Origin of the sequence: Venenivibrio stagnispumantis (assembly GCF_900182795.1) — a bacterium.
In the GTDB taxonomy this organism is placed as follows: domain Bacteria; phylum Aquificota; class Aquificia; order Aquificales; family Hydrogenothermaceae; genus Venenivibrio; species Venenivibrio stagnispumantis.
Genome location: NZ_FXTX01000002.1, coordinates 1 through 115,343 on the forward strand (window position 1 = coordinate 1; position 115,343 = coordinate 115,343).

A 115,343-nucleotide genomic window follows, 5' to 3' on the forward strand; every position below is an offset into this window, starting at 1 on the left:
ATTATGGTTTATGAAATTAAATATAAAACTACCAACAATAAATAAACAATTTAGATGGTTTGAGATAAAGAAATTAGTTCCAACAAAAATAGCAAGATTACTAACAAAAGGAGCAAAACCACAAGCACCATTAATAAAAAAAGAGTTGCTTTCAAATGGATATAACATATACAGATTAATCATTCCATTTGAAATAGAAATAAAATCCTTTGATATAGAGAATATAGAAGAAAACAGAGTATTATCAATAGACCTATCACCAAGTGAAAACAGGCTTGCAGTAGCAACAATATTAGAAGAGAAAAGACATTCAAAACCAATATTTTTTAAAGCAAAAAGAATAATAAGAAAAATAGACAGAATACAAAAAGAGATAGACAAAATAGAAAAGAAAATAGACCATATAGCAGATGATATACACACAACAAAAAGCAAAAATCATAAAGAAAAACTACAAAACAGATTAAAACATCTATACCAAGAACAAAAAAGAAAACAAAGAAAAATAAAACAAATCAGAAAAGAGATACTGAATATATTCACAAACTGGATAATAGAATATGCTATAAACTACAACATAAAGATAATAGCAATAGAGAAACTATCATTTAAAAAGATACCAAACTGGCAAAGCAGTAAAGCAATAAAAAGATTTACAGAATGGTTTTACGGCAAGATAAAAGATAAACTCCAATACAAAGCAAAACTAAAAGGTATAAGAATATTAGAAGTTCCACCATCATATACAAGCCAATATTGTCATAAATGCAATAAAAAAGCAGAAGCAGACAGATTAACATTTAAATGTGAATGTGGAAAATATGATAGAGATTACAATGCAAGTGTAAATATAGGAAAAAGAGCAATAAGAATAATAAATAGAATAAGAGCTGGCAAGTCAAAATCCGGAGAGTATATCTCAAAGGATACTCCTGCCAGAAATCCGTCTCGTCAGGGGCTTGCCAGTTTTACCGGTCTAATATCAGTATTACCATTAACCAGACTTGTAGCATACAGCAGTTTAGTAGAAATTTCAGCAATAAAACTCAAAAGACTAATCAAATGGATAGATACACGAAATTATGGATATGGATAGATGGGACGGACGGAAGCAATGAATATAGTAGATGAGTTTATAGAATATTTAAAGAAAAATAAAAATATAGAAGCATATACTTTTTTTCAGGAAGTACCTGTTAAAGTAAAAGCAGAAGTTTTAGATATAGATGAAATAAGAAAACAGATAGAGCTAAAAGTTAATGAAAAATTTGTTTTTGCAATAGCAGATGAAAAAGAAGTATATTTTAATTTTAAAAATGAAGTTCTTGTTTCTTCTGCAGTATATTGGGACAAAGATATTGTTGTTATTTTTTTTCCTAAGATAGCATTAGAACCAAAAACAAAAAGAAAAACCGTCAGAGTAAAAGTTTCATCTAAAAACCCTATAAAGATGGAGTTATTTTTTGATGAAAATGATTCTGTTTGTGTCTTTCTGAATGATATATCTGAAGATGGAGTCGGATTTATGGTTTCTCATGATATAGAACAGAAATTACATATAGGTAAAACATACAAAGCTAAGCTTTTTCTAAATGGAGAATACGATATTTTAATAGAAATTAGATATTTATATAAACTGAAAGATGATATATATACAGTTGGAGCAAAAATTGTGGAAGCTCCAAAGAATTTACCGGATAAAATAGCAAAATATGTTGCAGAAAGGCAAAAAGAGATTATAAAATTAATAAATGAGATAAAAGGTTAAGGTAATCCAAGAACTTTATGGCATTGAGGGATGACCCTGCTTTCTATACCAAAAGATAATAATTTATCCTGTAAATCTATAGCTTTTTTTACTTTATCAGGAAGATTACTTTGGGGTTGTAAAATTATATTTTTGTTAAATTTTATTACTTCTTTTATATTTTGTAATGTTATAAAATCATCTATAACAAATTTAAATTCTGAGATATATGAAGCTAAATTTGGATTTATGAAATATGAAGGTGGTTTTGGAGAACAGACTATATAAAGATTTTTATTATTATAATCTATATTTTCATTAAACAATGTGCCATTTGTCTCAATGAATACTGTGTATTTATTTTCTAATAAAAAATTAACAAGAATGTCAAGATTTTCCGTAAAAAATGGCTCTCCTCCGGTTATACAAACCCTTTTGATATTATATTTTTTTATTTCATTAAGTATTTGGTCTAAATCTAAAATTTTGAAACTTTTTCCATCGTAAGAATATGTTGTATCGCACCAAGGACATCTCAGATTACATCCTTCCAATCTTATAAAAACAACAGGTAATCCTACCCAGCTCCCTTCTCCCTCTACTGTTCTAAATATTTCTACAATTTTAAATTCTTTATTGAGGTCTTTCTTCAACAATTTCATAAGCTTCTATAATATCACCTACTTTAATATCATTAAAGTTTTCTATTGTTAATCCACATTCAAAGCCTTTGGCAACTTCTTTTACATCTTCCTTAAATCTTTTAAGTGATGCTATTTTACCATCATATATCACAATTCCATCTCTTATAACCCTTGCTAATGCATTTCTTCTTATTACTCCTTCCGTTACATAACAACCGGCTATTGTTCCAATAGATTTTACTTTAAATGTTTGTCTTACTTCTGCAGTTCCAAGTATTACTTCTCTTTGTACCGGTGCAAGTAATCCTTTAAGTGCTTTTTCTAAATCTTCTATTACATTATAAATAATGTTATAAATTTTTATATCTACATTTTCCTCTTCTGCTGTTTTTCTGGCACCGGTATCTGGTCTTACATTGAAGCCTATTATAATAGCATTTGAAGCTGCTGCAAGCATTACATCACTTTCAGTAATAGCACCAACACCACTATGGATAATATTTATAGTTATATCTGGGAATTTTTCTGCTAAATCTTCTATGGATTTCTTTAAAGCTTCTGCAGAACCTTGAACATCTGTTTTTATAATAAGATTTATCTCTTTTTGTCCACTTAAATTTTCAAGATGTATTCTTGTTTTCTTTGCAAGAAGTTCTTCTTCTCTTCTTTGTTTTCTTATTTCCGCAAGCTGTTTTGCTTCCCTTTCTGTTTCTTTTGCTATGAATTTATCTCCTGCCTCGGGTATTTCATCAAAACCAAGAACCTCAACAGGAGTAGAAGGTGGTGCCTTGCTTACCCTCTCACCTCTTTCATTAAACATTGCTTTAACTTTACCCCATGTATATCCTGCAACAAAATAATCTCCTATATGCAATGTTCCGTTTTGAACTAAAACTGTAGCAACTGCTCCTCTTTTTGGGTCTAATTTTGATTCTATAACAGTTCCAATAGCCAATCTATTAGGATTAGCTTTCAGTTCAAGCATTTCTGCAACAAGAAGAACCATCTCAAGAAGAGTTTCTACATTGTATCCGGTTTTTGCAGATATATCTACAAATATAGTATCCCCACCCCATTCTTCCGGCACAAGTCCGTATTGGGTAAGTTGCTGTCTAACCCTCATCGGGTCAGCACCCGGTTTATCTATCTTGTTAACGGCAACAATTATAGGGACTTTTGCGTTTTTAGCGTGGTTAATAGCTTCAATTGTTTGTGGTTTTACACCATCATCTGCTGCCACAACAAGTATAGCAATATCTGCGACTTTTGAACCTCTTGCTCTTAATGTAGTAAAGGCTTCGTGTCCCGGTGTATCTAAGAAAGTTATTTCTTTTCCATTTGGTAATTTTATTTTATAAGCACCTATATGTTGTGTTATCCCACCATGTTCTTTTGATGCAACATCGGTTTTTCTGATTGTATCAAGTAATGTTGTTTTACCATGGTCAACGTGTCCCATTACAGTTACAATAGGTGGTCTTTCTACTAAATTTTCTTCTTCCTCTTGTATCTCTTCTTCCGCTATTTCTAAGGTTTTCTCTTCTTCTTCTGTTTCTTCACCTTCTATTTTTATCTCTGCTAAAAATCCGTGAGCTTCTGCAATCTCCAATGCTATCTTAGGGTCTATTATCTGATTTACAGTAGCCAATATTTTTCTTGATAATAAATCCATTAAAATTTGATTAACCGGAATATTTAATAAATCTGCAAGTTCTCTTACAGTTATTATTTCAGGAATAGAAACTATTTTAATTTCTTCTTCTTCCTTAATTTCTTCCTCTTTTTCTTTTTTCTCTTTCTTAGGTTTCTTTTTCTTCTTAGATTCTGTTTCCATTAATTTTCTTAAAGCTTCTCTCTCTTCTCTTTCTTCTTTTGCTAATCTTAACTCTCTATCTTCTTTTGTTTCCTTTTTTTCTACTCTTTTTTCTTCTTTTAATAACTCTTGAACATATCCTGTAAATTCTTCTTTTCTTTCTGGTTTTTTCTCAAATTTTCTTTCTGGTTTTTCTTCAAACTCTTTTTTTGGAGGTTTTTTCTCAAATCTTTCTTTTCTTTCAAACTCCTTCTTTTCAGGTCTTTCCTTTCTTTCAAATCTCTCTCTTTTCTCAAACTCTTTTCTTTCAGGCTTTTTCTCAAATCTTTCTTTTCTTTCAAACTCTTTTTTTTCTGCTCTTTCTTTCTTTTCAAACTCTCTTCTTTCAGGTTTTTCTCTTTTTTCAAATCTTTCTCTTGGTCTATATTCTCTTTTTTCTTCTACAACTTCAACAACAATAGCTTCTTCTTGCTCTTTTCTTTTTTCTTCTTCTAATTTTTCCTTTTCTTCTTCTAATCTTTTTTGCTCTTCTTCTTTTTTTCTTTTTTCTTCCTCTTCTTTTTTCTTTAATTCTTCTTCAATTCTTTTTTGCTCTTCTAATTTTCTTTGTTCTTCTAATTTTTTCTCTTCTTCTAATCTTCTTTTTTCTTCCTCTAACTTTCTTTTTTCTTCTTCTTCCCTTTTCCTTTCTTCCTCTACAAGAGATTTTACTTTATTTACTATATCTTCTTCTATTTTATCAAGATTAGAAACTTCTTTTGTATAACCAATCTCTTTTAGTTTTTCCCTTAATTCTTCAAGAGAAAGACCAAGCTGGTGATATACATCAAAAACTTGATATTCTTTTTTCTTTTCTATTTTTTCAGGCTCTTTCTTTTCCTCTACCGGTTTAGCAAAAATATCTCTTATTGTTTCTACAAGTTCATCTTCTAAACCACTGGTAGCTTTAAGCTCTTCTCCTGTTAATCTTTTTATTTCTTCTATGATTTCCTTAGATTTAACATTAAGCTCTTTTGCCAAATCCGAAACTTTAAGTTTTTTCTTACTCAAAAATAAAACCTCCTAAAACTGCTTAAAATAAGATTGTATCAAATTTTTTAAATTTATGCCAAATTTATTATAAGGAACAAATATAACTGCAACTTCCTTTTTTCCTATTAAAGCTCCAAGCTCTTCTTTTTTAAAAAGGATATAATATTCTTTAAAATTGTTTATAACCTTTTTTTTCGTATTTTCAGAGCTATCTTCAGCCAATATAATAAAACCTTTCTTATTCTTGCTTTTCAATGCTTCTTCCAAACTTATTTTTATTAATCTTCCTTTCCAGCCTATCTGTATTAGATTTTTAATCTTTTCTATCACTTTGTTTTTAATTTCTGTATTTTTTCAAAATCTTCTTCACTTAATATATCTATATGCCATCCTGTTATTTTATGAGCAAGCTTTGCATTAACACCATTTTTTCCTATTGCAAGAGACAACTCACTTTTTGGCACTGCAATCTCAATTCTTTTATCTTTTGGTAATAATCTGTATCTTTTTGCTCTTGCAGGAGATATTGCTCTTAATATAAATTTAGCAGGGTCTTCACTCCATTCTATAACATCAATCTTTTCTCCGGATAACTCTTTTGATACATTTTGTATTCTTTGTCCTTTTAAACCTACAACAACTCCTACAGGGTCTATATTTTTATCATGGGAATATACTGCAACTTTTGCCCTTTCTCCCGGTTCTCTTGCTATAGCTTTTATCTCAATCTCTCCTTCCTGTATTTCCGGAACTTCTATTTCTAATAGTTTTCTTAAAAAGTTTGGATGTGTTCTGGATAAAAGTATAAGAGGTGGTTCGGAAACTTTTATCAATCTTTTTCTGTTTTCTCTATCAAATAATGTATAGCTATCATCATTTACTACCTTAAATATTAATGCCCTAATTCTGTCTCCTATTTTGTATTTTTCTGTAGGTATCTGTTCTTCTTCCGGAAGAACTGCTTCTACCCTTCCAAGGTCTACTATAATATCATTTCCTTCAAATCTTCTTACTGTACCGGTAATAATATTTCCTTCCAGCTTTTTAAATTCTTTATAAAGAATATCCCTTTCTACTTTTGAAACTTTTTGAGATATAACTTCTCTTGCAACATTTACTGCAATTCTTCCTATATCTTCTAAAGGAAGAGGAACTTCAACATATTTTCCTACTTCTGCATTTGGGTCTATCTTTTTTGCTTCTGATAAAGATATTTCTTTTCTTTCATCTTCTACAAATGGAGTAATTTTCTTCTTAACTAAAACTTTAAGTTCATCATTTTCTTTGTCAAATATAACTTTTATATCTTTATCTTTATATTTAAACTCTTTTTTAACTGCAAGTAAAATACCATCTTTTAATGCTTTTTCTATAACTTCTTCCGGCACATTTTTTTCTTTTGCTACTGTTTCAATTACATTTTTTAATTTTATCGGCATTTTCAAAACTCCAATTTTGCTTGTGATATATTTTCAAAAGGTATTTTTATTTTATTGTCATCTTGATTTAAAACCACATTTTCATCTTCTAAGCCTTCCAATACTCCCCTAAATACTTTTTTTTCTTCTATCGGTTCTTTTGTTTTTATTACTATATCCCTTCCTTTAAATATATTAAATTCTTCTTTATTTTTAAGTTTTCTATCAAGTCCCGGTGAAGATATTTCCAATGTATAAGAGGTTGGTATTAAATCTTCTACATCAAGTAATGCTCCAAGTCTTTTGCTTACCCATTCACAATCATCTATAGATGTTCCTTCTGGATTATAAATATATACACGGAGTATAGGTCTTTTCCCTTTATTTAACTCAATATCAACAAGCTTCAAACCTTTTTCTTCCAAAATAGGAATAACAAGCTCTTTTACTTTTTCAACAATTTCCATACTCCAATCTACTCCTTAAATTTTAAATATGCAAAAATACCTTTGCATTTAAACTATTACATTAACTACCAATCCTTACCAGCTCGGCAAAAATGTTCGAGCAGGACAGGTTTGCATTAAAATTTAAATAATATCAATAAAATGCGTTAATATTATATTATTTTTTCGTAAAAATGCAATTATAAAGAAAACTTAGAGGGAGAGAATCTCCTTCTCTTTTGACTCGGTGAGGTTGTTGATTTCTTCTATATATTTGTCGGTTAATTTTTGTAATTTATCTAAGGCTTTTTTTACTTCGTCTTCAGAAACACCTTCTTTTTTAAGTTTTTCTATTTTTTCTTTGTCATCTCTTCTTACATTTCTAACAGCTATTCTTGCTTCTTCTGCAAATTTATGGATTAATTTAACTACTTCTCTTCTTCTTTCTTCTGTCATAGGTGGAAGATTTAATCTTATTACATTTCCTTCTGTTTGTGGATTGGCTCCGAGATTTGCTTCTATCAATGCTTTTTCTATCAATTTTACTGCTGATTTATCCCAGGACTGAATTAATATAACAGATGGTTCCGGTATTGAGATAGTTGCAAGCTGTTTTATAGGAAGTTCTGAGCCATAATAATCTACTTTTATATTTTCAACAAGACCGGTAGAAGCTCTTCCTGTTCTTATTCCTGCAAGCTCTTCTTTATATTTTGATACTGCCGCTTTCATTCTTTTTTCTGCATCTTTTAGTATTTCCTCTATCATAACCGGACCTCCTTAATTTTTCACTATAGAGCCTATTTCTTCACCGAAAACGAATTTTCTTAAATTTCCTCTTTCTTTTATATTAAAAACAGCTATTGGTAAATTATTTTCCATACATAATGTTAAGGCTGTATGATCCATTACCCTTAAATCCTGATTAATTGCATCAAGATATTTTACTTCTTTAAGTAGCTTAGCATCCAGATATTTATTTGGGTCTTTATCATATATGCCATCAACTTTTGTTGCTTTTATAAGAACATCTGCTTTTATTTCTGCTGCTCTTAATGCTCCTGTTGTATCAGTTGTAAAAAATGGACTTCCTGTTCCGGCTGCAAATATTACAACTCTGCCTTTTTCAAGATGCCTGATTGCTCTTCTTCTTATATAAGGTTCTGCAATCTGCCTCATCTCTATTGCTGTCATTACCCTTGTTGGAACCTCTTTTTTTTCAAGCACATCTTGAAGTGCAAGGGCATTCATTACAGTTGCAAGCATTCCCATATAATCTGCAGTAGCCCTATCCATACCAACTTTTGTTCCCTGAACTCCTCTAAATATATTACCACCGCCAATAACAATAGCTACCTGAACGCCTATCTCATATATATCTTTAATTTCATCACATAACTCATTAACAAAATCAGGGTCAATCCCGTATTCGAGATTGCCCATCAATGCTTCGCCTGATAATTTAAGTAAAATTCTTTTATATTTTAAAGCCAATTTTACTCTCCGAGTTCATATCTACAAAATCTTCTTACCTGAATATTTTCTCCTATTTTTGCAATATATTCTTTTATCAAATCTTCTATCGTTTTTTTCTCATCTTTTATATAAGGTTGTTCAAGTAAGCAAACTTCTTTGAAAAATTTTTCAAGCTTTCCTTCTGCTATTTTTTCTGCAATATGTGCCGGCTTTCCTTCTGCCATTGCAGCTTCTCTTGCAATTTCTCCTTCTTTTTCTATTACTTCTCTCGGTATATCTTCTCTTTTAACATATTGAGGTCTCATTGCTGCAATTTGAAGTGCTATTTCATTTGCAAGCTCTTTAAATAACTCATTTCTTGCAACAAAATCAGTTTCACAATTTATTTCAAGTAAAACTCCTATTCTTCCACCTGCATGTATGTAAGAATGGATTAAACCTTCTTTTGTTTCTCTACCTGCTTTTTTTGCAGCTTTTGCTATTCCTTTTTTTCTAAGTAATTCAACTGCTTCTTCAAGATTTCCGTTTGTTTCTTCTAATGCTTTTTTGCATTCAAGCATTCCTGCACCGGTCATCTCTCTTAAAGTTTTAACTAAGTTTGCATCTATTGCCATTTTATAACTCCTCCTTAAACTTCTTCTTTAATTTCTTTATCTACAGCTCTTTCTATAGCTTCTTCCTTAGAAGGATTTCTTGCTCCATATACACCTGATTCAACTACATTAGCTCTTTCAAGCAACTCTTCCTCTACAGATTTCATTTCACCGGAAGATACTGCTAAACCTGTAGATTCTCTTACTTGTTTTCCTTCTATGATAGCATCTGCTATTTTTGACGTAATCAATTGGATAGCTTTAATTGCATCATCATTCCCTGGTATAGGATAATCTATCATATCTGGGTCGCAGTTTGTATCTGCTATCGCTACAACCGGAATTCCAAGCTTTCTTGCTTCTACCAATGCAAGATGTTCTCTAACTGTATCAACAACAAAAAGGATATCTGGCAATCTATCCATATCAATGATACCTTTTAAATTCTTTTCAAGTTTTTCTTTTTGTTTTTTTATCTTTACTACTTCTTTCTTAGGAAGTATTTCAAAAGCCCCTTCAGCTTCCATTCTTTCAAGTTTTCTTAATTTTGCTATACTTTTTTGAACTGTTTGGAAGTTTGTAAGCATTCCACCAAGCCATCTGTGATTTACATAAGGAGAGCCACACCTTTTAGCTTCTTCTTCAATTATTGCCTGAGCTTGTTTTTTTGTTCCTACAAATAAAACTGTAGCTCCATTAGCCACTTGTTCTGATACAAAATCAAGAGCCTGTCTGAAAAGTGGTATAGTTTTAGCAAGGTCAATGATATGAATGCCGTTTCTTTTTGTAAAGATATACGGCTTCATTTTCGGGTTCCATCTTCTTGCCTGATGCCCGAAATGCACTCCTGCTTCAAGGAGTTCTCTCATACTGATTTCTACTGTCATAAAACATTCCTCCTAAGGGTTTTTTTCTTCCGCTTCTTAAAAAAGACCCATAAGGGCAACCGTCCCATCTTTCCGTATCCATAATCGTATAAACCTATCCATTTAAATGGGTCAAAAAATCAATGTACTGTATGCAACCCTTTTTCAAAGAAGCGTGCTTAATTAAGTAAAATATTGTATCATATTATAAAAAATTTTTCCAATGAGGTTTGATGAAGAAATTATATATATACCTGTATCAAAGGCTATTATTTTATATATTAGTAGTGTTTCCTTCTTTTGCTTTCGTTTCAATTTTTATAGAATTGATAGAGATACTTAGAAAAACAAAAATTTTAGATTATAAATTAATTTCTTTATATATTTTATTTAAAATTCCGGAAAAAATTTATTATATTTTGCCTTTATCTGTGGTTATCTCTTTATTTTTGACAATAAATGAGATGTATAAAAAAAGAGAAATAGATATTATTTTAATAAATGGCATATCTTTGAAAAATCTATCTTATAGATTTATACTATTTTCAATTTTTGTATTTTTTGTCCAATTGATAAATCTTGAAGCAGTTATGTCACCGGCTCAAAAAAATTCTATGCTTATATACTCAAAATTAAAATCAGAAGATATAACAGAAGAAAAAAATCTATTAGTTTATAATTTGTGGCTTAGTTATGATGAAAATAAATTTATATATTTTGATTTTTTAGATTTAGATAAAAAATCCGGTAAAAATTTTATATTTATTCAGCTTGATAAAGATTTTAAACCGGTATATAAAATAGAAAGCTCATCTTTTAATATTAAAGAAAATGATAAAATAGAAGTAGAAAATGCTAAATTTATAAAAATAAACAGCATTTATGATTTTCAGATTGAAAATATCACAAAAAGCACATTATTTATATCTTTGGATATAGATAAAATAAAAAAATTAGTGATAACAAAAAAACCTGTTTCTTTGTCAGAACTTTACAAAATAGCAACTATTGCCCAAAGATATGGATATGAAGCATTATATTACTGGTCTCAGTTTTATTTAAAGTTAGCAACCGTAATATCTCCTATTATTCTTACTATCTTTATACTTCCATTTTTATGGAGAAATAATATTAGAGAGATTACTGTTGGAATGATATTTGTATTATTTTACTGGTATATCATAACTTTTTTCTCATCTCTTTCAGAAAGTGGTGTTATTCCGCATTTTGCCATATTTACAGTAGATTTTGCTTATGCCATAATAGGATTTTATAGATTATTCCGGTTAGAAAATTAAATCTTAATCTATCACAGCTTTTGGATAAGAGCCAAGTATTTTAAAATAAGGAGACCTTTCTTTTAACTCTTCAAGAGCTTTTTTTACATTTTCTTCCGATATATGCCCTTCTATATCTGTAAAAAATATATACTCCCAAGCTTCTCTTTTAGAAGGTCTTGATTCTATCTTTGTCATATTTATTCCATATCTATAAAGAGGCTCTAAATTTTTATATAATGCTCCTACTTCATTTCTTAAAGAAAAAATAAATGTTGTTTTATCATTACCGGAAGGTGGTGGAATATCTTTTCCTATAATTAAAAATCGTGTGTAGTTATATAGATGTTTATCTATTTTTCTTTCTAAGATATGAAGTCCATAAACATCTGCTGCTGCTTCTGAGGCTATTGCTGCGGACTGAAAATCATCTTTTGCTATCTCTGCTGCTTTTGCAGTGCTTTCTACTTCTATAATCTGGGCATGGGGCATATTTTTCATTATCCAATCTCTACATTCTGCTATTGCATGTCTGTGGGAATATATTCTTTCTATTTTAGATATATCGGTATTTATAGATAATAGATGTAAAGAGATTTCTAAAATTACTTCTCCGATTATTTTTAAATCATAATCTAAAAACATATCAAGGGTATAATTTACAACTCCTTCTATTGTATTTTCTACCGGTACTATTCCGTAATCCACTTTTTTCTTCACTATCTCCTCAAAAACATCTTTGATTGTCATCACAGGAATATGTTCTACAGTTTGTCCAAAATGTTTAATACTTGCTTGATGAGTAAAAGTTGCTTTTGGCCCAAGATATGCTACTTTTATAACTTCCTCTGTTCCTCTACAAGCCGATATTATCTCTTTAAAAATATGTTTTAAAGCTTCTTTTGGAAAAGGCCCATCACTTATTTTCTGTATTCTTTCAAAGATTTCTGCTTCTCTACTTGGCACATATATTGGCAGATTATATTTCTTTTTTATTTCTCCTACTTGCTGGGCTAACTTTGCCCTTTCATTAAGTAATTTCACAATATTTTCATCTATTTTATCTATCTCTTCCCTTAATTTTTTTAACTGCTCCTGATAATCCATTTGCTTCCTCTTCTATTTTTTCTTAATATTATAAACAAAATTGATAAAATCTAAAATAGACGCTATTATCATTAATAATAATTATTAATAAGGAGGTTGAAAAGATGAAAAAGTTAAAACTTGCCCTTGGAGTTTCAGCTTTAATTGCAGTAGACGGTTTATCTATCTCTGCTTCTAAATCTTCAGATACTGAACTTTTAAAACAAGCTAAGCAGTATTTCCAACCTTTACCAAAACAAATTCCATCTCCGAAAGATAATCCTATCACAAAAGAAAAGGTAGAACTTGGGAATTTTATAAAATTATTTTGGAATTTCTACATAAAAAGTTGAACCTTCGCCAATTTTACTTTCCACCCATACTTTGCCTTTATGGGCTTCTGCTATATGTTTTACAATAGAAAGACCAAGACCGGTTCCACCTACTTCTCTGCTTCTTGATTTGTCTACCCTGTAAAATCTTTCAAATATAAGCGGTAGAGATTCTTTTGGTATTCCTATACCGGTATCTTTTACTGATAATATAAAGCTATTATCTTTTTCTTTTGCTTTTACAATAACTTTTCCGTATTCTTTATTATATTTAATAGCATTTTCTACCAGATTTTTAACTAAAATTTTAAATTTTTGTTCATCAACATTAATATACAAATTTTTATCTACTTCATTTATTAAAGATACCTTTTTATCTAAGGTAAGATGTTTTAAATCTTCAAAGATATTTTCAACTAAATTATATAAATTCACAAGCTCTTTATTTATGTTTTCCTCTTTTGATTCAAGCTTTGCAAGAATAAGTAAATCATTTATCAAGCTATCCATCTGGTCTATTCTGTTTTTTGCCTTTTCTAAAAATATACCGGCATTCTTCGGATTATCTTCATTTTCTAAGGTTTCAATTACTGCTTTTAAAACTGCAAGTGGTGTTTTAAGTTCATGGGAAACATTTGATACAAAATCTTTCTTTGCCTGTTTATAAACTTCTATCATTGTTATATCTTGAAGATGTATTATTTTTGTTTCTTCAATATGATAAATATGCACTAAATATATATTATCTTTTATAGAAATCTCTTCTTTTGTATCTTTTTTATAATCGTGGGATATAATAGAATAAAGATAGTTATCTTTTACTACCTGAGAAAAATGTTTTCCTTCTATATCTTCTTCTTGTAATAAATTTTTTATATATCTATTTGCATAAATAATATTTTTATCTTTATCTACTATCAGAATGCCTTCTTTTAGAAAATCTAAAAATTTAAGCAGTATCTTAATATCTATGTTATTCATCAAGTTCTTGGTGTCTTAACATTTTTCCTTCTTTCATATATATAACTTCTTCTGCAAGGTTTGTGGATATATCTGCTACCCTTTCTATATTTTTTACAACATCTATTAGTCTAATTGCTACTTTTATTTTTGATGGGTCTTCTACCATATATGTGTATAGCTCCCTTATAATCTGCTCTTCTAATACATCTACTTTTTCATCTCTTTTTATTACATCTCTTGCAAGTTCCGTATCCATTTCCGAAAATGCTTTTATTGCATCTTTTAACATTGATAATGTTATATCTTTCATAAGTGGTAAATCTATATACTCTTTTAATTTGGGTTTTTCTATTATTGAGAGAGCGTGTTCTTTTATATTTTCTGCATGGTCTCCTATTCTTTCTAAATCCCTATTAACAAATAAATCCATAGCAAGTATTCTTAAATCTTTTGCTTCCGGTTGGTATCTTGCTATTGTTGTAATAATAAAGCTTTCATTTTCTACTTCCATTTTATCTATAATTTCTTCATTTTGGTCAACTATTTTTAAATACTCTCCATTATGTTCTACAATAGCTTTTATTGCATTTTCTATCATTTCAGTAGCTATATTTGCCATATTTATTAATCTGTTTCTTATTTCTTCCATTCTTGGTTTTATAAGCATCTTTACCTCCTTAACCAAATCTTCCGGTTACATAATCTTCTGTTAGTTTAACTTTTGGCTTTGTGAATATAATATCAGTTTCTCCAAATTCTATCAATTCTCCAAGATACATAAAAGCAGTGTAATCGGATACCCTCGCTGCCTGTTGCATATTGTGGGTAACTATCAATATTGTAACATTCTCTTTTAACTGAACTATCAATTCCTCTATTTTTGCTGTTGAGATAGGGTCCAATGCCGAAGTTGGTTCATCAAAAAGTAAAACTTCCGGCTCTACTGCTAATGCCCTTGCTATAACAAGTCTTTGTTGCTGACCTCCGGAAAGCCCCATAGCACTTTGATTTAATCTATCTTTCACTTCATCCCATAATGCTGCTTGTTTTAAAGCTTTTTCTACTCTATCTTTTAGTTCTGTTTTATTTTTTATACCCCTTAATCTAAGGCCATAAGCTATATTATCAAATATTGACATAGGAAATGGCGTTGGTTTTTGGAACACCATACCTATTCTGGAGCGTATATCTATAACATCTACATCTTTGGATAATATATTCATTCCATCCATTATTATTTCGCCTTCATATCTGTTCCCGTGATAAAGGTCATGCATTCTGTTAAAGCATCTAAGTAATGTTGTTTTTCCACATCCAGATGGCCCGATTAAAGCTGTTACTTTTTTTTCATAAACAGGCATATTTATATTTTTTAATGCCGGCTCGTTAGATTTTGCATAATAAAAATATAGATTTTTAACTTCTGCTTTTATCAACTTTTAAACCTCCAATGGATAATAGCTCTTGATATGATTGTAGTTAACAATATTACCAATGTTATCACAAAGGCTGCAGCCCATGCTTTTTCATGCCAATCATCATAAGGCCCCATAGCATACTGGAATATTGTAACTGTTAAAGATGCCATCGGCTCTGACAATTTTAAAGTAAAATATTGGTTATTAAATGAAGTAAATAAAAGGGGTGCTGTTTCTCCTGCTACCCTTGATATAGATAAAATAACCCCTGTTAAAATACCTGTAGCTGCCGCTCTATAAACAATATCTTTAATCACTTTAAAGTAAGAAGCCCCAAGGGCAAAAGCAGCTTCCCTTAATGTCCATGGGATAAGAGAAAGCATATCCTGAGTAGTTCTAAGCACTACCGGAACCATAATAAAAGCAAGTGAAGCAGCTCCGGCATAAGCATTAAAACCACCAAAAGGTTTAACTAAAATTGCATACATAAATGTACCTACAACTATAGAAGGCACACTTGTCATAATATCGGATAATACACTTACAATTTCTGCATATTTTGTTCCCCTTGCATACTCTGCTAAGAATGTCCCTGCAAGAATACCAACAGGAATACCGATTACAGCCGCCAAAGATGTAATAATCAAATGACCGACAAAAGCATTTCTTAATCCACCACCTTCAACTCCCGGTGGAGTTGGGTCTTGGGTAAACAAATCCAAATTTAAAGATGCAATTCCATGTTTTAAAACATCAAATAAAATAAATCCAAGCCAAAATAATCCAAGAAATGCAGCAAATGTTGATAAAGTTAAGGCTATATAACTTCTTATTTTTCTTCTTGCTTTTAAATCCATTTATATACCTCTTTTTGCAGCTTTGATTACTAAAAATTTTGCTATTGCAAGTATAATAAAACTCATAACAAATAAAATTAAAGCTAAATAAAATAAAGATGATAAATAAATATCTGTATCTGCTTCTGTAAATTCATTAGCAAGGGTTACTGTTATAGTTGCAGCTGCATCAAAAAGAGATGTTGTAATTTGATGATTATTTCCAAGAACAAAAGCTACTGCCATTGTTTCTCCAAGTGCCCTACCAAGTGCAAGAACTATACCACCATAAACACCGAGTTTTGCATAAGGAATAACTACATCTTTAACAACTTCCCATTTTGTAGCTCCAAGAGCATAAGCAGATTCTTTTACTATGGAAGGAGTTAGATTGAATGAATCCCTTGCTATACTTGCTATAAATGGCACTATCATTATGCTTAATATAACACTTGCAGTAAATAAATCTATTCCCATAGGTGTTCCTTCAAAGAGCTTGCCTATAATCGGTAATTTACCGATTGTTTTTTGTATAAATGGCTCAACATATTCTGCCATTATAGGAGCAAGGGTAAACAATCCCCACATACCATAAATAATACTTGGAATTGCTGCAAGCATCTCTATGGCTATACCTATTGGTGTTCTCATAATAAAAGGAGAAATCTCTGTTAAAAATATAGCTATACCAATACCTACCGGAATAGCAAGTATTAAAGATAATACAGTTGTTACCAAAGTTCCATAAAGACTTGCAGCAGCTCCAAAATCTTGCTGAACAGGGTCCCAATTCTCTTTAAATATAAAATTTAATATTCCAAATTTATGTATTGCAAGAGAAGATTCATCATACAAAACAATTAAAGTAGAAATTATAAGCACCAATATCAAAAAAGAAGCAGAAAAAGATAAAGTAGCAAAAAACATATCTGAAATTGGGTATTTAGATAATCTTTTTATCATTTTTTACTAAACCTTCCTTAGTTATTTTTCATTTAAAATATTATAACAAAATAAAAAAGAGAAGCTAAAAAGCTTCTCTTAGATAAGGAGTACAAGAGTAGGTTTAGCAGCGGCATTACGGTGCAATACCGTGTTCTTTCCAATATGCTCTAACTTTATCTTTAACTTCTTTTGGTAGAGGAGCATAAATAAGAGATTTTGCTATTTCATCTCCTTCAGGAGAAAATGCCCAATCAAAGAATTTTGTTACTTTTTTATTTGCTTCAGGTTTTTCTCTTGCTACTAATATATTTGTTGCTGCAGTAATAGGCCATGCATCAGCGCCTTTTGTATTTGTTATCCAGGTATAGAAATGTTTCTTAGGGTCATAATCTCCATATTTTGCAGCAGCAGAGAATGTATCAAGTGTAGGTCTTACAACTTTTCCGGCAGGATTTATAAGAAGTGTGTAAGTTAAATTATTTTGTTTTGCATAAGCAAACTCTACATATCCAACAGAATATCTAACCCTTTTTACATAGTTGGCTACACCTTCATTTCCTTTTCCACCTATACCGGTTGGCCATTTTACAGATTTACCTTCACCTACTTTTTCTTTCCATTCAGGACAAGCTTCTGCAAGATAGTGGGTAAATACTGCTGTTGTTCCTGAACCATCAGACCTATGAACAATAGTGATTTCTGCATCCGGTAAATTTAGATTTGGATTTAATTTTTTAATTAATGGGTCATTCCATTTTTTAATGTTTCCGAGGAATATCTGACATACTGCATTAGAATCTAAAACCATCTGCTCAGATTTTAAACCCGGTATATTTACAGCTATTACTTCACCACCTATAACCTGTGGCCATTGTAATAATTTATTTTTCTCTATTTCAGATGGAGGAAGTGCATCATCAGAAGCTCCAAAATCTACTGTTCTTTCTACTATCTGTCTAACTCCACCACCGGAGCCGATAGATTGGTAATTTAATTTTATACCGGTTTTTTTGTAATAAGCATCAGCCCATGCAGCATATAACGGATAAGGGAATGTAGCACCTGCACCATTTATCATCTCAGCAGCAGATACTGTAAAAACAACTGCAGAACTAACTGTCAAAGCAGCCAAACCTAAATTTTTTAAAGTTTTCATCACTTAAATACCTCCTTCAAAGATTTTTTTTAAATTAAACTCCCTCTCCCCTTCCCTTTTCAAATATTTACCATTTTACTTCAGCAGTAATCATATATTTTGTATAATCTTTATAATCAGCAGATTTGTCAGCCTTAGCAGGGTCATTAGCACCTTTATAATCAGCATAAGCAACGTTAGCTATCCATTTTATATATTTATTCATACTCCAAGCTACACCTGCATAATAAACATCTCTTTTATCCCAGTAAGCAGTAGCAGTTCCTTGTTTCTTTTCAGGTTCCCAGTGGTCATATCTTGCAAATACAGACCAGTCTTGTATTGGTCTAACTTCTGCATTTACAGAATATCCATCTCCCATTTTTGCATCTTTATTATTATAATCTGTTTTTAAATATTGAGCAGCTATTAGGAACATAGGATTGTTATATACTGCATGAATATGGTAAGCATTTAAGTTATTATGAGAAGTATAATAATCATTATATCCAAAATCACTCATTAGGTGTAAAGAAATATTTGCATAAGTATCTTTTTCAGGTTTTAATTTTTTATCTCCATTTCCGAAAATATGATATGTTAATCTACCTTCTAAGGAGTTATGAAAACCGGAGCTTTTTGATGAACTTGTATTTATTTTGTCATAACCTTCACCGTTAAATACTCCGTATTCTGCAGTTATGTATGGAGTTTTAGTTTTAAACTCAAGACCTGCATCTGCAGAAGGAAGCATTCCGGCACCATCACCTGACTCGTAGAAGGTTTTATCTACAGAACGATACAACCAACCTGAATGCTCTTCATAATCTATCCATGGAGTATGAACTATACCAACTTCAAATCCTGTAAATGGTATTATATCTGAGATATCTTTATACAGATATGCATATTTTACTTTCATTTTTATGCTTTGAGTATTATCAGCTTTTAAGTAATTGTTGTTATTACTATCAGGTTTACTATTGTAATCATTTGAAACATCAAGAGTTAATCTTGCATAATCCTTATCATTTAGATATGCCATTGTAGTAAAGTAAGCTCTTCTTAACTCAAAATCTCCGGAATCATTTTTACCTGTATATTGCTTTTTTCTTGAAGTATAAGTATAACCGATATAATCTAAACCTTCAAACTTTATCTTTTTGAATGCACCGGCAATTGTTGGAATGTTTGCAAATTTTTTGTCAAGTTTTTTAATTTTCTCAGTTGCTTCCATTGCTCTTTTGTCAATTTCAGCCTCATACTTTGCCTTTTCCGCCTCTTCATTTGCTAATTGCTCATCAATTTGAGCAGCCTCTTCTGCCGAAAGAATACCCTTTTCCACAAGTTTTTTAAGGATAGGGTTTTCTACTTCCTGTGCAGATGCCACTGCAAAACTTGAAAGTAATGCTGCTACTAAAACTTTCTTTTTCATAACATACCTCCATAAATAAATTTTTTATGTAAAAACTATAACAGACGAATGTTAAAAGAATATGAAGATTGTATTAAATTTTCTTAACAAAAGATTGTGGTAAAATGAATTTATGGTTTTTGAAAAAATATTTTACGGATACCGGATAGGAAGAATTGCCTTCTCTTTTTCATTTTTGATTTTACTTTTTATATATCTTTCAATAACCCAATCAATCCATATATCCATTTTAATACTTTCCTTATATTTTTTAAGCTCTATTGCATTATTTTTTTATAATCAGTTAAATACATTAGAATTTTTACTTGATATAGTTTTTCTTACCGCATTTTTTTATTTTACAATTGGAATTACTCCTTATATCTCAATTTTATATCTTTTCCCTATATTTTTTTACTCTTTACTTTCAGGAAAAAAATCATCTTTTATTGTTTGCTTAGTTTCTTTTATCTCTTTTTTATCTGTTAAAATTTTTTATGAAGATATCTCTATTATTGAGATATTTCTAAATGGTTTTTCTTTTTTTATGATTACCTTAGCCGGTTTAAACCTTCATAATAAATTGGAAAATCAAGAAAAAGAGATAGAAAAGTTTGAAAAATTAAAAAAAGAAAAAGATTTTTATAAAAAACTTTATGAAGTAGCTGGATACTTAGCCCATGAGATAAGAAATCCCCTTGCATCTATAAGCGGTGCTTCACAGCTCTTAAAAGAAGGAGAAAAAAATGATTTATTGATAGATATCATTTATAATGAAACAAAAAGATTAGACAATCTTATCAAAGATTTTATTATTTTATCTATGCCAAGAAGTGAAGAAAAAGAAAAAATAAATATAGAAGAAATTATAAAAAATTTTACATTAAGCTGTCAAAAAAATATAAAGTTAAATATTCAGCAAAAATCTATAAATTTTAATAAAAAAAGTTTTGAATATATGATAGGCAATATTATAAAAAATGCTTGTGAATGGGCAAAAGAAAATATAATTATAAATGTTTATAAACAAGATAAATTTTTGTATATAATAGTAGAAGATGATGGAGTTGGAGTAGATGATGAGATAAAAGATAAAGTATTTGAGCCATTTTTTTCAAAAAATCCAAAAGGAACCGGACTTGGACTTGCAATTGCAAAAAATATAGCCATAAATAATAATGGAGATATTAGCATAGAAAAAAGCCAAAATCTTGGTGGTGCTAAATTTATAATAACCTTAGAGGTAAACAATGAAAACATTGATACTTGATGATGAAAAAAATATTGTGGAAATATTATCCATTTTGCTTAAAAAAGAAGGATTTGATGTAGATGTTGCCTATTCTTTAAAAGAAGTGGAAGATAAAATATATGATATAGCATTTATTGACCTTAGGCTCCCTGATGGCTCCGGTATAGATATAATCCATAGATTAAAACAAAAAAATAATGATATTCTTATTGTTATGATTACTGCTTTTGCTTCACCGGATACGGCAGTAGAAGCCCTAAAAAGAGGAGCTTATGATTATATATCCAAACCTTTTGATATAAATGATATAAAAAAATTTATAAAAAAAGTAAAAGAAAAAATAAATATTCAAAATCTTTTATCAGAAGATGAAGAAGAAAATTTTTTAGTAGGAAATTCAACAGCAATAAGATTATTAAGAGAAACTATAAAAAAAGTAGCCCCTTATGATATAAATATACTCATAACCGGAGAAACAGGAACAGGAAAAGAAGTGACAGCAAGAGTTATCCATAAATACAGCAATAGAAAAGATAAACCTTTTGTAGCAGTAAATTGTGCTGCTATCCCTTCTGAACTCTTGGAGTCAGAACTATTTGGATATAAAAAAGGAGCATTTACCGGTGCAGAAAAAGATAAAATAGGATTAATAGAAGAAGCAGACGGCGGAACATTATTCTTAGATGAGATAGCAGAAATGCCACTACCACTTCAAGCAAAACTGCTTAGATTCTTAGAAGAAAGAAAAATAAGACCTCTTGGAACAACAAAAGAGATAGAGGTAGATGTCAGGATAATATCTGCTACAAACAAAGATTTAAAACAAGAGATAGAAAAAGGCAATTTTAGAGAAGATTTATATTATAGATTATCAACAATACATATCCAGTTGCCACCACTTAGAAAAAGAAAAGAAGATATACCGATTTTAATTTCTCAGCTTCTAAAAGAGATAAACAAAAAATATAATAAAAATATAACAAAAATAAATCCGGACTTTATAGATTATGTAAAGAGTTTAGAGCTAAAAGGTAATGTAAGAGAACTTAAAAATATTATTGAAAAAGCAGTAATATTGGCAGAGGGAGATGAACTAAAACCGGTAGAATATATAAAACCAATAAATAAAAACTCTATCTTTATAGATGACCCGAAAGCAGATTTTGAAATAAAATTATTTCCGGAAGAATTAAATCTAAAAGAAGTTATGGATAATATAGAAAAATCAATTATAAAATATGTATATGAAAAAACCAGAAAAAACAAAACAAAATCAGCCCAAATCCTCGGTCTAACATTTAGAGAATTCAGATACAGATATGAAAAATATTTTAAAGATTGAAAAAATTATTACTCTCTAACTATTTTTGCTTTACCTTCAGCTATCTCTTCTATAGCTATTACTGTCTTTTTTAAAGGAATACCTTCTTCTGTTGTGTATTCTGTTCCTCTTTCATGCATCTCTTTTGCAAGTTTTGCAGCTGCATGGACAAGTTCATATCTATTATTAACTTTTGTTAAAGCTTTTTCTATCGGTGGTCTTTTATTCAAATTAAATACACCTCCAACTGATTGTGTAAATTATAATTATATCATATTTTGCATTAATATTTTTAATTTTTCATCTTTTATATTGCTAATATCAAATCTATCTGTTTTTAATCTATTTGATATTATTATTGATTTAGCTTTTTCTACTGCATCATCTAAATTTTCATTTATGATGATATAATCATAATTTTTCCATTGTGGTATCTCTTTTTCAGCAGTTTTTAATCTTTTATTTATCTCTTCTTCTGTTTCTCCCCTTTTCTTCATTCTGTTTATAAGTTCATTAATAGATGGTGGAAGTATAAATATACCTACTGCTTCTTTAAAATTTTGTTTTATTTGCAAATAACCTTGAACATCTATCACTAAAAGTAAATCATAACCTTTTCTTAATAGCTCTAAGGTTTCTTTTTTCGGTGTGCCATAATAATTACCATGGACTATTGCATATTCTAAGAAGGCATTTTCTTTTATAAGTTTCTCAAATTTATCTTTTCCAACAAAATAATAATCAACACCATCTATTTCGTTTGGTCTTTTTTCTCTTGTTGTGTAAGTAATTACTCTTTTAAGATTTTCTATTTTTGACAAAAGAATATTAGCAATTGTGGTCTTGCCTCCCCCGGCAGGGGAAGACAAGATATATAAAAGCCCTCCTCCCACGATATTACTTACCTCAAACTCACATTAAATATTAAAACCGAACTTAAAGTATTTGAAATTTCCCAAAAGATAGTAGGATATATACCAAGGAAAAGAACTAAAACTGCAAAGAATGCTACCGTCAATCCTTCAAAAATTGTTATTCTATATTTATTTGTATTTTCAGGTTCATGCATATACATATTAGATACAACTTTTAAATAATATCCGGCAGATATAATACTCATAATAACAAGAACTACTGCAAGCCACCAAAGATTGCTTCCTATGAGAGCAATAAACACTCCAAATTTACCCATAAATCCAACCGTAGGAGGTATTCCAAGCATTGAGAACATATATATAAGCATAAATAAAGCAATCATAGGATGTTTTTTTGCTAATCCTTTAAAATCATCAAATGTATTATTCCATCCTTCATTTTTTTCTAATGCAGAAAGTAATATAAACGCACCTATAGTCATAAAAAGATAAACAATTGAATAAAATATTAATGCAGAAAATCCTACCATAGTAGGAGCAGCAATAGCAGCAGTTATATATCCGGTATGGGCAATAGAAGAGTATGCAAGCATTCTTTTAACACTTTTCTGTCTTAAAGCTATAGAATTACCTACTATCATAGAAGCAGCAGCTAATATACCCCATGCATATCCCCAGTAATTTCCTATAAAAGGAAATGCCTCAACCATTACCCTAAGAAGCACTGCATAAGTAGCAACTTTTGAAACACCGGCTAAAAATGCAGTAATAGGAGTAGGTGCTGCTTCGTAAGCATCCGGTGTCCAGAAATGTAAAGGAACAGCAGAAGCTTTTAATGCAAGTCCAAGGATTAATATTCCAAGTCCTGCAAGTGTAGCTATATCAGCTTGATTTCCTATACTATATGCAATTGTTGAAAAATCAAAAGAACCTGTTTTTCCATATATTAATGCTATACCATAACTAATTATAGCAGTACCGGTTCCACCAATCACTAAATATTTAAATGCACCTTCTTTTGATTTATAATCTTTTCTCCACATACCAATCAGAATATATAAGCTTACAGACATAAGCTCTAAACCTATATAAAATGTTACAAGATTAGGAGAAGAAACCATTATCATCATTCCAAGGAGGGCAAAAGTTATAAGATAATAAAACTCACCATAATGGGTTTTCTTAGCATTAAGATAACTATCCATTGTTAAAAGTATAGCAATAGTTGAAAATATTAAAAATAATTTAAAAGCAAGAGAAAATGTATCAACAATATATAATCCGTATAAGGTTATTCCACCTTCTTGTATAAAAAAGATAGATATAAATGCTACAGATAAGCCTATTATAGTTAAGAAATTAAGCAAGCTTTTATTTTTAGTAAATAATTCTAAAACAAATACAATTATAGCTGTAGTAAGAACTATTATTTCAGGTATTAAAAGATAAAAATTAGGAACTCCTAATCCTGCAACAACCTGTTGAATGATATTCATCGCTACCCTCCTATTACCTTAGAAAGAACAAATTCTGATGTTGTTTTTATTAAATCTATCCACCATTTTGGGTATATTCCGATAACAAACATAAATATCACAAGCGGTAAGAAAGATAAAAGTTCTGCTTTATTTAAATCTGATATTTTTTCCCAGTAGGATTTTTTCTCTTCTGTAATAGCTTCTTCCTCAAACATTGTTTTCTTATAAAGCCATAATGTATATGCTGCACCTACAATTAAGCTAAGTCCTGCCAATGCAGCTGCCAATATACTTACTTTAAATGTTCCAAGTAAAGCTAAAAATTCACCTACAAATCCGGATAATCCAGGTAAACCGGCAGAAGCCATTGCAGAAATCATAAATAAAGTTGCAAATACAGGCACAAATCTTGCCATGCCGCCTAAATCTTTCATTTCATAAGAATGGGCTCTTTCATAAATAAATCCAGCAGCAAGGAACAATGCTGCTGATGTCAAACCGTGGGAAATCATTGTTATAATGGCACCGTTTACTCCTTCAACATTAAGGGCAAATGTCCCGATAGTGACAAATCCCATATGAGAAACGGAAGAATAAGCAATTAATCTTTTTATATGGGTTTGGGCTAAAGCCATAGCAGCAGTATATATAATAGCAATTACACCAAGGGCAAACATAACCGGAACAAATTCTTTTGAAGCTTCAGGAAACCATGGAAGATTAAATCTTACAAAACCATAAGTTCCCATTTTTAGTAATACAGCTGCAAGGATTACAGAACCGGCAGTAGGAGCCTGCACGTGAGCATCCGGAAGCCATGTATGAAATGGCCACATCGGAACTTTAACTGCAAACCCAAGGGCAAGAAGTAAGAAAAATATTACTTCAAGATTATGAGGAAGTTGTAGTTTTAATAAATCAAAATAACTTGTTGATAAAACATCATTATGTAAATAATTATAAATATACATTCCGATTACTCCAATTAGTAAGAAAAGAGAACCGAAAAATGTATATATAAAGAATTTGGTTGCAGCATATAATCTATCTTGATAACCCCATACTCCAATAATCAAAAACATAGGAATAAGCATAGCTTCCCAGAACAGATAAAAAGCTACCAAATCCCAAGCAACAAAAACACCTATACAGGCAGCTTCAAGCAGTAGGAATGCAATAAAATATTCCTTTATTCTTTTATTTATATTTGTGCTCCAAACAAAAGCTACCACAAAAGATAAAGCAGTAAGCCATACCATTGTTAAACTAAGAGCATCTACTCCAACTTCATAGCTTATTCCAAATTGTGGTATCCATGGATATTTTTCATAAAACTGAATTTTATAACTACTATAATCATAATTAAGTAGCATATAAGAGGATATTATAAAAACAATTATGGAACTGATAATACTTATAGGTTTTGCCATTTTTTCATTTAAGAAAAACAGTAAAACAGCAGCAATAATCGGAATAATTATAGATACCGATATTATCGGAAAACTAAATGTCTGAAACTCCATCTTTCAGCCCCCTTGTCTCAAGAATAAAAATAAAGTAAGAAATACAAATATACCTATAAGCATTTGTAGAACATAAGCAGATATTCTACCGGTTTGAGTTTTTCTTAATATATCACCTGAAAATACCGATAAAGTAGCAGAGCCATTTACTATTCCTTCTATAATAAATCTATCTCCTACTTTCCACATTATTTTAGAAAGATTATAATATCCATAAACAAATATCATGTAATAGATATAATCAAAGAACCATCTGTTATAAAGGGTTATATATATAGGCTTAAATGTATTTGCAACATAAACAGGGTCTATCTTTCTTGCTTGATACATCAAATAAGCTAAGAAAATACCGGAAAGTGCAGTAAGTAATATTAATATTCCAAGTCCCGAAGTTAATGAATGGATTAAAAATTCAAAAGCATTTGCTTCTATATGAACATTGTGGGCTCTTGATAGTCCTTCTTCAACTATAACCCTTGTTTTTTCTGATAAAAATTTCATATTTGAAGGGTCAAGGGAAGGTCTTAAGAAATTAATAAAGAACTCTCTGAAAAATCCAAGTATTACTGTAGCAGAAGCAAGAACTATCAAAGGTATTGTCATATTTGGTGGAGATTCGTGAACATGCTCTCTTATATGAGGATCTAATCTGTCTGTGCTAAAGAATGTTAAGAAGAATAATCTGAATATATAAAATGCAGTCATAAATGCACCACCCCAAAGTAAAAGCCATACGAATTTATTAATCTCAAAAGCACCTTCTATAATAGGGTCTTTACTGAAGAATCCTACAAGAGGGGGAATGCCTGCAAGAGATAAAGAACCAATCAAGAATGTTCCCATTGTTATAGGCATAGCTCTTCCAATCTGCCCCATTTTTTGAACATCTAATAAGTGATGTAAAGCAATTAAAACACTACCTGAGCCAAGGAATAATAATGCTTTAAATACTGCGTGGGAAGTTAAATGGAACATTCCTTCTGAGAATAATCCAAGTCCTTCTGCTGCAAACATATATCCAAGCTGAGATAATGTAGAATATGCAATAATTCTCTTTATATCATTTTGAACTAATCCCATTGTTGCTGCTAAGAATGCAGATATTGTGCCTATGAATAAAACAGTATCTAAAGCTATTTCTGATGCAGCAAATATAGGCATTACCCTTGCAACCATATAAACACCGGCAGCAACCATTGTAGCTGCGTGGATTAAAGCTGAAACCGGTGTTGGGCCTTCCATCGCATTAGGAAGCCAGATATGTAATGGTATCTGAGCAGATTTACCGACTGCACCACCGAATAATAAAAGTGCAATTGCAGTAATTACAGGATAGCTTACCTCAGGAATTTTGTTAAACATATCTAAATAATCTAATGTTCCAAAAGTAACAAATGCAAGAAGAACCCCAAGTAAGAATAACCAATCACCTACCCTGTTTACAACAAAAGCTTCCATTGCCGCATTGGCAGCAGATTTTTTATAATGCCAAAAACCTATAAGCAGATATGAAGCAAGACCAACTCCTTCCCATCCGAAAAATAGCTGAACTAAATTATCTGCAAGTGTGAGCATTAACATTGCAAAAACGAATAAAGATAGATAAGCAAAAAATCTTGGATAAGAAGGATCTCCTTTCATATAACCGGTTGCGAATATAAATATAAAAGTAGATACACAGGTAACAACACAGGTCATCAATGCAGATAAAGGATCCCAGAATAAACTAACTGATATATCATAATTACCGATTGACATCCAAGTAAATAATTTTAAATCATAATGATTTCCGGTTTTGGCAACATCTATAAATCCAATTAAAGATGTAATAGCAGATATGGCTACACCTACAACTGCAACAATACCTGATAAAGGCTCTTTTAAAAATTTATAACCAAATAAGCCAATAATGATGAATGCAATTAAAGGCGAAAAAGGTATAATCCATAAATACTCCATAGCCCTAACCTCTCAACTCTGATATTTTTTCAACATCAACATCTTTCTTCATTCTGTATATAGCCATTATTAAGCCAAGACCTACTGCTGCTTCAGCTGCTGCTATTGTTAAGATAAAGAAAACAAAAACCTGTCCGGCAACATCATGTAATTTCATATCAAAAGCCACAAAAGCTATATTTACAGCATTAAGCATAAGTTCTGTTGATATTAGCATTGCAATAATATTTCTTCTAACAATAACACCGATTAAACCAAGCACCATCAAAAGACCACTTAGGGCTACATAGTATTCATAGGGAACCATATTACTCCTCCTCTACCTGTTCTTTTCTTCCAAGTATAATAGCACCAATCATAGCAACAAGTAATATAAGAGAGGCAACTTCAAATGGGAATAAATATTTTGTAAATAACATAGTAGCAACAGCCTTAGGATTTCCTATTTGCTGAATAATATTAGGAGAAAATGCACCTGTTGCAGATTTAAATGCTCCATAAACTGAAACATAAGCAAGCTCAAGAAATAACAAAAACCCAAAAGGTAATGATAAAAGTGTATATTTTCCATCAACAGATTTTCCTTTAAACTCCGGAACGGTAGATATAACTAAAACATAAAATACAACTATTGCAACAGCATAAATTAATATCTGCAAAGCACCTATCAAATCAGCACCGATATTGAAAAATAGCCCTGAGATAGCAATTAAAGTAGATATTAAAGATAATACTGCATGAACTATATTTTTAAAAAATACCACTCCAATAGCAGATATAACTGCTATAAATGATAATACCCAGAAAGCAATGTTATTTAGCTCCATTCTATATGCCCCCAAAGTTTTTTTCTTTCTTCATCATCTATCCATATTCTATCAGGCTCATTTTTTCTTCTTAAATCGTAATCTCTACCTCTTTCAGACATATCATCTTTATGAATAACACAATTTTTTCTTTGATAATCTGCAAGCTCATATATATCTGTCATAATTATACAATCAACAGGACAGGCATCTACACATAATCCACAAAATAAACAATTTAATAAATTCATATCAAATCTAACTACTTTCTTTTTTCCATTTGGAAGTTGAACTGCCTCTATCTTAAATAAAGAAGGCACAGGGCAGGCTTGCTGACACATATAACAGGCAACACATCTACTTTCTCCGGTATTTATATCCATAAATTTTTCAAGGACAGAAAAAGAAGGTGGTTCGTTTCCATTTTTTATCCTATGGGCATGGGCACCTCTAAATCTTTTAGGTGGAGTTAATTTTTCATAAGGATATTTTGTAGTAATAGTTTTCTTTATAAGATTTTTAAATGTAACCTTTAGACCTTTTATAAAATCTAAGAAAAATATCCTTTCTAATATAGTTAGATTAGGTCTTTCTACATACTTAACTTTAACCATTTTTTACCCTATTATCATAATTTCTATTGCAGTAATGAATATATTCAATAAAGATAACGGAAGCATAACTTTCCAGGCTATCTCTGTAATCTGGTCAACTCTATATCTTGGCAATGTCCAATGAACCCATAAGAAGAACATAAACATCATTGCTATTTTAAGGAAAAACCAAATAAATCCTGAGAATGGTCCAAAAATTTCAGGTCCTCTCCATCCTCCGAAAAATAGTATTACTGCAATAGCACTTAATAAAAATGTTCCTATATACCATTCTGCAAGCGGGAATAATCCAAATTTCATTCCGGAATATTCTGTATTGTATCCGGAAACAAGCTCTGCTTCTGCTTCCTGAACATCAAAAGGAGTTCTTCCTGTTTCTGCAAGGATTGCAAAAAGTATAACTATAAATGCAATAGGTTGATACCATATAAAAGCACCAAAAAATCCTTCCTGAGCATTGACAATCTCTTTTAGAGAAAAAGAACCGGCAAGCATTATAGGGCCAACCATAGCAAAACCGAGAGCCACCTCATAACCTATTAAAACTGCTGCTTTTCTAAGCCCACCAATCATAGGATATTTACTATTAGAAGCCCAACCTGCAAATATTACTCCGTATATACTAATGCTACCAAAAGCAAGGGCAAGTATTAAACCTATATTTAAATCGGTTATATAAGGAGCTATTTTTATTCCGAAAATTTCAAACTCATTTCCAAAAGGCACAACGGCAAGTATCATAATTGCCGGAACAAATGCAAGTAAAGAAGCTAAATAAAATAAAACTTTATCTACAGAGGATGGAACTAAATCTTCTTTTGTTAAAACTTTAAGAGCATCTGCTATAGGTTGTAGTAAGCCATGATAACCAACATGTAAAGGTCCTGGTCTTTGCTGGACATGTCCTGCAAATTTCCTTTCAATAAGAGTAAGGTATGCTGATAATAGGAACATTCCTACTATGAAAATAACAGATTTTACCGTCAAACTTATCAATAATCCTACTAACTCCATAGCAACCTCTTCTTTTGTATTTTCTTTAAACTATATTACCACAAATATTAAAAAAATTAAACACTGTTTTATTTATTTTTAACATATTTTAAAAATAAAAAGTTTTTATAATAACTTAATTATCTATCTGTTTCCCCAACAACAGGGTCTATACTACCAAGTAAGGCTACTGCATCTGCTACAGTTCTTCCTTTTATTAATTCTGGAAATATTTGAAGATTATAAAATGCTCCGGAGCGAATTCTTAATCTATAAGGTTTTCCTTCTCCTTTTGAGATTATGTAAAATCCAAGTTCTCCCCTTGGATTTTCTCCGGAAAGATATACTTCACCTTCCGGAGCTTGTTCTCCGTATATCCTTAGATTAAAATCTTTAACCATCGCTTCTATTGATAAAAATGTTTCTTGTAATGTTGGAAGAACATAAGGATTTTCTGTTGCTATATATTTATCATTTTTCAATTTTTCAAGTTTTTCAACACATTGTTTTACTATATTTAAACTTTGTTTCATCTCTTCCATTCTTATTAGATACCTATCATAAGCATCTCCAACTTTTCCTAAGGGTATTTCAAAATCTACATAAGGATATGCATCTATCGGCTCTATTGCTCTAAGGTCGTAAGCAACACCGGCAGACCTTGCCATTACACCTGTTAATCCATATTGGTAAACATCTTCCTCCGAAACTATACCTATATCTTTATTTCTTCTTATCCATATTCTATTTTTTGTAAGTAAATCTTCATAATCTTTTATTCTCTGAGGAAAATCTTTTATAAAATGCTTAATAACATCCAATGCTCCTTCCGGCAAATCATATCTTACTCCCCCTATTCTTATAAATGAAGAATTAAGCCTTATTCCTGCAATTCCTTCTATAATATCCATAATTTTTTCTCTTTCTCTAAATGTATATAAAAACATTGTGAGGGCACCTATATCAAGGGCAGTCGTTCCAAGCCATAAAAGGTGGCTATTTATTCTCTGCAGTTCAAATAACATTGTTCTAATCCATTTAGCTTTTTCCGGCACCTCTACGCCAAGAAGTTTTTCAACAGCATTAACATAAACAACATTACTACATATAGCAGATATATAATCCATTCTATCTGTATAAGGTATTATCTGGGTATATGTTATATCTTCTGCAAGTTTTTCTATTCCCCTATGGAGTTGTCCAATAATAATATCACAATGCTGGACAACCTCCCCTTCTAAATCAAATAAAAACCATATAGTTCCATGGGTTCCTGGATGAAGAGGTCCCCAGTTTAAAACTATCTGGGATTGTTTTTTTGGCATTCTTGCTTTTTGTGTTCTTTCTAAATCTTCCAAAGTAGGAATAGCAGTATGATATGGAGAGTAATCATGGGATGGTATATTTTCTCTTTCATTTAAAGATGGAAGATATGTATCCTGAATACCTTCCTTAGGAAAATCTTTTCTAAGTGGATGATAAGGATATCCTTCCCATAAAAATATTCTAACAAGATTCTCATGCCCTTCAAATTTTATACCGAACATATCATATATCTCTCTTTCAGCCCATTTAGCACCTTTCCAGAGAGATGTTAAAGAGGGAAAACTTTCTCCTTTTACAAAACTTTTTACAATAACCCTTTGATTTAATAAAGGAGAATAAAGAATAATAACTATCTCAAATCTTGGATTATTTAATAGATAATCAACAGCAGTCATATCTATAAACATTTTAAATTGGAAATCTTTATCTTCTTTTAAGAATTTAAGAACCGAAATTATATTATCTTGATTTGAAATAATGGAAACAATATCTTTATTTTTTTGAATTTGAATATGCGGAAAAGCCATTTTTAACTTTTCCGCTTTTTCTGTATCTAACCAAGGCAATATTTTACCTCTTTATTTTTGTATAGGGAAGGAAGCAGTAGGAACTCTTGCAGGAATTTCTTTAAGTTCTTTTCCTTCTTGTTTTGCTTTTATCTTTTTCTGAAGTTGCATAATTCCCCAAAGCAATGCTTGTGGTGTTGGAGGACATCCAGGAATATATACATCAACCGGAATAATTCTATCTACTCCTTGAAGTGTAGAATAAGTTGGGAATGGTCCGCCTGCAGAAGCACATCCACCCATAGATATAACCCATTTAGGGTCTGGCATCTGCTCATATATAAGCTTTAACATAGGAGCCACTTTATTTACAACTGTTCCGGCTACTATTAAAACATCAGACTGTCTTGGAGAACCTCTAAAAATAATTCCAAGTCTATCTGTATCAAATCTGGAAGCGGCTGTATGCATCATCTCAATAGCACAGCATGCAAGCCCTATGGAAACAGGCCAGAGAGAGTTTTTTCTTCCCCAGCTTAAAACTTCTTCTACTGTTGTTAAAATTATTCCGCTATTATTAATCACTGCCATTTTAATGCTCCTTTTTTCCAGGCATAAATATAACCGAGAATTAATATAAATAAGAATAAAAACATCTCTGTAAATATAAATCCTACATTGACCTGAGCTATTTCTCTAAATACTACAGCCCAAGGAAATACAAAAGCAGATTCAAGGTCAAATAAAACAAGTAGCAGTCCAAGAAGATAATATTTTTGGTCTATGGTTGTTCTGGCAGTTTTATCATAAAGAGGAACACCACATTCATAAGGATAGCCTTCCAAAGGCTCAGGAGTTTTTGGAGCAAGTAATCTATTTAAAACAAGCAAAACTACCCCTATGGCAGTAGCCACTATAAAAAATACTGCTAATCCTAAATAACCTGTCCCAGTCATATTCCTTCCTCTTTATTAAAATTTATTAATCTAAGATACAACATATTTAAAAATTTTGCAACTTTTTAAAACACTGTTTTATTAATGTTTAAAATGCCTCATATTGGTAAAAATCATTGCTATATTATGTTCATTACAAGCTTGTATTACTTCTTTATCCCTTATTGAGCCTCCAGGCTGTATTACTGCTTTTATTCCGTATTTTGCTGCATAATCTATACTATCTCTGAAAGGGAAAAATGCTTCTGATGCAAGGACAGAACCTTCTAAATCAAAGCCAAACTCCTGAGCTTTTTTTATTGCAGTTTCTAAACTATCTACTCTTGAAGTTTGTCCTGCTCCTATCCCAAGGGTTTTTTTATCTTTTGCTATTACTACCGAATTTGATTTTACATGTTTTACAACTTTAAAGGCAAATATTAAATCTTCAAGTTCTTTTTCGGTAGGTTTTCTTTCTGTAACTATCTGCAACTCTTTATATAACTGCTTATCTTTATCCTGTAATAATAATCCTCCGGAAATTCTTCTATAATCTAAGCCTTTATCTTCTTCAAAGAAATTATTAATCTTAACTACCCTTAAATTTTTCTTACTTTTTAATATCTCTAATGCTTCTTCTGTATAATCTGGTGCTATCACAACTTCTAAAAATGTTTCAGTTAAAGCTTTTGATAATTCTAAATCTACTTTTCTATTTAATGCAACTATACCACCGAATGCTGATTTAGGGTCTCTTGAAAATGCTATTTTATAAGCATCAACTATATTATCTGCGATAGCAACTCCACAGGGATTATTATGCTTGACTATAACAGCTGCAATTTCTTCAAATTCTTTAATGAGAGATACAGCAGATTCTACATCCAAATAATTATTATAGGACATCTCTTTTCCTTGTAAAATTTCTGCACCGGCTATGCTAAATCTATCTTCTATTGGTGAGATATATAAAGCCGCTTCTTGATGTGGATTTTCACCATATCTTAGGGTTTGTTTTTTTCTTACCGGAATGGTTAATTCTTCCGGAAATTTTTCATTTATCTCAAATTTTTCATTTAATACATTGGATATAATACTATCGTAAATAGCAGTATGTCTAAAAGCTTTTAACGCAAGTTTTTTCTTTGTTTGGATAGATATTTCGCTGTTATTTTTAAGTTCTTCTATTACTATTTTATAATCTTTTGGGTCAACAATTATTGCTACAAATTTATAATTTTTGGCAGAAGCTCTAACAAGAGCCGGTCCGCCTATATCTATATTTTCAATAAGCTCATCTAAATCTGCTCCTTTTTTTAATGTCGCTTCAAATGGATAAAGATTGATTGCTACTATATCTATTGGTGTTATATCGTTTTCTTCAAGTTGTTTTATATGTTTTTCATTGTCTCTTATTGCAAGAATTCCACCGTGTATTTTAGGATGTAATGTTTTTACCCTTCCATCTAATATTTCCGGAAAACCGGTTATTTCAGAAACTTCTAAAACCGGTATTCCCATTGATTTTATATATTTAGCTGTTCCGGAAGATGATATTATTTCATAACCCAGTGCATATAACTCTTTTGCAAAAAAATCTAAATCCGTTTTATCAGATACAGAGATTAAGGCTCTTTTTTTCAATTATTTTCCTCCGGTTTATTTTCTTCTTCCTGCAGAGACCTTTTTATAATATCATCCATTATATTTGCCAATAACTCTCCCCTATTATAAAGGGTATGTTCTCTGAATGCTCTTTCTCTGCCTGCTTTTGCTATCTCTTCTCTTCTTTTAACATCTTCTTCTAAATATTGATATAACTTTCCTTCTATCTCTATAAAATCCATTGGGTGATAGGTGATTATTTCTTCATCCGGTGTAAAGAATGCTTTTGAAGATAATCTTTCTTCTACAAAAGTTAAAGCTCCGGTAGCTACACTATCAAAAACCGTAAATCCAAGTCCGGAAGGTAAGAAAGGCGGTTGGCTTAAAAGGGATATTTTTGTCCTTGATAAGAAATTTATTATCTCTTGCTGGGTTTGTATATCTTCATAGATAACTATATTTTCTTTAGTTTCTCCTATCACCTGTCCTAAGATACTAACTTCAAAATTATCTATATTATCAATGATATTCCATCTTCTTAAATTCATAGCATATAAGCCAATTTCTACAAGTAAATTCATAAAATCATCTTCATTTTGTCTTTGGAAGTTATATATTGCTTCTTGAAACTGAGGATTAAATTGGGATATTAAATATCCGGAAGCAAATCTTATAGGAATATCTGGATTTCTATAAATTAATCTTCCAAGTTCTACTGCAAAGCCAAAAAGAGTGTCATCAAATCTTTCTCTCCAATTTTGCTCAATAATTGAAGGGTCTGTTATGGGACCTATAAAAGCTATATCAAAATCTTTTTCCATCATCGGTGGAATTTTGGAAGGATTTATTCCGGGAGCTAAAAATGCTACATTTTTTCCTATACTTGAAATCCATTGTCCGTGTTCAACATCTATTGTAAGGTAAAGTATCTGATTTGAGTTTAACACAGATTTTAATTTTGTAAAATGTATCATAGGGTCATCTATAAACCATGTTAAATGTATATTACCTAAAATATCGCAAAATGGTTTTTTCTCATTATCTCTTTCTGCAAAAATCATTCCATCAAGATTTATATCAAAGCTAAAAAGTGGTTTAAACTCAATAATTTCTTCTACTGTTTGCTGTATATTTTCAGGGGTTGGTTCTACCGTTTTTGTTTCATAACCTCTTGCAGATAATGACTTAGATAATGCTTCTATTATACTTTCATTAAAGCTTTTTGGGTCAGGTGTTTTTATAAATAAAACTCTTGGTTTGAAAACTTTATTTTCTTCCATTTTTAAATCTCCTCTATTTTTGTTCCTTTTTTATCTACATTTAATATTTTGTATTCTGCATTTATACCGGCTTCTTCAAATGCTTTAACCATAGATTTTCCTATTTCTTCAAAATTTTTATCTGATAATGCTACCATACTACTTCCGGCTCCACTTAAAGAAACACCTAATGCACCTGCTTGATAAGCATATTGGATAACTTTATCAAAATTTGGTATAAAAGATTTTCTATAAGGTTGATGAAATCTATCTTCCATTGCAACTTTAAGAAACTCATAATTTTTATTTATTATAGATGTAAGAAATAAAGATGCCCTTTGTAAATTAAATATTCCATCTTTTAATGGTATTTCTTTTGGAAGAACTGACCTTGCTTTTTCTGTTGAAAGCTCAAAATCAGGTATCGCTACTATAAATTTTAAATCTTCTGGAAAATCAATCTTTTGATAATAAGTTTTTTCTTCTGTTTTTAAAGCAGTTATAAATCCACCTTTCCATGCAGGAAGCAAATTATCCGGATGTGGCTCAAATCTGTATGCCCATTTAAAAAATTCTTCATCTGTAAGTTCTTTTTTATGAACATAAAAAGCAGTTACAATTCCTGCAACTATTGCAGTAGCACTGCTTCCAAGACCTCTTGCAACAGGAACATTATTTATCTGTTTTAATTTTGCACCTTTAAATTTTTTTCCTTCTGCTTCACAAAGTGTTTTTACCACTTGAATATAAAGATTATTTTCCGGATTTTGTAAAAATTTATTTTCCGGATAACTTTCTATATAAACTCCTTCTGCTTCTTCAACGATAAACTCATTATATAAATCAAGAGCTATACCGAATGTATCAAAACCTGCTCCGAGATTGGCAGATGTGGCAGGAACTCTTACTTTTATAACTTTACCCATTTATTCTACCTTCTAATATATCCACATATTCTTTTATTCCTTTTTGGATATTGTATTTTGGAATAAACCCAAGCTCTTCTTTTATTTTTGTCATATCTGCCTGAGTATATTCTTGATAAAAATCATAAGGACAATCAAAATATTCCGGTTCTAAATCTGTGCCTAGGGCTAAATTGAGATATTTAATTATATCATTAAAAGATGTGGCTTCTCCACTTCCTACATTGTAAACTGTTGACCTTGGAGCTTTAGCTGCGATGATTGTAGCATCTACTGCATCTTTTACATAAACAAAATCTCTTTTTTGTTGTCCCCATTTAAATATTCTCGGATTTTTGCCTTCTTTCATCTGTTTATAAAGCTGGTATATCATACTTGCAAATTTACCTTTATGGGCTTCTCTTGGTCCGTATACATTAAAATATCTAACACCTACTACTTTTAAAGCTGTTCTTTCAGAAAAATCTTCGGCAATATTATCCATAATATACTTAGAAAATGCATAAATATTTTCAGGATGTTTTTCCCTATCTTCTTTTAATGGAATTTGCTCTTTTACATTTCCATAAACAGATGCAGAAGAAGCATAAACTACTATGGATTCATTATCATAAGCATAATCAAGAATATTTCTAAATCCATCTACATTTTTTCTCATCATTAACTCTTGGTCTTTGACAGTTGTATCAGTTATAGAAGCAAGATGGAATATAACATCCGGTTTAAAATCTTCTAATTTAAAAAATATCTCATCTGTTGATACATCACAGGATAAAACAATACCTTTAAATCCAATTAAATTTTTAAAATTTGCAGAAGAAAAATCATCTAAGATTACAATTTTACTATTTGGATATAATTCTTGAAGTTTTAAAGCCAAATTGGAACCTATAAATCCTGCACCACCGGTTATAAGTATATTATGCATTTTACACCTCTATATACATTAATTCCTGTCCGTATTCAACCGGCTGTCCGTTTTCTACCAATATTTTCACAACCTTTCCATCTACATCGCTTTCTATTTCATTCATAACTTTAAGGGCTTCTATTATACAAACAACCTGTCCTTTTGATACCATATCCCCTTCTTCAACAAAAGGAGGAGCTCCCGGAGCAGGTGCTCTATAAAAAGTCCCAACCAATGGAGATTTTATAACATGATATTTTTTCTCTTCTGCTTTTTTCTCTTCTGTTATTACAGGTTGTTGTATTGCAGGTTGCTGGATATTAGCAGTCTGAACCGGAACTTCTTTTGGAGCTATATTCTGTTTTACCCTTAATTGAAAATCACCGGCTATAATCTCTATTTCCTGAATATTGGAGCTTTTTATTCTTTCTATAATTTCAAAAATAAATTCATTATTCATAACAAACTCCTATTTAACTCTTTCAATATATGTTCCTGAGCGGGTATCTACCTTTATTTTATCTCCAACATTTATAAATAACGGAACATTTATAACTGCACCGGTTTCTATTTTTGCAGGTTTGGTTGCAGATGTGGCAGTATCACCTTTTACTCCCGGTTCTGTTTCTATAACTTCATAAACTTCATGTTTTGGAAGCTCTATACCGATAGGATTTCCTCTATCTAAGAAAACCACAACTTGCATACCTTCTTTTAAAAATTTTGCTTCTTCTTCCATAAGTTCTGCCGGAACCGCAAAAGTTTCATAAGTATTTGTATCCATAAAATAGTAGTTAGAACCATCAGCATAAGAATAATTCATAAATCTTTGTTCAAAATCAGCAAGCTCAATAGAATCAGAAGATTTAAATGTAAATTCTGTAACATTGCCTGTTTTCATATTTTTTGCTTTAACCCTAACAAATGCCTGTCCTTTTCCCGGTTTTACATGTTCATATCCAACTACTCTAAATGGTTGATTGTCAACAAGAATAAACATGTCTCTTTTAATGCTGTTAATATCAATTTTAACGCCCATTAAAAATATGCCTCCTTTAAATAATTTTGAAAAAATATTATATCATTTTATAGGTATTTTAAGGTAAGTTAAAGCTATACCTGCCAATACGAGTATAGGAAGCCCTATAATAATTGTTACCACAAAAGCAAGTAAAACGGTAAATATAGATTTTTTTAAGTTTTCTTTAAATAAAAGATTTGTAATTATTATCTGGAATAAAAAATAAACGAAAATTGCAATATACAAAGAAGACAAAATAATTTTAGTAATACCCATCATTACAAAACTTATCAAAACTACAATAAAAGAATAAAAAAAGGAAGGTTTTTTAAAAAGAGTTAATTTTGAAGAATACCAAAAAGAAAATGTTGCAATTAATAATAATGATATTGCTACAACAAAAGAAGAAATCAAATTTTATACCTCTGAGATAGATATGGTAATATTTTAACAGATTCTAAATCTATATCTGCTACATTTTTTGCCTGAATAAGTATCTTAAATTTTTCTCCCATTCCCCCTGGTAATACAAGGGTTTTTAGTCTGTTAATTCTTTCATAAGATTTGTAATCATCATTTTCTTGAAGCTGTGCGATTATATCCATAATTCCAAGATTGATAAGAAAATGTGCTTGGTCTGTAAAAGCAACAAAATTTAGACCGGCTTTTTCTCCAAAATATTTTAAAGCAGAAAAATTTACATGGGATGTTATATCTTGCAGTCCTACATTTTGATAAAAATTTTCAGAATATTTATGTTTATGATAGCAAAGGATTGTTCCTCTTGGTCTGTATTCTTTATAAAGCTCATTGGAAGGATAACCATAATCTATTGTTATTACAAAACCTTTTTTTAATTTTCTTCCAATTAGTTGTATAAAATCTTTTGCTATTAAATTAACTTCTGCCCTTATTCCCTCCGGAAGCTCAACATTTAACTCTTTAAAATAATCTATTATTTTCTTTGAAGCCTCTTTTTTTATCTCAATAACTTCATCATCTTTTAAACTGATATAAATTTCATATAAAATATTGTTTTGTTTTTCTACAATATGCACAGAAAATGCATCAAATAGCTCATTTGAGAAAATTACTCCTTCTATGCTGTTATCTTCAAAACTTTCCAAGCTTTCTACCCATTTTGCTATCTCAAAATCTTTAAGTAGCTCTTTTTGTGTTTTTATATGATATTTTGATTTTTCTATCAGGATATACTCTGATTTTTGATAAATCTCATTATATTCTGTTTTTAATGTTTGAAGTATATCATAAGCAAGATAGCCTTTTCCGGCTCCTATTTCTACTATCTGAAATTTTTCTTTTGGATTTATTTTATAAAAGATTTCTGCAAATTGTTTTGCAAGTAGTTGTCCAAATGCTTTATCTACTTCACTGCTTGTAAAAAAATCTCCAAATCCACCAATTTTTTCTTTATCTGATGTGTAATATCCTAAATCCGGATAATAAAGGGCTATATCCATAAAATCTTTAAAAGAGATAGCCCCCTCTTCCTCTATCTTTTTCTTTATTATCTCAATTAACTCTTTTTTGCCTGTTAATTTCATTTTTGGTCTGCATAATTTGGGCCAAGGGTAGGTATATTGAAATCCCAAAGTCTAGGTCTGGTTTGGTCATACTCAGGCCATAATTTTTGGTCTTCTCTCCATGCAGATTTTTCATCAAATTTTTCTTTTCCTCTTCTTGCAACAAAATCATTAGCTATCTGTGTAAGCATATCTTTATCAAGAACCCAATTTCTTCTTGTGTAAGCAGACAAATCATATATATCTGTCATTATAATGCAATCTGTTGGACAAGCCTGTGTGCATAAACCGCAAAATGTACATTTTGATAAATCCATATTAAACACAGTCATAACTTTTAATCCATAATGAGGATGATCTTCAGGCACATCTAATTTTTCAGCTTGAATATCAAATAATTCAGGCACAGGGCAGGCAGCTTGGCAAAATTTACAGGCAATACATCTTGTTTCCCCAACTTCTGGTGGCTTAATTTTTAATCTTTTTACCCAATCATAAAACTCTTCATTTTCAGTTCCATCTACTGTTCTAAGTCCATGCACTCCTCTAAATCTTGCAGGTGGTGTTACAACTTCATAAGGAAAATCTACCGTTATGGTTTTTTTAAATAGATGTTTTATTGTTGTTTTTAAACCTTTCATAAAATCTATAAAAAATATTTTTTCAATTAAAGTTTGTGGCTTTGCTCCTACTTTTTTTATACCCATATTTAAAACCTCCTCCTATGAAATACGTTTACTATAAAATTCAAAATCTTAATCTAATATGGCGTAAGTTCCCGTCGCGTAAGCTACTAACTCTTTATCAGCATATAGCTCTACCACTGCAAAGGCTACCTTTTTCCCTAATTTAAGGACTTTTCCTATTGCTTTAAGTATTCCCTTTTTAGCAGGTTTTAGATAGTTTATCTTTATCTCTATAGTTACTGCAGTTTTATCCTCGGGAAGGTTTGATATTACTGCATACCATCCTGTATTGTCAGCAAGGCTTGATATTACACCACCATGCACGTATCCTAAGTGTTGCAAGTGATACTCTTTTACGTCTAAACTAAGGACTGCTTTTTCTTTGCTCAGTTCTTCAAGAGTAGCTCCTATATGTTCTAAAAAGGGAAGGTTAATGCCTTTCATCTTAAATTCCTTATCTATCAGTTTCACCTACTACAGGGTCTATTGTTGATAATAATGTTATTGCATCTGCTATAGGTCTTCCAAGGATTGCTTTTGTAAATACTTGAAGGTTATAAAATGCTCCGGAACGGATTCTCATTCTGTGGGCTTTTAATCCATCTTTTTTGTTATAAATATAAAATCCAAGCTCTCCCCTTGGGTTATCGGAAGATGCATAAGTTTCTCCTGCCGGTAATTTCATACCTCTACCATCTATCGTAACTTTTAATTTTTTTTCATCAGGGGTTTGGAAGAAATAAGGGTCATTCTTAGACATTTTTCTAAGTTTTGCTACACATTGCTCTATTATTCTTATACTTTGTCTCATTTCTTCCATTCTTACAAGGTATCTATCATAAGAATCTCCTACTTCTCCAACCGGTATATCAAACTCAACTTCTCCATAGGCATCATATTTATCAAGTTTTCTAACATCATAAGGAACTCCTGAACCTCTTGCTACTGCACCGGTTAATCCATATTGATATACATCTTCTTCTGTGATTATACAAACATCTTTATTTCTTTTAAGCCATATTCTGTTTCTTGTAAGTAATGTTTCATAATCATTTATTCTTTGAGGTAAATCTTTTATAAGATGCTCTATTGCATCTAATGCTCCATAAGGTAAATCAGCAAATACCCCACCTATTCTGAAATAATTTATTGTAAATCTTGCTCCTGTAATACCCTCTATAATATCCATAATTTTTTCTCTTTCTCTAAATGTATATAAGAACATTGTGAGGGCACCAAGGTCAAGTGCATAGGTTCCAAGCCAAAGTAGATGGCTGTTTATCCTTGAAAGTTCAGCCATCATTGTTCTAATCCATTTAGCTTTTTCAGGCACTTCTATTCCGAGTAATTTTTCTGCTGCAAGCACATAAGCATGATTTTCATTTATAGCTGCGATATAATCCATTCTATCTGTGTAAGGTATAAATTGTTGCCAATTTACATTTTCTCCAAGTTTTTCAACACCTCTATGAAGCTGACCTATGATAATATCACATTGTTTTACATACTCTCCATCAAGGTCAAATAAAAACCAGATGGTTCCGTGGGTTCCCGGATGAAGAGGCCCCCAGTTTAAAACTATCTGAGATTGTTTTACAGGCATTCTTGTTTTTTGGGTAATCTCTAAATCTTCCATAGTTGGAATGGCAGTATGCATTTTAGAATAATTAAACATTCCTTCAAGCTGGTCTCCCCTTTCTGTCTCATTTAAAGAAGGAAGCTCGGTATCCTGTATTCCTTCAAGTGGAAAATCTTTTCTAAGTGGATGATAAGGATATGTTTCCCAAAGAAGCATTCTGACAAGATTTTCATGTCCTTCAAATCTTATACCAAACATATCCCAGGCTTCTCTTTCAGCCCATTTAGCACCGGCCCAGAGTTTAGTAAGTGTAGGTAGTGTTTCATCTTCTGCCCATGTTTTTACAATAATTCTTTCTTTATATTCCGGAGAAAATAATATTACAACACCTTGAAATCTTGGATTTTCTTTTTCTCCGTGGTCTATTATTGTCAAATCAATAAACATTTTAAATTGATAATCTTTATCTTCTTTTAAGAATTTGAGAAGATTTATAAAGTTATTTTTTGGAATTTCTATAACTGTGCAACCTTTACCTTCGTAAGCTTTTATATCCGGAAATCTTTCTTTAAGTTTTTCAGCTTTTTCCAATGTTATCCACGACATCTTCTCACTCCGTATTAAAAATTTTTAAAACTGTGTTATAAAATATTACAATTTTTTTTCAAAATTATCAATAGCAAAAAGAATAATATTATTATTTTTTATAAACAATTTTAAACTATTAACATACTTAAAATGAGTATGAATCCGATGAAAGCAAGAGAAATGCTTAGTAGCAAATATATTTTTTTATCTTTATATAGCTCTCCTTTGCTTAGGTATTCAATCCATTTAATATAGTAATAATAGGCATAAAGAGATATTAAAACTCCTATTATAATAATAAAAATACCAAGATAGTTGTAAAATTCGGCATGTTGTAAAGCTGCAGGAAGTGATTTTCCTTTTATTTCATAGATTATAACATCTAAGAAAAGTTGAAATTTTTCAATAACAAATCCTAAAACCATCATAGATATTGCAAGTCTTATAATAGCTATTGTGGAACGTTGAACAGCCATAATATCCTTTGGGTCTATTTTATTCATTTTTCTTATTTCCTAATAGTTCAAGATTTTTGATAAGATAAGAAAAAACAAAGAGAAGAAAAGAAAGAGCAATAATTAGCAAAGCAACATATAGAGGCACATGGGTAAAACCACTTAGAGAAGCTTTAAAGAAAAATAAAAGAGTTTCTATGAATAGAGCAATTATTATTGATGTTAAAAATGTGATAAAGGATTTAGCCTCAAATATCTCAAGAACATCTGAACGCACAAAAACTTCATGAAGTATAATTGCTTTTCCAAGGTCAAAGAAAGCTAAACCAAGTGTTACTGCTATAACAGGTTTAAAAATCTTTTCAATATTAAAGTTATTAAAATTATATAAATCATATAAAAAATTACCTATTCCAAAAAAAACAGAGAAAATAGCAAAAAATAGTATTGCCGATCCCATAAACAGATAGCTGGCTTTCATGAAAAGTGTAAATTTTTCATTTTCATATATCAAATTAAGACAACTAAGAAGTTCCGAAAGGTTAATGTCAAAAAAACGATAGCCATTCTCATTTTCTACAATAACGGTAACTGTTAACCTTTTTGTCTCGGAAGAGATATATGGTTCAGTAATAAAATATGGAGATGTTTTATCCCTTAATTCCACAATTTGATTAAGATTTTTGCCAATCCTTTCAGTAATTTCGGAATGTCTGGTATATAAAGGAGTGCGTTGAATATAATTTTTATCACTTTCATAAACTGCATCAAGGCAATCAAGAATTTCAAACCACTCTTTAATATTTACATCATTTATAGTTTGCTCGGCAAATTTATCTATTGAATTTATAATAAATTTTTCTATCCAGTTCTTGTTTTCTTTATATATTTTTATGATACTTTGCATCATATCCTCCATCAAAGCTTCTATATCCTAAGTATTATAACAAAAAATTTATCTTATAAAGTTGAAAAAATTTTTATGATACTTTATTATTTAGGTAATTAAAAAAATAAAATGTAGGTGAAATAGATGGAAATAACAGAGAAAGAGATTATTGATTATTTATCTAAATCAAAAAAAGGTTTTTATTTCAAAACTCTACTAAAAGCATTTAATATCCCAAAGGAAGAAAAAAGAAAATTTAAAAAATTTTTAAAATCACTTATAAAGAAAGGAGTAATACATTTTGAAAAAGGAAATTACAAAGTAATAAAACCAAAAGAGGAAAATCTGTATAAAGGAAAAGTTCAGGCACATGAAAGTGGATTTGGATTTTTAATTATCGGTGAAGAAAGGGAAGATTTGTTTATACCACCACCACAGATGAGATATCTATTTGATGGAGATATAGTCCTTGCAAAAGCAATAAAAAGAAAAGGTAAAGAAGAAGCTAAAATAATCAGAGTATTGGAAAGGGCAGTAAAAACAGCTGTTGGTAAATTACAAAAAGAGAAAGGAAGATATTTTGTTTTACTTCTTGATTTTGTTATTCCACATAAAGTTTATCTTTCAAAATCAGAAGCTAAAAAGATAGAACCGGGAACATATGTTGTAGTAGAATTAACCCAGTATCCTTCTGAAAAAACAGAAGCAAAAGGAAAAATTATAAAACTCCTTGGTAAAACTAAAAATACACAAACAGTAGCAGAAATAGTAGCAAGAAAATACAATTTACCTTTATCCCATTCAGAAGAAGCTATAAAAGAAGCAGAAAAACTTCCTTCTACCGTGAAAAAAACAAAAAATAGAAAAGATTTAACTTCACAAATATGTTTTACAATAGACCCTGAATCAGCCAGAGACCATGATGATGCAGTAGCAATTGAGAAAGAAGGTGAAAATTATAGATTATTCGTCCATATAGCCGATGTTTCTTATTATGTAAAAGAAGGTTCTACAATAGACAAAGAAGCTTTTGAAAGAGGAAATACCTATTATTTGCCTGAAAGAGCCCTGCACATGCTACCTGAAAGACTTGCAGCAGAGCTTTGTAGTTTAAGACCTAATGAAAAAAAATATGCATTTACCTGTGAAATGCTTATAAATAAAAAAGGAGAAGTTATAGAGTATGATATATATGAAAGCATAATAGAAAGTAAAGCAAAATTAACATATGACCAAGCCCTTGCCCTTATAGTAGGTGACCCTGCCCTTGAAAAAAAATATCCGGAGCTTATTCAGCCTTTGAAATATATGGAAGAGCTTGCAAAAATATTAATGAAAGCAAAAGAAGAAAGAGGAAGTATAGATTTTGATATGCCGGAATCCCAAATTTTATTTACAGAAACCGGTGAGCCTTATGATGTTGTTCCTTATGAAAGACATCTTGCCCATAGAATAATAGAAGAATTTATGATTATAGCAAATGAAACAGTTGCAAGACATATGTATGAAAGAAATTTACCATTTATATATAGAACCCATGAAGAGCCAAAACTTGAAAAAGTTATGGAATTTGTAGATATAGTTGCAGGACTTGGATATAAAGTATCTTATCCGGAAAAAGTTAGCTCAAAATTTATACAACAGATGCTACAAATGGTAGCAGGCACACCGGAAGAAAGTTTAATAAGATTTTTAGCATTAAGAACAATGAAACAGGCTAAATATACAGTAGAAAATATAGGACATTTTGGATTGGCTTCTGAATGTTATACCCATTTTACTTCCCCTATCAGAAGATATTCAGATATAATTGTCCATAGAATGCTAAAAAAAGCTATATATAAAAAATTTACAAAAAAAGATTTAGAGGAATTACCACAGAAATTAAAAATTATTGCAGAACAATGCTCAAACAGAGAAAGAGTTGCAGATGAAGCAGAAAGGGATGCCCTTGATATATTAAAGCTCAGAATATTGGCAAACCATGTAGGTGAAGAGTTTGAAGGAATTATAACCGGTGTTGTGCCTTTTGGAATATTTGTAGAGCTAAAAAAATATCTTATAGAAGGGTTAATAAAATCTTCAATCCTTGGAAAGGATATGCAGTATGACGAGAAAAATCATATGTTTGTTGGAAAAGATAAAAGATACAGACTTGGTGATAAAGTAAAAGTTAGAATAACCCGTGTAGATGAAGATTTAAAAGAAATTGATTTAGAGATGGTTGATTAAAGCATTTTTCTTAATTTTGGGTCTAAGGAATCCCTGAGAGCATCTCCAACAAGATTAAAAGCAAGTATTGTAATAAATATGGCTATTCCTGGAGCTAAAATCCAAGGATAAGAAGATATAGAAGCGATACTTCTCGCAGAAGAAAGCATATTACCCCAGCTTGCGTAAGGCTCTTGGATACCAAGTCCTATCAAACTAAGAGCACTTTCTCCAAGGATATAAGCCGGAATAGATAAAGTAGCCGCAACAAGAAGATAAGAAAATGTATTAGGTATAATATGCTTTGTTATTATTCTAAATGATGAAGCCCCATAAGATTTTGCAGCTATTACGAATTCTTGCTCCCTTACTCCTAAAACCATACCCCTGATAACCCTTGCAAGACCAGCCCATCCTACGAATGATAAAATAATAACAATCAAAAGATAAACTTTTATGGAAGAAAGATTTATAGGAAATATAGCCCTTAAAGCAAGCATAAGATAAAATCCGGGAAAAGACATAACAATCTCAGATAATCTCATCAATATATTATCAACTTTTCCACCAAAATATCCGGCTATTCCACCTACCAATGCTCCTATGGTGAAAGATACCAAGACACCAATAATACCTATGGATAAAGAAATTCTTGCTCCATACAAAATCCTTGAAAATATATCCCTGCCAAGATGGTCAGCCCCGAGCAAAAAAATCTTTCCTTCTTTTACTCCAAAAAGATGAATATCTGTTTCAAAAATACCCAAAATATAATGTTTTTCCCCTTCTGTAAAGAAATATACCGGATATTTTTCATTAAAATTTATCTGATATTTTTTAAAAATAGGGTCAATAAGCTCATATTTATAAACAAAAGGTCTTAGATGAAAATTTCCTTTTTCATCAAAAAAATGAATTTGGGTTGGTGGGTGATAAGGTGTATCCCTATGTTGAATATCATAAGGATAAGGTGCAATAAAATCTGCAAAAATTGCCAAAAAATAAAGAACTCCAAGAATATATAAAGATAAATAAGCTAATTTATTTTTTTGTAGATAATAAAAAATCTCCTTCAATTTAAAACCCCTTCAACTTCTCTCTGTCTTATTCTTGGGTCAAGTTTTGCAAGTAAAATATCAGCCACAAGATTACCTATTATTAGCATAATAGCTCCTATATACAATCCACCCATAACAAGATATAAATCTTGGGATAGGACAGCATCAAGCATAAGCATACCCATCCCAGGCCAATTTACTATAATCTCAACAAGTGCTGCACCGGATAATAAAGATGCAATCTCAAATCCAAGAAGTGTAATAAAAGGATTTAAAGCATTTCTCAAAGCATGTTTTAAGATAATATCTTTATCTTTTAATCCCTTTGTTTTTGCAAAAAGAACATAATCGGAAGAGAGGGACTCTATCATAGCACTTCTAACTAATCTAACTAAGCCTGCAAGAGAAGTTATAGCCAAAACAAAAGCAGGTAAGCTTACATGCCATAATCTATCCAAGATTTTTTCAAATAGAGACAGATTTTCATAATTTATACTTGTTGCTCCACCGGTAGGAAATATACCTGTATTTACTGCAAGTAGAAGCATTAAAAATGCAAGGAAAAAAGAAGGTATAGACATAAATGTAAATGAAAAAAGCTGTATAAATTTATCTATAATACTATTTGGTTTGATTGCTGCAATAATTCCAAGAGGAATAGCCAAAAGCCATGCCAATAAACCGGATACTACCGACAAAAATAAAGTATTTCCAACCCTTTCCTTAATAAGTTCTAAAACCGGTAGATGATAACTAAATGAATACCCAAACTCAAATCTTAAAGCATTTAATAACCATTTGAAATATTGAATAATCAAAGGTTGATTTAATCCATAACTTTCTTCAAGCTGTTTTATTGTTTCTTCTGAAATCTGAGGGTTCATTTTTAGCTGGTCTAAATAATTTCCCGGAGCTAACTGAATAATAACAAATGATAAAAATGTTATCCCTATTAAAAGTGGTATCATATTTAATAATCTTTTAAGTATATATAAAAGCATTTTTTTCCTACCATCAGCAATATGTTATAATCAATTATAAAATTATACATTATTGGGGCTGTAAATGGAATTTATATATTTTTTATCTTTTATACCACCATCAAAAGCAAATAGGGTAAAAATAAACACAAGGGCTTTCTCAAAAAGTGGAAAAAGATTTATAATACCAAAATCTGTCGGACTGAAAATAAATAAAGCAATATGGGAACTTCAAAAACAACAGGAAAAATATAACTTTATATTTGATACTCCGGTAGAAGTAGAAATAACATTTTTCTTAAAAAGTAAAAGAAGAAGAGATTTAGATAATATAATGAAAACCCTCGGTGATTGTCTGATGTATGCAAATATATTAAAAGATGACAACCTTATATATAAGCAAACCCTTGAAAAGATTTACACAAAAGAGGAAGGTGTTATTATAAAAATAAAAAATTACGAAAAAAATGATAATTATGATTTGGAAAGATTAAAAAATTTTAAAGAATGGATAAATGGTTGAACTTCAATTTTCAGATGATGAGCTTTTATCTAAGATTTTATTATCCTTAGTGCTTGGATTAATTATTGGAGCAGAAAGGGAATTTAAGGCAAAAGAAGCAATATTTGCCGGAATTAGAACATTTCCTCTTTTGGCTTTACTTGGAACTATTTCTTCTTTTATTTATGACAAATATTCTTAAGTATTTTATATATTTATTTTATTCAATAATTTTTTATAACATTCTTCTGTAGGATTGTCTGATTTGTTGCATATAGCCAAGATGGGTATATTTGTCATTTTTTCAATAATTTCCGGATTCGTTTTTTCGGATATATCATTTCCTTCATATTCGTTTATTATTATTCCTTTTATATCTGCATTTATATCTTTTAAGGCTTTTATTGTTAGATATGTATGATTTATTGTTCCAAGTTTTGAGCGACTTACTACCAAAACAGGAATTTTTGTTTCTTTTATAAAATCTAAATATGTGTAATCTATCTTTATAGGAACTGCAACTCCTCCGGCTCCCTCCACAATAACAAAATCATATTTATTTTTAAGATTTTCAAGATGATTTTTTATTAAATCAATATCAATATCTACCCCTTCTAATAATGTTGCAGTATAAGGTGCTACCGGATTTTTAAATTTATATAGGACAGCTAAATCTTCCTGTTTTGTTATCTGTAAAAGAGAGTAATAATCAGTATTTTCCTCTTTTTCTATACCTGTTTCTATTGGCTTAAAATAAGCAACTTTATAACCTTTATCTTTTAATAATTTCGCCAATGCTTTGGATATGGTAGTTTTACCTACACCTGTATCTGTTGCTGTTATAAATATTGCTTTATCCAATTTTGTTAATATCTTCCAATGTTTCTATATTATAAAGTTGAATATTTTTATTTATTCTTTTTATTAATCCGGTTAAAACTTTTTTAGGCCCTATTTCATATATTGTATTTACACCTTCTGATACAAGATATTCTATGGTTTTTGTCCATCTAACAGGAGAATAAAAATGCATCTTTAACTCTTCTTTTATTTCTTCTTTTTTCATTATTGGTTTTGCAGTAATATTTGATATAACCGGTATTTTTGCATCTTTTATATCTATCTTTTCTATATATTCTCCGAATTCTTTTGCTTTTTCTTTTAAAAGGGAAGAGTGTGCCGGCACAGATACTGCCAAAGGAACTACTTTTTTAGCTCCTTCTGATTTGAGTATCTCCATAGCTTTCTCAACTGCTTCTTTTTCACCTGATATTACAGTTTGCTCATAAGAGTTATAATTAGCTATCTCTACTATTCCATCTACTCTTTTTAAAATTTCTTCTATTTTATCAGCATCTAAGCCTATTATTGCTGCCATTAATCCTTTGTCAGAAGGAACAGCCGTTTGCATAAGCTTACCTCTAATATGGGTAAGATAAACAGCATCTTTAATATCTATACTTTCTGCTACCGTCAAAGCAGTAAATTCTCCAAGTGAATGTCCTGCAACGAAATCAGGTTTTATTCCTTTTTTACTAAATATTTTGTAAATTGCATAAGAAGTAAGTAATATAGCCGGTTGAGTATATTCTGTTAGATTTAATTTTTCTTCATCTGAAAATATAATATCCGTTAAACTAAAACCAATTTTTTCATCTACTTCTTTATATAAATTTCTGATTTCTTCAAAATTATCATAAATATCTTTTCCCATTCCAAGATATTGAGAACCCTGTCCCGGAAAAACAAAAGCTATTTTAGCCATTTACTTTTTCCTCCTTTTTTAAGAGATTATATCAGATTTAAGAGAATTTTGGCAAATGCCAATTATAAAGTATAGCAACTACTCTTATCATAAAAACCGATAAACTACATATAACTGAACTTATTGTTAAATCGCCCGTTATTAAAATCGTTATATAAAATGAGATAGCACCAATTATACTACAACTTGCATAAAAATCATCTCTTAAAACAGATGGAACTTTTCCAAGAAGTAAATCACTTATTAATCCACCACCAACGCCGGTTATTGTAGCAAGTATTATAACACCGAAAAATGATATATTGGCATTGTAAGCAATGATTGCACCGGTAGTAGTAAATGCAGAAAGTCCAATAGCATCAGGAATAAGAATAATATATCTGTTTTGCAAATCAGTTTTTGTTATCTTATAAACAACTATTGCAAGCCAAACTCCCAAAAGGGCAAAACTCATATCAGATAAAGATTTTAAAGCATTTGGAATTTGATTAACCATAATATCCCTTACAATACCACCACCAAGGGCAGTCATAATACCAAGCACAGTTATGCCAAGTAAATCCAAACCTTCTTTTATAGCCTTTAATGAACCGGTAACTGCAAATGCTATAAGTCCGATTATATTCATATAAAAAAATACATCAGTTAATAATTCCATTTATCAGTTCCTCAAACTCTTTATCGCAAAAGATTTCATATTTTATGGCAAAAATATTTTCCTGATTTATTTTTATTAAATCTTTTTCTGTTGTTATATATATTTTATCTTTTTCAAATTTGTAATCTTTATAATCAAAATGGTCTGGAAACTCTATAAATTTTTCTACATTAAAATATCTTTTTACAATATCAAAAAACTGCTTATTATTTCCTAAACCGGCAAAAGCTATAACTTTTTTATCTTTGAAAAAAGAAAAATCATAAATATTGCCATCTTTATCAACAATATGAGAAAATCTTTCTTTTGCAAAAAAATAAGGTTTATTTAATGATTTAAGATAACCTTCTAAATCTTTTAACTTTTTTTCTTGTAGGGCTTGTGTTTTTGTGATGATTATAATATCTGCATATTTATAAAAAGAAGCCGGCTCTCTTAATCTACCATAAGGAAGTAAATTATCTTTCCAAAAAGGTTTTGTAGCATCTACCATTAAGATATTTAAATCTCTGTGTAGTTGAAAATGTTGAAATCCATCATCAAGTATAAATATATCCGGATTAAATATATTTTTAGCTTTTAAACCAGCTTTATATCTATCAGAAGAAACAACAACATTTATCCCATTTTTGAATATGAGATAAGGCTCATCTCCGCAATCCGAAAATGTTTTATCGTTATCACAGATTATTATTTTTTCTTTTGATTTTCTTTTATATCCTCTTGATAAAACCACAACTTTTTTATTTTTATTTTTAAGTAGTTTAGATAGATAAATTGTAAATGGCGTTTTACCGGTTCCGCCAACAGATAAATTACCTACCGATATTGTATATACCGGAAGTTTTTTCTTTTTTATTAACCCTTTTTCATAGATTAATCTTCTCAATACAGCAAAAAATCCATATATATATGACAAAAATTTTAATATAATTCTCAAATCTACCAACATTTTTGATTTTATCTAATTATTTTACCACAGCCAATATTTATAAATATTCAGTTATTTATGATTTATATATTAACTGCAACATTTTGGATTGGTGGGATGTTGTTTATGGTATTTGTTCTTTCTTCTTATGTGAGAAAATTACCTAAAAGCACAAAAATTTTTATAGCAGTAGGAAAAAGATTTAGTATTCTGGGAACTTTTACTTTCTATCCCACATAGTTCAGATAAAACAAATTTTAAAAAGGAGGAATTGGACATGGAAAAAGTATTCTTTCTATCCCACATAGTTCAGATAAAACATACAGTAACAAATCTTAATGACGGGAGCAAGCAAACCTTTCTATCCCACATAGTTCAGATAAAACGATTTAATTTGATTTCATTGTTTAACTTTTTGATTTTCTTTCTATCCCACATAGTTCAGATAAAACCCGTCAATTTTTTCATAAAAAATAATAATGAAATTTTTAAATTTTGTCAAGAGGTTTTTAGCAAAAATTAATTTAAAACTGAATAACCGCAAATTAATATTTTTTGCATCGAACCTCCGATAATGCAAATATATTTTCTGTTATATTCTCGCTAATTATTGATACAAGCCAAGTCAAGCAGAAATATATTTTCTATTGAAAATGCAAAATTTTTGAAAAAATAAAACAGCGTTTGATTAATAGATTTATCTTTCCCCCTTAAAATCAAGAAAGAAAGCCTATTCTCTTATTCTGTTGCCAAGTAATTTAATTAACTTTAAACAACTTAAAAAAATTATATCATATTTCTAAAAAATTTTCTTAAAAAATTTAAACCTTTGATAACATAGATTCCTTTATTTTTCTTAACTCATTTATAAGTTCATCTAAACCTTCTTTTGTAATCAGGGAAACTGCGAAAAATTTATAACCTTCTTTTGTAAAATAATCCTTTAATTTATCTATTAAGCTTTTATCTGAAAGTGCATCTATTTTATTTGCCACAACTATTTGTGGCTTTTTTAGCAATTTAGGTGAATATTCTTTAAGTTCTTTATTTATTATTTTAAAGGCTTCTATAGGGTCTCTTTCCCTAAAATCTGATACATCTATTAGATGGATTAAATATTTTGTCCTTTCTATATGTCTTAAGAATTCATGACCAAGTCCGGCTCCTTTGGAAGCTCCTTCTATAAGTCCTGGAATATCTGCTAATATAAGATAATCTCCTATATCAAACTCAATAACTCCGAGAACCGGTGTTAATGTAGTAAATGGATAATCTGCTATTTTTGGTCTTGCTTTTGATAATACTGATATCAATGTTGATTTACCGGCATTTGGAAATCCAATAATTCCTACATCTGCAATTAATTTTAATTCAAGTTCTATCCATCTTTCTTCACCTTTTTCTCCCGGTTCTGCATTTGTAGGTGCTTGGTTAGTTGCCGTTTTAAATGCAGCATTTCCTTTGCCTCCTTTTCCTCCTTTTGCAACTATCACAGATTGTCCTTCTTCTACTAAATCTGCCAATATTTCTCCTGTTTGAGCATCTTTTACAACAGTTCCAACAGGCACTTTTATATATAAATCTTTACCATCTTTTCCGGTTTTATTTCCTCCCTGTCCATTTTGTCCTTTCTCTGCTTTGTAATGTCTTTTATATTTAAAATCCATCAATGTTTGCAATTTAGAATCTGCAACAATAATAACATCTCCACCTTTTCCACCATTTCCACCGGATGGCCCTCCCATAGGGACAAACTTTTCCCTATGAAAAGCTACACAACCATTTCCACCATCTCCTGCTTTTACATATATTTTAGCTTTGTCTATAAACATATTTCACCACCGCAATAGTTAATAAACTCATAATAGATATTCCATTAGCAAATATTAAAGCTAAACTTTTTAACATCAATCCATATAAAAACCATAGCAATATTCCTATAATCATAAAAATAAGCCATATCCAAGAAAAATCTTTTGCTGATTTTGATTTTATTACTTTTATTGTTTGTGGTATATATGCAGAAGTTGTTAATATCCCTGCGATTATACCTATTAACTCTTTATTTTCCAAATTCTCCATTTCTCCATTTTATTTTTTCTTAAAATCAGAACTAAATAATTTATTCTAAATTTTGATTTTTACAAATATTAAATAACTGCCCAGCCTTTTGGAATAAATATTTCTGTATATTTTTTGATTGCAAATCTATCTGTCATTCCGGCTACATAATCAACAGAGGCCTGTATAGGATTGTATTCTCCCCATTTATCAAGATATTTATAATAAAAAGGAATTTCCCAATAATTTTTTGCATAATATTCAAATAAAGCTTTGACAACAGATTTTGCTTTATCTAATTGGGATGTAACCGGTTTTGAGTTATAAACATTCTCAAATAAAAAATCCCTCAATTTATACATTGCATCATAGATTTTATCTTCCATAACTATATATTTATAATCATTTTCAATAGTTGAATTTATAACACTTAAAACAATTGTTGTAATTCTTTCAGATTTAGTTTTTCCAAGGATTGATGTTATCTCTTTTGGAATATCTTGATAGCTAATTATACCAGCTCTAATTGCATCTTCTAAATCGTGATTTATATATGCTATTTTGTCAGCTATTCTTATTATCTGTCCTTCTAAGGTTTGTGGCATACCATTTTCTGCAATTAATGGTGATTTTCCTTTACTATGTTTTAAAATACCGTCTTTTACCTGGATTGTTAGATTTAATCCTTCTCCTTCATTCTCAAGTTTTTCTACAACTCTAAGACTATGTTTGGCATGATGATAACTTCCACCTTCTTTTAGTATAAACTCTCCTGCATGTCCAAATGGTGTATGTCCTAAATCATGCCCGTAAGCTATAGCTTCTACTAAATCTTCATTTAATCTTAAAGCTCTGGCTATTGTTCTTGCTATCTGTGATACTTCTAAGGTATGTGTTAATCTTGTTCTATAATGGTCACCTTCCGGTGCCATAAAAACCTGTGTTTTATGTTTTAATCTTCTAAATGCTTTTGAATGTAAAATTCTATCCCTATCTCTTTGGAAAGCTGTTCTGATATTACATTCTTTTTCTTCTCTTTCTCTTTTTGCATCTTTGCTTTTGGTAGCCTTTGGATGTAAATATTTTTCTTCTATATTTTCAATATTTTCTCTAATCATTTTTATTTTCTCAGTTATAAATTTTTAGAATTTAAAATAAATGTAACAGGACCATCATTCTCTATGAAAACTTTCATATCTGCTCCAAAAATACCGGTTTTTACCGGAAGATATACAGATAGTTCTTTAACAAATCTTTCATAAAGAGTTTTTGCTTTTTCCGGTAGTTCTGCATTTTCAAAAGAAGGTCTATTCCCCTTTTTCAAATTAGCTACCAATGTAAATTGAGAAACTATTAAAATCTCACCTTTAATATCAAGAATAGATAAATTCATTTTTTTATTTTCATCTTCAAATATTCTGAGATTAATTATTTTTTTCACTAATTTATTTAAATCTTCTTCTGTATCTCCCTTTTCTATACCAAGAAGAATATTTATTCCTTTTCCTATTTCTCCTACTATTTTTCCATCAACTTCTACATAAGATTTATTAACTCTTTGCAAAACTGCTATCATCTTTTTAATATTCCGTAAAATAGTTCTGAAATTAACATTTCTGGGTCTTGTATTATTTTTCCTTCTCTATTTTCCATTACATAAGCAAATGTTTTTGCCTGTATTAATCCAACAAATAACATAGCTGTATCTTCCGGATTTATATCTTCTCTGATAATACCTTCTTTTTGTCCTATTCTTATTATAGCAGATAATTTTGTTTTATAACTTTCTACAAATTTATGTAATATATCAAAAAATTTTTTATTTCCTGACCTACTAAACTCAAAACAAAGAATCGGAACAGCTCCTCTTGTTTCTTCCAAAACAGATATATGCTCTCTCATAACTTGCTTTAAAATATCTACAGTAGAACCACCTATCTCTACTGCCCTATCTACACTTTCGGAACATTTTTTTATATATCTTTCTATTATCTGAATAATAATATCATCAAGAGATGGGAAATGTTTATATAATGCTGCATCTGTAAGTCCTATTTTATTTGCAACATTTCTTGCTGTGAATTTTCTAAGTCCTTCCTTAACTATTATCTCTGCTCCGGCTTTGATTATTTTTTCTTTTGTTGAAAGCTCTTCTGCCACTGCCATCTTATTCCACCTCATATATTAATTAATTTTATAAATTCCGATACTGTTATCATTGCTCCGGAAGCATTTCTATGTCCACCACCACCAAGGATTTGTGCCAAATCAGCTGCTGAAGGATTATGATGGTCTAAACTCCTAAAACTTAATTTTACATTTATTCCGGAAAAGTTAAATAAAGCAACTGCTTGGTCATTTTGAGTTGATAAAAGATTTCCTATTTCTGATTGGAATAAACAAGCATTATATCCTTTTACAATATAATCACCTATTTTTAATGGAAGTTCTTTTGCTTTTTCTACAAATCTATTTATTAAAAAATCATTATAATCGGATATAATTTTGCCTTTTTCAAGAAGCTGATTTATATCTTGATTTAACATATTTTTTATCTCTTCCGGTTTGTCTGTATACATGGTAAGGAATGCATTTAAATATTTTGTTTTTTCTCCATATTCCCATTTCCATATATCTTTATCTTCTACAAGTTTAACAAACTCCGGATAATTATCTCCATAAAGATACTGCCAAGTAATACTCGCACCGGATTTATTATTATCAAATATAAATTTAAAATTCGGATATTTTTGGGCTATCTGCTGTAATTTATCTTTTACGGTAATATGATGGTCTAAATTTATAATTTCTTTTGCTTTTTGAAATATTTTTTCATAATCTTTTTCGCTCCGTAAGGCAAAATCAACTATATATACAATATCACCTTCTTCTATATTATTTAATAAATTTTCCATATCTTCATCTTTATATCCGTGGTCAAAAGCAAATAATTTACAATCCGGAAATTTAGTCAAAAGTATTGCTGCTGCCGTAGAACCATCATTACAATTTTTGTGATAAATACAAACAGTCATCTTTTCCTCCTTCTAAATTATTATAAGTTAATATTTACTAACTGTAAAGTTTTACCGTAAAACATCTTTATAATCTATAAAATGACAGGCTATTTTTCAACTTTTATCTTTTTTTTAATAACTTAACAAATGGAGTTTTCAAATCGTTGAAAATCTTTAAAAAATTTTTGCTTGACAACTATATATAGTGATTATATAATGTAGCACTACTATATATAGTATAAAAGGAGGCACAACGATGTTTATAGCTAAAACTTCTGTCAGAGATAATATCAGACTTACAGAAAATCCAAAATATCCTGTATTTAAAGAATTATACACTAAACAGAAAAAAGCTGTCTGGTTTCCTGAAGAGCTTAATATTCAACAGGATACTCTTGATTATAAATCATTGACACCAACAGAAAAAGAGTTATTTGATAGTGCAGTTGGATATTTTGCTTCTTCAGAATTATTAGTTCAAAATGTTATGGGGAATGGATTTTTCCCTGTTTTAACAGACCCTTATGTAAAGATGAGTTTTGTTACCCAGATGTTTATGGAAAATATACATTCTGACTTTTTTGAGATAATTTTACAATCTTTTGATATGGATAGAAGAAGAATTTATAACATAACCCTTGAAGATAAATTACTTATGGAAAAACAAGAATTGATAATAAGAGCAGTAGATAGAATAACTTACGGAAAAGCAGACCCTGATACCTTAGAGGGAAAAAAACAGATATTAACTTCAATTTTATTAAATAATATTATTCAAGAAGGTTTATTCTTTTATTCTGCTTTTGCACATTTCTTTGCTATGAAAGATTGTGGAAAAATGAAAAATGTAGTTTCCGGAATAGAGCTTGTTTTAATAGATGAATCATTACATCTTCAAAACGGCATAGAAGCTATATTAACAATAGTTGAAGAAAATCCAGAGATAGTTGAGGATATAAAATTTGTAGAAAATATAAGAGATACAATAATAGATGCAGTAGAACTTGAATTAAATTATCTAAAAACAAAATTCGGTGGAACAACAATATTCGGGGTATCTTATAAAGAATTAGAACAATATATGAAATACATAGCAGATAGAAGACTTATAGAACTTGGTTTTGAACCACAATTTAATATATCCCAAAATCCACTTAAATTTTTACAAAAAGAAGATGTTAAGAAGTTGACTAACTTCTTTGAAGTAGCGGCTACCGAGTATACTAATTTTTAATTTTTTTCAATAACTTAGTTGACACTAATAGAAAACAGGAGGTCTATTTATGGAAAGAGTTGTTATTAAGAGAGATGGTAGTGTAGAAAGATTTCAGATGAAAAAATTGATAAACGCTATATTTGCATTGTTTGATGGGATGAATCTTCCGGATGATTGGGAAATAGCCTTTAAAATAGCAAAAGAGCTTGATTTAAAAATACCTGAAAAAGTAACAACAGAAGAACTTGATTTTCTTGTCCTAAAAGCAATAGAGCATCTTATTCCTTCTCATTATATATATGATACATTGGCATCAAGACAATTACTTAAAATTATAAATAGAAAGATAGATAAAAGATTTAGCTCTTTTGAAGAGATGATAAGATATGGTATAAAAGAAAATCTATATAAAGAAGAAATAGGAAAATTTGATTTAGAAAGATTATCTAAGGTTATAGATTACTCAAGAGACCATCTTCTTGATTATTTTGGCTTGACTACATTAAAAGATAGATATTTTACAAGAGATAGGAATGGAGAAATAATAGAAAAACCTCAATGGTTTTTTATGAGAGTAGCCCTTGGAATAGGTAATAATGAGGAAGAAATAATAAAAATATATGATAAAATTTCAAAACTTGAATATCTCCACTCAACCCCAACATTATACAATTCCGGAACTATAACAAATCAGTATTCTTCATGTTTCCCTGCAGGAACTCCGATAATAACAAAAAATGGAGTTAAAAATATAGAGGATATACAAGTAGGTGATGTAGTATTAACTGCAGAAGGTAATTTTAAAGTAGTTTCAGGAACTTTTCAGAGAAAATATAGTAGCAAACTTTATAAAATAAAAGTATGGGGACTTTGGGGGGATGAAGAAACAGTAAAAGCAACTGATGACCATAAATTTTTGGTTTTACCAAAAGAGGAAGTTGATTGTAATAGAAAATTTTTCAAAGTATGTCCTCCATATCAAAATACGCTAAAATGCCAACCTGTCTATAGAGAGTATGCAAATGTTTGTGAAAGAACAGAAATAGATTTATTGGAAGCACTAAAATGGACAGAAGCTAAAGATTTAAATGAAGGCGATTTTATAGTTATTCCTTATCCAAAAGAGGTGAAAGATAAAGAATTTTTAAATATTTTAGATTATATAGATAATATAAATCTTATAGAAAAAGATGGATATATTTTGAAAAAAAATTATGATAAACAAAAAAGAACCCCTGAATTTAATAATCAAATAAACACTATAAAAGCAAAAATTCCATTAAATTCGGATTTCATGAGATTTTTAGGATATTATCTTGCAGAAGGATACATTTTAGATAATAGATTAATAGTTTTCACATTCAATTCAAAAGAAAAAGAGTATATAGAAGATGTTAGAAATCTTTCTATAAAATTATTTGGTATAGTGCCAACTATACACGATAATAAAGATAATTCAACAAGAATATCCATACATAGCACATATTTATCTAAATTTATAAATAATCTTGTAGGAACCGGATATAACAAAAAAGTTCTTCCTGAAGAAATTTTACTTGCCAAACCTGAAAGTCAAAGAGGATTAATAATAGGAATATTCAGAGGTGATGGAACTACGGTTTCCGATGGAATGAGATTAACCATATCAAATAAATCTTTAGCATATCAAATATTTATAATTCTTTTAAGACTCGGATATATGCCGAGAATTTCAAAAGCATATAAAAATCATTTAGCAAAAGAACAACCCTATTCTATACATTTATCAATTAATGATGGATTAGATTTAATTAAGGAAATAAATAAAGATTTATATAAGATAAAAGCAAAACCAGATATGAAAAAAATTAATAGTTACAGATTCAGATATGGTGATTATGTATTTTATAAAATCCAATCTATAAAAACAGAAAACTTTGATGGTATAGTATATGATTTTGAAGTAAAAGGAGACCATAGCTTTAGTGCAAATTTAGTAGCAGCACATAATTGTTATGTAAATGTTATAGATGACTCATTAGAATCTATTATGGATAAAGCGAAAGAAACTGCTTTCTTGGCTAAATATGCCGGTGGAGTTGGAACAGATATTACAAGAATTAGAGCAACCGGTTCTCCGATAAAATCCTTAAATGCAAAATCTTCCGGAATTATTCCATTTATAAAAATATTTGATACCATTGTAAATGCTATACAACAAGGAGGTAGAAGAAGAAGTTCTCAGGTTATGTATTTACAACCATGGCATCTTGATGTTGATGCATTCTTAGATTTAAGAGAAACAACCGGTAATCCTTATTTTAGAACACCATCACTTAATACTGCCTTCTGGATGCCTGATGAAATAATGAGAAGAATAAAAGAAGGAGAACCTTTTTATCTTTTTGACCCGGCAGAATGTCCGGAGCTTATAACAAGCTATGGAGAAAATTTTAAAATAAAATATGAAGAATGCATAAAAAAAGCAGAAAATGGAGAACTAAAATTATGGAAAAAAGTAGAAGATAGTCAAGGATGGTTTAACAGATATTTATTTAAACTTGCTAAAACCGGACATCCATGGTTAATATTTAAAGACAGACACAACGAAGCTAATCCTGTTCCAAAATATGGTGTTATAAACTCTTCTAATTTATGTAGTGAGATTTCCTTGCCAAACTCTCCGGAAAGAACAGCAGTCTGCACACTTGCCTCTGTAAATCTTACAAAACATATAAATGAAAACAAAACAGATATAGATTGGGAGAAATTAAAAGAAACATTAGAAATTATGGTAGTTGCCCTTGATAATATTTTAGATAAAAACTTTTATCCATCGGAAGAATCAAGACTTCATACAATGGAACTTAGACCACTTGGCATTGGATTAATGGGATTTGCCGAAACTTTAATAGAACTTGGTATCCCTTATGATAGTGAAGAGGCAGTAGAGTTTGCAAGAAAAATAGCAAAATTTATGAGAGAAGTTACTTTTAGAAAATCAGAAGAACTTGCAGAAGAAAGAGGTGCTTTCCCTCATTATTATGAAGGAAATTATGATTTTAAACCAAGAAGAAATTCGCATTTACTTGCAATAGCACCTACTGCTTCTATCTCTATAATTGCCGGAACATCTTCTTCTATTGATAGCATTTTCTCTAATATATATAGCAGAGATACACTTTCCGGTAAGTTTATAGTAATAAATAAACAATTAATAAAAGCCCTTGAAGAACAAGGCTTATGGAATGAAGAGATAGCAGAAAAGATAAAAGCAAATAGTGGTTCAGTCCAATATATAGAAGAACTTGAAGGAAAAATAAATAAAGCATTATTTAAAACAGCTTATGAAATCCATCCAAAAAGACAGATAGATATAGCCGCAGCATTCCAAGAATATATAGACCAAGCAGTAAGTAAATCCCTTTATATAGAAGAAGATTTAAGAGATGATATGTTTAATATTTATATGTATGCTTGGGAAAAAGGATTAAAATCTACTTATTACTGCTTTATTGATAAAACAGTAAAAGGAGAAAAATACACATTAAATGTAAATAAAAGAGGAGAAAGAAGAGGATTTGGTGCTGCTCTAAAAACAGCTAAAAACCAAGAGATAGAAGAAATTGAAAAAATGGCACGGGAAAAATACGGTGATGAGGTAGTAGAAAAAGTAAAATCCGGCAATATAGAAGCCTGTCCAACAGACCCATTACTTGCTAAAATCTGTCCAAGCTGTGAATAAAATCAAAGCCTGCCCTTGAAGGGCAGGTTTATCATTTGAATAATCTAAAATAAAGAAATAAAATATAATCTATATAAAAAAATAGGAGTAGATAAATTATGGATAAAATATTGGTGCATATATGCTGTGGAGTTGATTCTGTTTGGGCATTAAGAAAGTTAAGAGAAGATTATCCGGATGCTTATATAGAAGGATTTTTTTATGACCCGAATATTCATCCGGAAGAAGAATATGAGCTTAGATGGATTGAAACAAAAAGAGTATGTAATAGCTTAGGCATAAACTGCACTAAAGGAGAGTATGACCTAAAAAATTGGTTTAATGCAGTAAAAGGATATGAAAATGAGCCGGAAAGAGGCGAAAGATGTAGTATCTGTCACGATTTAAGATTGGAAAAAACAGCACAGCTTGCAGTAGAAAAAGGATTTAACAAATTTACAACAGTCCTAATGATGAGTCCTAAGAAAGATTTTGATGTTTTAAAAAAGATAGGAGAAGATATAGCAGAAAAATATAATCTACAATTTCTTGCTGTAGATTTTAGAAAAAATAACGGAACACAAAAAATGAACCAGCTTGCCAAAGAACAACAACTATATCATCAAAATTATTGCGGATGTATTTATGGATTGTTTTCACAAAGGAAAGTTAATTTTCAATCAGGCTCGTTTATACCGGAGTTGGTTTCTTTCTCAAAAGGAAGATTAGCCGGTAGTAGAGAAGAACTTTTATTTATAAAACAGATAAGATTATTTGCAGAAGAACTTGGATTAAAAGTAGAAGAACAGCAATTTAGATTTCTCGGATGGAGAGTTATATCATCAAGATTACAAATAAACAAACAGGATATAAAGCACAATATATATCTTTATTCTGATAGCATAAAAGGAGTTTTAAATGATAGAGTAAAATCTATTATTGGAAATAAAATAATTCTTGAAAAATCAGATGTAGAAATTTTAATAACAGAAGATAATATAGATATGGAGCCAAGATTTACAACAAATCCTATTTTTATATTAAATAAAAAGGATATACAGGGAATAAATATAGAAAAATTAACTATGGAGCTTACTACAGAATTTATTCCTTCTTCTAAATCTCAAAATTTATATATTGGAGATATTTATAATGCATCTGAGATTATAAAATTTTATTCAGATACAGATTTTGAAGGAAAAAATGGATATTCTTTAAAAGAAATTAATGATACTATCTTAAAAAATAAAGAAAATATAAAAGAAGGAAAAACAGCAGTTATCGTATTTGGAGCAAACTTTTTCGGTAAAATTGGAGAAAATATTTTTAAACATTTATCCGGACAAAATTCTCTTCTAAATCCATCTGATAAAGTTTTTTGCTGAGATTTTGGACAACATAACAAAATGTTGAATGTGACCATGTAAGCGGATTAACAGAAAGAGGTTCTCCTGTAAATGGGTCATACTGCTCTGCAAGTAATCCGCTTTCCGATTTTCTTTTTAATACCCAATTTATCAACTCAAATGTTTTATTATATTCTCCAAGCTCAAGATATACATCAGCAAGCCATAATGTAGTTATAACCCAAGGATTTCCGGCTACATTTTCAGAAACCCTATGATAATAATCTCCTTCATATCTTGCAAGACCACCTATTCCTTCTTTTATCCATAGTTTTTCTTCAATATATTTTAAAGTGTTTAAAAATCTATAATCATCTACCGGCACTATACCAAATTTTGGAATAAGTAATAAGCTACTTTCTGCTGTAAAATCTTTATAGATAGAGCCATCTTTATTTATTTTTAACATTCTTACAAACAATCCTTCTTTTTCATCATAAAGATATTTTAATATTGCTTCTCTTACCTCTTCTGCTGCTTTTTTATATCTAATTGATTCTTCTTTATTACCGGTTATATTTGCTAAAAATGAAGCAGTATTTAATCCGGCATAAACGGTGCTTGCAGTATATGTAAATATACCTCTTTTTTCTTCCCATAAATCATAACTTTCAAGTGGTAATTTTGTTTTTTCATCTCTATAAGAAATCATAAATTCAGCAGCCGGTCTTACATATTTGTTATACATAAAATCTATAAATTCTATATTTTTACTGACTTTGTAATGATTATAAAGGGCATATATAACTAAGGCAGTTTCGTCTTCCTGTATAGGTAATTGAAAATTCTCTTCTTCATCTGACCAAGGATGCCAGGAAGAACCAACAGAACCATCAGGCGAGTATTTATGAAGAAGATAACCATCTTCTGTTATTTTATCTGCACAAAATTTAAAGAAATTTTCAGTAATATGAAAATAACCTGCATTATCCAAAGCTATTGCAACAAAACTTCCATCTCTTGGCCAAAGATAGCTATAATGGTCTTTGTTAAATTTATATATAGATGTATCATTTGCAGCAATAATTGCTCCTCTATTATCTATATGAGCCCTTGTTATAAGTAAGCTTCTGTAATATAAACTTTTTATATCCATAGATATTGCCGGATGTAATCTGTCTTTTTCCTGAACCCATGAACGCCAAAATAAAATAGTTTCTTCCAAAAGATGCTCCGGAGTTTCTTTATCAACCTTTTGTTTTAATTTTTTTATATCATCATATCTATAACCGGCAAGAATATAATAATATAAAGTTTCTTCTTGATTTGCTTTTATATCTTTTATCAAACCAAAAGCACTATCTATCTCTCCCTGCACTATCTTTGTTCTTTTTAATTTTCCTTCTTCTATCTCTTTCCAGCTTCCTGATATATGATTTTTCTTTGAAACTGTATAATCAATCTCTCCACCACTGCCTGAGATAAAAAGATATGTATTTACTTTATAATGTAGTATTCCTTTTAATTTTGGATTAAAATATGCAGTGTTTCCTATTTCTGTCTCATTTAATTTAAAAGGATGATAAAAATATATTCTAAATTTTATATCTTTATCTGTAAGGTTTTTTACTCTTATTTTTCTTAAAAACATATTACTGTATTTATGGATAGCATCATTTATAATTAATTCTATACCAAGCTCTTGATTTTTTAAAATCACATTAGAAACTAAGGTTTTTTTCTCATAACCAAATTTTATATCCCATCTATTATCTATCCAACTAAATTTATCATCAACCCATACACCTATACCGGATGCTTCACCATTAAGATGATTAAACATTCCAACATAAGGAAAGTAAAAATCTCTCATATTCATGAATGAATCAAAATTTATAAACATATTCCCATTACTTAAAACTATCTCTTTTTTCATTTTATCTAATTACCTCTTTAGCATTTTAATTTCTTTTTCTGTAAGAAATCTATATTCTTTTGGCTTTAAATTACCAAGTTCTATATTATCCATTTTAATCCTTATTAATCTTAATACTTTATGACCAAAAGCATCCATAAATCTTCTGATTATTCTTTTTTTGCCACTATGGATTTTTATCCTGAGCCAGGTTTTACCATCTTCATATCTTAATATTTTAATATCATCCGGTTTAAAAAATCCATCTTCTAACATAATGCCTTTTTGTAATTTTTCCAAATCTTTTACAATGCCATCTACTAATACATCATAAACTTTTTCTTTTTCAAATTTTGGATGAGATAATTTATAGGCTACTTCTCCGTTATTTGTTAATATCAATAAACCTTCGCTATCATAATCAAGCCTTCCTACCGGAAAAACTCTCTCTTTAATACCAATTTCTTGTAGTAAATCTGATAAGGTTTTCCTTCCGAATTTATCTTTTCCAAGTTGGGTTAGATATTTTCTTGGTTTGTAGATTTTTATAAATATATCTTTTTCTACCGGTTTTATTATTTTATCGTCTATCTTTACTATATCTTTTTCAGGATTTATTTTAAATGATAAATCAGTTATTTTTTTACCATTGACAAAAACTTTTCCTTCTTTTATCAGTTCTTCTGCCTTTCTTCTGGAACAACATCCGGAAGATGCAATATATTTATTAATTCTTATCATCTTTTTTGTAATACAATAAATTTTCTCTCCGTTAATCCGTAGAAATTTAATGAAATTGTAAAATCTTTAAGCTCTTCTTCAACTTCTTTTCCTTTCATTATAATCAGATAACCATTTTCTTTAAGAAGATTTTTGCCTATTTTTATAACTTCAAAAGTTTCACCGGTTGCCCTGCTTAAAACTATATCAAATTTTTCATTTATCTCTTCTGCCCTTTTACATAGCACCGTATATCCTACATTTAGCTCTTTTGAAAGCATTTCTAAAAAAATACATTTTTTACCGACAGACTCTATCAAAAAAAGATTTATCATATCCTGATAATATATTTTTAATGGGACACCGGGAAATCCGGCACCAGTTCCAAAATCTGCAATATCTTTATTTTTTATATCTATATTTTTTATCTCAAATAGTTTTATACAGGTTAAACTATCTAAAAAATGTTTTGTAATTATCTCTTCCTTTTTTCTTATAGAAGTTAAGTTATAAACTTTATTCCATTTTAAAAGCATATCTAAATATTTTTGAAATTTTTCAAGATGTTCCTCAGTCAGATATATTCCATTTTTTTCTGCTAATATTTTAAGTTTTTCTATCATTTTAATACCTTTTTTGTTTTTATATAAAAGATATATAAATCAAGCTCTGCTTGTGTTAGATTTAAGTCTTTGGCTATCTTTTCTAAAGCTTTTTCTGACTCTAAGTATACTGATTTTGTTATGGTTTTTCTTGGTTTTACAAAATTATTTTCAAATAAAAATCTTGATATATGTCTATCTATAATAGCAACATCATCAAATCCTATATTTCTTAAAAAATGGCTCGCTTCTTTATATCCATATCCCTTTATATTTTTAACAAGGATTTCTCTTGCTTCTTTTCCATCTTGATATTTAGATATTTGATTAATAAGCTCTGATTTTTCTCTAAGTAAAACTATTCTTTCTGCTCTTTGCATTGCAAATCTATGTCCATTTTTCCGGATTATCTCAAATAATTTTTCTACGGGATATTCTTTAAATCCTTCTATTCCTATCTCTTTTTGTATCTTTATTCCCATTGATGCAGAAGAATTAGCAGTCAATATACAAAAACAAGCCTCTGAAAATATATCGGCTTTATAAGGCTCTATATTTAAAAATGGTTTAAAATCAAACTCGGTAATACCTTTATTTTTTAGATTTTTAAATTCTGATATTCTTTTATCAACAAATGGTTTGACTTGTTTTATAGCTTCTTCTAAAATCTCTTTTGGTGGTATCAAATTTTTGGAATACCTCTAAGTAAGTTATAACCACTATAAAATACACCTTCTTTATCTACAAATACATTATGAACAACTTCTTTATTTTGAAATCTAACTTCTTGATTACCAAATATAATTCTCAATTTATCAGCATTTCCTATGGTTTCAAAAGATATTTTTTCTTTGAAATATATGGTTTTTTCTTCATCCTTTTTAATATTAAATATACTTTTCTCTCCATTTATATCTGCCGTTATCCAGACTTCATCATCTGCTTTTAAGATTATTTTTTGAATTATTTCTTCCGGTTGTTCTTGATTTGTATTGTTTGATACAGGAATTTTATCCGGTTTTTCTGTTTGAACTACTTGGTTTGTTTGAATTTGAGTTTTATTTATATTTGCAGAAGCAATAAATGTTAATGCTGTGAGTATCAGTAGAACTAATATATGGGATAATTTATTACTTTTTTCTTCTAATAAATCTTCCCTACAAGATATATTACAAACCATATCTGTCTGTGGTTTAATTTTTATCTCAACCCCAAGCTCTTTCAATATTTGCTTAGCAAGAAGCTGTTTGTGAGGCTGTAAATCATATATATTATCGCATTTTTCTATCTCATCTATGATAGATATATTTATTTTAGTTTTTTCTGCTATTTCTTCTTTTGAAATACCTTTTTCTTCTCTTAATCGTTTTATATATTCACCACTCAAAATTTCCACAATTTATTATTCCCCTCTTTTTTGATTACTAAATTATTATATCAAAAAATTTTTTAATCTTCCCAATATCTTTGTTCTTTCCACGGGTCGCCGAGTATATGGTATCCTCTTTTTTCCCAAAATCCCGGTTCATCTTTATCTTTAAACTCTATGGCTGTTACAAATTTTGCACTTTTCCATGAATAAAGTTTTGGAACTATTAATCTTAGAGGATAAACATTATCTGCCGGTATAGGTTTACCATTTAGCATATAGGCAAATATTACATCTTCATCAAAAAAATACTCAATTGGAACATTTGTTGTATATCCATCTAAGGAATGAACCATAACTGATTTTGCTGTTTCTTTTATTTTTACCAACTTTTTTATCTCATCTACATGAAATCCTATCCAAGAGACATCCGGACAACTCCATCTTGTTACACAATGAAAATCTGCTATAAGTTCTACTTTCTCAAGCTCCATTATATCATCCCATGTTAATGTAATCGGATTTTCCACTTCTCCGAATATTCTAAATCTATATTCAGATAAATCTATATCCGGTGGGTCAGATATACCAAGAATATGAAGTTTATTTGTCCAATGTTGTCCCGGAGGTAATCTATCTTCTCTAAGATTTATAGGGCTAATTATTCTTCTCATTTTTCTCTCCACATTTTGGACATATTCCTTTAAATGTTATATCTATATCTTCAACTATAAAGCCATTTTTAGTTAGCTGTTTTATATTAATCTGCTCTATTATGTTGTTTCTGTCTATATCATAGATATTATTGCAAATCTCACATTTAAAATGAAAATGTTTATCTATCCTTGCATCAAATCTACTTTGTCTCCCATCATTAAGTTCAAGAATTAAACCTTCCTCTTTCAAAACTTTTAAATTTCTATATACCGTCCCAAGACTTATATTCGGTATATATTTTTTTACCTTTTCATAAATCCAATCTGCTGTTGGATGAATATCTGTATCTTTAAGTATTTCATATATTAATTTTCTTTGTTGAGTGTTTCTTCTTTGCATAACATACACCTCTTAAATTTATATAAATTTATGAAATATATATTATTGCATTTTATCATATTTTTGCAATAACTTTCTTTTAAATATATCTAAAAATACCAAAAAAGAATCTTCTTTTAAAATATAAACAGCAAAAAAGAAAGATAAGATAGAGATAAAAATTGAGATAAATACTAAAAGTAGTTTACTACCTATAAAAATTTTAAGAATCATTACGACCAAAGCCATAAATAAAGAAGATATACAAACTTTTAAAAATGTTATAAAAATGCCTTTTTTATCTATAAAAAATGGATATTTTAGATATAAAAATATAACATTTAGAAAAGCTCCCATAGAAGATGCAAGGGCAAGACCAAATACACCCATTTTGAAAATAAATGTGAATAAAAAGGCAAGAAAAATACTTCCTACGAATCCGAATATTGTTGAATAAAGTGGAGTTTTCATATCTTCTATTGCAAAAAATCCACTTTTTAATGGCCTTGTAATACCATATCCGACAAGTCCGATTGAGTATCCGGCAAGAGCATAAAATGTAAATTCTGCATCTTGATATCCAAATTTACCTCTAACAAGAAGTATATCAATAATCTCTTTACCAAGAACTATCATACCGGTTGTAGCCGGAATAGATATTAAAATAGCAAGTTTTATTCCCATATTCATATCTTTATTAAACTCATCTAATCTGTTTTGGGCATAATGCTTAGATAGAGAAACAAGCAAAGCATTTCCAAGTCCTATTATAAATAATCCAAGTGGTAATTGAAATATTCTATTTCCATAATAAAGATAAGAAATTGCTCCGGCAGTTAAAAAAGAAGCTAAAACTGTATCAACCACAAAAGAAAATTGGCTTACTCCAAAAGATGCAAAAGCAGGAATTAATCTTTTTAAAGTAGTTTTTATTTCAGGATGAAATTTTAAAGAAGGTTTAATCAATAAATTATGTTTTATCGCCGCTGGTATCTGAAGCAAAAATTGTAATAATCCACCTACCAATGCTCCTATCACCAAAGCATAAATTCCAAAAGATTGGGCAAACAAAAATGCAGAAATTATAAAAGATAAATTAAGTAAAGCCGGAGCAACAGCCGGAACAAAAAATATATCCTTTGTATTCAGCAAAGCCATATAAAAAGAAGTCCAGCCAATAAGTATCAAATAAGGAAAAACTGCTCTTACAAGATTAACTGTTTCTTCAAAATTACCTTTTTCTACAAATCCGGGAGCCAATATCTTTACAAAAATATCTGCAAAAAGAATAATCATTATAGTGATAAATGTTAAAACAATTGTGTAATAGCTAAATAAAGAAGATGCATACTGCTTTGCTTCTTGCTCAGATTTAGATAAAATTGAGCTATATATTGGGATAAATGCAGCATTAAAGCTACCCTCTCCAACAAGCTGTCTTAAAGTATTAGGTAATCTCCATGCTACAAAAAATGCATCTGTAAGAGGGGTTGCCCCAAATATATAAGCGACTACTGCATCCCTTATATATCCGAGAATTCTACTGATTAAAGTAGCTATTGAAAAGATTAATGTATTTCTTATAAATCTCATTTAACTTTAATCTTTATGGGAGTTGATAGGATATATTTTTCTCCTTCTTTATCAAAAAATGTTATTCTAATTATATAATCACCGGAAGCTATATCTTTACCTTCAACATCTTTTTGGTTCCAGCACCATTGTTTTTTTTCATTAGGCTTTACAATCGTTATTACCTGTAAAGCAATTGGAGAGTATATTACTTTTTCATTTTCTAAAATAGCCCAAGGAGCAGAAGATGGCATAAGTAGTTCTTTATTCGTTTTATTTTCAAGATAAAAACAAACATTTTCACCTTTTAAAAATTCAGGTTTAATAGCTTTAAATATAACATTTATATTTTTTTCAGGAATAGATTGCTTTGGTTGCTCTTTTTCTATTTTTGGATTTTCCACTTTTTTAGACATACCAAAGGCTATTGATATATTTAGTAAAACAAAAAAAATAAAAATATTTTTCATCACCTAACCTCTCAAAATTTCTTTTTATCAAAAACTTGCTTTTTAATCCCGATAACATAATATAATAATATTATGGTTTGGCTAAGTCAAGAAAGGAGTAAAAGATGGAAACAACACTGATAACCAATGAAACATTAAAATCATTTTATAATGAGATAGATTATCTTAAAGAAGAAGATAAAGAAGAAATAGAAAAAGCAGTAAATTTTATAATAGAAAAACATAAAGACCAATACAGAAAATCAGGAGAGCCGTATTATATTCATCCGATAGAAGCAGCAAGAATATTAGCCCAGTTAAAGCTTGATAAAACAACAATAATATCTGCACTTTTACATGATATTTTGGAAGATACAGATACAGATATAGATACATTAAAAAATCTTTTTGGAGAAAAGGTAGCCCTTATTGTTGATGGAGTTACAAAAATAGGAAAGTATCAATTTTCATCTAAGGAAGAAGCTCAGGCAGAAAATTTTAGAAAAATGATTGTTTCAATGGCAAAAGATATAAGAGTTCTTCTTGTTAAGCTTGCAGACAGATTACATAATATGAGAACCCTTGACGCCCTAAGGGAAGATAAAAGAATAAGAATAGCAAAAGAAACCCTTGAAATATATGCACCACTTGCCAGCAGACTTGGTCTTTGGGCTATAAAGAGAGAGATAGAAGACCTGGCATTTAAATATATATATCCGGAAGAATATAAAAAAGTTAGCACATATTTTGCCATATCCAAAGAAAAAGAAGAAAAATATCTAAAAGAAGAAATAATCCCTCAAATAGAAAAAGTATTGAGAGAGCACAATATAACAAATTTTGAAATACAGTACAGATTTAAACATCTTTATAGCATTTTTGAGAAAACATTAAGAAAAAATCTAAAATTAAGTGATATATATGATGTTTATGGTGTAAGGGTTTTGGTAGAAGAAGTGCATCAATGTTATTTAGTGCTTGGATTAATTCATTCTTTATGGCATCCGGTTCCGGGAAAATTAAAAGATTATATATCTTTACCAAAGTCTAATTTATACCAAGCATTGCATACCACAGTAGTTGGACCAAAAGGTAAATTTGTTGAAATACAGATAAAAACATACCAAATGCATAAAATAGCAGAAGAAGGTATAGCTGCCCATTGGAGATATAAAGGTGGCTCTACCCTTACAGAAAAAGATTTACAATCTTTTGTTTGGCTTAGAAATCTTCTTCAAACTGTAAAAGAAAATGAAGCCCCATCTGAACTTTTATCCTCTGTTAAAAGTGAGTTAACACCGGAAGAAATATTTGTATTTACTCCAAAAGGAGATTTAATAAAATTACCGGTAGGCTCTACACCTGTTGATTTTGCTTATAACATTCATACACAACTTGGACATAAAACAACCGGAGCAAAAATAAATGGAAAATTAGTTCCTCTTGATACAAAACTACAAAATGGAGATGTTGTAGAGATAATAACATCCCAAAATCATAAACCAAGCAGAGATTGGCTTGATTTTGTAGTAACATCAAAAGCAAAAACAAATATAAAACATTTCCTTGCAAAGATAGAAAAAGAACAAGCTATCAAATTTGGAGAAAAATTATTAGATAAAATTCTTAAAAAATTTAATAAAAAAACCAGTAGTCTAACTGAAGAAGAAAAGAAAAAATTATTAGAAAGATTTAATTATAAAACTTTTGAAGATTTCTTAGCAGCAGTAGGAGATAGCAAAATATCTTTAAACAAGATAATAAAAATATTTAGACCTGCTGAAGAAAAACCGGAAGAACAAAAGACTGAAAAAAAGCATAAAGACGTAGTTATTGAAGTAGATGGAGTATCAAATATATTATCTTATGTAGCAAAATGTTGTATGCCTCTTCCGGGAGATGAAATAATCGGTGTTGTTTCAAAAGGAAAAGGAATAGCAATACATAGAAAAGAATGTCCAAATGTAATAAATATAGAAAAAACAAATCCGGAAAAGCTTGTATCACTTATCTGGAAAACAGATAAAAACCATTTATATCAAACAAATATTAAAATAATATCGGAAGATAGGGTTGGATTGTTGGCAGATGTTAGCTCAGCAGTAGCATCTACAAAAACAAATATAATAGGTGTAAATACCCAAACATTAAAAAATGGAAAAGCTATAACAAATCTAAAATTAAATGTAGCAGATAAACAGCAACTTGATAATATAATTAATGCAATCAAAAAAGTAAAAGGTGTAAATATTGTAGAAAGGGTTATAAAAGGAGTAAGCAGTTGAAAGACGGAATATTACTTGTTAATAAACCGGAAAATATAACATCAAATGATTTAGTATTAAAAATAAAAAAATATTTAAATCTAAAAGCAGGACATACTGGAACCCTTGATTATGCCGCAACCGGCTTGATGATAATAACGCTACAAAAAGCAGTAAAAATAACACCATATTTACAAAATTTAGATAAAGAATATATAGCAGTTGGCGAACTTGGCAAAATAACAGATACTTATGATAGAAATGGAAGAATAATAGAAGAAAGAGAAGTTAATATAACAGAAGAAAAACTGATAGATGTTATAAAATCTTTCAAAAAAAGTTATTATCAGATGCCACCACCTTATTCAGCAAAAAGAATAAAAGGAAAAAGAGCTTATCAATTTGCAAAAAAGGGAGAAGAACCTGATTTAAAACCAAAATTTGTGCATATTTATGATATTCAGATACTTGAAATATCTTTACCATTTTTTACAATAAAGATAAATTGCTCTTCCGGAACATATATAAGGTCTATCATAAAAGAGATAGGAGATGAAGTTGGCACCGGTGCTTATCTAAAAGCATTACAGCGAACAAAAATAGGAAAATTCAGCCTACAAGAAAGCATAAATTTAGAAGATTTATTAAAAATGAAGCCAGAAGAAGTAGAAGCCCATATTATTCCTATTACAGATGCTTTATATTTTATGGATTCGGTTATATTGGATGAAATGCTTATAGATAGATTTACCAAAGGTCAAAGATTAAAAATAGATAAAGAAAATAAAGAATTTGTAAAAGTTTTAGATAAAAACTTAAATACAGTAGGTATAGGAAAAATAGAAGATGGTATTTTAAAACCTATCAGGATTATTTAACCACTTTCTTTCCAGCTGTATTCTTTGTTTGCAAATACTTCTTTTTTCCAGATTGGAGCTCTTGCTTTTACCTCATCTACTATATATCTACATCCGGTAAAAGCTTCCTGTCTATGTCCACCCCATACACAAACCAAGAAAGAAGGTTCTCCTACTTTCAATATACCGACTTTATGATGAACTACTGCATATTTGATTTTAAATTTTTTTATAGCCTCTTCTATTATTTCTCTAATTATTTTTTCAGCCATAGATATATATGCTTCATAATGAAGCTCTTCAACATCGCCATCTTCCGGTGCAGACCTTGCTACACCAAGAAATATATCAACAGCTCCACATTCTTTATTATAATAACTATTTAATATATCTTCTATTTTAAACCAATTTTCACCTACGTATATTTGCGGTATCATTGTTAAACCTCTAACAGCTTTTTTTATCTGCAAATTCATTAAATTTAACTTTTTGATAACATCCAGAACCTATATAATCTGCCAATGATATAAACATTTCTTTTGGAATATATCCAGGTATTTGATATAAAAGCTGATAATTTTTATTTGGGTCAAATATTGATATTGTAGGAAAACCGGTTACATTATACAAACCTGCCAAACTACTTTCTGTCATCTCTTTTTTTCCTTCCGGGTCTATAACTTTTCTATTTCCATAAACATTTACTATTGCAACCTCTATATTATTTTTCAAAAGAGCTTGTTTTACATCCGGATTTGATAAAACTTTTTTATTTAATTTCTCACAATACTGGCAAGTTTCCGATTCAAAAATAACCATAACATACTTTTTATTTTGGATAGCATTTTGTATTACCGGATTTGGGTCAACTGTAAATTTTGATTCTGCTTTCTCATTTTTCTGACAACTAAATAAAATTACAGAAAATATAGCTAATAATAAACTTAATTTTTTCATATTAAAATATACCTCCAATTTATCTATATCACCCACTAAATATATATCTTTTATTTTAATTTTTCCAGAGCTTCTTTTATTCTTTCTACTCCTTTTTGAATATTTTCCATTGATGTTGCATAAGATAATCTTATGTATCCTTCTTTTCCAAATGCAGAGCCGGGGACTACTGCAACTTTTGCTTCTTCAAGCAGATATGTTGATAACTCTATATCATTTTTGTTGTAATAAGATATATTAGGAAAAGCATAAAATGCTCCTTTTGGCATAACACATTTTACACCTTTTATATTGTTTAATGCATTCACTATATAATCTCTTCTTTTTATAAATTCTTCTCTCATTTTTGCAGGAAATGCTCCGCCATCTTTGAGTGCTTCCAATGCTCCATATTGGGCAAAAGTTGTAGGATTTGATATTGTTTGACTTTGGATATTTATAATTGGTTTTATATATTCTACCGGTGCAGCAACCCAGCCAAGCCTCCAACCTGTCATAGAGTAAGATTTAGAAAATGCTCCTACTGTAAATGTTATTTTTTTAACTTCTTCCGATAATGAAGCAATGCTTATATGAGGCTCTTCATAAGAAAATTCTTCATAACATTCATCAGAAATTATAAGAATATTATGTTTTAAGCAAAATTCTGCTATTTTTTCAAGTTCTGATTTTGGGATAACTGCTCCTGTTGGGTTTGATGGAGTATTTAGGACAAGAGCTTTTGTTTTTGGCGTTAATACTTCTTTTATTTTATCTACTGTCAAAACAAATCCATTTTCTTCGTTTAGCTGAGTTATTACACTTTCTCCATCACAAAGGGCTATCTGTTCTGTATAAGATACCCAATATGGTGCAGGAACTATTACCTCATCTCCCGGATTTAAAATAGTAGCAAATATTTCATATAATCCCATTTTTGCACCGGGGCAAATAACAACTTCTTCCATTTTGTAATCTATATTATTTCTTTCTTTTAATTTTTTAGCCACTGCTTCTCTTAATTCAGGAATACCTGCTGCAGCTGTATATTTTGTTTTTCCTTCTTTTAATGCTTTTATTGCTGCTTCTTTAACAAAATCCGGTGTATCAAAATCCGGTTCACCGGCTCCAAAACTAATAACATCTATTCCCTGTTTTTTCATCTCAGCAGCTTTGGCTGTAATTGCAAGGGTTTGAGAAGGCTTTATTTTTTTCACTCTTTCAGACAGCATTTATTACTCCTTTTTTAAGGAATTCTAACAAGAATATTATACCATTTTAATAAGATGTTGTTTTATGAAGTATTAATCTATTTTTTTAACTATTGGAGTATTGTATGTAATAGATGAAAAATTATAGAAGTCGCAATGTTTGTCTTTTTGTAGCCCATATTTATCTCTCTTTTACCTGTATCTATATTTTATCATCTATTGTGCTAAATACCGTCAATTTAAAAATCCTACAAAAATTTTAAAAATGATATATAATATTTTTTCTGTTTTTAAAATCCTATAAGGAGGTTTTTTATCATGGGCAGTAATAGCCCGACGAAAAATTTAAGAAAAAATTTTGTTAAGGAGGAAAGAAAATGGAAAAAACCCTCGGACTGCATATCTTAGCTGACCTTTACGGAGTAGATTTTGAAAAAATTGACCACGTTGAAGATGTAAAAGCCTTATTAGAAGGTGCTGTAAAATACGCAAATCTTAGTAAATTATCATCTCATTTTCATCAATTTCATCCTCACGGAGCAACCGGAGTTATCTTATTAGAAGAATCTCATATCTCAATCCATACTTGGCCAGAACACGGTTATTGTGCAATAGATGTATACACCTGTGGTGGCAAAGAAAAAACCTTCAAAGCTATGGAATATATCATCAAAACATTAAAACCAAAGAGAATTGATGAGAAGATAGCAGAAAGAGGGGTTGTTCCTGTATCCCAATCGCCGGTAAATATTGAGAAAGTTGAGCTTCAGCCGGTAAATAGCTAATAAAAATTATTTACATTAACATAAAGTAAACCTGTTTCTGCATAGCGATATTATCTATGTTGACAGGGATTAGTAGTTATTGTAGTGGTTTAAATGCAGAAACTATATATTTCTGCATACCATGATTAAAAAGTTATTGAATTTTTGTGTATCTTAGTTTATAATTTTGATTAAATCTTTGTCATAATGAGGAAAGATTATTATGAATGTAGAAAGAGATATAGATGTTTTAAAAGTGATGGAAGTTTTGCCACATCGTTATCCTTTTTTATTTATAGATAAAATATTAGAACTTGATTTAGAAAATTTAAAAGTAAAAGCTGTAAAAAATGTTTCTATAAATGAATATTTTTTTCAGGGGCATTTTCCGGAATATCCGGTTATGCCCGGAGTTCTTGTTATTGAAGCAATGGCTCAGGTTGGTGCATATATGATGCTTAGAAAGGCCGGATTTACCAAAGGAGAAAAAACTGTTTTTTTTGCAAGCATAGAAGAAGCAAAATTTAGAAAACAGATATTACCGGGCGACCAAATTGTATTTGAAGTTGAAGGTATAAATATAAAGAGGAATTCCGGTAAAATAAAAGGTATAGCAAAAGTAAATGAAGAAATTGCTTGTGAAGCAGTTCTTCTTGCTGTTGTTAGGTAGCTTTTTTTAGTTTTTCTTCTAATTCAGAAAGCCATATATCCCTTCTGGTTATTTCATCTTTTGTTTCTTGGTGTAAAATAGCAAAATTATGATATTTTGTTCTGTTTTCATAAAATTTATCAACAAAATCCAAAGATGGAAAAAATGTTACAAGATTATTATACTCAAACAAATTAAAATCATAATCAGAAATCAATTTTTTCTGTTTTTCAGTTAAATTTCCATTTGTAATAATCTAGACTTTATTTATTTTGTATTTTTCTTTTCCTTCTGAAAGAGCTTTTAGATAATTTTCATCTATATTTTTTGTATCTGTAAAATCAACAAAATCAACTATTATATATTCCGGTTCTTTATCAATATGTTCAACTCTTAAAATAATATCTATATTATTTTCTTTATAATTTTTAGGTTCTAAAACTTTAAATCCAAGAAGTTCAAACATATTTGTAAAATACCAGATAAATTCTGTTTCTTTTAAGTTTTTTAATCTCTCTTTTTCAAAATCATTCCATTTAAAATTTCTAAAATTTTCTTTTAATTTATGATATTCTTCCTCTGCTTCTTTTAGTTTTTGCTCTAACTCTTCTACCTTTTTACCAAACTCTTCCTTTTCTTTAATAAATTTTTCTTTTAACTTCAAAAGATTTGGAATATAATTTTCTTTTTCCTTCCTTTTTTCTTCTTTATATCGCAAATATACATAATACAAAACAATAAAAGCTATAATAGATATAATTAAAATATCTATCATTTTATCTTTTCTAAATTTTCCTTATATATGTTGTAATCATTATCAGTCCAGAGTATAAATCTAACTTCTTTTATTTTAACTTCCATTATAAATGCTCTTGAAGTAATTCTTTCATCTGGAAAGCTACTTTTCTTATTTCCCATTGGGCTCCTATTTCTGTTCTTTTTTCAATAAAATCCCATATCCAGCTAAGTGGTGCAGATACTACTATTGTTGTTCTCTTACCATGTGGCAATATAAATCTTGCATCTTCTCTTTTTATTTTAAAATCATAAACTAATTTTTTATATGTTTCATCAGCTATTTCTTCTGCATTTTTAAATAACTCAAGGGCTTCTTTATTTTCTTCTATAGCTGGAGGAATAACTACATAATTTTCATCTTCTTTTACATATCTTTGGCTTCTTTGTGAAAAATTAAGTGCTGTATGTCTTACAAGCTGATGGGTCATTGTTCTTGATACATTATCTATATAAAAAACTACATATCCATCATAATCTTTAATTAATCCTATAAGGCTAACATTTTCCTTTTGTCCTAATGGAGTTATAGGTATATCATAATCTGCCATTTTTTCAAATGCTTTATAATAAGCATCTTCCGAATATTCAAGAAGCTCTTCAAGATAATGCCTTAATGATATTCCTATAACCGTTGGATATTTTGGGTTATAATTGGATTTAAATTTTATAGAGGCTATTTTTAATGCTATTATTTTTGCTTTTATATGCTTAGGTAAATTTTTTAGTTCATCTTCAATAAATTTATTGAGTTTTTCTTCTTCTATCTGATTTAAATCTTTGTAGCTAAATGAATGGGCAAAAACAGAAAAATGTTTATAATTTCCAAGTTTTGATAAAAATTTAGCTCTTTCTTCTCTACTGACAACCCTTGGGTCATTTAGAAGATAATCTAAATCGCCACTACTATAACAGGTTCTTGCTCCAAGAGCTGTAAAAGGTATACTTTCTTTAAAATCTTCTAAATTAAAAAATTCTAAAATCATCTTTTTCTCTCTTTAAAAAATTTTTGAATATCTTCTATTTTTATCTCTTGCTTTAAAGATTTATCTCTTTTTTCAATCTCTACAAAACCATCTTTTAATTTTTTACCTATCACAATTCTATAAGGAATACCTATTAAATCTGCATCTTTAAATTTCATTCCGGCAGAAATATCCCTATCATCAAGTAAAACATCGTAACCTATGGATTTTAAATTGTTATATATTTCTTCTCCTGCTTTTAAGCTTTCTTCATCTTTTGTGTTTAAAATAAGTATATGTATATCAAAAGGAGCCACTTCTTCCGGCCAGATAATACCATTTTCATCATGGGATTGTTCTACTATTGCTGCAATTAATCTGCTTACACCTATTCCATAACATCCCATAACTATTGGTTTTTCTTTTCCATCTTTATCTATAAATGTTGCTTTCATTGCATCAGAATATTTTGTTCCAAGTAAGAATATATGCCCTACTTCCAAGCCTCTTGTGGCTTTTAATGGTGATTTACATACAGGACAGGGGTCATTTTCTTTTGCAGTAGCAAAATCATAAAATCCTTCTACCTGAAAATCTCTTGGAATATTTACATTTTTAAAATGATAATCTTTTTTGTTTGCACCTACTACAAAATTTTTAAGCTCTTCTACCGATTTATCTGCATATATTGGTAAATTAATATTTATAGGCCCAACAAAACCTTCTACAAGACCAAGTTTTTCTAAATCTTCTGATGATGCAAGGCTAACATCTAAAACTTTAAAGTAGTTTGCAACCTTTGTTTCATTTATTTCTCTATCTCCTCTTATCAGGATTGCTACAAAATCTTGATTATCTAATTTATATATCAATGTTTTTACAATTTTTTGCTCCGGTAGATTTAAAAATTTGGCAACTTCTTCTACCGATTTTATATTTGGTGTATAAACTTCTTCTATTGGAAGTTCTTCTTCCGGTGGTAATTTTGCATTATGAAATTTAGCTGCTTCTACATTGGCAGCATAACCGCAATTTTCACAATAAACAATATTTGCTTCTCCGTTTGCTGCTTTTACAACAAATTCGTGGGAGTATTTACCTCCAATAGCTCCAACATCTGCCTCTACCATAAGATAATCTAAGCCAAGCTGTTTGAATATTTTATGATAAGTTTCTTTCATTATTTCATAAGATTTGATTGCTTCTTCTTCAGAAATATCAAAAGAGTAAGCATCTTTCATTATAAATTCTCTTCCTCTAATTAAACCATATCTTGGTCTTGCTTCATCTCTAAATTTTGTTTGTATCTGATAAAAGTTATAAGGTAAATCTTTATAAGATTTTATAGTTTTTCTCACAAGGTCTGTAATTGTTTCTTCGTGGGTTGGCCCAAGGGCAAAATCTCTATCATTTCTATCTTTTAATCTAAAAAGCTCTTTACCATATACATCCCATCTTCCTGTTTCTTTCCATAATGATGCAGGTGTTAATATAGGAAGTAAAAGTTCTAATGCTCCGGCTTCATCCATATTTTTTCTTATTATATTTTCTATTTTCTTTAATACTCTAAATCCAAGTGGTAGATATTCGTATATTCCGGCTGCAAGCATTCTGATATATCCGGCTCTGAGTAGAAATATATGGCTTGGTGTTTCTGCTTCTGAAGGATTTTCTTTTAATGTAGGCATAAAAAATTTTGATGCTCTCATTTCTCCTCCACAAAATCTATATGCGCCCAGAGGGAGTCGAACCCCCAACCTCGTGATCCGTAGTCACGTGCTCTATCCAATTGAGCTATGGGCGCTTTTTATTCTAAATTTAATAATGCTAATTTTTCTTCATTTTCTTTGGCAATAAGAACATCTATAATTTCGTCTAAATCACCATCTAATATATCATTTATTCTATAAGATGTGTAATTTACTCTATGGTCTGTTACCCTGTTTTGAGGGAAGTTATAAGTTCTTATTTTTTCACTTCTTTCACCGGTTCCAACCTGTTCTTTTCTTTCTTTTGCTATCTTTTCTCTTTCTATTCTGTCATAATAATCTTTTAATCTTGCCCTTAAAATCTGCATTGCTTTTAATCTATTTTGAAGTTGGGAACGTTCATCTTGGCATGTTACAACCATACCGGTTGGAATATGGGTTATTCTTACAGCAGAATCAGTTGTATTAACATGCTGTCCACCGGCACCACCGGCCCTCATCGTTTCTATTCTTAAATCTTCAGGTTTTATTTCTACATCTACTTCCTCTGCTTCAGGTAAAACTGCAACGGTTACCGTAGATGTATGTATTCTACCGGAGCTTTCTGTTTCAGGCACTCTTTGAACCCTATGGACACCACTTTCATACTTTAATCTGGAATAAGCACCTTTACCTTTGATTAATGCTATAACCTCTTTTATACCACCTTTTTCAGTAGGATGCAAACTAAGTATTTCTGTTTTCCAGCCTTTTCTTTCAGCATATCTTTGATACATTCTAAACAATTCTGCTGCAAATAAAGATGCTTCATCTCCACCGGCACCCTGTCTGATTTCCAAAATAACATTTTTTTCATCATTAGGGTCTTTAGGAATAAGAGCTAATTCTATTTGTTTTTCAAGCTCTTTTTCCCTTTTTTTTAACTCTTCTAACTCTTCTGCTGCCAATGCTCTAATATCTTCATCAGGTGAAGAAAGCATCTGTTTTACATCTTCAATTTGAGACTCTACCTTTTTATACTCATTATAAAGTTCTAGTATTTCAGATAGCTCTTTATGTTCTTTACCTATAGCCTGTAATTTAGACTGGTCTTTTAAAATTTCAGGGTCAGATAATAAAGCTTCTAAATTTTTTACTTTCTCTTCTATCTTGTTTAATTGATTAATAATTTTTTTATCCATTACTCTTGTTTTGTTGCACCCTGTAATTCAAGAAATTGTGGTTTTATTCTTAATTTTCCTGTATAAAATGGATGGCAGTTATTACATACCTCAAGATGCACTACTCCACCTTTTACTGTATAAATTTCAAATTCATTTCCACAACCACACACAAATTTAGTTAATTTTAATTCTGGATGGATTCCTTCTTTCAATTTTATACCTCCATAAAAATTTTTCAAAAAAAATATTTTATCACAAAATTAAGCATTCATAGATTTGAGGAACTCTTCATTTGTTTTAAATTTACCAAGTTTGCTAAGTAAAAATTCCATTGCTTCTACTTCATCCATTGTTGATAAGAATTTTCTTAATATCCATAATCTTTGCAATTCCCAATCTTTTACAAGAAGCTCTTCTTTTCTTGTTCCTGATTTTGCTATATTTATTGCAGGGAATACTCTTTTTTCCATTAATTTTCTATCAAGGTATAACTCCATATTACCTGTTCCTTTAAACTCTTCAAATATAACATCATCCATTCTGGAGCCTGTTTCCACAAGAGCTGTTGCAAGTATTGTTAAACTTCCTCCTTCTTCTATATTCCTTGCTGCTCCAAAAAATTTCTTAGGTCTTTGTAATGCAGTAGCTTCTATACCACCCGATAAAACTCTTCCTGAAGGTGGTGTTGTTGCATTAGAAGCTCTCGCAAGTCTTGTTATTGAGTCAAGCAGTATAACTACATCTTTCTTTTCTTCTACTAATCTTTTGGCTCTTTCTATAACAAGTTCTGATATCTGGATATGTCTTTCAGGTGGTTCATCAAAAGTTGATGCTATAACTTCTGCTCCACTTCCAACTATTCTTCTCATCTCTGTAACTTCTTCCGGTCTTTCATCAATAAGTAATATAATTAGATGAACTTCCGGATGATTTTTTATTATTGCTTTTGCTATTCTTTGAATTAGGACTGTTTTACCTGCTTTTGGTGGAGCAACTATTAATCCTCTTTGCCCTTTCCCTATTGGAGAGACAAGGCTTACAACCCTTGTTGATAAATCTGAAGGGTCATATTCAAGATTAAATCTTTCTGTTGGATGGTATGGAGTTAATTTATCAAAAGAAGGTCTTGATTTTAAATCTTCCGGATTTAATGAACCAACTAAATCAATTTTAACAAGTGCTCTATATTTTTCTCCTTCTTTCGGAACTCTTGCTATTCCTACTATATAATCTCCGGTTTTTAATCCTATTCTCTTTATCTGGGAAGGAGAAACATATACATCCTGTGGGCTTGGAGCATAATTATTTTCCGGAAATCTTATAAATCCAAATCCTTCCGGTAAAACTTCCAAAACTCCTTTTATAAAATTTAATCCTTCTTTTTCCGCTTTTTTCTCTAAAATTTTTGCAAGAAGCTCTTCTTTTTTTAATCCGGTTACCCTTTCAAGACCAAGTTCTTTACCTATTTTTTGTAAATCAACCAATTTCATCTCTTTCAATTCTTCTGTTGAGATTGCTGTAATATCCATATGTTCCTCCTTTATTTTCCTATACAGAAGCTATAAAAAATATTCCCTAAAATTTCTTCTGTTGTGATAACTCCTACTATTTCTTCTAAATATCTTAAAGATTCTTGTAAATCAAGCATTAATATCTCTTTTTGGTTTTGTAAAATCTCTAAATTTTTTAATACATTTTCTAAAACAGATTTTGCTTGGGTTAAAGCATTTAGATGTCTTACATTTATAAAAATTTCTTCTTCTTTTTCTTCGGAAATTGATAGTTTATTTAAAATTGCTTCTTCAAGTTTTTTTAGACCTTCAGATGTTTTACTGCTAACTAATATTATACTATCATTTTTAAATTCGTCAAGATTTTTTGCTATATCAAGTTTGTTTCCAACTATAATTGGAGATTTGTCTTTTATCTCTTCATATAGCTTTTTATCTTCTTCTGTAAATCCTTTTGATAAATCAAAAACAAATAAAATTATATCTGCTTCTTCAATCTTTTCTTTTGCTTTTTGGATACCTATTTTTTCAACATAATCTGAACTTTCTCTTATACCGGCAGTATCAAGTAATATAATAGGAATACCCTGAATAACTGCCCTTTCTTCTATAAAATCTCTTGTTGTTCCCTCATACTGAGACACTATAGCCCTTTCATATCCAATTAAGGCATTAAAAAGAGAAGATTTACCTACATTTGGTCTTCCAACAATTGCAAGTTTTATTCCTTCTTTTATTATTCTTCCTTTATTATAACTCTCTATAAGCTTATTTATTTGATTGATAACTTCTAAAAGATTAGATTGTATGATTTTTATATCTATTTCTTCTACATCTTCCGGAAAATTAATCTCTGCTTCAATTAAAGATATTAATTCAATCAATTTTTCTCTTAAATAATTTATCTTTTGAGATAATTTTCCTTCTAATATATTTAAAGCAATTTTTGATGCTTTCTCTGTTTTTGCTGATATTAACTCTGCTATTGCTTCTGCCTGAGTTAAATCTATTTTTCCATTTAAAAATGCTCTTTTTGTAAATTCCCCTGGCTGGGCTAATCTTGCACCAAAATAAATAGCTTCTTCTATAACCCTTCTAACAACCGGCACACTTCCATGGGTATGTATCTCAACAACATCTTCACCGGTAAAACTTCTCGGAGCTTTAAAAAAAATAAAAAGCCCTTCATCAATAATTTCTCCTTTCCTATTTAAAACTTTTCCAAAGTATACTTTTCTTTCTTGGATTTGGGAAGGAGTTGCAAAAATCTTTTTACCTATTTCTAAAGCCTTTTCACCACTAATCCTTATGATAGATACACCGGAAGGGATTAGTGGTGTTGCATTGGCTACAATTGTGTCTTTTATCATTTTTTCATAGTTTTGTTAATAATGAAACTTTGTAATATACCTAATAAATTATTCACAAGCCAGTATAAAACAAGTCCTGATGGAAAATTCATAAACATAAATGTAAATACACCTGCCATTATATACATTATCATTTTTTGATTTTTATCTGAAGAAGGAGTTATCCATTGCTGAGCTACCATAGATAATCCCATCAAAATAGGAAGTATATAATAAGGGTCTTTTTCAGATAAATCCTGTATCCATAACATAAAAGGAGCATTTTTTAGTTCAACTGTTACCATTAATACATTATACAAAGCTATAAATACAGGAATTTGAACCAATATAGGAAGACATCCGCTCATAGGATTTGCTCCTGCCTCAGCATATAATCTCATAATTTCTTCTTGAAGTTTTTGAGGGTCTTTTGCATACTTTTTCTTTAATTTTTCTATCTCAGGAGCCAAATCTGCCATTTTTTTCATAGCTTTTAAACTTTTGTGATTTAATGGGAAGAATAACAATCTAATCAATATAGTTAATATAATTATTGCTACTCCCCAGTTTGGTATATAACTATAGAAAAAGTGCAGTAATAAGAATAAAGGCTTTCCAACTATTCCGAAAAATCCAAAATCAATAGAAGCTCTTAAATCTAAATCTACATTCCATTTTGATAAATATTCTTCAGTTATTTTACCAAGCAATGAATATAATTTTGGCCCAACATATCCAAATCCTTCAATATTTGATGGAATAGCTTGAAGAACGACAGTATTATCTTTTGAGATAGATTTTATAACTGCTTGATTAGAGCCATTTTTTATTGCAAACATCTGTAAGAAATATTTATTTTCTTCACCAGCCCATAAAATTTTGTCTGTTATAATCTTTTCACCGGAAAAATCTTTATCTATTTTTATAAGTTCTTTATCTGTTTTTATAATTGCTCCCGAATGTCCAAAGCTATAATTACTTTGGATAGAAATACCGGAAAGTAGCAGTAAAGATTGATTTTCCAAGCCGGAGCTTTTTAAAGAAAAAGATATTGTTCCATCTTCATTTATTGTATAAATTTTTTCTAATTTAATAGAATCTGTATTTAAACTAAATATTAATTTATTGCCATCCTGTTTAAACTCATACTTAGAAAAATTAAGTAATTTTGTTATCAAAGGATTATTACTTATAATCTCACCTAAAAATATTCTGTTTTGCTTTGATAAATCAGAAACTAAATCTATCTTATATTTATCCCAGTAATTAGAAACAACTCTACCACCTATTTTAGAAAATTCTATATACCCATAATTTGTATTTATCTTAACAATATCTTTCAGATTATCAGAGGTAGCTCTTTCATTATTTAAAATTAAATCAATATTACCAACAGGATTAATAATCTGTTTTTGCTCAATATTTTGGGTTTTTTGTTCTTTCTTTGGTTCTTTGGGTAGAAAATATTGGGAGAAAAAACTAAAAGATATAAGTAAAACAGAAACAACTACAAAAAATATTAAAATCCTTTTCTGCATATCTTGATTTTCATTCATCTTAAACACCTCTTAAGGATAATCTACACCACCTTTTGAAAAAGGATTACATCTCAAAATTCTCCATATAGCTTTAATGCTACCTTTTATTACTCCGTATTTTTCTATTGCTAATATAGCATACGTAGAGCAAGAAGGATAATATCTACAACTTGAAGGTAGCACCGGAGATATAAACTTCTGATAAAATTTTATTAAGCTAATTAAAATTTTTTTCATTTTGTAATAATATAGGAATATCTTTAATATCTTGCAAAATATTTTGCAATTTTAGACCGATAATATCAAACCTTGCAATAAAAATAATATCATAACTTAAATCTTTAAATAAATCAAAATTTAATCTAACTGCTTCTCTCATAAGCCTTCTTGCCCTATTTCTAAGAACAGCTTTTTTAAAAACTTTCTTAGGTGCTATAAAAGCAAATCTCGGAAAAGATAAATCATTTTTTCTATAAAAAACCTTAAAAAAAGGTTTATTTATTATCTTTCCTTCTTTTAATACCTTTGTTATATCTTCCGATTTTTTAATAGTTTGCATTATGAGATTGCAATTCTTTTTCTACCTTTAGCTCTTCTTCTTGCAAGTATTTTTCTTCCGGATTTAGTTTTCATTCTTGCTAAGAATCCTGATGTTCTCTTCCTCTTTTTATTAGAAAGATGAGATTTAGCTTTCATATTTGCCATTTTTTATACCTCCTTATAAATAAATTAAGCGGCATAAAGCCGCTTTCAATTAAAAGAAATTTTTAATATTGATTAAACTTAGAATCCAGCTTTAGAATCAAAGATTCCTGTAAAGATGAATATAATTGCTATTAAAAGAGCATAAAGAACGAATGTTTCTATTAATGCCATACCAATAAACATTGTTGTTAAAAGCTTTCCACCCATATTTGGGTTTCTTGCCATACCTTCAAGAACTCCTCTAATAGCATTACCAAGACCTGCTGCACCACCACCAGCTGCCGCACCAATAGCTACACCGGCACCAATAGCTAATGCACCATAAAATATGGCTCTTGCCATAGGGTCAGCATTGCCTTCTGCTGCAAATGCTGCTGAAACTGCACCTGCTACCAACATCACCATTAAAACTTTTGAAAGTTTTACCATTATAAAAACGACCTCCTTAAAGTATTTATTTAATCAAAAATACATTCTGTTTTATTTTGCCTATCAAGTCTTGGCATTCTGAAGTGATAACTACCAAATCTGGATTTTCTTCTTCTATTGTTTTTAACAATCTATCTTTCATTTTACCACAACAATCTACGATAGGTTTATATTTACCTTCAAAATTTTTCATTGCTTCTTGCATTTTCAACTGGGCAGTTTTTCTTGATTTTTCTTCCAAATCCGGTGGAACAGGCATTCCAAAGCCAACACTTGCTCTTTTCAAGATATATACATCTTCCATTTCATAAAAAACTACCAGCTCGGCAGAATATTTATTAGCTAAATCTTTTGCATATTCTAAGGCTTTTAATGTTGGTGTTGTAAAATCTACATTAACTAAAATCTTTGATATTTTCACCATTCTATCTCTCCATTAATGTTCTACGTGGGTTATAGCACCGGCAATATAAACAGTTGTTAATACCATAAATACATAAGTTTGTAAAAATACAGCTATAAAGTGTATTAACATACCAGGTAATGGAACAAGTAAAGGAACAAGCATTATTAAAACAACACTAATAAGCTCACCACCTGTCATATTTGCAAATAAACGTAATGCCAAAGTAATAGGTCTACTTAAATGGCTAAGTAATTCTATTATAATAAAAACAGGAGCCATAGCAGGAATAGGACCTAAGAAATGTTTAAAATAACCAAGCCCGTTTTCTCTAATTCCTTCGAAATTATAATAGAAAAATACAAGTAATGCTAATGCCATGGTTGTGTTTAAATTTGCAGTAGGAGATTCAAATCCAGGTATCATTCCGATAAGATTACCAAAGAATACAAATAAACCAATACCGGCTACAAGAGGAAAATATTTTCTTCCTTTTTCACCCATATTTTCTTTAAGCATATTATCAACAAACTGAATATAAATTTCAAAAATATTTTGCACCGGAGTTGGAACTAAACCAGGTCTTTTTGCCAATATACTAAATAATATAGGAACCGCTATAACTATAATTAAAGCCATAATTACATGAGTCATGTTTTCCAACATACTCCTCCAATCTTAGAATATTATCTTTGACTTTCTAATTTTAAAAAGCTAAAAATAGTTTAAAACAAAATTAAAAAAATATCAAGTATTGGGTATTGCATGTAATAGATGAAAAATTATAGAAGTCGCAATACTTATCTTTTTGTAGCCCATATTTATCTCTCTTTTACCTGTATCTATATTTTATCATCTATTGTGCTAAATACCTTAATCTTAATTTGATAGATTATCAAATAGGTAATATGTTATAATCTTTAATATATATTCACAAATTTTTTGGAGGTTTTTATGGCAGGTCATAGTAGATGGCATAATATAAAAAATAAAAAAGCAAAAGCAGATGCACAAAGAGGAAAGATATTTACTAAGATTATAAAAGAGATTACTGTAGCAGCAAGATTAGGTGGCGGAGACCCACAAGCAAATCCAAGACTTAGAATGGCAATAGAAAAGGCAAAAGAAGTAAATATGCCTTCTGAAAATATAGAAAGGGCAATTAAAAGAGGAACCGGTGAGCTTGAAGGTGTTACTTATGAAGAAGTAAGATACGAAGGATATGGTCCGGAAGGTGTAGCTATTATAGTAGATGCAATGACAGATAATAGAAATAGAACAACAGCAGAGATAAGACATATATTCTCTAAATATGGTGGTAATCTTGGGGCTTCCGGCTGTGTATCATTCTTATTTGAAGATAAAGGTGTTATATATGTAGATAAATCAAAATATAATGAAGATGAAATATTTGAGAAAGCAATAGAAGCCGGTGCAGAAGATGTAATAACAGATGACCAAGATTATTATGAAATAAGAACATCCGCAACAGATTTATACACTGTAAAAGAAAATTTAGAAAAAGCAGGTGTAGAAATAGCAAAAGCAGAACTTACAAAATTACCTACAACAACTGTAAAAATAAATGATGAAGAAACAGCAACAAAATTAATGAAACTTTTAGATGCTCTTGAAGATAATGATGATGTCCAAAAAGTATATGCAAATTTTGATATTCCGGAGAATATACTTGAAAAGGTTGAAGGCTAATAACCAATAAATGATATATCTTTACAGCGAAAATAGTTGGCTACCGGAAAATGGACTTATTATTTTTAATAAACCTATATACCAGATAAAAATTTATAAAAGAGTAAAAAATTTAGATAATTTTCTTTTATTACTACAAAAATTTATAAAAAAGAATAAACTTTATGCAGTTAGTTTTTTTTCCTATGATTTAAAAGAAGAAATTTTTGGAATAAAAAAATTAAAGAAAGATATCATAAAAATACCAAAGATTTATATTAATTTTTACAAAAATTATGAAATTATTCAAGATTTAGAAAAAACCGGAAAAAATATTATAAAAAATATAGAATATCAAACAACAAAAGAAGATTTTATAAAAAAAGTTGAGAAAGCGAAAAAATATATAGAAAATGGAGATATTTATCAAATAAATTTAACCCATAGAATAAAGATAGATGGATATTTTGACAAATTATATACATTCAAAAATCTGCTAAATATTCAAAAAACACCATATCTTATTTTAATAAAAGATAAAGATTTTTCAATAATATCCGGTTCAATGGAGTTATTTTTAAAAAAAGAAAATAACAAAATAACAACAGAGCCAATTAAAGGCACAATAAAAAGGGGTAAAAATAAGGAAGAAGATATATATCTTGAAAATTTATTAAAAAATAGCCAAAAAGAAAGAGCAGAAAATCTTATGATAACAGATTTAATGAGAAATGATTTAGGAAGAATAGCAAATAATATAAAAGTGAAAGAACTATTTAAAATAACAAAATATAATTCATTATTTCAGATGAGTTCTGTTGTAGAAGGTGATTTAAAAAAAGATATAACTTTAAAAGATATTATATATTCAACATTTCCACCGGGTTCAGTTACAGGAGCACCTAAATTTAGAGCTATGCAGATAATAGATGAGCTTGAAGATTATAAAAGACATATATATTGTGGAGCTATTTTTTTGATTAGACCAAATTTAGATTTTGTGATGAGTGTAGCAATCAGGCAGATTATATTTCAAAATAAAAATGCATATATATATGTAGGAAGTGGTATTGTAGCCGATTCTAATCCGGAAAAAGAATATGAAGAAACATTAATAAAAGCAAAAGCAAATTTAGAAAGTTTACTACTTTAAAATCTATATTTTCTATAAAAATACTGTTTTGTTATCTCAACAACCAAAAGATAAATTAACACAATCACTGAAACACCTAAATATATATCTAACGGTAAAGGTTTTAACTCTAAAATTTTTCCAATTATTGTATAAGGTATAAAAATTGTAGCCAAAAATATAAAAGACACGGAAGCAATAAGATATTTACTTGGTAGTGAGCTAAATATATTTTTCCTTGTTCTTAAAACCAGTAAAACAAAAATCTGTGTTAACATGCCTTCTAAAAACCAGCCAGACCTAAAAATTTCTTCAGATGCTTTAATAATAATAAGTAAAAATCCAAATGTTATATAATCAAAAACAGAGCTAATTAATCCAAATACTATCATAAAATGTTTTATAAATTCCAAGTTCCATCTTTTAGGTTCTTTTAACCATTCTTTATCAACATTATCATAAGGAATAGACATAACAGCTATATCTGTAAGTAAGTTCTGGGTTAAAACCTGTTTTGGCAGTAAAGGTAAAAAAGGAATAATAAAAGAAGCTCCTGCCATCGAGAATATATTTCCAAAATTTGAGCTTGTTTGCATAAATAGATATTTCATTGTATTTATAAATGTTTTTCTACCTTCTAAAATAGCATTTATCAAAATATTTAAATCAGGTTTTAACAACACAATTTCTGCTGTTTCTTTAGCTATATCTACTGCATTATTTACAGATATTGCAACATCTGCTGACCTCATGGCTGCAATATCGTTTATTCCATCTCCCATATATCCTACTACATTTCCGGCTTTTCTTAATGAAGTTATAACCCTTTCTTTTTGCAAAGGATTTAGTTCTGCAAAAATATCTACATCTTGCACAACTTTTATGAGAGCCTCTTCTGATAGATTGTCTATTTCTTTTCCTGTCAGAATTTTTGTAGATAAATTAAGTTCGTTTGCTATATATATTGACACAGAACTATTATCTCCTGTTAAAATTTTTAATTTAACTCCTATTTCAGATAATTTTTGTATTAGCTCTTTTGCATCTTTTTTCGGAGGGTCAAATAATATCAAAAACCCGAGAAATACCATATCATTTTCATCTTCAAAAGAAATCTGCTCTTTATTAATTTCTTTAAAAGATACTGCTATAACTTTAAATCCTTTTTTACTATATTCATCAAAAGTTTTTTCAATTAAATCTTTATAATTTTCAATATCTTGAATATTGTTATCTATAAAAACATATTTTGAAATTGAGATAATATTCGGAAATGCTCCTTTTGTTATAAGGATATTTTTATTTTCTTTTTTAACTAAGATTGATAATCTTTTTCTATTAAAATCATAAGGAATTTCATCTAATTTTTTATATTTTGTAATATCTATATCATCTTTTAAGTTATTTCTTATTGCATCATCTATTGGATTTTTATAACCGGTTTCAAAAAAAGAATTGACATATATATATTCTGCAATCAATGGATTATCCATATCTAAAGCATCTTTATAACCGTATATTTTCATTTCTCCTTCTGTCAATGTGCCGGTTTTGTCAGAACAAAAAACATTCATACTTCCAAAATTTTCTATGGATACAAGTCTTTTTACTATCGCACCTGCTTTTGCAATATGCTTTGCACCATAAGATAGATTTAATGTTATTACAGCCGGAAGTAAAGAAGGAGATAATCCAACTGCCAAAGACAATGCAAATAATAAGGAATCAATAAACGGTCTGTGAAAATAGATATTTACTGCAAATACTACAAAAACAAGTAATATAGCAATATCAACAAGTAAGTATCCAAATTTTCTTAAACCTCTTTCAAACTCGGTTTCTTCTTTGCCTAATTTTAATTTTTTTGCTAATTTTCCAAATTCTGTATTTTGACCGGTTTTTTCTACAACTGCTAAACCATAGCCACTAACCACATGAGTTCCCATAAAGATTTTATCATTTTCTCTTTTTTCTACAGGATATGGCTCTCCTGTAAGAAGTGCTTCATTTATAAACAAATCTTTGCTTTCTATAATTTTTCCATCAGCAGGGACAATATCTCCTGCTCTAAGAACTACGATGTCTTCCGGAACAACATACTCTATTGGAATTTCTACTTCTTTATTATCTCTTATAACATTTACATATACTTTAACAATAGAAAGAAGTTTTTGTATTGCTTTATTTGCAGAACGCTCTTGCCAGAATGTTAAAAATGTGCTAATTATGATAATAAATAAAATAATTAAAGATTCTAATTTATCTCCCAAAAAATAAGCTAAAATTGTGGCAAATATTAGAAGTATCATAAAAGGGTTTTTAAATTGGGATAAATAAAGCTTTATATCTGAAATCTCTTTTTTTTCTTTTATTATATTAAATCCATACTGTTTTAATCTTTCTTCTGCTTCTTTTGAGCTCAAACCTTTAATCATTATACCTCTCCTTTTTTATAAATTTAAATTATATTTGTGAAAATTCAATTATTAGTATATATTGTTTTTCAAAAAAGATAAGGTGAGATAAATGTTGTTTATAATAATCTTTTTAACGATATATTTTTTTATTAATTTTTATTTTTTTTATAAGATAAAGCATTTTCTAAATATTAAATCTAAATATATATACATATTTCCTGTATTAATGACCTTATCGCCGGTTTTTTATAGATTTTATGATAAAGCCGGATTTGATAATTTTTATTTATCTTTTTTTATTTTATGGTATATGGGTTTTGTTATTTTGTTTGGAATATATTACTTTTTTATAGATTTTTATCATTTTTTGTTAAAAATAATCCATAAAATTGTAGGACATAATCCTTTACCCCATATATCTATTAAAAAAGGATTTATTTTTGTTTTTGCTTTATCTATCTTATCAACAGCTTATGGATATTATGAAACTTTAAATCTTCAAGTTTATAGATTTATTATCTATTCAGATAAAGTTGAAAAAGATTTTAAAATACTCCATATTTCTGACTTACATCTAAATCAAGTTATGAGAGAAGATAAAATAAAAAAGATTATAGAGATTTATGAAAAGGAAAAGCCGGATATTGTTATATCTACCGGTGATTTAGTTGATGGAAATGTTAAAAATAAAATTTCTTATATAAATCTTCTCAGAAAGATAAATCCTCCTCTTGGGAAATATGCAATTCTTGGAAATCATGAATATTATGCAGATGTAGAGCAAGCTATTGATTTTACACAAAAATCAGGTTTCTTATTGCTAAGAGATAGTTTTATTTATCTTCCTTACAATGTAGCCATAGTTGGTGTTGATGATATTGAAGCTGAAAGGTTTGGCATTTTAAGAAAATATAATGATTTAGAGATTTTAAATAAAGTGGATAAAGATAAATTTATAATTTTTTTAAAGCATCAGCCTAAAATTGATAAAAATATTATAGGTAAATTTGACCTTGCTTTGTGTGGTCATACCCATGGTGGAGTTATTTTCCCTGTTAAATATATACTACGAAAAATCTTTATAACAGATGCAGGCTTTTTAAAAGGTGGTAATAGTTATATTTTTGTAAGTAGAGGAGTTGGAACCGGTGCAGCTCCACTTAGAATAGGAGCATTGCCGGATGTAGCAATTTTTGAGATTAAGAAAAAATAATTTTATTTTTTATCTAAGAATATTTTTGAAGCAGTAGTTCCTCTTTGACCTTGATATTTTCCTCTGTAAGGTCTCTCTGCTTTTTCTGTCATTTGTGCAAATACAAGCTGACAGATTCTCATTTGAGGATATATTTTTATAGGTCTGGAATTAGCATTGTAAAATTCAAGGGTTATATTTCCTTCAAATCCAGCATCTACCCATCCGGCATTTTCAATAAACAATCCAAGCCTTCCAAGAGAAGACCTACCTTCTACAAAAGCAGTTAGATAATCAGGAAGTTTAATATATTCTATTGTTGTAGCTAATATAAACTGCTTTGGTTTTATAATAAAACCTTCATCTGTTGCTTCAATAGTTTGCATATGCTGATGGAAATAAGGCTCTTTCACATCAATTAAATCAATTGTATCCGGATAAACAAGAAAATCATAACCAAGTCTTAAATCAACAGAAGATGGTTGAATCTGAAGCTCTTCATCAATTGGCTCAATTATTAACTCTCTCTTATGTAAAAGATTTCTTATTGTTTTATCATTCAAAATCATAATAAAATTATAACATAAATGTTATAATTGTTTTTAATAAAATTTTGCATAAATTCTCTACCTTAAAAATTTTAAAAAGGGGTGATTAAATTGACAGCAATTATACTAAACCTTAAAGAAGAGTTAAAAAAAGAGCCTTTTAGAGAATATGAGTTTGAAATCCCTTTAAAAGAGCTGGATTTACCAGAAGAATATATGATAGATGAAAATGAGAAATTAAAGGTAAAAATACATCTTGTAAAAGATAAAGATGATTATATTGTTTCAGTTGCTTTTGATACTTATATAAATGTAGAATGTGCAAGATGCTTAGAACCGGCAAAAACAAAATTTGCAGTATCTGAAAGCATTATATTAACTAAAAAACCATCAAAAGAACAAGAACTTCATGAAGAAGATTTATTTACAGAATATCTTGAAGATGAAGAACATTTTAATCTAAATGAATTAATAAGAGAAGAAATTATTGTAAATACTCCTATGAAAGTTTTATGTAGTGAGGATTGCAAAGGACTTTGTCCGGTATGTGGAGCAAATAAAAATTTTGAAAGTTGTGATTGCGAAATAAAATTAAGAAGAAAAGAATCTCCTTTTGCTAAGTTAGAAAATCTTCTGAAAAAATCCTGATTTTCTGTTATAATTATTGTTTGTCTTAAATTTGAAAAAAGGAGGTTTTTTATAATGGCAGTACCAAAGAGGAAAAAATCTAAAGCTAAAACAGCTATGAGAAAAGCCCAATGGATGAGAAAATTAAAAATGCCGGGAATGTCTATTTGTCCGGAATGCAATCAACCAAAATTACCTCACAGAGTTTGTCCTCATTGTGGATATTACAAAAATAAAGAGGTAATTCAGGTAGTTTAATGTATATTGCTCTTGATGCAATGGGAGGAGATTATGCTCCTCTCTGTAATGTAAAAGGTGCAATAGAATTTGCAAAAGAAACAAAGCACGGCGTTTATTTAGTAGGCGATGAAAATATATTAAAAAAAGAATTAATTAAGTATGGCGGGGAAGGATTACCAATAGAGATAGTCCATGCAGATGAAGTTATAGAAATGGATGAACCTCCTTCTATAGCTCTCAGAAAAAAAAGAAATTCTTCTATGCATGTAGCAGGAAAATTAGTAAGAACAGGAAAAGCTGTTGGATTTGTATCTGCAGGTAATACCGGTGCTGCAATGAGCATCGGTAAATTTATAATTGGAGCAACGGAAGGAATAGAAAGACCGGCAATAGCAGTAGCATTTCCAAACAAAAAAGGAAGTAAAACAGTTTTAATAGATGTAGGTGCAAATGTAGATTGCAGACCAAGACATCTTATAGATTTTGCAGTTCTTGGATATACTTATGCAAAAGAGATTTTAAATATATCTGACAATCCAAAGATAGGAATACTTAGTATAGGTGAAGAAGAAGGCAAAGGAAATGAACTTGTAAAAGATACATATCCATTGCTTAAAATGACAAAACTAAATTTTTTAGGAAATGCAGAAGGTAGGGATATATTTACCGGAGATTTTGATGTAATTGTTTGTGATGGTTTTGTCGGTAATGTTGTATTAAAAACAAGTGAAAGCTTAGGGATGATAATCCTTGAGATGATAAAAGCAGAAGTTGAAAAAAGTTTTATATCAAAATTCGGTGCAATGCTTATGATGCCTGCATTAAAAAGATTTAAAAGAAAAGCAGATTTTACAGAATACGGAGGAGCTCCTCTTCTTGGAACAAAAGGAACTACAATAATAACCCATGGAAGAGCAGATGAAAAAGCTATAAAGAATGCATTAAAAGCTGCAATGAATTTTGTAGACCATCATTTTAATGAAAAATTAAAAGAAAATATACAAAATCTAATTCCGGAAGAGCTCAGAAGATACAGAGAGGAGATACCAAATAATGTTTAAATCTAAGATAACCGGTATAGGTATGTATGTTCCAGAAAGAGTATTGACTAATTTTGACCTTGAAAAATTTCTTGATACATCAGATGAATGGATAACAACCAGAACAGGTATAAAAGAAAGAAGAATTGCAGAAGAATGGACAAAAGCAAGTGATTTGGCAGTTAATGCATCTAAAATAGCTATCCAAGAAGCAGGTATCTCTGAAAAAGATATAGATGTTGTAATAGTTGCAACTTCAACTCCGGATATGACATTTCCTTCAACAGCATGTTTTTTAGCAGATAAACTTGATTGTAATAAACCTATGGCTTTTGATATATCAGCAGCATGTAGTGGATTTATATACGGATTGACTCTTGGAGATACATTTATTAAATCAGGAAAAGCAGAAAATGTTTTAGTTGTTGGAACAGAGGTTTTCTCTCATATTATTGATTGGTCAGATAGAACAACGGCAGTTTTATTTGGAGATGGGGCAGGAGCAGTTGTTTTATCTAAAGGCAATGATGAAAGTGATATATTATCAACTGTAATGAAATCAGATGGCTCAAACTGGAATTTATTACATTGTCCGGTTGGGGAAAAATTAAGAATGCAAGGAAGGGAAACTTTCAAACTTGCAGTTAGAAATATGGAAGTAGCTTGTAATAAAGCTTTATCAAAAGCAGGTATAAAAAAGGAAGATATAAAATTGGTTATACCTCATCAGGCTAATATAAGAATTATAAATGCCCTTGCAGAAAAACTTGAAATTCCTCAAGAAAAAGTTTATAGCAACATACATAAATACGGAAATACAAGTGCTGCATCTATTCCGATTGCTATGTATGAAGCTTATAAAGAAGGGAAGTTTGAGAGAGGAGATTATATACTCCTCACCGCATTCGGCGGCGGTTTAACTTGGGGTGCTATCGTAATTAAATTTTAAAATTCTATATTTTTTTCAAAATCTTCCGGTTTAAGTGATTCAAGCCATTCCTTAATATCTTCTTCATCTATTTTCTCTTCATTATCTATTTCTAAAAGTTGCTGCGAAACATAAATAGGTGATTCTGTTCTGAGGGCTACATTTATAGCATCACTTGGTCTTGAATCAATCTCAATTTTGGTTCCATTTCTATCAATTATCACTACAGAAGCATAATAAGTGTTATCTTGTAAAGTGTGAATTTTGATACTATCTACTTTTGCAGATAATGAATCAATAAGATTTACCATTAAATCATAGGTCATTGGTCTTGGTGTTTGAACATTTTCTAAAACTGTTGCTATTGAGTTTGCTTCAAAAATTCCTATCCAGATTGGTAATATTTTTGCACCTTCTTTGGATTTTAGTATTACTATTGGCATATTTGTTGTAGGGTCAAGTGTAATGCCTTGGACTTCCATTTCAACCATAGCTTTTCCTCCTTTTAGTTTAATACACCTTCTAAACTGAATCTATTAACTTTTTCAATTTTTACATCAACTATCTCACCTAATAAATTATCCCTTCCGTAAAAATGGACAAGTTTATTTGTTCTTGTTCTTCCTACATACTGTCCATCTTCTTTTTGTTCTTCTACAAGAACTTCTACAACTTTATTTTCATAAGCCAGATTTTTCTTAAATGTTATATCTTTTTGCATATTGATTAAATCATTTAACCATTTTGATAATGTTTCAGGAGTTTCTGCCATAGGCATATCTGCTGCCGGTGTTCCAGGTCTTGGTGAGTATTTAAAAGCAAATACTTGGTCATATTCTACTTCTTTTAATACTTTTATTGTTTCAAGATAATCTTCATAAGTTTCCCCCGGAAAACCTACTATAATATCTGTAGATAAAGCTATATCCGGTATATATTTTTTTAATAGTTCTATTTTATGAAGATACTCTTTTTGTGTATAACCTCTGTCCATTGCTTGAAGTATTTTGTCTGAACCGGCTTGAATTGGTAGATGTAGGGCTTCACAAACTTGGGGTATATCTGCCATTGCTTTTATTGTTTCTTCATCTAAATCCCTTGGATGCCCCGTTGTAAATCTTATTCTTTCTACTCCTTTTATATCCGCTACTGCATATAAAAGCTCATAAAATTTAACATCTCCTAAATCTTTTCCATAAGCGGTAACATTTTGACCAATAAGATGTATCTCTTTTACTCCATCTTCTACAAGGAATTGAATTTCTCTAAGAATATCTCCTATTCTTCTACTTCTTTCTTTTCCTCTTGTTGTTGGAACTATACAATATGTGCATTTTTTATCACATCCTCTTATTACAGTTACAAATGCAGTATATTTATTTTCCCTAACGGTAGGATATTGGTCTAATTCAAATTCTGAGCTATCTATCTCTTCAAGTATTTCTACTGCTTTATTTCCTTCTTTAGCTTCTTGTAGTAATTTTGGTAAGTGATGAATATTTGTTGTTCCAAATACCATATCTATAAATGGTGCTTTTTGTAAAATTTCATAACCGGCTCTTTGTGCCAAACATCCACAAACCCCAATTATTGCATTTGGGTTTTGTTTTTTTATTTTTTTAAATTCTCCAAGGGCTGATAATACTTTTTGGTCTGGTTTTTCTCTTACAGAGCATGTATTTACTAATATTACATCTGCTTCTGTCCAGTCCTGTGCCAGCTCATAACCAAGGGTTTTTAATATTCCTGCCATTTTTTCGGAATCATTAACATTCATCTGACATCCAAATGTTCTTATATAAAATTTCAACAATATTCCTCCTACCTTAAATTTTCCAATTTTACATAATATGTAAATTTATTTGATTTTTCAAGAAGAAAGATATATTATAAGTTTAATATTTATTTTTGAGTGAAAAGAAAAATGAGTAAAAAAAATGAAATTTTAAATATTTTACAGAAAAATAAAGAGGAATTAAAAAAGTTTGGTGTTAAAAGAATTGGTATATTTGGCTCGGCAGTAAGAAATGAGTTAAAAAAAGATAGTGATATTGATTTTATTGTTGAGTTTGAAGAAAATAGAGGAGATATGAAAGATTTTATTGGTGTTATTGAATTTCTTGAAAATTTATTTAATAGAAATGTTGAGGTACTCTTATAGATAGTAAAAGGTAATCAAATATAATCAAAAGATTATAAAAAGTTATATCCTTCTACTATCTTGCAGAGTACCCGATTTTGCCTACTACCCGTTATTTGTAGCATTTCTACTACAAACTCACGGGATACTTGTAATAAATCTTTTATCTTTAACTTAATTGGTCTTGATAACTTGTCAATTAATAGTTTAGTGTTATTTATTAGTGGCATAGCCACTTTTCTTAATATGTTATAACTTCCTACTGCATCTGCATTAAATATTTTGTTTGTAATATAATCTTTAAATAATCCCCTTTTTATCCTTTTACCTTGATAAAGAGTATTTAATTGTTCCCTTAATTCTTTTTCCTTTTCTTTTAACTGATTTAATTCTTTTTCCGGTAAATTGGTATTATTTAGTTCTCTTTTTACCTTTAAATATTCTTCTCCAATTTCTAAAACTTCATTCAGATTAGCAAATGGTGATGTTTTGCTTGTAAATTCTTCTGATATTTCTTCTGTTTCTATTCCATATTCTTCAAGTTTATATTTTAGCATATCTATTATTTTTCTAAATGGTATGCTTACAAAATGTTGATTTGTTTTATTCCCTAAATCTATTCCATCTTTACTATTCGTTGCTCCATTTCCTATTATTACTTTTTTGTGTCCTGTTTCATATAGATAATCTGCTATCTTTTTTGTTATTTGATGGAAAATATTATTTAAATATCTTTCTCTGAATGCTGATAGTTGTTTTTGTTTATTTATTAATTCTCCTTTCTTTTGTTTTAAACCATCAGTATTTAAATCATCTTTTGATAATTTATTTATTTGATTTTGCAGTAAATCTATTTCTGATTGTATTTTTGCTTTTTCTTTGTTAAACCATTGATTGAACGATTTTATTTCTTTACCACTGATTATTAGAGTTCTTAAACTTGGATTATTGCTAAATATTGTAATCAGATTATTTAATCCTAAATCTATTCCTGCAATATATTTTTGTTCTGCTTTTTCTATCTCAATTTTTTTTGTATAAACTACATCAATATAAGCATCAGTTCCTATGGTTTTTATTTTTATTGATTTTATCTTCTCTCCATCTATATATTCTGGTAATTTAACTTTTATATATCTTGAATTCTCATCATCAAATGTTAATCTAACTAATAAATATCTATCATCTATAATATCAAAACTATTAGCATTTAACTCAACGGTAAAAGATACAATATCCTTTAATTTCTTTGCTTTCGGTGGTTTTGGTTTTCCTCTGAATTTACTTGGATTTTTTGCATATTTTTTTATAGATTTGAAATAACTATTATAATCTTTGATATATTGTCTTATTACTGATTGAACAGCATAAACATTTTTTACCTTTTCTTTTTGCTGTTTTAATTTAACTATAAAATCTTTTAATTCTTGATTTTTCTCAATATTTTGTAAAATACCATTATATTCTTTTAATTTTTCTTCTTTAGATTTTTTAATATTACCATTTTCATCTTTTGTATCTCTTGGTCTATATGGTTTATCTGATAAAAGATTAAATAAATAACTTTCGTTTAAAATGATATATCCATAAGTTTTGTAATAGATTTGGTTAAAGATAATAAGGAGATTCCTAAAATGTGCTAATTCATATTGAAGATTTAAAATTCTATCTTTTCTTTGTTTTCCACTTATCCTAATGCTTAATGCTCTTTTATAGGATTTCATATATAATATTATACAATCTTTTGTTATTATTTGATATAATTTTTATAAAAATAAGGAACTATATTTAATTATTTTAGTAAAAAATGAGATGAAATCCTTGGAGATTTCTATTCTTGGAAGTTTGTGAAAATTTTGATTTTTTCTTATTATATCTTTTTCGGTAGTATATCCGGTAAGGTAAATTTCGGAAGATAGATTAATAAGAACATCATCATAATGTCCAAATGGATAAGATATATGATTTACCTTTTGCCCTATCATCTCTTCAAGTTCTCTTTTTGCTTCTATTAGCTCATTTTTTACCCGATTTATTCTTTCTTCTTCTGTTTCAAAATACAAAAATGAATTAAAATTTTTTTCAAGCTCTTTTCTTAAATTTTCTTTCCAATTTTTCTTATTGAAAAAAGATTTATCTAAATTTTTAATAAAATCCTTTATTTCTTTTTTCAAAAAGCCTCTTTTTACTGCAAGATTATTTTTATCCGGAAAAATAGGATATCCAACTACCGGATATTCAAGAGATGAAAAATCATTTTTTTCTGAATAAGAATAAGGGGCACTCCAATGTCCATTTTTACCATCATAAAAATCTAAAATTTTATCTTCATAAAAAACCTTAGCATGAATTTTTGCATGACCTTCTATATTAAAAACATCTTTCATTTTATTTAGTTCTGCAACTGTAAGAAAATCATAACTTTTGCCTTTTTCAAGAAATTCTTTATGTGCTTCACCCATCCCAAGCGGTTGATATAACTGATTTTTACTTATTTTATTGTTCCAATAATCTTCCAAGCTTGGTCTTACAAAATCTTCTTTTATTATCCTTGAAGTAATAGGAAAGATTGTTGCTTTTAAATTATACTTTTTTAGTATAGGATATGCATATACAAAATTATCTACAAAACCATCATCAAATGATATAACTATGGAGTTCCTTTTTGGTTGTTTATTTGTTGTGAGATATTCATAAACATCATCTAAGGTGATACAATCAAAATATTTTTTTATTATTTTCATCTCTATATCAAATGTAGATACTGCCTTAGAATGTCCCCATTTTGGAATTATTTTATGATAAAAAATTACAAAAATATTAGGCATTAACTAAACCTCTTAAATGGATAATGAGATTGATATTATAGCATATTTAAAAAACTGAAAAATCAATGCTATCTAATGATATAATTATATACATGAAAATAGAAAAAATATTAAATTATGTAGAGCTTTTTTATAAAGGGAATGATAAAGAGATATTACATATTACCCAAAACTCAAAAGATATAAAAGAAAATACATTATTTATTGCCATAAAAGGAACTAAATTTGATGGGCATTCTTTTGTCCTTGATGCTATAAAAAATGGTGTAATTGGAGTTGTTTTAGAAGATAGGCAGTTAGCCGATAAATTAAAAAAAGAGTTTAATGATATAAATATATTTTTATCTGATAACACAAAAAAAGCATTATCTTTTATTGCTTCTGAATTTTTTGAAAATCCTTCAAAAGATTTAAAAATAATCGGTATTACCGGAACAAATGGTAAAACTACAACTTCAAATTTACTTGCTACATATTACGAACTACTTGGAGAAAAAGTAGGAATAATAGGAACTATAAATCATAGAGTTGGAAATGAGATACTATCAGAAGGTATGACAACGCCGGACCATATAAAATGGCAACAATTGCTTAAAACAATGAAAGATAAAGGAGCCTCTGTTGTAGTTGCAGAAATATCTTCCCATGCATTAGACCAAGATAGAGTTTATGCAACAAAGTTTCACGGAGCAATATTTACCAATCTAACCCAAGACCATCTTGATTATCATAAAGATATGGAAAATTATTTTTTGGCTAAAAGAAAATTATTTGAAATGCTTGATAATAACCGGACTGCTTCCATTAATACAGATGATTTTTATGGAAAAAGAATTTACCAAGAATTTAAAGATAGATTAAATATAATCAGTTATGGAAAAGAAAATGCAGATTTTAAAATCGGTGATATAAAACAAGATTTAGAAGGGACAGAGTTTGAATTTATTTATAATGGAGAAAAAAGCATTGTAAAAACAAAATTAATCGGTGAATTTAATGTTTATAATCTTTCTGCTGTAATCTCATTTCTAATAAAAGAAGGAGTAGATAAAGATTTTTTAATAAAAAATGCTGTTAAATTAAATCCGGTAAAAGGAAGATTTGAAATAGTTAAAGGTAAAGGATTTATAGCTGTTATAGATTATGCCCATACGCCGGATGGATTAGAGAATTTGTTAAAAACAGTCAGAAAGCTAAAAAATATAAATAGGGTTATAACAATATTTGGAGCCGGTGGAGATAGGGATAAAACAAAGAGAGCACCTATGGGAGAGATTGCAGAAAGATATTCAGACATAATAATATTAACATCAGACAATCCAAGGTCAGAAAATCCTTTAGATATAATAGAAGATATAAAAAAAGGAATAAAATCAAAAAATATCATCATTCAGCCAGACAGAGAAAAAGCAATAAAAACCGGTATAGAGATGGCAAAAGAAGGAGATATTGTAGTTATAGCCGGTAAAGGACATGAAAATTATCAAATAATAGGAGATAATATTATATATTTTGATGATAAAGAGATAGCAGAAAAATATATAAGGAGCAGAGATGATAATAGATGAAAAAATAAAAGAGCAGTTAAAAAATGAGTTTTTACAGCTTAAAGAACCGGTTAATTTAGTTTTAAAATCAGATAATAGCCAAAACTCATTAAAGATAGAAAAATTACTTGAAGAGATAGCTTCTTTATCCGAAAAAATAACTTTTTTGAAAGAAGATTTTGACACAAAATATTCACCATGTATAGCAATAAACTGGCCTGAGAAAGAAACAGGAATAAGATTTGCAGGTATTCCAGTAGGAGGAGAATTTAAAACATTTATAGATAGTATTATTATGGTTTCAAGGAATGAGTATGATATATCAGAAAGGATTTTAGAGTTTTTGGAAGAGATAGATAAACCGGTAGATATAAAAATATTTATTACAAATAGTTGTGGTTGGTGTCCGCCGGCAGTTAAAAAAGCATACAGCTTTGCCCTTGCTAATGATTTTATAAAAGCAACTGCCATAGATTGTTATCTTTTTCAGGAAGAAGCATTAAAATACAATGTTTCAGCAGTTCCCAAAATAGTTATAAATGATAAAGTTGAATTTGTAGGAGCAAGAGAAGATAATGAATTCCTTGGTTATATAATTTCTGCTATTGAGAGGTAATATTGAAAACAATAGCAATACTTGGTTCAACCGGTTCAGTAGGTTCCCAAACGGTAGATATAGCATTAAAATATAAAGATAAGATAAAAGTTAAAGCTATTTCAGCCTCCAAAATCTCCGAAAAATTGATTAAACAAATAGAAATTCTAAAACCTGAATATGTTTATATAGAAAATCCAAACCAAAAATTAAACAATGTAAAATTATTAACCGGTGAAGATGGCTTAAAAAAGCTTTGTGATTTAGAGATTGATTTATATATAAATGCAGTATCCGGTATAAACGGAATAAAGCCAACATATTATTTATTAAACAACGGAAAAAATCTTGCAACTGCAAATAAAGAAGCAATTATCTGCCTTGGAGAGATATTAAAAGAAAAATATAAATATATATTTCCTATAGATAGCGAGCATTCTGCTATTTTTCAGGTATTAAAAACTGGAAAGAAAGAAGATATAAAAAGAATAATTCTAACAGCATCAGGCGGACCTTTTTTATACAAAGATATAAAAGAGTTTGAAAATATAACAATACAAGAAGCCCTTTCCCATCCAAAATGGAAAATGGGAAACAAAATAACAATAGATAGTGCAACCCTTATGAATAAAGGCTTAGAAGTAATAGAAGCCCATTATTTATTTGATATTCCTTATAAAAAGATAGATGTAGTTATTCATCCGGATAGTATTATCCATGGAATGGTTGAATTTATAGATGGGACAGTAATAGCAAATTTATCTGTGCCTGATATGAGAATACCTATATCTTATGCAATATCTTATCCTGAGAGATGGATAATAGATAATAATTATTTAGATTTTTCAAAAATTGGAAATTTAAAATTTTTAAATCCTGATAAAGAAAAATTTCCTTTACTTGATATTGCTATACAAGCAGGTAAAAAAGGCTCATTTTATCCAATCGTTTTAACAGTTGCAGATGAAATAGCTGTTAGCTGGTTTTTGGAAGGAAAAATAAAATTTATAGATATTCCTGAAATCATTCAGAAAACTATTGAAAAATCAAATTTTAAAACTCCTGAAAATCTTGATGATATATTAAATATAATTGATGAAACAAAGAAATATATGGATAATTTATTAATTTCTATCATACAAAATTGATTATGGATGTGTTATCTTAATTAGTTAATTTTTAAAGGAGGAAGAAAAGTTGCTTAGTTTAGTTGCATTTTTAATAATGATAGGATTACTTATCACGATACACGAACTTGGACATTTTTTATTTGCAAGAATGTTTGGTGTTAAAGTTGAAACATTTTCCATAGGATTTGGCCCACCATTAATTAGATGGAGAGGAAAAGAAACAGAATATCAGATTGCAGCCATTCCACTTGGTGGATATGTAAAAATGTATGGTGAAGATTCTATGACAGAGCCGGTTCAGGGAAAAGTTAATAAAGAAGCTTATAACGACCCCCGTTCTTTCCATTCTAAACCAAGATGGCAAAAAATGTTAATAGCATTTGCAGGACCTTTATTTAATATTATTCTTGCTATTATACTTTTTATAGTTGTTTATACAACCGGCATTACAGAACCGGCTTATCTAACACAGCCGGTAAAAGTAGGATATGTAGAAAAAGGAAGTTATGCAGAAAAAGCAGGCATTCAAGTTGGAGACCAGATTATTAAAGTAAATGGAAAAGAGATTAAAAATTGGAAAGAATTTACCGTAGAAGTTGGGATGAAAGCCGGAAAAACTGTTAATTTTGAAATACTCAGAGGCTCGGAAAAAATTATAATTCCTGTATCTGTTCCGGAAGATATAACAAAAGAAAACATAGGAATATCTCCTATTATAAAGCCGATAGTTGGAGCAGTTATGAAAAACTCTCCAGCAGAAAAAGCCGGACTTAAAGAAAAAGATATAATTCTTGCAGTCAATGGAAAACCTATAAATACATGGTTTGAGTTTGTAGATTATATGCTTTCTTTAAAAGAAAATAAACCACTAAATTTACTTATTAAAAGAGATAACCAGATTATAACAGTTAATTTAACTCCGGAATACAATGAAACAGTTAAAAGATATACCATAGGAATATCTCCACTTTTTGAAACAAAGATTATAAAATATCCATTTGTGGAAGCTATAAATAAAGCATTTGAAAAAACAAAAGAGTTAACAGTTGCAATATATAAAGTGGTTGTCGGATTATTTACAGGAGAAGTTTCTTTTAAAACCCTTGGAGGCCCCATTGCAATAGCCCAATTCTCCGGTCAAGCATTGGAAACAGGTATAACAACTTATCTATTTACCATAGCATTTATATCTCTACAACTTGGGTATCTAAATTTATTACCGATACCTGTATTAGATGGAGGTTTAATATTTATCCTTTTAATAGAAAGTATTATCAGAAGACCTTTACCTGAAAAAGCAAAAGAATATCTTGCTTATGTAGGATTTGCATTGCTTGGAACACTTATGATATTCGTCATTTTCAATGATATATTAAAGGTATTAAGATAATTTATATAATTTTTATATTTTCTATATATGAGGTATATTAAATGGCTACTAAAGTCGGGATTATTGTTTTAAGTGGAACCCTTGATAAAGCTATGCCTGCATTTATCATTGGAACGACTGCTGCAGCAATGGGTATGGAAGTAGGAATGTTTTTCAGCTTTTATGGATTAAATGTTATTCATAAAGAAAAAATGAAAAATCTAAAAGTATCTCCTGTTGGAAATCCTGCTATGCCTATTCCGGTTCCACAGATATTTACAATACTTCCCGGAATGATGGATTTTGCCACAGCAATGATGAAAGATATGATGAAAAAGCATAAAGTTCCATCTATAGAAGAGCTAATAAATCAAGCAAAAGAGCTTGATGTTAAATTATATCCTTGTCAGATGGCTATGAGTTTATTTGGATATAAAGAAGAAGATTTAATAGATGGATTACAAAAACCTGCCGGTGCTGCTACATTTTTAAATTTTGTAAATGCAGGAGAAAAATCCCTTATCCTAAATTTCTAAAAATTTCTATAATTTTAGATTTAGAAACTAAAAGATTAATAATCTGATTATTTTTTGATAGGGCATTCAATAGATATAAAATAGAAAAAAAGATAGCGATGCCGAGTATAAAACCGGCTATCCTATCTGTTATTTTTATATATTTTTTCTTATGGATATATTGTCTCAACGTTATATATAAAAATTGAGAAACAGAAAGAGACAAAATAACAATAAAAATAAATGATAATAAATCAATAATCATTATATTTCCACCAAAAAAATGGGACATAAATACAGATAAAGATTTATGAAAAGGAATAGCAATTAATATACCGGCAATTAAGCCAATATATTTAAAAAAAATATTTGTAAATCCTTTATAAATACCACCTATTGTAAGATATAAAAACAAAGAAAGAAAAGCAATATCTATCATTTTTTAAGATAATTTTTCTTTAACTAAACTACTTACAACAGAACCTTCTGCTCTTCCTTTTACTTTTTCCATAACTGCTTTTATAACTTTTCCCATATCTTTTATTGAAGTTGCATTTAGCTGGGATATTGTTTCATCTATTATCTTTTTCAGTTCTTCTTCTGATAAAGGCTGTGGTAAAAATTCCTGAACTATCTGTATCTCTTTTTCTTCTTTTTGGGCTAAATCTTCTCTATTTGCTTTTTTATATTGTTCTAAAGCTTCTTTTCTTTGTTTTACATATCTTTGTAATATCTGTATAATTTCTTCATCAGATAGCTCTTTTTTTGTATCTATCTGAACCTTTTTTATTTCAGAGATAAGCATTCTGATTGTTGATAATCTATCTTTATCACCGCTTTTCATAGCGGCTTTCATCTCTTCTTGAAGCCTTTGCAAAAGCATTATAACAACCCTTTTTTCTTTAATGCCTTAATTAATCTTTTTCTTGCAGCTCTTTGTTTTCTTTTTCTTTTAACAGATGGTTTTTCATAAAACTCTCTTCTTTTCATTTCTGTAAGAATACCTTCTTTTTCACATATCTTTTTAAACCTTTTTAATGCTTTGTCAAAACTCTCATTGTCTTGCACATAAACTACAGCCATTAAATCTTAAACCTCCTAATTTAAAATTTTTCAATATAATAAGATAACATTTATTTTAAAATTTAGCAAGGAGTTTTGATAAAGTGTATAATATTTTAAAAACTTTTTATCAGGAGGAAATTTTTAAAAATGTTTAAAGTATTGATTACGGAAGATATTTCAAAGGCAGGTATTGATATTTTAAATGCCGATGAAGAGATTGAAGTTGATTACCAACCGGGAATTAAATGGGCTGAGCTATTAGAGATTATAAAAGATTATGATGCAATAATAACAAGAAGTGGAACACCTGTAAATAAAGAATTACTTGATAGAGCTGAAAAATTAAAGGTAGTAGGAAGAGCCGGAGTAGGAGTAGATAATATAGATTTAGAAGAAACATCAAAAAGGGGTATCTTGGTAGTAAATACTCCCGGAGCAAATACTATCGGTGCTGCCGAGATAACTATGGCTCATTTATATACAGTATTAAGAAGATTACATCTTGCTCACCAATCTATGTTAAATGGCGAATGGAATAGAAAAAAATTTATGGGTGAAGAGCTTGATGGTAAAGTTGTAGGCATTATAGGACTTGGAAATGTTGGAACACAGGTTGCAATTAGATGTAAAGCTGCCGGAGCAAAAGTTATTGCTTATGACCCTTACATTCCAAGAGAAAAAGGTGATAAATATGGTGTTCAGATAATAGATGATTTACATGATTTAATAAAAATGAGTGATATTATAACCCTTCATTGTCCTCTTACAGAAGAAACAAGAAATATGATAAGCAAAAAAGAATTTGAGTTAATGAAAGATGGAGTTTATTTTATAAATTGTGCAAGAGGTGGTATAGTAGATGAAGAAGCTTTATATGAAGCTATCCAAAAAGGAAAAATAGCCGGACTTGGTCTTGATGTTTATTCAAAAGAACCACCGGATGATAAAATAAGAAGATTATTTGATTTTCCAAATATAAGCTTATCTCCACATATTGGAGCAAATACTTACGAATCTCAAGATAATGTAGCAATAAAAGTAGCCCAGTATGTAATAGCAGCTCTAAAAGGAGAATTTGTGGAAGCAGCTGTAAATGCTCCATTTACAATAGAAGAAGGATTTGAAGAGATAAGAGCATACCTTGAGCTTTCTGAAAAACTTGGAAGCTTTTTAACCCAATATGCAGGTGGACATTATCAAGAAATTCAGATAGAAGTAAGAGGAACTATCGCAAAACATTTAAAACCGATAGTTGCTTATGTTTTAAAAGGATATTTATCTCCTGTATTAGATAGACCGGTAAATGTGGTAAATGCTTTATTCTTAGCAAAAGAAAGAGGAATCAATATTATAGAATCAACAAGAGAAGCAGGTCTTAATTTCAAAGAGTTTATTAAAATTACTGCAAGAAACAAAGATAAAGAAGTATCAGTAGGTGGAACTGCTTTATATGATAAATTCCCAAGAATTATGATGGTTGATAATTACTGGATAGATATAGAACCTCAAGGTGTAATATTAATGTTTGAAAATAAAGATGTGCCGGGAGTTATCGGAAAATTAGGAACATTACTTGCAAGACATAATATCAATATTGCCGGTTTTAGACTTGGAAGATTGGAAAAAGGAAAAATAGCCCTTGGAGCTTTACAACTTGATGATAGATTAAATGAAGCAGTTTTAGAAGAGATACATCAAATTCCGGAAATAATAAAAGCAAAACAAGTTATATTATAAGGAGGAAATAAAATTGTCCGAGAAAAAAATCAGAGTAGCAATTGCTGGTGTTGGAAATTGTGCAAGCTCCTTAATACAAGGAATTTATTATTACAAAAAAAAGCAAAATATAGAAGCCAGCGGTTTAATGCATGAAGAAATAGGCGGATATAAACCGTGGGATTTAGAAGTTGTAGCCGCTTGGGATATAGATGCAAGAAAAGTTGGATATGATGTTTCAGAAGCTATTTTTAATTTACCCAACTGTACAACTATATTTGAAAGAGATATCCCACATATGGGAGTAAAAGTTAGAAAAGGAAAGGTTTTGGATGGATATCCAGAACATATGAAGAACTATCCACCGGAAAATGCCTTTGTTTTATCTGATGCAAAAGAAGATAGCCTTGAAACAGTAGTAAAAGTTTTAATAGAATCAAAAGCAGATGTATTAATAAATTATGTACCGGTAGGTGCCGAACAAGCAGCAAGATTTTATGCACAGGCGTGCCTTGAAGCTGGTGTTGCTTTTGTAAATTGCATGCCAACATTTATTGTATCAGATGAAGAATGGGCAAAGAGATTTGAAGAAGCAAATATACCGGCAGTTGGCGATGATATAAAATCTCAGGTAGGAGCTACAATTACCCATAGAGTATTAACTCAGCTTCTTTTAGATAGGGGAGTAAAAATAGATAGAACATATCAATTAAATGTTGGTGGAAATACTGACTTTTTAAATATGCTTGAAAGAAGTAGATTAGAAACAAAGAAAAAATCTAAAACAGAAGCAGTTACTTCACTTATACCTTACGGAATAGACCCAAGGAATGTCCATATAGGCCCAAGTGATTATGTTCCTTGGTTAAAAGATAAAAAACTTGCATTCATAAGATTAGAAGGAAGATTATTCGGTGATGTTCCTATGAATATAGAACTTAGATTAGAAGTAGAAGACTCACCAAACAGTGCCGGAGTAGCAATAGATGCAATTAGATGTGCAAAAGTAGCTCAGGATAGAGGCATAGGAGGTCCTTTATACTCTATATCTGCTTATACAATGAAACATCCACCTATCCAGTATAAAGATTGGCAGGCAAGAGAGATGGTTGAAGAATTTTTAGCAGGATTAAGAGAGAGATAAAAATGGGAAAGTATTAAACAAAAATGAAATTTTAAATACGATAAAATGGCTTATTTCAGAAGCAAAGAATGAAGTTATAATACTCTCTCCTTGGATAAAAGGAGAGAGTTTTGAAGAAATAACAAAAGATATAAAACAAGATTTAAATATAACAGTTATAATAAGAAGCTCACAATTTTCAGATTTTAATATAACAGACCCAAGATTTTTCAAAAAAGCAAAAGAATTAAATGCAGATATTTTTCTAAATCCAAAACTTCATGCAAAATTTATAATAATAGATAAAAAAATAGCTTTAATATCTTCTTCAAATATTACACCATCGGGTTTATATGAAGATATTGGCAATATAGAAACTGCAATATTAACAGAAGAAAAAGAAGAAATAGATAAATTAATAAACTATTATCAAGAAATAAAATCAAATTCCATTTATTTAAATAAATCAATAGGCATAATTATAAATTCAGAAAATCCATATCTATCAAAAGCTATAATATTTTCCCAGATACAAGAACAATCTTATATAAAGATAGAAACAGAAAAAGAAACAATATACGGTAGAATAACTAATCTTAAAATGTTAAATCCTTCTTTCTTCATTACTCAGCAGTTAAATTATCAATCTGATAAAATAATTCCATTATCAGATGAAGAAAAGTGGAATTTATCAGCTATATATTCATTTTTATCAGAGAATAATCAAAATATAAAGATAGCAGATATAGAGATATTCGGTAAAATCAATAAAACTCCTTCTCCAAAAGAAGAAAGCATATTCAATCAAAACTTAACCCCTATACCACCAACCACATTTATATATCCAATGGAAGAAAAAGATAATCTTATATTTAAAATAAATCATGCCGGATATATAATGGGCTCTCCGATTAAATTCGGAAAACTTTTAACAACAGATATAGATATATATTTAGATTTAGATAAAATTGTTCCTATGCATATGGCAGTTCTTGGAACTACCGGTTCAGGAAAAACAACCTTTATAAGAAGATTTTTAGAAAATATAAATGAAGAAAGGATAAAGATTTATATATTTGATATATATCAGGAATATTCTAAAGTCTTAAATGTGGATAATAAAAATATTTTGGCATTTAAAGATAGTTTATTCCCAATAGATATTGGAGATATTAAAGAGTTATTAAAAAATTCAGGGATTGATTTACAGGAAAGGTCAAGGGAAGAAAAAGCAATTTTTAATTTATTTAGAAAATATATAAAACCGGATTTAGATTTAATAGGTTTTAATCAAAAAAATCTAAAAGAAATTATAGAAGAAGCCTCAACAATAAGATTTTTAGAAAGAGATATAAAAGAGCAAATATTGGATTTTATATCTATCTTGATAAAAGATTACTCAGAAGAGGCAATAACATCTCAAAAAGAAAATATAGAATTAATAAGAAAATCCTTAGATGCCACGGAAAAATTCATCATATATGATTTAAAAAATATAAATAATATAGAATCAAGAATAAATATAGTAGGATTAATACTTAAAGAGATATTCAGAAAAGCCCAGCTAACAAAGGAAAAATCTTTAATAATCTTGGAAGAAGCCCATAATTTTGCACCGGAAAAAGGTTTTGGAGAGATACAAACAGGAAGAGAAAATCTTGCTTTCATAATGGCAAAAAAAATTGCAACAGAAGGAAGAAAATTTAACCTCGGACTTGTAGCAATAACCCAAAGACCGGCAAATATAAATAAATATGTTCTTTCCCAGTTAAATACCCAAGTTATTTTTAAATTAATAAACAAAAATGACCTTGATGCTGTTTCTATCTTTTTTGAAAGCAATAAAGAAGATATATTTAACTTACTTCCTTTTTTAAAACCGGGAAGCTGTTTCATAACAGGATTGGCTGTTCCGTTTGGCATTTTAGCTAAAATAAAACTCGGATAAAAATGAGAAATATCATAATATTCTGCTATTCTTTCTTTTATTATTTTAATTGAAACTAAATCTCAATTTAAGGAGGAAAAATGGCAACAAAAGAGATAAATAAAAAGATTGAAGAAATATCTAATCAATACTGCGAAATTATCCAATCTTTAAATCCGGAAAAAAGAATCAAAGCTTTTGAAACATTTTATAAAACTATAATTTTACTTCAAGAAATACAAAAATTTGAGGCTGAAAATTTTGTGAAAACTAAAAGGTAAATATGTTAGAATAATAATGTATTTTTGATGGAAGAGGTTTAAAATGAAAAGAGCAATTTTAGCCTTGGAAGATGGGCATTTTTTCTTTGGATATTTATTTTCCGGAAATGGAGAAACCGGTGGAGAAGTTATATTCAACACATCAATGACAGGATACCAAGAAATCCTTACAGACCCTTCTTATAAAGGACAGATTGTTGTAATGACACCTTCTGAAATAGGAAATTATGGAACAAATGAAGAAGATATTCAATCAGGAAGAGTCTGGGTAAATGGATTTGTTATAAAAGATTTATCACCTATTGCTTCAAATTATAGGGCAACAAAAAGATTACAGGAATATCTTAATGATAATAATGTGTTTGGAATATACGGAGTAGATACAAGAGCCGTAGTAAAGATACTTAGAGAAAGAGGAGTAATGAAAGGTTATATAGGAACAGAT

General features: G+C 29.5%; 124 protein-coding genes, 1 tRNA gene and 1 pseudogene (1 of these 126 running past the window's edge). 35 read left to right on the forward strand and 91 right to left on the reverse strand.

All coding sequences use genetic code 11. The features are described 5' to 3' along the window. Positions 1-1,096, forward strand: a 1,096-nt coding sequence (locus tag QOR43_RS01005) for a transposase (protein WP_283571400.1), incomplete at its 5' end; no start/stop codon positions are given. Then, positions 1,097-1,768, forward strand: coding sequence for a PilZ domain-containing protein (locus QOR43_RS01010; protein WP_265133514.1), 672 nt, complete (start codon positions 1,097-1,099; stop codon positions 1,766-1,768). On the opposite strand, the gene QOR43_RS01015 is transcribed toward QOR43_RS01010, so the two are convergent. The 9 genes from QOR43_RS01015 to rpsB all read right to left on the reverse strand — a co-directional run bounded on the left by QOR43_RS01015 (position 1,765) and on the right by rpsB (position 10,056). Beyond that, the gene (locus QOR43_RS01015; RefSeq protein ID WP_265133513.1) at positions 1,765-2,409 is read right to left on the reverse strand and encodes a 7-carboxy-7-deazaguanine synthase QueE; all 645 of its coding nucleotides are present in this window, start codon (positions 2,407-2,409) and stop codon (positions 1,765-1,767) included. The genes QOR43_RS01010 and QOR43_RS01015 overlap by 4 nt on opposite strands. Beyond that, positions 2,381-5,254, reverse strand: a complete 2,874-nt coding sequence (infB, locus tag QOR43_RS01020; protein ID WP_265133512.1) for a translation initiation factor IF-2 — start codon at positions 5,252-5,254, stop codon at positions 2,381-2,383. Before infB ends, QOR43_RS01015 begins: the two co-directional genes overlap by 29 nt. 12 nt (positions 5,255-5,266) lie before the next feature. Further along, positions 5,267-5,566 (reverse strand): hypothetical protein, encoded by a 300-nt coding sequence (locus tag QOR43_RS01025; RefSeq protein WP_265133511.1) that lies wholly within the window; start codon positions 5,564-5,566, stop codon positions 5,267-5,269. Further along, complete coding sequence (nusA, locus tag QOR43_RS01030; RefSeq protein ID WP_265133510.1) at positions 5,563-6,675, reverse strand: transcription termination factor NusA; 1,113 nt, start codon at positions 6,673-6,675, stop codon at positions 5,563-5,565. The genes QOR43_RS01025 and nusA overlap by 4 nt, the downstream gene beginning before the upstream one ends. A gap of 2 nt (positions 6,676-6,677) precedes the next feature. Next, positions 6,678-7,121 carry a ribosome maturation factor RimP gene (locus QOR43_RS01035; protein WP_265133509.1) on the reverse strand — a complete coding sequence of 148 codons (444 nt, stop codon included), beginning with the start codon at positions 7,119-7,121 and terminating at the stop codon, positions 6,678-6,680. A 192-nt stretch (positions 7,122-7,313) separates the two neighbouring features. Beyond that, positions 7,314-7,868 (reverse strand): ribosome recycling factor, encoded by a 555-nt coding sequence (gene frr, locus QOR43_RS01040; protein ID WP_265133508.1) that lies wholly within the window; start codon positions 7,866-7,868, stop codon positions 7,314-7,316. 12 nt (positions 7,869-7,880) lie between these two features. After that, positions 7,881-8,594, reverse strand: coding sequence for a UMP kinase (gene pyrH, locus QOR43_RS01045; RefSeq protein ID WP_265133507.1), 714 nt, complete (start codon positions 8,592-8,594; stop codon positions 7,881-7,883). Positions 8,595-8,596: 2 nt separating this feature from the next. Further along, a complete protein-coding gene (gene tsf, locus QOR43_RS01050; protein WP_265133506.1) occupies positions 8,597-9,190 on the reverse strand; it encodes a translation elongation factor Ts in 594 nt (197 codons plus the stop codon). A 14-nt stretch (positions 9,191-9,204) separates the two neighbouring features. Beyond that, on the reverse strand, positions 9,205-10,056 hold the full coding sequence (rpsB, locus tag QOR43_RS01055; RefSeq protein ID WP_265133505.1) for a 30S ribosomal protein S2: 852 nt from the start codon (positions 10,054-10,056) through the stop codon (positions 9,205-9,207). A 212-nt stretch (positions 10,057-10,268) separates the two neighbouring features. Here rpsB and QOR43_RS01060 point away from each other — a divergent pair, with 212 nt between their 5' ends. Beyond that, positions 10,269-11,333, forward strand: a complete 1,065-nt coding sequence (locus QOR43_RS01060) for an LptF/LptG family permease (protein ID WP_265133504.1) — start codon at positions 10,269-10,271, stop codon at positions 11,331-11,333. Positions 11,334-11,336: 3 nt separating this feature from the next. On the opposite strand, the gene pheA is transcribed toward QOR43_RS01060, so the two are convergent. After that, on the reverse strand, positions 11,337-12,419 hold the full coding sequence (gene pheA / locus QOR43_RS01065; RefSeq protein ID WP_265133503.1) for a prephenate dehydratase: 1,083 nt from the start codon (positions 12,417-12,419) through the stop codon (positions 11,337-11,339). Between the two features lie 104 nt (positions 12,420-12,523). Here pheA and QOR43_RS01070 point away from each other — a divergent pair, with 104 nt between their 5' ends. Then, complete coding sequence (locus tag QOR43_RS01070; protein WP_265133502.1) at positions 12,524-12,751, forward strand: hypothetical protein; 228 nt, start codon at positions 12,524-12,526, stop codon at positions 12,749-12,751. Here the strand turns inward: QOR43_RS01070 and QOR43_RS01075 are convergent. The 7 genes from QOR43_RS01075 to QOR43_RS01105 all read right to left on the reverse strand — a co-directional run bounded on the left by QOR43_RS01075 (position 12,722) and on the right by QOR43_RS01105 (position 19,462). After that, entirely contained in the window at positions 12,722-13,711 is a 990-nt protein-coding gene (locus QOR43_RS01075) for a sensor histidine kinase (protein ID WP_265133501.1), read from the reverse strand. The two genes, QOR43_RS01070 and QOR43_RS01075, sit on opposite strands and share 30 nt — an antisense overlap. Beyond that, entirely contained in the window at positions 13,704-14,360 is a 657-nt protein-coding gene (gene phoU, locus QOR43_RS01080) for a phosphate signaling complex protein PhoU (protein ID WP_265133500.1), read from the reverse strand. Before phoU ends, QOR43_RS01075 begins: the two co-directional genes overlap by 8 nt. A gap of 10 nt (positions 14,361-14,370) precedes the next feature. Next, positions 14,371-15,129 (reverse strand): phosphate ABC transporter ATP-binding protein PstB, encoded by a 759-nt coding sequence (gene pstB / locus QOR43_RS01085; protein WP_265133498.1) that lies wholly within the window; start codon positions 15,127-15,129, stop codon positions 14,371-14,373. Then, complete coding sequence (gene pstA / locus QOR43_RS01090; RefSeq protein ID WP_265133497.1) at positions 15,126-15,968, reverse strand: phosphate ABC transporter permease PstA; 843 nt, start codon at positions 15,966-15,968, stop codon at positions 15,126-15,128. Before pstA ends, pstB begins: the two co-directional genes overlap by 4 nt. Beyond that, entirely contained in the window at positions 15,969-16,910 is a 942-nt protein-coding gene (gene pstC / locus QOR43_RS01095) for a phosphate ABC transporter permease subunit PstC (RefSeq protein ID WP_265133496.1), read from the reverse strand. A gap of 115 nt (positions 16,911-17,025) precedes the next feature. After that, a complete protein-coding gene (gene pstS / locus QOR43_RS01100) occupies positions 17,026-18,048 on the reverse strand; it encodes a phosphate ABC transporter substrate-binding protein PstS (RefSeq protein WP_265133495.1) in 1,023 nt (340 codons plus the stop codon). Positions 18,049-18,115: 67 nt separating this feature from the next. Next, positions 18,116-19,462, reverse strand: a complete 1,347-nt coding sequence (locus tag QOR43_RS01105) for a hypothetical protein (RefSeq protein ID WP_265133494.1) — start codon at positions 19,460-19,462, stop codon at positions 18,116-18,118. Between the two features lie 112 nt (positions 19,463-19,574). On the opposite strand from QOR43_RS01105, the gene QOR43_RS01110 reads away from it, so the two are divergent. Both QOR43_RS01110 and QOR43_RS01115 read left to right on the forward strand, forming a co-directional pair. Next, entirely contained in the window at positions 19,575-20,711 is a 1,137-nt protein-coding gene (locus QOR43_RS01110; protein ID WP_265133493.1) for a sensor histidine kinase, read from the forward strand. Further along, positions 20,692-22,035 (forward strand): sigma-54-dependent transcriptional regulator, encoded by a 1,344-nt coding sequence (locus QOR43_RS01115; protein ID WP_265133492.1) that lies wholly within the window; start codon positions 20,692-20,694, stop codon positions 22,033-22,035. Before QOR43_RS01110 ends, QOR43_RS01115 begins: the two co-directional genes overlap by 20 nt. A gap of 8 nt (positions 22,036-22,043) precedes the next feature. Here QOR43_RS01115 and rpoZ read toward each other — a convergent pair whose 3' ends face one another. The 25 genes from rpoZ to QOR43_RS01240 all read right to left on the reverse strand — a co-directional run bounded on the left by rpoZ (position 22,044) and on the right by QOR43_RS01240 (position 44,509). Next, positions 22,044-22,244, reverse strand: a complete 201-nt coding sequence (rpoZ, locus tag QOR43_RS01120) for a DNA-directed RNA polymerase subunit omega (RefSeq protein ID WP_265133491.1) — start codon at positions 22,242-22,244, stop codon at positions 22,044-22,046. Positions 22,245-22,280: 36 nt separating this feature from the next. Further along, complete coding sequence (gene gmk, locus QOR43_RS01125) at positions 22,281-22,907, reverse strand: guanylate kinase (RefSeq protein WP_265133490.1); 627 nt, start codon at positions 22,905-22,907, stop codon at positions 22,281-22,283. An 8-nt stretch (positions 22,908-22,915) separates the two neighbouring features. Next, positions 22,916-24,385 carry an NADH-quinone oxidoreductase subunit N gene (locus tag QOR43_RS01130; protein ID WP_265133489.1) on the reverse strand — a complete coding sequence of 490 codons (1,470 nt, stop codon included), beginning with the start codon at positions 24,383-24,385 and terminating at the stop codon, positions 22,916-22,918. A 2-nt stretch (positions 24,386-24,387) separates the two neighbouring features. Further along, on the reverse strand, positions 24,388-25,890 hold the full coding sequence (locus tag QOR43_RS01135) for a complex I subunit 4 family protein (RefSeq protein ID WP_265133488.1): 1,503 nt from the start codon (positions 25,888-25,890) through the stop codon (positions 24,388-24,390). Positions 25,891-25,893: 3 nt separating this feature from the next. Beyond that, positions 25,894-27,849 (reverse strand): NADH-quinone oxidoreductase subunit L, encoded by a 1,956-nt coding sequence (gene nuoL / locus QOR43_RS01140; RefSeq protein WP_265133487.1) that lies wholly within the window; start codon positions 27,847-27,849, stop codon positions 25,894-25,896. A 4-nt stretch (positions 27,850-27,853) separates the two neighbouring features. Continuing rightward, positions 27,854-28,156, reverse strand: a complete 303-nt coding sequence (gene nuoK, locus QOR43_RS01145; RefSeq protein ID WP_265133486.1) for an NADH-quinone oxidoreductase subunit NuoK — start codon at positions 28,154-28,156, stop codon at positions 27,854-27,856. A gap of 1 nt (position 28,157) precedes the next feature. Then, positions 28,158-28,676, reverse strand: a complete 519-nt coding sequence (locus tag QOR43_RS01150) for an NADH-quinone oxidoreductase subunit J (protein WP_265133485.1) — start codon at positions 28,674-28,676, stop codon at positions 28,158-28,160. Beyond that, on the reverse strand, positions 28,667-29,269 hold the full coding sequence (locus QOR43_RS01155; protein ID WP_265133484.1) for a NuoI/complex I 23 kDa subunit family protein: 603 nt from the start codon (positions 29,267-29,269) through the stop codon (positions 28,667-28,669). The genes QOR43_RS01150 and QOR43_RS01155 overlap by 10 nt, the downstream gene beginning before the upstream one ends. A gap of 3 nt (positions 29,270-29,272) precedes the next feature. Continuing rightward, positions 29,273-30,283 carry an NADH-quinone oxidoreductase subunit NuoH gene (gene nuoH, locus QOR43_RS01160; protein ID WP_283571401.1) on the reverse strand — a complete coding sequence of 337 codons (1,011 nt, stop codon included), beginning with the start codon at positions 30,281-30,283 and terminating at the stop codon, positions 29,273-29,275. Between the two features lie 119 nt (positions 30,284-30,402). Continuing rightward, on the reverse strand, positions 30,403-32,154 hold the full coding sequence (nuoD, locus tag QOR43_RS01165; RefSeq protein WP_265133482.1) for an NADH dehydrogenase (quinone) subunit D: 1,752 nt from the start codon (positions 32,152-32,154) through the stop codon (positions 30,403-30,405). Positions 32,155-32,166: 12 nt separating this feature from the next. Beyond that, complete coding sequence (locus tag QOR43_RS01170) at positions 32,167-32,685, reverse strand: NuoB/complex I 20 kDa subunit family protein (RefSeq protein WP_265133481.1); 519 nt, start codon at positions 32,683-32,685, stop codon at positions 32,167-32,169. Beyond that, positions 32,676-33,050: an NADH-quinone oxidoreductase subunit A gene (locus QOR43_RS01175; protein ID WP_265133480.1), complete on the reverse strand. Its 375-nt coding sequence runs from the start codon at positions 33,048-33,050 to the stop codon at positions 32,676-32,678. Before QOR43_RS01175 ends, QOR43_RS01170 begins: the two co-directional genes overlap by 10 nt. Positions 33,051-33,131: 81 nt before the next feature. After that, positions 33,132-34,673, reverse strand: coding sequence for a bifunctional phosphoribosylaminoimidazolecarboxamide formyltransferase/IMP cyclohydrolase (gene purH, locus QOR43_RS01180; RefSeq protein WP_265133479.1), 1,542 nt, complete (start codon positions 34,671-34,673; stop codon positions 33,132-33,134). Continuing rightward, complete coding sequence (locus tag QOR43_RS01185) at positions 34,670-35,914, reverse strand: glycosyltransferase (protein WP_265133478.1); 1,245 nt, start codon at positions 35,912-35,914, stop codon at positions 34,670-34,672. Before QOR43_RS01185 ends, purH begins: the two co-directional genes overlap by 4 nt. 2 nt (positions 35,915-35,916) lie before the next feature. Beyond that, positions 35,917-36,819: a homoserine kinase gene (thrB, locus tag QOR43_RS01190; protein WP_265133477.1), complete on the reverse strand. Its 903-nt coding sequence runs from the start codon at positions 36,817-36,819 to the stop codon at positions 35,917-35,919. Further along, complete coding sequence (gene rfaD / locus QOR43_RS01195) at positions 36,812-37,747, reverse strand: ADP-glyceromanno-heptose 6-epimerase (RefSeq protein ID WP_265133476.1); 936 nt, start codon at positions 37,745-37,747, stop codon at positions 36,812-36,814. The genes thrB and rfaD overlap by 8 nt, the downstream gene beginning before the upstream one ends. Before the next feature lies 1 nt (position 37,748). Continuing rightward, positions 37,749-38,189 carry an acetyl-CoA carboxylase biotin carboxyl carrier protein gene (gene accB / locus QOR43_RS01200; RefSeq protein WP_265133475.1) on the reverse strand — a complete coding sequence of 147 codons (441 nt, stop codon included), beginning with the start codon at positions 38,187-38,189 and terminating at the stop codon, positions 37,749-37,751. Between the two features lie 9 nt (positions 38,190-38,198). Further along, a complete protein-coding gene (gene efp, locus QOR43_RS01205; RefSeq protein ID WP_265133474.1) occupies positions 38,199-38,768 on the reverse strand; it encodes an elongation factor P in 570 nt (189 codons plus the stop codon). 42 nt (positions 38,769-38,810) lie between these two features. Further along, positions 38,811-39,164: a competence protein comp gene (locus tag QOR43_RS01210; protein ID WP_265133473.1), complete on the reverse strand. Its 354-nt coding sequence runs from the start codon at positions 39,162-39,164 to the stop codon at positions 38,811-38,813. Then, complete coding sequence (locus tag QOR43_RS01215) at positions 39,161-40,315, reverse strand: class I SAM-dependent methyltransferase (RefSeq protein WP_265133472.1); 1,155 nt, start codon at positions 40,313-40,315, stop codon at positions 39,161-39,163. The genes QOR43_RS01210 and QOR43_RS01215 overlap by 4 nt, the downstream gene beginning before the upstream one ends. Then, the gene (locus QOR43_RS01220) at positions 40,312-41,001 is read right to left on the reverse strand and encodes a NuoI/complex I 23 kDa subunit family protein (RefSeq protein WP_265133470.1); all 690 of its coding nucleotides are present in this window, start codon (positions 40,999-41,001) and stop codon (positions 40,312-40,314) included. Before QOR43_RS01220 ends, QOR43_RS01215 begins: the two co-directional genes overlap by 4 nt. A 48-nt stretch (positions 41,002-41,049) precedes the next feature. After that, positions 41,050-41,424, reverse strand: a complete 375-nt coding sequence (locus tag QOR43_RS01225) for a PaaI family thioesterase (RefSeq protein WP_283571402.1) — start codon at positions 41,422-41,424, stop codon at positions 41,050-41,052. 10 nt (positions 41,425-41,434) lie between these two features. After that, positions 41,435-43,165, reverse strand: coding sequence for an NADH-quinone oxidoreductase subunit D (locus QOR43_RS01230; RefSeq protein ID WP_265133468.1), 1,731 nt, complete (start codon positions 43,163-43,165; stop codon positions 41,435-41,437). Between the two features lie 110 nt (positions 43,166-43,275). Next, the gene (locus QOR43_RS01235; protein ID WP_265133467.1) at positions 43,276-43,650 is read right to left on the reverse strand and encodes a DUF202 domain-containing protein; all 375 of its coding nucleotides are present in this window, start codon (positions 43,648-43,650) and stop codon (positions 43,276-43,278) included. Then, the gene (locus QOR43_RS01240; RefSeq protein WP_265133466.1) at positions 43,643-44,509 is read right to left on the reverse strand and encodes a hypothetical protein; all 867 of its coding nucleotides are present in this window, start codon (positions 44,507-44,509) and stop codon (positions 43,643-43,645) included. The genes QOR43_RS01235 and QOR43_RS01240 overlap by 8 nt, the downstream gene beginning before the upstream one ends. Before the next feature lie 126 nt (positions 44,510-44,635). On the opposite strand from QOR43_RS01240, the gene rnr reads away from it, so the two are divergent. Then, on the forward strand, positions 44,636-46,723 hold the full coding sequence (gene rnr, locus QOR43_RS01245) for a ribonuclease R (protein WP_265133465.1): 2,088 nt from the start codon (positions 44,636-44,638) through the stop codon (positions 46,721-46,723). Here the strand turns inward: rnr and QOR43_RS01250 are convergent. Next, positions 46,720-47,778, reverse strand: a complete 1,059-nt coding sequence (locus QOR43_RS01250) for an ABC transporter permease (protein WP_265133464.1) — start codon at positions 47,776-47,778, stop codon at positions 46,720-46,722. The genes rnr and QOR43_RS01250 overlap by 4 nt on opposite strands. After that, on the reverse strand, positions 47,775-48,761 hold the full coding sequence (locus tag QOR43_RS01255) for an ABC transporter permease (protein WP_265133463.1): 987 nt from the start codon (positions 48,759-48,761) through the stop codon (positions 47,775-47,777). The genes QOR43_RS01250 and QOR43_RS01255 overlap by 4 nt, the downstream gene beginning before the upstream one ends. Positions 48,762-48,825: 64 nt before the next feature. On the opposite strand from QOR43_RS01255, the gene QOR43_RS01260 reads away from it, so the two are divergent. Continuing rightward, positions 48,826-49,263, forward strand: coding sequence for a RusA family crossover junction endodeoxyribonuclease (locus QOR43_RS01260; RefSeq protein WP_265133462.1), 438 nt, complete (start codon positions 48,826-48,828; stop codon positions 49,261-49,263). Continuing rightward, positions 49,256-49,444 (forward strand): MgtC/SapB family protein, encoded by a 189-nt coding sequence (locus QOR43_RS01265; protein WP_265133461.1) that lies wholly within the window; start codon positions 49,256-49,258, stop codon positions 49,442-49,444. The genes QOR43_RS01260 and QOR43_RS01265 overlap by 8 nt, the downstream gene beginning before the upstream one ends. A gap of 5 nt (positions 49,445-49,449) precedes the next feature. Here the strand turns inward: QOR43_RS01265 and bioD are convergent, their stop codons facing one another. The 10 genes from bioD to QOR43_RS01315 all read right to left on the reverse strand — a co-directional run bounded on the left by bioD (position 49,450) and on the right by QOR43_RS01315 (position 57,692). Next, the gene (bioD, locus tag QOR43_RS01270; protein ID WP_265133460.1) at positions 49,450-50,103 is read right to left on the reverse strand and encodes a dethiobiotin synthase; all 654 of its coding nucleotides are present in this window, start codon (positions 50,101-50,103) and stop codon (positions 49,450-49,452) included. Then, positions 50,096-51,007, reverse strand: a complete 912-nt coding sequence (gene fabD / locus QOR43_RS01275) for an ACP S-malonyltransferase (RefSeq protein WP_265133459.1) — start codon at positions 51,005-51,007, stop codon at positions 50,096-50,098. Before fabD ends, bioD begins: the two co-directional genes overlap by 8 nt. Before the next feature lie 37 nt (positions 51,008-51,044). After that, entirely contained in the window at positions 51,045-51,665 is a 621-nt protein-coding gene (locus tag QOR43_RS01280; protein WP_265133457.1) for a trimeric intracellular cation channel family protein, read from the reverse strand. Further along, positions 51,649-52,617, reverse strand: coding sequence for a tetraacyldisaccharide 4'-kinase (gene lpxK, locus QOR43_RS01285; RefSeq protein ID WP_265133456.1), 969 nt, complete (start codon positions 52,615-52,617; stop codon positions 51,649-51,651). The genes QOR43_RS01280 and lpxK overlap by 17 nt, the downstream gene beginning before the upstream one ends. A gap of 800 nt (positions 52,618-53,417) precedes the next feature. After that, entirely contained in the window at positions 53,418-54,428 is a 1,011-nt protein-coding gene (gene obgE, locus QOR43_RS01290; protein WP_265133455.1) for a GTPase ObgE, read from the reverse strand. Further along, entirely contained in the window at positions 54,409-54,678 is a 270-nt protein-coding gene (locus tag QOR43_RS01295) for a SemiSWEET family sugar transporter (protein WP_265133454.1), read from the reverse strand. Before QOR43_RS01295 ends, obgE begins: the two co-directional genes overlap by 20 nt. Before the next feature lie 68 nt (positions 54,679-54,746). Further along, a complete protein-coding gene (locus QOR43_RS01300) occupies positions 54,747-55,775 on the reverse strand; it encodes a deoxyguanosinetriphosphate triphosphohydrolase (RefSeq protein ID WP_265133453.1) in 1,029 nt (342 codons plus the stop codon). Positions 55,776-55,789: 14 nt separating this feature from the next. Then, positions 55,790-56,233, reverse strand: a complete 444-nt coding sequence (dtd, locus tag QOR43_RS01305; RefSeq protein WP_265133452.1) for a D-aminoacyl-tRNA deacylase — start codon at positions 56,231-56,233, stop codon at positions 55,790-55,792. Then, the gene (locus QOR43_RS01310) at positions 56,230-56,823 is read right to left on the reverse strand and encodes a TetR/AcrR family transcriptional regulator (protein WP_265133451.1); all 594 of its coding nucleotides are present in this window, start codon (positions 56,821-56,823) and stop codon (positions 56,230-56,232) included. The genes dtd and QOR43_RS01310 overlap by 4 nt, the downstream gene beginning before the upstream one ends. A gap of 11 nt (positions 56,824-56,834) precedes the next feature. Then, positions 56,835-57,692 carry a DHH family phosphoesterase gene (locus QOR43_RS01315; RefSeq protein ID WP_265133450.1) on the reverse strand — a complete coding sequence of 286 codons (858 nt, stop codon included), beginning with the start codon at positions 57,690-57,692 and terminating at the stop codon, positions 56,835-56,837. Between the two features lie 238 nt (positions 57,693-57,930). Between QOR43_RS01315 and QOR43_RS01320 the strand changes: the two genes are divergently transcribed. The 3 genes from QOR43_RS01320 to QOR43_RS01330 all read left to right on the forward strand — a co-directional run bounded on the left by QOR43_RS01320 (position 57,931) and on the right by QOR43_RS01330 (position 63,978). Beyond that, positions 57,931-58,908: a ribonucleotide-diphosphate reductase subunit beta gene (locus QOR43_RS01320; protein WP_265133449.1), complete on the forward strand. Its 978-nt coding sequence runs from the start codon at positions 57,931-57,933 to the stop codon at positions 58,906-58,908. A gap of 49 nt (positions 58,909-58,957) precedes the next feature. Then, positions 58,958-62,614 carry a ribonucleotide reductase N-terminal alpha domain-containing protein gene (locus tag QOR43_RS01325; protein WP_265133448.1) on the forward strand — a complete coding sequence of 1,219 codons (3,657 nt, stop codon included), beginning with the start codon at positions 58,958-58,960 and terminating at the stop codon, positions 62,612-62,614. A gap of 98 nt (positions 62,615-62,712) precedes the next feature. After that, positions 62,713-63,978 carry an epoxyqueuosine reductase QueH gene (locus QOR43_RS01330; protein ID WP_265133447.1) on the forward strand — a complete coding sequence of 422 codons (1,266 nt, stop codon included), beginning with the start codon at positions 62,713-62,715 and terminating at the stop codon, positions 63,976-63,978. On the opposite strand, the gene QOR43_RS01335 is transcribed toward QOR43_RS01330, so the two are convergent. The 9 genes from QOR43_RS01335 to QOR43_RS01375 are packed head-to-tail and all read right to left on the reverse strand — an operon-like array spanning position 63,920 to position 71,622. Beyond that, entirely contained in the window at positions 63,920-65,875 is a 1,956-nt protein-coding gene (locus QOR43_RS01335) for a glycoside hydrolase family 15 protein (RefSeq protein WP_265133445.1), read from the reverse strand. The two genes, QOR43_RS01330 and QOR43_RS01335, sit on opposite strands and share 59 nt — an antisense overlap. Positions 65,876-65,884: 9 nt before the next feature. Continuing rightward, positions 65,885-66,595: a pseudouridine synthase gene (locus tag QOR43_RS01340; protein WP_265133444.1), complete on the reverse strand. Its 711-nt coding sequence runs from the start codon at positions 66,593-66,595 to the stop codon at positions 65,885-65,887. Next, the gene (rsmG, locus tag QOR43_RS01345) at positions 66,592-67,197 is read right to left on the reverse strand and encodes a 16S rRNA (guanine(527)-N(7))-methyltransferase RsmG (RefSeq protein WP_265133442.1); all 606 of its coding nucleotides are present in this window, start codon (positions 67,195-67,197) and stop codon (positions 66,592-66,594) included. The genes QOR43_RS01340 and rsmG overlap by 4 nt, the downstream gene beginning before the upstream one ends. After that, positions 67,194-67,862 carry an N-glycosylase/DNA lyase gene (locus QOR43_RS01350; RefSeq protein WP_265133441.1) on the reverse strand — a complete coding sequence of 223 codons (669 nt, stop codon included), beginning with the start codon at positions 67,860-67,862 and terminating at the stop codon, positions 67,194-67,196. Before QOR43_RS01350 ends, rsmG begins: the two co-directional genes overlap by 4 nt. Continuing rightward, positions 67,859-68,572 (reverse strand): helix-turn-helix domain-containing protein, encoded by a 714-nt coding sequence (locus QOR43_RS01355; RefSeq protein WP_265133440.1) that lies wholly within the window; start codon positions 68,570-68,572, stop codon positions 67,859-67,861. Before QOR43_RS01355 ends, QOR43_RS01350 begins: the two co-directional genes overlap by 4 nt. A 53-nt stretch (positions 68,573-68,625) precedes the next feature. Then, positions 68,626-69,219, reverse strand: coding sequence for a sulfite oxidase-like oxidoreductase (locus QOR43_RS01360; RefSeq protein WP_265133439.1), 594 nt, complete (start codon positions 69,217-69,219; stop codon positions 68,626-68,628). Next, positions 69,203-69,601 carry a Fur family transcriptional regulator gene (locus QOR43_RS01365; protein WP_265133438.1) on the reverse strand — a complete coding sequence of 133 codons (399 nt, stop codon included), beginning with the start codon at positions 69,599-69,601 and terminating at the stop codon, positions 69,203-69,205. The genes QOR43_RS01360 and QOR43_RS01365 overlap by 17 nt, the downstream gene beginning before the upstream one ends. A gap of 42 nt (positions 69,602-69,643) precedes the next feature. Further along, positions 69,644-71,173: a murein biosynthesis integral membrane protein MurJ gene (gene murJ, locus QOR43_RS01370; RefSeq protein WP_265133437.1), complete on the reverse strand. Its 1,530-nt coding sequence runs from the start codon at positions 71,171-71,173 to the stop codon at positions 69,644-69,646. Next, a complete protein-coding gene (locus QOR43_RS01375; RefSeq protein WP_265133436.1) occupies positions 71,170-71,622 on the reverse strand; it encodes a hypothetical protein in 453 nt (150 codons plus the stop codon). The genes murJ and QOR43_RS01375 overlap by 4 nt, the downstream gene beginning before the upstream one ends. Before the next feature lie 104 nt (positions 71,623-71,726). On the opposite strand from QOR43_RS01375, the gene QOR43_RS01380 reads away from it, so the two are divergent. Together QOR43_RS01380 and truB are read left to right on the forward strand one after the other, a co-directional pair. Then, entirely contained in the window at positions 71,727-73,886 is a 2,160-nt protein-coding gene (locus QOR43_RS01380) for a RelA/SpoT family protein (RefSeq protein WP_265133435.1), read from the forward strand. Continuing rightward, positions 73,883-74,743 carry a tRNA pseudouridine(55) synthase TruB gene (gene truB / locus QOR43_RS01385; RefSeq protein WP_265133434.1) on the forward strand — a complete coding sequence of 287 codons (861 nt, stop codon included), beginning with the start codon at positions 73,883-73,885 and terminating at the stop codon, positions 74,741-74,743. Before QOR43_RS01380 ends, truB begins: the two co-directional genes overlap by 4 nt. Here the strand turns inward: truB and QOR43_RS01390 are convergent. From QOR43_RS01390 to QOR43_RS01400, 3 genes are read right to left on the reverse strand one after another with little or no spacing between them, the layout of a single operon-like run. Next, positions 74,740-75,159 (reverse strand): molybdenum cofactor biosynthesis protein MoaE, encoded by a 420-nt coding sequence (locus tag QOR43_RS01390; protein WP_265133433.1) that lies wholly within the window; start codon positions 75,157-75,159, stop codon positions 74,740-74,742. The two genes, truB and QOR43_RS01390, sit on opposite strands and share 4 nt — an antisense overlap. Positions 75,160-75,169: 10 nt before the next feature. Continuing rightward, the gene (locus tag QOR43_RS01395) at positions 75,170-75,679 is read right to left on the reverse strand and encodes a thioredoxin family protein (protein ID WP_265133431.1); all 510 of its coding nucleotides are present in this window, start codon (positions 75,677-75,679) and stop codon (positions 75,170-75,172) included. A gap of 50 nt (positions 75,680-75,729) precedes the next feature. Then, positions 75,730-76,890 carry a pyridoxal phosphate-dependent aminotransferase gene (locus tag QOR43_RS01400; RefSeq protein WP_265133430.1) on the reverse strand — a complete coding sequence of 387 codons (1,161 nt, stop codon included), beginning with the start codon at positions 76,888-76,890 and terminating at the stop codon, positions 75,730-75,732. 356 nt (positions 76,891-77,246) lie between these two features. Between QOR43_RS01400 and speD the strand changes: the two genes are divergently transcribed. Further along, positions 77,247-77,654 (forward strand): adenosylmethionine decarboxylase, encoded by a 408-nt coding sequence (gene speD / locus QOR43_RS01405; protein WP_265133429.1) that lies wholly within the window; start codon positions 77,247-77,249, stop codon positions 77,652-77,654. A 202-nt stretch (positions 77,655-77,856) separates the two neighbouring features. Continuing rightward, complete coding sequence (fabZ, locus tag QOR43_RS01410) at positions 77,857-78,303, forward strand: 3-hydroxyacyl-ACP dehydratase FabZ (RefSeq protein WP_265133428.1); 447 nt, start codon at positions 77,857-77,859, stop codon at positions 78,301-78,303. Here fabZ and QOR43_RS01415 read toward each other — a convergent pair. From QOR43_RS01415 to atpB, 16 genes are all read right to left on the reverse strand, one after another. Beyond that, entirely contained in the window at positions 78,296-78,499 is a 204-nt protein-coding gene (locus QOR43_RS01415; protein ID WP_265133427.1) for a hypothetical protein, read from the reverse strand. The two genes, fabZ and QOR43_RS01415, sit on opposite strands and share 8 nt — an antisense overlap. Positions 78,500-78,538: 39 nt before the next feature. Then, positions 78,539-79,057 (reverse strand): hypothetical protein, encoded by a 519-nt coding sequence (locus QOR43_RS01420; protein ID WP_265133426.1) that lies wholly within the window; start codon positions 79,055-79,057, stop codon positions 78,539-78,541. An 85-nt stretch (positions 79,058-79,142) separates the two neighbouring features. Next, a complete protein-coding gene (gene thyX, locus QOR43_RS01425) occupies positions 79,143-80,063 on the reverse strand; it encodes an FAD-dependent thymidylate synthase (RefSeq protein ID WP_265133425.1) in 921 nt (306 codons plus the stop codon). Further along, the gene (locus QOR43_RS01430; RefSeq protein ID WP_265133424.1) at positions 80,060-81,751 is read right to left on the reverse strand and encodes a proline--tRNA ligase; all 1,692 of its coding nucleotides are present in this window, start codon (positions 81,749-81,751) and stop codon (positions 80,060-80,062) included. The genes thyX and QOR43_RS01430 overlap by 4 nt, the downstream gene beginning before the upstream one ends. 21 nt (positions 81,752-81,772) lie before the next feature. Next, positions 81,773-81,846: transfer RNA gene (locus tag QOR43_RS01435), tRNA-Arg, on the reverse strand. 3 nt (positions 81,847-81,849) lie between these two features. Continuing rightward, positions 81,850-82,932 (reverse strand): peptide chain release factor 1, encoded by a 1,083-nt coding sequence (gene prfA, locus QOR43_RS01440; RefSeq protein WP_265133423.1) that lies wholly within the window; start codon positions 82,930-82,932, stop codon positions 81,850-81,852. Next, positions 82,932-83,126, reverse strand: coding sequence for a 50S ribosomal protein L31 (gene rpmE / locus QOR43_RS01445; RefSeq protein WP_265133422.1), 195 nt, complete (start codon positions 83,124-83,126; stop codon positions 82,932-82,934). The genes prfA and rpmE overlap by 1 nt, the downstream gene beginning before the upstream one ends. Positions 83,127-83,174: 48 nt before the next feature. Further along, complete coding sequence (rho, locus tag QOR43_RS01450; RefSeq protein ID WP_345782840.1) at positions 83,175-84,443, reverse strand: transcription termination factor Rho; 1,269 nt, start codon at positions 84,441-84,443, stop codon at positions 83,175-83,177. 11 nt (positions 84,444-84,454) lie between these two features. Further along, positions 84,455-85,795: a tRNA uridine-5-carboxymethylaminomethyl(34) synthesis GTPase MnmE gene (gene mnmE, locus QOR43_RS01455; RefSeq protein ID WP_265133421.1), complete on the reverse strand. Its 1,341-nt coding sequence runs from the start codon at positions 85,793-85,795 to the stop codon at positions 84,455-84,457. Then, positions 85,792-87,330, reverse strand: a complete 1,539-nt coding sequence (gene yidC, locus QOR43_RS01460; protein WP_265133420.1) for a membrane protein insertase YidC — start codon at positions 87,328-87,330, stop codon at positions 85,792-85,794. Before yidC ends, mnmE begins: the two co-directional genes overlap by 4 nt. 12 nt (positions 87,331-87,342) lie before the next feature. Beyond that, positions 87,343-87,549 carry a membrane protein insertion efficiency factor YidD gene (gene yidD, locus QOR43_RS01465; protein ID WP_265133419.1) on the reverse strand — a complete coding sequence of 69 codons (207 nt, stop codon included), beginning with the start codon at positions 87,547-87,549 and terminating at the stop codon, positions 87,343-87,345. Further along, complete coding sequence (gene rnpA / locus QOR43_RS01470; protein WP_265133418.1) at positions 87,530-87,871, reverse strand: ribonuclease P protein component; 342 nt, start codon at positions 87,869-87,871, stop codon at positions 87,530-87,532. The genes yidD and rnpA overlap by 20 nt, the downstream gene beginning before the upstream one ends. Then, positions 87,871-88,017, reverse strand: a complete 147-nt coding sequence (gene rpmH / locus QOR43_RS01475) for a 50S ribosomal protein L34 (RefSeq protein ID WP_460174007.1) — start codon at positions 88,015-88,017, stop codon at positions 87,871-87,873. Before rpmH ends, rnpA begins: the two co-directional genes overlap by 1 nt. A 78-nt stretch (positions 88,018-88,095) precedes the next feature. Beyond that, a complete protein-coding gene (locus tag QOR43_RS01480) occupies positions 88,096-88,446 on the reverse strand; it encodes an ATP synthase F0 subunit C (RefSeq protein WP_265133417.1) in 351 nt (116 codons plus the stop codon). A 25-nt stretch (positions 88,447-88,471) separates the two neighbouring features. After that, positions 88,472-88,870: a universal stress protein gene (locus tag QOR43_RS01485; RefSeq protein WP_265133416.1), complete on the reverse strand. Its 399-nt coding sequence runs from the start codon at positions 88,868-88,870 to the stop codon at positions 88,472-88,474. Between the two features lie 12 nt (positions 88,871-88,882). Continuing rightward, positions 88,883-89,503, reverse strand: a complete 621-nt coding sequence (gene atpB, locus QOR43_RS01490; RefSeq protein WP_283571406.1) for a F0F1 ATP synthase subunit A — start codon at positions 89,501-89,503, stop codon at positions 88,883-88,885. A gap of 300 nt (positions 89,504-89,803) precedes the next feature. On the opposite strand from atpB, the gene QOR43_RS01495 reads away from it, so the two are divergent. Further along, a complete protein-coding gene (locus QOR43_RS01495; RefSeq protein WP_265133414.1) occupies positions 89,804-90,559 on the forward strand; it encodes a YebC/PmpR family DNA-binding transcriptional regulator in 756 nt (251 codons plus the stop codon). 10 nt (positions 90,560-90,569) lie between these two features. Continuing rightward, positions 90,570-91,691 carry an anthranilate synthase component I family protein gene (locus tag QOR43_RS01500; RefSeq protein WP_265133413.1) on the forward strand — a complete coding sequence of 374 codons (1,122 nt, stop codon included), beginning with the start codon at positions 90,570-90,572 and terminating at the stop codon, positions 91,689-91,691. On the opposite strand, the gene mgtA is transcribed toward QOR43_RS01500, so the two are convergent. Beyond that, positions 91,688-94,105 carry a magnesium-translocating P-type ATPase gene (gene mgtA, locus QOR43_RS01505; protein ID WP_265133412.1) on the reverse strand — a complete coding sequence of 806 codons (2,418 nt, stop codon included), beginning with the start codon at positions 94,103-94,105 and terminating at the stop codon, positions 91,688-91,690. The two genes, QOR43_RS01500 and mgtA, sit on opposite strands and share 4 nt — an antisense overlap. Positions 94,106-94,313: 208 nt before the next feature. On the opposite strand from mgtA, the gene QOR43_RS01510 reads away from it, so the two are divergent. Beyond that, entirely contained in the window at positions 94,314-95,300 is a 987-nt protein-coding gene (locus tag QOR43_RS01510; RefSeq protein ID WP_283571403.1) for a metallophosphoesterase, read from the forward strand. Between the two features lie 2 nt (positions 95,301-95,302). Here QOR43_RS01510 and dcd read toward each other — a convergent pair whose 3' ends face one another. Then, a complete protein-coding gene (gene dcd / locus QOR43_RS01515) occupies positions 95,303-95,848 on the reverse strand; it encodes a dCTP deaminase (protein WP_265133409.1) in 546 nt (181 codons plus the stop codon). A gap of 90 nt (positions 95,849-95,938) precedes the next feature. Here dcd and QOR43_RS01520 point away from each other — a divergent pair, with 90 nt between their 5' ends. The 4 genes from QOR43_RS01520 to QOR43_RS01535 are packed head-to-tail and all read left to right on the forward strand — an operon-like array spanning position 95,939 to position 98,683. After that, positions 95,939-96,475 (forward strand): YceD family protein, encoded by a 537-nt coding sequence (locus tag QOR43_RS01520; RefSeq protein ID WP_265133408.1) that lies wholly within the window; start codon positions 95,939-95,941, stop codon positions 96,473-96,475. Between the two features lie 54 nt (positions 96,476-96,529). Further along, the gene (gene rpmF, locus QOR43_RS01525) at positions 96,530-96,712 is read left to right on the forward strand and encodes a 50S ribosomal protein L32 (RefSeq protein ID WP_265133406.1); all 183 of its coding nucleotides are present in this window, start codon (positions 96,530-96,532) and stop codon (positions 96,710-96,712) included. Next, positions 96,712-97,755 (forward strand): phosphate acyltransferase PlsX, encoded by a 1,044-nt coding sequence (gene plsX, locus QOR43_RS01530; RefSeq protein ID WP_265133405.1) that lies wholly within the window; start codon positions 96,712-96,714, stop codon positions 97,753-97,755. Before rpmF ends, plsX begins: the two co-directional genes overlap by 1 nt. Then, the gene (locus QOR43_RS01535; protein WP_265133404.1) at positions 97,748-98,683 is read left to right on the forward strand and encodes a beta-ketoacyl-ACP synthase III; all 936 of its coding nucleotides are present in this window, start codon (positions 97,748-97,750) and stop codon (positions 98,681-98,683) included. The genes plsX and QOR43_RS01535 overlap by 8 nt, the downstream gene beginning before the upstream one ends. Here QOR43_RS01535 and QOR43_RS01540 read toward each other — a convergent pair. After that, entirely contained in the window at positions 98,680-99,153 is a 474-nt protein-coding gene (locus tag QOR43_RS01540; RefSeq protein WP_265133403.1) for a bifunctional nuclease family protein, read from the reverse strand. The genes QOR43_RS01535 and QOR43_RS01540 overlap by 4 nt on opposite strands. A 14-nt stretch (positions 99,154-99,167) precedes the next feature. Then, complete coding sequence (miaB, locus tag QOR43_RS01545) at positions 99,168-100,472, reverse strand: tRNA (N6-isopentenyl adenosine(37)-C2)-methylthiotransferase MiaB (RefSeq protein WP_265133402.1); 1,305 nt, start codon at positions 100,470-100,472, stop codon at positions 99,168-99,170. 114 nt (positions 100,473-100,586) lie between these two features. On the opposite strand from miaB, the gene QOR43_RS01550 reads away from it, so the two are divergent. Continuing rightward, on the forward strand, positions 100,587-100,823 hold the full coding sequence (locus tag QOR43_RS01550) for a nucleotidyltransferase family protein (RefSeq protein ID WP_265133401.1): 237 nt from the start codon (positions 100,587-100,589) through the stop codon (positions 100,821-100,823). Positions 100,824-100,855: 32 nt separating this feature from the next. Here QOR43_RS01550 and QOR43_RS01555 read toward each other — a convergent pair whose 3' ends face one another. After that, positions 100,856-102,526 carry an IS200/IS605 family accessory protein TnpB-related protein gene (locus QOR43_RS01555; protein WP_265133400.1) on the reverse strand — a complete coding sequence of 557 codons (1,671 nt, stop codon included), beginning with the start codon at positions 102,524-102,526 and terminating at the stop codon, positions 100,856-100,858. A gap of 42 nt (positions 102,527-102,568) precedes the next feature. Beyond that, positions 102,569-103,630 (reverse strand): polysaccharide deacetylase family protein, encoded by a 1,062-nt coding sequence (locus QOR43_RS01560; RefSeq protein ID WP_265133399.1) that lies wholly within the window; start codon positions 103,628-103,630, stop codon positions 102,569-102,571. A gap of 92 nt (positions 103,631-103,722) precedes the next feature. Here QOR43_RS01560 and QOR43_RS01565 point away from each other — a divergent pair, with 92 nt between their 5' ends. Genes QOR43_RS01565 through QOR43_RS01585 form a run of 5 tightly spaced genes read left to right on the forward strand, consistent with a single transcriptional unit; the run spans position 103,723 to position 108,807 of the window. Continuing rightward, positions 103,723-105,198, forward strand: a complete 1,476-nt coding sequence (locus QOR43_RS01565) for a UDP-N-acetylmuramoyl-L-alanyl-D-glutamate--2,6-diaminopimelate ligase (protein ID WP_265133398.1) — start codon at positions 103,723-103,725, stop codon at positions 105,196-105,198. Continuing rightward, positions 105,185-105,793 carry a thioredoxin family protein gene (locus QOR43_RS01570; protein WP_265133397.1) on the forward strand — a complete coding sequence of 203 codons (609 nt, stop codon included), beginning with the start codon at positions 105,185-105,187 and terminating at the stop codon, positions 105,791-105,793. The genes QOR43_RS01565 and QOR43_RS01570 overlap by 14 nt, the downstream gene beginning before the upstream one ends. Positions 105,794-105,795: 2 nt before the next feature. Further along, positions 105,796-106,920 carry a 1-deoxy-D-xylulose-5-phosphate reductoisomerase gene (dxr, locus tag QOR43_RS01575; protein ID WP_265133396.1) on the forward strand — a complete coding sequence of 375 codons (1,125 nt, stop codon included), beginning with the start codon at positions 105,796-105,798 and terminating at the stop codon, positions 106,918-106,920. 49 nt (positions 106,921-106,969) lie between these two features. Then, positions 106,970-108,292, forward strand: a complete 1,323-nt coding sequence (rseP, locus tag QOR43_RS01580) for an RIP metalloprotease RseP (protein WP_265133395.1) — start codon at positions 106,970-106,972, stop codon at positions 108,290-108,292. A gap of 41 nt (positions 108,293-108,333) precedes the next feature. Continuing rightward, positions 108,334-108,807, forward strand: coding sequence for a DsrE/DsrF/DrsH-like family protein (locus QOR43_RS01585; protein WP_265133394.1), 474 nt, complete (start codon positions 108,334-108,336; stop codon positions 108,805-108,807). Here the strand turns inward: QOR43_RS01585 and QOR43_RS01590 are convergent. The 3 genes from QOR43_RS01590 to rpsU are packed head-to-tail and all read right to left on the reverse strand — an operon-like array spanning position 108,791 to position 109,869. After that, complete coding sequence (locus tag QOR43_RS01590; protein WP_265133393.1) at positions 108,791-109,225, reverse strand: CvpA family protein; 435 nt, start codon at positions 109,223-109,225, stop codon at positions 108,791-108,793. The genes QOR43_RS01585 and QOR43_RS01590 overlap by 17 nt on opposite strands. Positions 109,226-109,228: 3 nt before the next feature. Next, on the reverse strand, positions 109,229-109,669 hold the full coding sequence (locus tag QOR43_RS01595) for a GatB/YqeY domain-containing protein (RefSeq protein ID WP_265133392.1): 441 nt from the start codon (positions 109,667-109,669) through the stop codon (positions 109,229-109,231). After that, positions 109,669-109,869, reverse strand: a complete 201-nt coding sequence (gene rpsU, locus QOR43_RS01600; protein ID WP_265133391.1) for a 30S ribosomal protein S21 — start codon at positions 109,867-109,869, stop codon at positions 109,669-109,671. Before rpsU ends, QOR43_RS01595 begins: the two co-directional genes overlap by 1 nt. Positions 109,870-109,998: 129 nt before the next feature. Here rpsU and serA point away from each other — a divergent pair, with 129 nt between their 5' ends. The 6 genes and pseudogenes from serA to carA form a co-directional block, all read left to right on the forward strand. After that, positions 109,999-111,588 carry a phosphoglycerate dehydrogenase gene (serA, locus tag QOR43_RS01605; RefSeq protein ID WP_265133390.1) on the forward strand — a complete coding sequence of 530 codons (1,590 nt, stop codon included), beginning with the start codon at positions 109,999-110,001 and terminating at the stop codon, positions 111,586-111,588. 13 nt (positions 111,589-111,601) lie between these two features. Beyond that, positions 111,602-112,711 (forward strand): inositol-3-phosphate synthase, encoded by a 1,110-nt coding sequence (locus QOR43_RS01610; RefSeq protein ID WP_265133389.1) that lies wholly within the window; start codon positions 111,602-111,604, stop codon positions 112,709-112,711. Between the two features lie 52 nt (positions 112,712-112,763). After that, positions 112,764-113,114, forward strand: a pseudogene (locus QOR43_RS08590) (phospholipase D-like domain-containing protein); the annotation flags it as partial. A 177-nt stretch (positions 113,115-113,291) separates the two neighbouring features. Next, positions 113,292-114,638, forward strand: coding sequence for an ATP-binding protein (locus QOR43_RS01615; RefSeq protein WP_265133387.1), 1,347 nt, complete (start codon positions 113,292-113,294; stop codon positions 114,636-114,638). 80 nt (positions 114,639-114,718) lie between these two features. Further along, positions 114,719-114,898 carry a hypothetical protein gene (locus QOR43_RS01620; RefSeq protein WP_265133386.1) on the forward strand — a complete coding sequence of 60 codons (180 nt, stop codon included), beginning with the start codon at positions 114,719-114,721 and terminating at the stop codon, positions 114,896-114,898. Positions 114,899-114,941: 43 nt separating this feature from the next. Next, positions 114,942-115,343 carry the 5' end (the start) of a glutamine-hydrolyzing carbamoyl-phosphate synthase small subunit gene (carA, locus tag QOR43_RS01625; RefSeq protein ID WP_265133385.1) on the forward strand. It continues 717 nt past the right edge of the window, so the window shows 402 of its 1,119 coding nt (coding positions 1-402); its start codon is at positions 114,942-114,944; its stop codon lies beyond the right edge, outside the window.

Coding starts and splice junctions, on each gene's coding strand:
- QOR43_RS01590 (WP_265133393.1), bottom strand. CDS start 109,225: ATGATAGATATTGCTTTTCTTTCTTTGTTTTTATATCTTACAATAGGT.
- thyX (WP_265133425.1), bottom strand. CDS start 80,063: ATGATTTTAGAATTTTTTAATTTAGAAGATTTTAAAGAAAGTATACCT.
- rpmF (WP_265133406.1), top strand. CDS start 96,530: ATGGCAGTACCAAAGAGGAAAAAATCTAAAGCTAAAACAGCTATGAGA.
- QOR43_RS01240 (WP_265133466.1), bottom strand. CDS start 44,509: ATGCAAAGTATCATAAAAATATATAAAGAAAACAAGAACTGGATAGAA.
- rnr (WP_265133465.1), top strand. CDS start 44,636: ATGGAAATAACAGAGAAAGAGATTATTGATTATTTATCTAAATCAAAA.
- QOR43_RS01400 (WP_265133430.1), bottom strand. CDS start 76,890: ATGCTGTCTGAAAGAGTGAAAAAAATAAAGCCTTCTCAAACCCTTGCA.
- QOR43_RS01230 (WP_265133468.1), bottom strand. CDS start 43,165: ATGTCGTGGATAACATTGGAAAAAGCTGAAAAACTTAAAGAAAGATTT.
- QOR43_RS01135 (WP_265133488.1), bottom strand. CDS start 25,890: ATGGAGTTTCAGACATTTAGTTTTCCGATAATATCGGTATCTATAATT.
- QOR43_RS01115 (WP_265133492.1), top strand. CDS start 20,692: ATGAAAACATTGATACTTGATGATGAAAAAAATATTGTGGAAATATTA.
- QOR43_RS01485 (WP_265133416.1), bottom strand. CDS start 88,870: ATGGTGAAAATATCAAAGATTTTAGTTAATGTAGATTTTACAACACCA.
- QOR43_RS01315 (WP_265133450.1), bottom strand. CDS start 57,692: ATGACTGTTTGTATTTATCACAAAAATTGTAATGATGGTTCTACGGCA.
- QOR43_RS01430 (WP_265133424.1), bottom strand. CDS start 81,751: ATGAGAGCATCAAAATTTTTTATGCCTACATTAAAAGAAAATCCTTCA.
- rnpA (WP_265133418.1), bottom strand. CDS start 87,871: ATGCAAACTATTAAAAAATCGGAAGATATAACAAAGGTATTAAAAGAA.
- QOR43_RS01150 (WP_265133485.1), bottom strand. CDS start 28,676: ATGGAGCTAAATAACATTGCTTTCTGGGTATTATCATTTATAGCAGTT.
- QOR43_RS01255 (WP_265133463.1), bottom strand. CDS start 48,761: ATGCTTTTATATATACTTAAAAGATTATTAAATATGATACCACTTTTA.
- obgE (WP_265133455.1), bottom strand. CDS start 54,428: ATGTTTATAGACAAAGCTAAAATATATGTAAAAGCAGGAGATGGTGGA.
- serA (WP_265133390.1), top strand. CDS start 109,999: ATGTTTAAAGTATTGATTACGGAAGATATTTCAAAGGCAGGTATTGAT.
- QOR43_RS01320 (WP_265133449.1), top strand. CDS start 57,931: ATGTTTATAGCTAAAACTTCTGTCAGAGATAATATCAGACTTACAGAA.
- thrB (WP_265133477.1), bottom strand. CDS start 36,819: ATGGGTAAAGTTATAAAAGTAAGAGTTCCTGCCACATCTGCCAATCTC.
- prfA (WP_265133423.1), bottom strand. CDS start 82,932: ATGGATAAAAAAATTATTAATCAATTAAACAAGATAGAAGAGAAAGTA.
- atpB (WP_283571406.1), bottom strand. CDS start 89,503: ATGACTCATGTAATTATGGCTTTAATTATAGTTATAGCGGTTCCTATA.
- QOR43_RS01295 (WP_265133454.1), bottom strand. CDS start 54,678: ATGGAGAATTTGGAAAATAAAGAGTTAATAGGTATAATCGCAGGGATA.
- QOR43_RS01565 (WP_265133398.1), top strand. CDS start 103,723: ATGAAAATAGAAAAAATATTAAATTATGTAGAGCTTTTTTATAAAGGG.
- QOR43_RS01555 (WP_265133400.1), bottom strand. CDS start 102,526: ATGAAATCCTATAAAAGAGCATTAAGCATTAGGATAAGTGGAAAACAA.
- QOR43_RS01155 (WP_265133484.1), bottom strand. CDS start 29,269: ATGGTTAAAGTTAAGTATGTAGAAAGACCTAATCTAACTATATTAGAA.
- QOR43_RS01130 (WP_265133489.1), bottom strand. CDS start 24,385: ATGAATATCATTCAACAGGTTGTTGCAGGATTAGGAGTTCCTAATTTT.
- dcd (WP_265133409.1), bottom strand. CDS start 95,848: ATGATTTTGAATGATAAAACAATAAGAAATCTTTTACATAAGAGAGAG.
- QOR43_RS01585 (WP_265133394.1), top strand. CDS start 108,334: ATGGCTACTAAAGTCGGGATTATTGTTTTAAGTGGAACCCTTGATAAA.
- QOR43_RS01185 (WP_265133478.1), bottom strand. CDS start 35,914: ATGGAAGAAAATAAAGTTTTCAAACCAAGAGTTTTATTTATAAAAACA.
- rho (WP_345782840.1), bottom strand. CDS start 84,443: ATGGATATTACAGCAATCTCAACAGAAGAATTGAAAGAGATGAAATTG.
- nuoH (WP_283571401.1), bottom strand. CDS start 30,283: ATGGAGTTAGTAGGATTATTGATAAGTTTGACGGTAAAATCTGTTATT.
- QOR43_RS01595 (WP_265133392.1), bottom strand. CDS start 109,669: ATGCTTTTGCAAAGGCTTCAAGAAGAGATGAAAGCCGCTATGAAAAGC.
- QOR43_RS01110 (WP_265133493.1), top strand. CDS start 19,575: ATGGTTTTTGAAAAAATATTTTACGGATACCGGATAGGAAGAATTGCC.
- QOR43_RS01235 (WP_265133467.1), bottom strand. CDS start 43,650: ATGAATAAAATAGACCCAAAGGATATTATGGCTGTTCAACGTTCCACA.
- QOR43_RS01070 (WP_265133502.1), top strand. CDS start 12,524: ATGAAAAAGTTAAAACTTGCCCTTGGAGTTTCAGCTTTAATTGCAGTA.
- rpmH (WP_460174007.1), bottom strand. CDS start 88,017: ATGGCAAATATGAAAGCTAAATCTCATCTTTCTAATAAAAAGAGGAAG.
- QOR43_RS01170 (WP_265133481.1), bottom strand. CDS start 32,685: ATGGCAGTGATTAATAATAGCGGAATAATTTTAACAACAGTAGAAGAA.
- QOR43_RS01225 (WP_283571402.1), bottom strand. CDS start 41,424: ATGAAAGGCATTAACCTTCCCTTTTTAGAACATATAGGAGCTACTCTT.
- QOR43_RS01175 (WP_265133480.1), bottom strand. CDS start 33,050: ATGACTGGGACAGGTTATTTAGGATTAGCAGTATTTTTTATAGTGGCT.
- fabD (WP_265133459.1), bottom strand. CDS start 51,007: ATGGCTAAAATAGCTTTTGTTTTTCCGGGACAGGGTTCTCAATATCTT.
- QOR43_RS01380 (WP_265133435.1), top strand. CDS start 71,727: ATGGAAACAACACTGATAACCAATGAAACATTAAAATCATTTTATAAT.
- QOR43_RS01260 (WP_265133462.1), top strand. CDS start 48,826: ATGGAATTTATATATTTTTTATCTTTTATACCACCATCAAAAGCAAAT.
- frr (WP_265133508.1), bottom strand. CDS start 7,868: ATGATAGAGGAAATACTAAAAGATGCAGAAAAAAGAATGAAAGCGGCA.
- nusA (WP_265133510.1), bottom strand. CDS start 6,675: ATGCCGATAAAATTAAAAAATGTAATTGAAACAGTAGCAAAAGAAAAA.
- QOR43_RS01360 (WP_265133439.1), bottom strand. CDS start 69,219: ATGAGAAGAATAATTAGCCCTATAAATCTTAGAGAAGATAGATTACCT.
- tsf (WP_265133506.1), bottom strand. CDS start 9,190: ATGGCAATAGATGCAAACTTAGTTAAAACTTTAAGAGAGATGACCGGT.
- QOR43_RS01495 (WP_265133414.1), top strand. CDS start 89,804: ATGGCAGGTCATAGTAGATGGCATAATATAAAAAATAAAAAAGCAAAA.
- rpsU (WP_265133391.1), bottom strand. CDS start 109,869: ATGGCTGTAGTTTATGTGCAAGACAATGAGAGTTTTGACAAAGCATTA.
- QOR43_RS01325 (WP_265133448.1), top strand. CDS start 58,958: ATGGAAAGAGTTGTTATTAAGAGAGATGGTAGTGTAGAAAGATTTCAG.
- fabZ (WP_265133428.1), top strand. CDS start 77,857: ATGAATGTAGAAAGAGATATAGATGTTTTAAAAGTGATGGAAGTTTTG.
- QOR43_RS01035 (WP_265133509.1), bottom strand. CDS start 7,121: ATGGAAATTGTTGAAAAAGTAAAAGAGCTTGTTATTCCTATTTTGGAA.
- QOR43_RS01540 (WP_265133403.1), bottom strand. CDS start 99,153: ATGGTTGAAATGGAAGTCCAAGGCATTACACTTGACCCTACAACAAAT.
- QOR43_RS01010 (WP_265133514.1), top strand. CDS start 1,097: ATGGGACGGACGGAAGCAATGAATATAGTAGATGAGTTTATAGAATAT.
- speD (WP_265133429.1), top strand. CDS start 77,247: ATGGAAAAAACCCTCGGACTGCATATCTTAGCTGACCTTTACGGAGTA.
- QOR43_RS01620 (WP_265133386.1), top strand. CDS start 114,719: ATGGCAACAAAAGAGATAAATAAAAAGATTGAAGAAATATCTAATCAA.
- QOR43_RS01340 (WP_265133444.1), bottom strand. CDS start 66,595: ATGATAAGAATTAATAAATATATTGCATCTTCCGGATGTTGTTCCAGA.
- QOR43_RS01550 (WP_265133401.1), top strand. CDS start 100,587: ATGAGTAAAAAAAATGAAATTTTAAATATTTTACAGAAAAATAAAGAG.
- QOR43_RS01560 (WP_265133399.1), bottom strand. CDS start 103,630: ATGCCTAATATTTTTGTAATTTTTTATCATAAAATAATTCCAAAATGG.
- QOR43_RS01220 (WP_265133470.1), bottom strand. CDS start 41,001: ATGGGTATAAAAAAAGTAGGAGCAAAGCCACAAACTTTAATTGAAAAA.
- QOR43_RS01535 (WP_265133404.1), top strand. CDS start 97,748: ATGTTTAAATCTAAGATAACCGGTATAGGTATGTATGTTCCAGAAAGA.
- QOR43_RS01510 (WP_283571403.1), top strand. CDS start 94,314: ATGACCTTATCGCCGGTTTTTTATAGATTTTATGATAAAGCCGGATTT.
- efp (WP_265133474.1), bottom strand. CDS start 38,768: ATGGGCGTTAAAATTGATATTAACAGCATTAAAAGAGACATGTTTATT.
- QOR43_RS01480 (WP_265133417.1), bottom strand. CDS start 88,446: ATGGTAAAACTTTCAAAAGTTTTAATGGTGATGTTGGTAGCAGGTGCA.
- QOR43_RS01335 (WP_265133445.1), bottom strand. CDS start 65,875: ATGAAAAAAGAGATAGTTTTAAGTAATGGGAATATGTTTATAAATTTT.
- QOR43_RS01015 (WP_265133513.1), bottom strand. CDS start 2,409: ATGAAATTGTTGAAGAAAGACCTCAATAAAGAATTTAAAATTGTAGAA.
- QOR43_RS01060 (WP_265133504.1), top strand. CDS start 10,269: ATGAAGAAATTATATATATACCTGTATCAAAGGCTATTATTTTATATA.
- nuoL (WP_265133487.1), bottom strand. CDS start 27,849: ATGGAGTATTTATGGATTATACCTTTTTCGCCTTTAATTGCATTCATC.
- QOR43_RS01215 (WP_265133472.1), bottom strand. CDS start 40,315: ATGAAATTAACAGGCAAAAAAGAGTTAATTGAGATAATAAAGAAAAAG.
- pheA (WP_265133503.1), bottom strand. CDS start 12,419: ATGGATTATCAGGAGCAGTTAAAAAAATTAAGGGAAGAGATAGATAAA.
- QOR43_RS01265 (WP_265133461.1), top strand. CDS start 49,256: ATGGTTGAACTTCAATTTTCAGATGATGAGCTTTTATCTAAGATTTTA.
- QOR43_RS01615 (WP_265133387.1), top strand. CDS start 113,292: ATGTTAAATCCTTCTTTCTTCATTACTCAGCAGTTAAATTATCAATCT.
- QOR43_RS01105 (WP_265133494.1), bottom strand. CDS start 19,462: ATGAAAAAGAAAGTTTTAGTAGCAGCATTACTTTCAAGTTTTGCAGTG.
- QOR43_RS01310 (WP_265133451.1), bottom strand. CDS start 56,823: ATGGCAGTGGCAGAAGAGCTTTCAACAAAAGAAAAAATAATCAAAGCC.
- plsX (WP_265133405.1), top strand. CDS start 96,712: ATGTATATTGCTCTTGATGCAATGGGAGGAGATTATGCTCCTCTCTGT.
- QOR43_RS01375 (WP_265133436.1), bottom strand. CDS start 71,622: ATGAAAAATATTTTTATTTTTTTTGTTTTACTAAATATATCAATAGCC.
- QOR43_RS01500 (WP_265133413.1), top strand. CDS start 90,570: ATGATATATCTTTACAGCGAAAATAGTTGGCTACCGGAAAATGGACTT.
- pstS (WP_265133495.1), bottom strand. CDS start 18,048: ATGAAAACTTTAAAAAATTTAGGTTTGGCTGCTTTGACAGTTAGTTCT.
- yidC (WP_265133420.1), bottom strand. CDS start 87,330: ATGAATGAAAATCAAGATATGCAGAAAAGGATTTTAATATTTTTTGTA.
- QOR43_RS01330 (WP_265133447.1), top strand. CDS start 62,713: ATGGATAAAATATTGGTGCATATATGCTGTGGAGTTGATTCTGTTTGG.
- QOR43_RS01390 (WP_265133433.1), bottom strand. CDS start 75,159: ATGATACCGCAAATATACGTAGGTGAAAATTGGTTTAAAATAGAAGAT.
- QOR43_RS01365 (WP_265133438.1), bottom strand. CDS start 69,601: ATGCAAAGAAGAAACACTCAACAAAGAAAATTAATATATGAAATACTT.
- rpsB (WP_265133505.1), bottom strand. CDS start 10,056: ATGACAGTAGAAATCAGTATGAGAGAACTCCTTGAAGCAGGAGTGCAT.
- phoU (WP_265133500.1), bottom strand. CDS start 14,360: ATGCTTATAAAACCAAGAATGGAAGAAATAAGAAACAGATTAATAAAT.
- rfaD (WP_265133476.1), bottom strand. CDS start 37,747: ATGCATAATATACTTATAACCGGTGGTGCAGGATTTATAGGTTCCAAT.
- QOR43_RS01280 (WP_265133457.1), bottom strand. CDS start 51,665: ATGGAATTATTAACTGATGTATTTTTTTATATGAATATAATCGGACTT.
- accB (WP_265133475.1), bottom strand. CDS start 38,189: ATGAATAATGAATTTATTTTTGAAATTATAGAAAGAATAAAAAGCTCC.
- murJ (WP_265133437.1), bottom strand. CDS start 71,173: ATGAGATTTATAAGAAATACATTAATCTTTTCAATAGCTACTTTAATC.
- rsmG (WP_265133442.1), bottom strand. CDS start 67,197: ATGATAGAAAAACTTAAAATATTAGCAGAAAAAAATGGAATATATCTG.
- QOR43_RS01570 (WP_265133397.1), top strand. CDS start 105,185: ATGATAATAGATGAAAAAATAAAAGAGCAGTTAAAAAATGAGTTTTTA.
- lpxK (WP_265133456.1), bottom strand. CDS start 52,617: ATGTTGGTAGATTTGAGAATTATATTAAAATTTTTGTCATATATATAT.
- QOR43_RS01075 (WP_265133501.1), bottom strand. CDS start 13,711: ATGAATAACATAGATATTAAGATACTGCTTAAATTTTTAGATTTTCTA.
- dtd (WP_265133452.1), bottom strand. CDS start 56,233: ATGATAGCAGTTTTGCAAAGAGTTAATAAATCTTATGTAGAAGTTGAT.
- nuoK (WP_265133486.1), bottom strand. CDS start 28,156: ATGGTTCCCTATGAATACTATGTAGCCCTAAGTGGTCTTTTGATGGTG.
- mgtA (WP_265133412.1), bottom strand. CDS start 94,105: ATGATTAAAGGTTTGAGCTCAAAAGAAGCAGAAGAAAGATTAAAACAG.
- mnmE (WP_265133421.1), bottom strand. CDS start 85,795: ATGATAAAAGACACAATTGTAGCCAATGCAACACCACTAATCCCTTCC.
- pstA (WP_265133497.1), bottom strand. CDS start 15,968: ATGGATTTAAAAGCAAGAAGAAAAATAAGAAGTTATATAGCCTTAACT.
- QOR43_RS01395 (WP_265133431.1), bottom strand. CDS start 75,679: ATGAAAAAATTAAGTTTATTATTAGCTATATTTTCTGTAATTTTATTT.
- QOR43_RS01300 (WP_265133453.1), bottom strand. CDS start 55,775: ATGATTAGAGAAAATATTGAAAATATAGAAGAAAAATATTTACATCCA.
- yidD (WP_265133419.1), bottom strand. CDS start 87,549: ATGAAAAAAATTTTAATTAGCTTAATAAAATTTTATCAGAAGTTTATA.
- pstC (WP_265133496.1), bottom strand. CDS start 16,910: ATGATAAAAAGATTATCTAAATACCCAATTTCAGATATGTTTTTTGCT.
- QOR43_RS01420 (WP_265133426.1), bottom strand. CDS start 79,057: ATGATAGATATTTTAATTATATCTATTATAGCTTTTATTGTTTTGTAT.